The following is a 115343-nucleotide window of genomic DNA, read 5'->3' as shown; positions in this document are numbered from 1 at the left end:
AACGCGACGCTCTTCTCCGCGCCGCACACCCCCGTCCTGCTCCGCGCGGGCCGGGTCGCCGCCGGGCTCGCCGTCGAGATCGAGGACCGCGGCCTCGGCCTCGACCCGGCCGAGCGCCACCGGATGAACACCGTCCTCGCCGACCCCGACCAGGTGAACCTTGCCGGACTCCTCCAGGACGGCCGCATCGGCCTCTACGTCGTCGCCACGCTCGCCCGACGCCACGGCATCGTCGTCCGCCTCCAGAGCAACATCTACGGGGGAGTCCAGGCCGTCGTCGTCCTGCCCGCCGCCCTCCTGGGCGAGGAACCCGCCACCCCGGCGGCGGTCGTCGCGAGCGGCAGGACGGCGGAGGCGGAACCCGTCGCGGCGGGAGCCCCCGGGGCAGAACTCCTCGGGGCAGAGCCCGTCGAGGCGGAAGTCGTCGACGAGGAAGCCGCCGACGAGGGGGAGGACGACGCGACGGTGAGGCGGGCGGCCCCGGACGGAGAGGGTGCACCGCCCCCGGCGGAGACCGGTTCGGTTCCGGCGGAGGCCGCCCCGGTCACGGAGGAGGACCCGTCCCGTACGGGCGAGACGCCGCTGCCGACGGCTGGGGATCCGACGCCTCCGCCGGGCGCCACGGACCCGGCGCCCCCACCGGGCGAGCCGGAGTCCGCGCCGGGCGGGACACCGGACGCGCCCGCCTCGCGCGAGACACCCGCCGCACCCTCCGCCCCCGACGCTCCGGCAACCGGGTCTCGTACCCCTGACGCCCCCGCCGCGGCGGGGCCGCCTCCGCTCCCCGTCCGGGGCGCGCTCGACGCGCTCCCCTCGCGTCGCACCCCGCACCCACGCGTCCCCGGGAACTCCCCGAGCGCGCCCACCCCCGAGCCGCCCGCACCAGCCACCTCCGCCGAGGAGCCCCCTGCCCCGAAGGCCCCCCGCCCCACCGCCCCGCTCCCCAGGCGCGGCGCGAGCGGCGGGCCCCGTGCCACCCCGGCAGAGGCCCGTCCCGGCACCCAGCCGGGCGCGCCCCGCGTCTCGTTCGCGGACGCGGGCGCGATCCTCGCGCTCACCCGCCGCGACGGCAGCCCGGTCAACGACCCCCAGGGCCCCGCGCCCGGACTGCCCAAGCGCGAGGCGCAGACCCACATGGTCCCGCAACTGCGCAGAGGGAACACGGAGTTCGCGGAGGAACGCGCGGAAACGACGGGCGGGGACGACACCTTGCACACGCCCGATCTCATGGCCGCCTTCCGGCAGGGGTACGACCGCGCGCTCTCGACGGCCGAAGGGGCCCCTCCGTACGAGGACGGCGAGGAGTTCGCCGAACCCGCCCCCGCCGAGCCCCCCGCGCGGGCCGACTGAGCCGCCCCCGCCGGAAGGCGCCCCCAGGGCCGCACGGCCCCACCGCCCGTACCCGTACGCAAGGAGCGACACCCCCATGGCGAGCGAAGCCCCCGGAGCGGGCAGCGTGTCCGACCTCGACTGGCTGCTCAGCGGCCTCGTGCAGCGCGTCGCGCACAGCCGCAGCGCCGTACTCCTCTCCGCGGACGGACTCGTCAAGTCCGTGCACGGGCTCGACAAGGACAGCGCCGACCACCTCGCGGCGCTCGCCTCCGGCATCCACTCCCTCGCGCGCGGCGCGGGCGTCCGCTTCGCGGACGGCGGCGAGGTCCGCCAGGTCGTCATCGAGCTGTCCACCGCGCTGCTCTTCGTCTCCGCCGCCGGCTCCGGCACTTGCCTCGCCGTCCTCGCCGGGCCCGAGGCGGACCCGGGCGTCCTCGGCTACGAGATGGCCATGCTGGTGAAGAGCGTGCGTCCCTTCCTCGTCACCCCCGCCCGGCGCCCCGCGCGCGTGGCCAGGACGAGCTGAGCCGCCCCGTGACACTTCAGCCAGCGGGCGGCCGACGCCGCCGCAAGGAGGGCAGGGCCTGGTACGACAGCGAGGCCGGGCGCCTCGTCCGTCCCTACACCGTCAGCGGAGGGCGCACCACGCCCCGTACCGCCTTCGGCCTGCTCTCGCAGGTGCGCGCGACCGGCACCCCGGCCCCCGCGCACCTCGGGCCCGAGCACAGCGAGGTGCTCGGCCTGTGCTCCGTACCGGCCTCCGTCGCCGAACTCGCCGGGCGGCTGCGGCTGCCCGTCGTCGTCACCAAGGTGCTGCTCTCCGACCTCGTGGACTGCGGCTCCCTCGTCAGCAAACAGCCGGACACTTCCCCCCACCCCACGGACCGGTCCCTACTGGAGGCATTGCTCGATGGACTACGACGACGGCTCTGAGACCTTCCCCACCGCCTTGAAGATCCTGGTCGCCGGTGGTTTCGGAGTGGGCAAGACGACCTTCGTCGGCGCGGTGAGCGAGATCGCCCCGCTGAGCACCGAGGAACTGCTCACCAGCGCCAGCGCCGGGACCGACAGCCTCGAAGGAGTCGAACGCAAGACGACCACCACGGTCGCGATGGACTTCGGCCGCATCACCCTCGACCGCGACCACGTCCTCTACCTCTTCGGCACGCCGGGCCAGGAACGCTTCTGGTTCATGTGGGACGAACTCTCCGAGGGCGCGCTCGGCGCGGTGATCCTCGCCGACACGCGCCGCCTCGCCGACTGCTTCGCGGCTGTCGACTTCTTCGAGGAGCGCGGACTCGGCTTCGTCGTCGCGATCAACGAGTTCGACGGCGCGCACCGCTACGAGGCCGAGGAGGTGCGCGCCGCGCTGTGCCTGCCGCCGAAGGTCCCCGTCGTGCACTGCGACGCCCGCATCTCCAGCTCGGGCATCCAGACCCTGCTGACCCTCGTCAAGCACCTGCTGACGGCGGCACGCCCCGCCCCGGCACCCGCCTCCGCTCCGGGCGACCGGGCCAGCGCATGAACACAGGCCGCCTCCTGTTGCTCCCCGACGACCCCGAAGCCCCCGAACGCGAGCGCCGCCTCGCCGCCCTCGGTCTCGGCGCCGCACCCGTGCCCGCCCTCGACGCCCACGCGGCCCGCCTCGCCGCGGGCGCGGGAGCCCCCTTCGCCGGGGTCAACTTCGTGCACACCGACCATCAGTACCTCGCCGGACTCCACCCCCGGGGCGTCCCCGCCGCCGCCCGCCGCGTCGAACGCGCCCACGGCTTCTCCCCGTACGTCGTCGTCCGCCGCCGGGCCCTCGTCCTCGACGACGTACGCGACTACCCGCGCTTCTCGCCCAACGAGGCCGTCGACCTCTCCGGCGTCCGCGCCTACCTCGGCGCGCCGCTCACCGACCACGACGGCTTCGTCCTCGGCACGCTGTGGGCCGCCGCGCGCGAACCGCGCGACTGGGGCCGCGAGGCGCTCGCCCTCGTGAAGACCCTCGCCGCCGAGGTCGCTCCGCTCGTGCGCGGCCCCGCCGGGGCATGAGCGGCCCGCCGCGGGGGAGGGGACCTGCCAGGAAGCCCCCACGCGAAGGAGCAGCACCACCATGACCGCACCCACGCCCGGCGTGCTCCAGAGCGGCGACGGCGCGGCCGTCGCCACGTACACCTGGCTGCCGCCGGAGGGCCGCAGGCCCCGCGCCTTCCTCCAGCTCGTCCACGGCGCCGCCGAACACGCCCGCCGCTACGAGCGCTTCGCCGCCCACCTCACCGCGCGCGGCTACGGCGTCCTCGCCTCCGACCACCGGGGCCACGGCGCCACCGCCCCCTCGACCGGCGGCTTCGGCGTCACCGGCACGGACGAGGGCCCCGACGCGGACGGCTGGCTCGCGATCCTCGCCGACCTCAAGGCCGTCGGCGACCAGGCCCGCGCCCTCTACCCCGAGGTGCCCGTCCTGATGCTGGGCCACAGCCTCGGCTCGATGCTCGCCCGCGAGTACGCCCAGGAGTACCCCGACGACCTCGCGGGCCTCATCCTCACGGGCGTCTTCCGCTCCCTACCCGGCGCCGAGTACGAGGCGAGCACCGCCCGCCTGGAGGAGGAGATCACCGCGCACGGGCGCGCATTCGTCAGCGACTTCGTGCCCCGCCTCTTCGCCTCCTTCAACAACGGCTTCGCGCACCGGACCGGCTTCGAGTGGCTCTCGCGCGATGAGGCCGAGGTCGACGCCTACGTCGCCGACGAGCGCTGCGGCTTCCCCTTCTCGGCGGGGCTCGCGTACGACTGGGTGCGCGCCGCCTACCGCGTCAACGACCCATCCCGCCTGGCCCGGATGCCCCGCGACCTGCCCGTCCACCTCGCCGCGGGCACCCTCGACCCCTGCAACCAGCGGATGACCCTCGTCAACGAACTCCTCGACGACTACCGCTACCACGGCGTCAGCGACCTCACCTGGACGGGCTACGAGGGAGCGCGGCACGAGATCCTCAACGAGACGGAACCCGACCGGCGCAAGGTGTACGAGGACCTGACGGCCTGGCTGGACGCGCACACGCTCTGAGGCGGCCCCCCCGGCCCTCCGCCACCCCGTCGGCACCCGCGCCGTGAACGCGCCGACGCCTCCGCCCGCACGGTGGCATGATCCCGGGCGGCGGCATCCCGGCCGCGCGCGGGTACGGAGGGGCGAGCGGTCATGGCGGCTGGAGGGAAGCGGCGGAGGAGCGGACCGGAAGACGCGGTGGCGGCCGGGCCGGGAAGGGCCCGCGGACGGGTGAGTCCGGACGCGGGCCCGTGGACCCGCGACTTCTAGCGGCGGCGCGCTGCCCACGCGGGACGAGCTGCGGAGGCGGGCGACGGCCTGAGCGGGAGCGGGAGTGGGCCGGGACGAACGCGGGGACCGGCGTCCGTACGGGCGGGCGGGGTGGTACGGGGCGGTACGAGCCTCAGCCGCCCGTTCCGAGGAAGCCCCCGATCCGCTCGCGCAGCCCCGCCGCGTCGAGGCCGTGCGCGGCGACGTGCTCCGCCGGAGAGCCGTAGCGGCGCAGCTCGGCGCGGCCGACGCCGAGGCCCAGGACGCGGTGCGGCCTGTCGACGAGCGCTTCGGCGACGGCCGCCGTCGAGGTCCCCGCGAGGTACGGCTCGACGAGGACGACGTCCGCCGTACCGGCGGCGTCCACGGCGGCGCGCAGTGCCGCGCCGCCGAAGGGCCGCACCGTCGTCGCGTAGAGGACGGTGACGTCGAGGCCCTCGGTCGCGGCGAGCACCGCGTCGAGCAGCGGCCCCACCGCGAGGACGACGCCCGCGCGCCCCTCCCGCAGTACGAGCGGGGTGCTCCCGTCGATGGGCCGCGCCGCCTTGTTCGTCTGCTCCGAGAGCCGTACGTAGACCCGGTCCTCGCCCCTCACGGCGTGGCGCAGCAGCGTCTCGGCCTCGTCGGGGTGACCGGGCACGTGCACGGTCCACCCGTCGAGCGTGTCGATGAGCGCCACGTCCCCCGGCGACATGTGCGTGAAGCCGCCCGAGGAGATGTCGTAGGAGGCTCCTGAGCTGACCAGGACGCCACCGACGCCCTGGTGCCCGAAGTCGAGCTTGACCTGCTCGAAGGGCCGCTCGACGAGGAAGCTCGCGAAGGTGTGCAGGACGGGCCGCATCCCGGCGAGCGCGAGCCCGCCCCCCGCGCTCACGAGCAGCTGTTCGCGGATGCCGAGGTCGATGACCCGGTCCGGGTGGCGCTCCGCCGCGTCGGTGAAGCGGTCGCCGCTGATCACGGCGAGGACGACGGCGAGGCGTTCGTCCTCGTCGAGCAGAGTGGTCATGGTGCTGCCGAAACGGTCGCGCATGGATTCCACGGTGGTGCTCCTCGTTCAGTTCTTGGCTTCGACGTGGGCGACGACGGCGAGCGGGCGGCCCGCGTGCGGGGCCGTGAAAGCTTCGTACAGCGCCTCGTGATCACGGCCGTCGACGTCCTCGACCGCCCAGCCGCCGACCGCGAACCGCGCGGAGAGGGCCCCGTCCCGGCCCCAGCGGGCAGACGCGTTGTCGATCACGACGGTGTGCAGCCGGTCGAGCCCCGCCGCCCCCGCGAAGGCGATGGCCTCCTCGTTCGAGCCCTCGTCGAGTTCGGCGTCCCCGACGAGCACCCACACGGCGGCGTCGCCCAGCCCGCGCGCCTTGAGGCCGAGCGTGACACCGACCCCGAGCGGCAGCCCGTGCCCGAGCGAACCGCTGCCGATCTCGGCCCCGGGCACGAGCGTGCGGTCCGGGTGGAAACCGAGCGGCGAGTCGAAGCCACCGAAGTCGTCGAGCCACTCGACCGGCACGAAGCCCTTCGCGGCGAGCACCGCGTAGTACGCCATGGGCCCGTGCCCCTTCGACAGCAGGAACCGGTCCCGCCCCGGTTCGTCGGCCGTCTCCGGCGTCACGCGCAGCACCCGGTCGTAGAGCACCCACAGCACGTCCAGCGTCGAGGTCGCCGCGGGCCCGTGCTTCTCGTCCCCGGTCAGCCGTGACATGAGCCCCGGCAGCTCCGCGTACCCCTGGGAACCGGCCTGCGCCGGCGTGAAGATCGTCATGCGGACGACGATAAAACCTCAACCAGACTTGAGGTCAACGCTCGCCCGCCCCGGAAACCTGGCACGACCACGGCCCGGAATGCGGTACGCTTTCTGTGCGCGTCCGGCCCGGGCCTTCCACCCGAAAGCCCAGGTCACTCGCGCATCGGGACGTGGCGCAGCTTGGTAGCGCACTTGACTGGGGGTCAAGGGGTCGCAGGTTCAAATCCTGTCGTCCCGACTGGAGGCAGTCGGCTTTTTTCAGGGCCGGTACCGGAGAGATCCGGTACCGGCCCTGAGGCGTTTCCGCTGGACCGGTGGGGCCAGGCTCCTGTGGCCGGTGCTTCGGCGGGGTGGTGGCGGGGCGTACGGCGGTGCGGCGGGCGCAGTGTGCGGCTCCGGTGCCGGTGCTTTCGTGAGTACCGGGGTGCGGGGAGCGCTGAGTGGTGTGTGCGGCGTGGCCGGGCTGCGGCGCAGGATGTGGGTGGATGGGGTTCCGATCTCGCGGAACCCGGGGAGTCCGGTGTGCCGGAGGCCGTGGTGGCGCAGGTGCTCGTGGCCGAGTGTGATGGCGACCGGGACCGAGTGGATGGCGTCGTGCAGGACGCCGGTGAAGAGGCGGGTGCCGGGGTCGGATCTCGCGCCACTCCCGGCGCTGGGTGACGAAGAGGCGGATCTCCTCGGCGATGGGTACAGCACGACCAGCGTGGCGCCTCCTCGCCTGCCCCTCTTTGAAGGGGCTTCCGCGTGCCCCGGCCCGGAGATTCCCAAAGGCGGATGCCTTACAGGCTGTTGGCGTAGAAGCTGGCGAGTCGTTCGACGGCGGCGTCGACGTACTTGGGTTCGTCGTACATCTCGTAGTGGCCGGCGCCGTCGATCACCATGAGGTCGACGGGGTTGGGGGCCAGCTTCCACAACCGCATGCCGGTCTCGTAGGAGCCGGTGTTACCGATACGTCCGGCGAGGATGACCTGCAGTGGCTGGGTCATGAGCCGATCGGCCAGGTGGAACGCGTCGTAGCCCAGCAGGAGGGAGTCGCTGCGCGAGAGGCGCCGGTTCGTGGAGTGTTCGTGTCCGCCGCGCTCGGTGCGGTAGTAGGTGATGGCCTGAGTGGTGTCGATGTCGGTCAGGCCCGCTGCCGAGGCTTCCTCAAGGCTGTCGGGCAGCCACTTCACGCGGGTCAGCTCACCGGAGCGGACCTCTTCGGTCCGTGCGTCCGCGAGGGCGTCGAGTGCCGCGACCGGACCGTCGGGGGTGAAGCCGCGGAAGGCGGCGCCGATGTCGCCGGGGACGACCGTGCCGACCGCTTTGATGCGATGGTCGGTGCGGGCGGTGTGCACGGCGTAGCCCCCACCGGCGCAGATGCCGAGGACGCCGATGCGTTCCGGGTCGATGCCGGGGGACGTGGTGAGCGCGTCGATGGCGTAGGAGATGTCCTCACCTCGGCGGTAGGGGTCTTCGAGATCACGGGGCTCGCCTTCGCTCTGGCCCTGATGGGCGGGGTCGGGGACGAGCGCGGCGATGCCGTGGGCGGCTAGGCGGGAGGCGTAATTGGCGCCGATCTGCTCCTTCACGCTGCTGCCCGGGGTGGAGACCACCACGGCGGGCAGCGGTGCACCGCTGTCGGCGTTGTCGGGCAGGTGAAGGTCTGTGGCGAGGGTGAGGGGACCGCGCGGGATCGAGAGGTGCTGAAGCATGCGCTTCCTTCGTGAGAGAGTCGTTCCGTAGAAGCTAAGTACAAAGAAGTAACTTGTACATTCTAGAACTAATACGAAACTGTACCACCTGGAGGTGGGCTCGCATGTCGGTCGACGGGGCGCAGCTGTGGACGCTCAACCAGCGGCTGCTGGGCGTCGTGATGGATGCCTGCACGGGGGAGCTGACGAAGCTGGGGTTGGAGACGAAGGAGTTCTTCGTCCTGGCCCAGGTCGAGGCATCGCCGTATCCGGCCGAGATCGCCACCGCGCTGCTGCTGCCCAAGGCGAGCGTCACGGTCTACGTGCGCAACCTCGTCGCCAAGGGCTTTGTCCGCCGCGAGATCGACGAGAAGGACTTGCGGCGTCACCGGCTCGTGCTGACCCCCGAGGGCACGAAAGCCCGCGATCGAGCACTTGCGGCCCTCGCGGAGGAGTACGACCGCAGGCTGGCGAGGGTCACCCCCCAGGATCGCGTGGAACTGCAACGCATCCTCGAAACCATGCTCGCCTCGTCGGCGGCGTGAGCCCTTATACGCGAGTGACGCGTCCTCCAAGGCCCGGTACGCCATCGAGGACGGCCTCGCGGCACGCACCGCTGCCCGGCCGCACCATCGGGGTGCGACCGCGTGGATGCCTCAGGCCGTTCAGCTCGCGGCGGTGTCTGCCCGGGATGAGGGTGCTTCTTCGCGCGCGGACCGTTCGCCCAGCCACGTCAGATGTTCGGCGATCTGGAAGGCCGCGCCGCCTTCGTGGCCGTTGAAGCGCCAGACACGGATGTCCGCTCCCGGCCGGACACCGCCGGGTAGACGACCTTCCGGACCGTGCCCTCCGGCTCGCCGATCGACGCCTCGGCGAGCTTGAAGAGGATGTTCTCCTTGCCCGACACCTTCTCGAACGCGTTGACCAACTGCTCGGTGACCTTCTTCTCCGCCCGCGCCCCGATCCGGTGCACCGTGGAGATCAGCAGCTCCGCCAGCGTGTCCGTGCTCTCCCGCTCCCACTCGTGCAGCAGCGCGGCCAGCAGCGTCACCCGCAACGGCAGCGGGTGCGTGCGCAGGTGGGAGGGCGACTCCACCGCGGCCCGTGCCCGCCACCCGGCCACCACCTTCGGCGCGACGCCCGCGAACAGGTCCGCAGGCAGCCCGATCACGCGGACCGCCAGCAGCCTGTCGATCTCGGTGAGCATCGTCTCCAGGCTGACGTTCCCGGACGCTTCCTTGATCTTCCTCAGGACCGGCGGCCCGGCGTGGCACCGGCGGACCCGGTCGTTGAGCATCCGGTCGCACCGCAGGCCTTGCGGTGGGCCGACCACTACAGCAACGCGAACGAGGGCCGATGCCGAAGCCCGCCCACGACCGACGTACGGCTACGACCCGGAGACACGAACGGTCCGGGTCGACCAGCACGACCCGGCGGGGTCGCTGCTGATGGTCCGCTCGCCGATGGGCAGGGGGCTTTTCAGGGGAGTGTGCCGGTGCCGACCGGTTGTGGGGCCGGGGTTGTCGCGGTGCGCCGATAGGTACTGGGGCTGGTGCCGCGGGTCCGTTTGAACGCCGCGCTGAAGGCGAACGCGTCGGAGTAGCCCACTGTGCGGGCGATCTCCGCGACGGTCATCGTCTCGCGCTCGGTCAGCAGGTCGGCCGCGAGTGTCATGCGCCAGTGGGTGAGGTAGGTCAGGGGCGGTTCGCCGACCAGTTCGGTGAACCGCTTGGCCAGGGTGGCGCGCGACACCCCGGTCCGGCAGGCCAGTGAGGCGACCGTCCACGGCGCCGCCGGTTCCGCGTGCAGCAGGCGCAGCGCGCCGCCCACCACGGGGTCGCGCCCGGCGGAGTACCAGCCGGGCGGAGTGCCACCGGGCCGGTCGAAGTACTCGCGCAGCGCGCACACCAGCATCCAGTCCAGCAGCCGGTCGAGGACCACCTGCTGGCCCGGCGTGTCGGCGGCCACCTCGGCGGCGAGGTGCTCCCACACCGGATCGGGCTCGCCGCTGGAGCCCACCCGCAGCACGACGGGCAGCGCGTCGAGCAGCCTGCGGCTGATCTCGCCGCGCACCGGATAGGCACCGACGACCAGGGTCGTCGCGTCCTCCCCGCCGTTGCCGGCGTCGTGCCAGCCGAGCCGGTGGCGTGTCCCGCCCTGCTCGGGCGTCGAGCAGAACGCGCCGCACGCGACGGGTTCGGCTCCCGTGCCCACCTCGTCGACGAAGAGGAAGGGTGCGGGGCCTCGCACGATCACTGTCTCGCCGATGTCCAGACGTTCGGGAGGGCGGCGCTCGGGCACGATCCAGCCGCCTCCGCGCAGGACGGTGCACAAGGTCAGCGGCGCGCCGTCCACGAAGTGGAGCGACCAGGGCGGGGTCAGGGTCGAACTGCCGAACAACGAGCCCTGGGCCCGCACGCCGCGCAGGAGATCGCCGAAAGCATCCACTCGCCCAGCCTAAACGATCCAGACGATCACCCAGGTGGTCTGGCTTATCACCCATGGAATCGTCCGGCCGTGTGCCGTTGACTCGCTGACATGAACGACGACATCACTCTTGTCCTTGGCGCGACGGGCAACACCGGCCGACGGGTGGCCGCCCGGTTGCGGCTGCGCGAGACGCCCGTACGCACCGCCTCCCGTACCAGCCCGACCCCGTTCGACTGGTTCCACCCCGCCGGCTGGGACCAGGTCCTGCGGGAAGTCACCACCGCCTACGTCGTGCCCCCGTCCGTGCCCGGCCCGGTGCACGACTTCGTGACGCGGGCCGAGGCCGCTGGGGTGCGGCGCCTGGTCCTGCTCTCCGCTCACGGAGCCGACGACTGGGGCGACTCCGCGTTCGGGCGGGACATGCGCTCGGCCGAGGACGCCGTACGCGGCTCGACGCTGGAGTGGACCATCCTGCGCCCCTCCAACTTCGACCAGAACTTCGACGGCCACCCCTTCCGCGCGCCGCTGGCCGCGGGCGAGCTGGCGCTTCCGGCAGGTGCCGTCCCGGAGCCGTTCATCGACCTGGAGGACGTCGCCGACGTGGCGGCCACGGTGCTGTCCGAGCCCGGCCGGCACGCGGGCCGGGTCTACGAGCTGACCGGGCCACGCGCGCTGACCTGGGCGGAAGCGGTCGAGCTGATCTCCCGGGCGTCCGGCCTGCCCATCGCCTACCGGCGCGTCTCCCCGGCCGAGCACACCGCGACGCTGGTCCAGGAGGGCTGGAGCCAGGACGAGGCCCAGGACCTCACCGAGATGTTCCTCCTCCTCGAACGAGGAGTGACCGCCTGGACGACGAACGACGTCGCCACCGTGCTCGGACGCGCCCCACGGACCTTCGAGGACTTCGTCCTGCGGGCCACGGCGGCGAAAGCCTGGCAGCGCTGAGGCCCGTGTGGACCGGGGTGGCGTGCCGGGCCCCGGAGACCGAGCACCGCACGCCGCCCCGCAGACCCCCACCACCTGTTGACGTCCATCCCTCACATGACTGGAGCCATCGATGCACACCCTGCTCGTCGCCGCCAACCCCGAACCCCGGTCCCTGACGCACTACGTGCTGGGAAGACTTGAGGCAGCGCTCCCACCCGGTTCTGTCGAGATCGCCGACTTGGCCGCGGAGGGGTTCGACCCCCGGTTCACCCCGGCCGATCGTCGGGCGTACCACGACGGCGGCAACTACCCGGCTGACGTGGCGGCTGAGCACCGCCGTCTCGAGCGCGCCACCGATCTCGTGCTGGTCTTCCCCGTGTACTGGTGGTCGATGCCCGCCCTCCTGAAGGGGTGGATCGACCGTGTCTTCGCCAACGGCTGGGCCTTCACGGACTCCCCGGCTTCAGGTTGGCAACCGAAACTGCAGGCCCTCACCATCCACCTCCTCCCCATCGCAGGCGTCGACGCCCGTGCGTGCGAACGCCACGGATACGAGAACGCGCTGCGCACGCAGATCGAGCACGGCATCATCGACTACTGCGGCAGCCGACGCGGCTCCACAGCGTTCCTCTACGAGTCCGAACAACTCACCCCCGAGACCACGGTGCGAGAAGTCGACCGCGCGGTGCGGATCATCACCGAAGCCATCCATGCCCGCCCCACAGCGGGAACCGCCGGCCCCGCTTCGGCCGGCTTGCCGCCAGTGGGAAGCCAGTGACCCGCGGCAGGCCCGTGGGCAGGAGGTGGTGACTTCGTCGAGCACGTCGTCGCGGGCGATGTTCTTCCGTGGGACACCGGGCGCGGCTCGCCGTACAAGTCCTGTGGGCCGCCAAGTTCTACGGGCCGCCACGTTCTATGGGCCGCGTTCGACGCACCGGTGCCGCCAGGCGCGGATCGTGTCCGGAGCGATCCGCGCGACCGGCGGGATACCTCCATGAGCGGGCGGCCTTCGGCGCGCTTCGGCACGATCCGCGATCTCTGGGGCGGGACCTGGGCCGTCGTCCGGCGAGGTGACCAGCCCCCAGCACCGCCCGCCGGGCATCGGTGACCGACAACGGCGGAAGCCTCGGACCCGGAGGGCTCGTGCCCGGCGAAAGACGAATGTCCGGCAGTCCCCTGGCGGAGTCCTGTCAGGGCTGCGCCAGGAAAGCGTCGATGGCCGCCCAGGTCGCGTTCGGGGCCTCAAGGTGGGGGAGGTGCCCGGCTTCCGGGATTTCGACGAACCGCGCGCCGGGCACCGCGTGCGCGACGGCCCGCCCGTATGCCGGTGTGACGATCCGGTCGCTCTCGCCCCACAGCACCAGCGTGGGGACGTTCACCGTACCGAGCCGACCGAGCAGCGTCGGGTCGCTCATGCCCGGACCGGCGATGGCGGCCATCGTGCGTCCGTTGGCCTGCTGGATCGCGCGCTGCTCATCGGTGAGGCCGGCCGGGTCGACGTATCCGCGCTCCGGGTCGTGCCAGGCGGCCTCGGCGAGCCCGCGGGCGTCGAGGGCGAAGAAGTCCGCGACGGGCTCGCCCTCCACTTCCGCTCCGACGCCGTCGATGTCGACCACGGCCCCGATCACTCCCGTGCAGCGCTCGTCGTGGGCGGCCTGCGCCGCCATTTCGAGCGCGATCCACCCGCCGATCGAGGACCCGATCAGGACGACGTCCCGCTCTTCGTGCTCCAGCAGGCGCGTGAGGTAGGCGGTCGCGAGTTGGGCGAGCGAGGTGAGGGAGCCGGGACGCGTGGTGCCCTCCCAGCCGGGATGTGTCGGCGCGAAGGCGTGCAAGGTGGCGGCGAGATGCCCCACGACGGGCGCGACGGTCCTGGGCCCGCCACCGCCGTGCAGCACGAGCGCGGTGCGTGCGCCGGGCGGGCCGGCCTGGAGGACGGGAAGGTCTTCGGACAGGGCGATGCGCATGATGCTCCCTGTGAGTAAGCATGTTGATATAAGGCTGTTGATAAAGTAGCAGCATGACGACCGACCTGGAAGCCCTCGGATTGGCGATCAAGCGGGCGCAGCACCGCAACCACCGCACGATGGATGCCGCGCTGCGCGAGATCGGGGTGAGCCTCGTCCAGTGGGATGCCCTGCGCGCCATCGAGCGGATGCCAGGGGCCTCCGGGCATGAACTCGCCGTCGCGACGTTCCAGAGCGATCAGGCCTTCGGCACCCTGGCGAGCCGACTGGTGGACCGAGGATTGATCGTGCGCTCCGCGGGCCACGGGCGACGCGTCGCGCACACTCTCACCGAGGCGGGGCGCACCGCACTCGTCGAAGGGCGGCAATTGGCGATCGGTGTACTGCGGGACCTCTTCGCACCCCTCGATGACGGGCAACGCACCGAATTGCTCCGATCGCTGCGGAAACTCACCGAGGGCATGTGAGCAGGCATCACGCCGCCTGAAAGCCGCTCACTGCCTTCCGGGTCGTGTGGGAGCGCCGCCATCAGCCTGGGGGCACCCCGAACCGGACCGCGGGCCGGCGAGCGACGCACTCGAATACGTCGAGGCCGACCCGTGCCGGAAAGCCGGGCACGTACCTGTGAAGGCGTGACCGGGCCGCATCAAGTGGCGGGTCGTAGCCGGTCGTTGAGGGCAGCGCCGACTTCGGGGCAGGTCCTGCGGATGGTGTCGAGGAAGGCGCGCAGCACCGGGGAGTGATCGCGGGCCGCGAAGGACAGGACGAGATCGGGCAGGGGAGTGCTCGGGGTCACTTCGCAGAACCGCACGCCGGGACGCGGAACCGCCCTCATGCGCGACGGCCCCAGGCCGACGCCCACGCCGGAGGCGGCGAGGCCGATGATCGTGTGCACGTCCCTCGCGACGGTCGCGCCGCCGAGTGCCGAGGAGTCCGTGCCCAGCAGGGTGCGCAGTCCGGCGACTACAGCGGGCTCGTCCTCGCCGGCCGACACGATCAGCGGCTGTCGCCGCAACTGCTCGACGCTCACGGAGAACTGACCCGCGTACGGGTGCGCCGTGCTCACCACAGCGATCACGTGGTCGCGTCCGATCGGGACGGACACGAGATGCTCGGCTCCGGCACCCCGGGGCGGGCCGAGGGTGACGGCCACGTCCAGCTCCCCGGCGACGAGAGCCGGGCCGCTGCGGCTGGTCGCCATCTCGTGCAGTTCCAGTCTCACGTCGGGCCGTTCCCGGCCGAACCGGCTCAGGACGCCCGGCAGCGGGTCGAGCAGTGCCGAGGCGATGAAGCCGAGACGCAGCCGTCCCGTCTCGCCGCGCGCGGCCCGGCCCGCGTCCACCGCGGCCGCCGCGATCTCGTCGAGCGCCCGGCGCGCCCGCGCGAGGAACGCCTCGCCGGCGGCGGTCGGGAAGACCCCCTGACGTGTGCGGTCGAACAGCCGGGCCCCGACCTCGCGCTCCAGGTCGGCGATCTGTTTGGACAACGGCGGCTGCGCGATGCCCAGTTCACCGGCGGCGCGGCCGAAGTGCCCGTGCTCGGCGAGAGCGACCGCATACCGCAGGTGTCGCGCTTCCATGACTCGCTCCGCCTCACCTCGGCTGGTGGCAATACCTCAAAGATATCGCCATGCCGCTTACCAGATCTATTCATGGATGGCGCTGGGGTTCCTGTCTGCAATGGAGCCATGAGGAACGTATTCCTGACCGACACCGTCTTCGTTTTCGTGCACGGCGCCTGGCACGGCTCCGGGCAGTGGGCGGCGACGCAGCGCGCGCTGGCCGGACTGGGCGCGGCGAGCGTGGCCGTCGACATGCCGGGCCACGGCTTCGACGCGCCCCTGCCCACCGGATACCTGCTGCCCGGCCAGCCGGGCCTGCGGACCGAGAAGTCACGGCTCGCCCTCCTGACGATGGACGACTGCGCCGACGCGGTGCTGAGCGTCCTGCGCCAGGTGCGTCGCCACCGCACTGTCGTGCTCGTCGCGCACAGCGCGGGCGGCGGCCCGGCGTCTCTGGCCGCCGAGCGCGCGCCCGAGCTGGTGGACCGGATCGTCTACCTGTCCGCGTTCGTCCCGGGCGGGCGGCCGCGGTTCTCCGACTATCTGGGCTCACCCGAGAACGCCACCGCGCTCGGCCGGAACTTGAACCTCGGCGACCCCGAGTCCCTGGGCGCCGTACGGATCAACCCGCTCTCACCCGACCCCGCCTACCTCGACGAACTGCGGGAAACCCACTACCACGACACCCCCCTGGACCGCTTCGACCGGTGGCGGACCGCGCTGAGCCCCGATCTGCCCCTGGCGATCCCGACGACTCCGGTCACGCTGAGCGCGGCACGGTGGGGACGGATTCCACGGACTTTCCTGCGCTGCGCCGAGGACCGGGCGCTGGCACCGGCCGCGCAGGACCTGATGATCGCGGAAGCCGACCGGGCCTTCCCCGGTAACCCGTTCACTGTGCACACCCTGCCCGGCAGCCACAGCCCGTTCGCGGCCCGGCCGGGCCAGCTCGCCGCGGTCCTCGCCGCGTGAGCCGGCGCCGGCCCGTGGGGGATGCCCCGTGCCCGGGCACGGGACGGGTCGCGGGCGGTGGTGGCGGGCGGCTCGTACTGCCGGTCGTACTGAGCGCGACCTTCGTGCAGTTGCTCAACGTCACCGTCGCGCAGATCGCCGCCCCGGCGATCCGGGCCGACCTGGGTGCCGGCTCCGGTGCCCTGCAACTGATCCTGGCCGGGTACACCCTGACCTACGCCTGCTTGCTCATCACGGCCGCGCGCCTCGGCGACCGGTACGGCTACCACCGGCTGTTCGTGCTGGGCACCGTCGTCTTCGTGGCCGGTTCAGTAGCGGCCGCGTGTGCCCCGGATGCCACATTCCTCATCACGGCCCGGCTGGTACAAGGCGCGGGCAGCGGCCTGGTCGCCCCGCAGGTCCTGTCGATCATCCAGGTCGCCGTCCCCGCCGCCCGGCGCCCCCGGGCTCTCGGCCTGTTCGGTGCCACGATGGGAGCGGCGTCGCTGGCCGGGCCACTGATCGGCGGACTTCTCGTCGGCGCCGACGCCTTCGGTCTCGGCTGGCGCTCGGTGTTCCTGGTCACGGTGCCGGTGGCACTCGTCTCGCTCGCGGGCGCCACCGTACTGCCTCGTGCACGAGGCGCGGCCGGACAGCGCGTGGACGGGGTGGGGGTGGTGCTGACCACCGTGGGCTTCGGCGCGCTGGTGCTGCCGCTCGCGCTGGGAGGGGAGGCCGGCTGGCCCTGGTGGACCTGGGCCGGCCTGGCCGCGTCCGTGGCCCTTCTCGGCTGCTTCGCCCTGACTCTCCCGCACCGCCCGGATCCTCTGGTGCATCCGTCGCTGTTCCGCGAGCGGAGGGCGCGTGCGGGGGTCCTGCTGGTGTTCGTGTTCAACTCCGGGGTGCCGTCCTTCACCTACCTGCTGTTCCTGCATCTCCAGTCGGCCCTCGGGTATCCCGCCCTCGCGGCCGCGCTGACGTCCGCTCCCTTCGCGGCCGCGGCCGTGCTGGGCAGCCGTGGCGCACCCGCGCTGGCCCGCCGGCACGGGTCGGCCGTGCTCACGGTCTCGGCGCTGGTACTGGCGGGGACGGCCCTGGCTCTCGCGCCGCTCATCGGCACGGCGGCCGGACGCTGGGCGGCGTTGCCCGTCCTGGCTCTCGGCGGCGCCGCGTTCGGCTCGTTCACCGCCTCGGTGTTCGCTCTGGTGCTGGCGGGGGTGGAGGGTTCCGCGGCCGGTTCCGTGTCCGGGCTGCTGCCCACGGCCCAGCAACTTGGCGGGTCGATCGGCGTGGCCGCGGCGGGGCTCGTCTACTTCGCACCCGCCTCCGGGCCGGGCGCCGCATTCCGGCACGCCATGCTCTACGAGGCCGCCGTCTTCGCCGTCACCGCGCTGATCAGCCTCCGGATGCGCGAGCGCAACGGGTCAGCCGCGCCACGGGCAGATGCGGCACGTGCCGCGGGCGGGGGAGACGCGACGCGTGGTGCGGGGACTTCCGGATCACCGAGATCGTGAGCCCGGCGAAGCGCCCGGATACGAGGCGGCGGGTTCGTGAGCCCCGACGCCGAGCCGGTCCGCGGCCTCCTCCGCCTCCGCCGTCCGCGCGTCCCATGCTGAGAGGATCAGTTGAACGAGGCGGCCGGTGGTGGCGGACGGCGAGACCCCGGCCCGCCCGAAGACGGCCGTGGAGCAGAACCCGCGTCACGCGTGTCCGGACACCGGTTCTGGCTCTCCTGGCGGCCAGGGCCCGTGCACCGGTGGATGAGCACACGTGTGCGCGGGGGCCGGATACCGGTTGGAACGCGCACACGTACCGCTCTTCCGCTCGGGCCCTGCGAGGCAGGGGACGCCGCCAGGTTCACGCCCCTGGCGCTCGGGGGCGGCACGAGGTGCGCGGCGTCGCCGAGCAGGTACCGGCGGCCGTCGCTCACCGGGTCGTGGACCACGCCGCGCACCGGCACCGGCGTCTTGCCGGCGAGGGGTCCCTCGGGCGCGGCGTGGTTCAGGCCCCCTCCTCAGCGGACGGCCCTGCCCCTACCCGCGGTCATGCGGGGAGGTGGCGCTCTCGCTGCCCGTCGGGTGGGCGGAGCGGAGGTCGCGGAAGAACGTGGTGATGTCCTCCGCGAGCAGGGTGGGCTCTTCGTGGGCGGCGAAGTGCCCGCCGCGCGGCATGTGCGTGTAGCGGGTGAGGTGGTAGGTGCGTTCGGCCCAGCTGCGCGGGGGCGAGCAGGTGGATGCCGAGGACGGAGCCGGGATGGGCCTCGGCGAGCCGGGAGGTGACGCCGGCGCCGAGATCTCCGCCGTGGGCCGCGTACCGCTGGAAGCCGAGGTGGTCGTGCACCCATCCGCCCGCGGCCATCCGGGTGGCGGCCGGGGAGAGGAGAGGCGGGACGGGAAGAGCTGGGAGCAGGGCCTGCGGCTCGCCGCCGCTCCGCCTGGGGGTGGCTCGGCGACGCAGGGAACGGAGGAGCGGGCAGGTGGTGCGAGCAGAGGTGAGACCGCCGGACTGGCGGGCCGTGGACGCCGAGCCGTCCGCCGCCGTCGCCGAGGTCCTGGAGAGGGTGCTGGCCCCCCGCGTGGCGGAGGCCGCCCGCCTCGACGCCTCCTTCGGCAGCCAGATCGCGCGATGGCTCGCGACGACCACGCGCGGCGGCGGACGGCGGCTGCGCTCGGCGTTCGTGTGGTGGGGCCTGCGCGTGTCCTGCCCCGCACCGGCACCCGAGACCGTCGCCGTCGCGCTCATCGCGGGCGCCGCCGTCGAACTCCTCCAGTCCTGCGCGCTCGTGCAGGACGACGTCATGGACAACTCGCCCGTCCGGCGCGGGCAGCCCGCGCTGCACGTCCTCCTCGACTCGGCGCGCCCGGCCGAGACCGCGCCGGGAGGGCTCGGCTTCGGCCGGTCGGCGGCCGTCCTCGCGGGCGACCTCGCCCTGGTCTGGGCCGAGGACGTGTTCGCCACGGCCCACCCGCCACCCGAGGTCGCCGCGTCGGCGCGCCGCCTGTGGAGCGTGCTGCGGGCCGAGATGATCGCCGGTCAGTACCTCGATCTGGCGGGCCAGGCGGATGCCTCCCACTCCGCCACGCACGCCCTGCGCACCGCCGTGCTCAAGAGCGGGCGCTACTCGGTCGCGCGCCCCCTGGAACTGGGCGCCGTCCTCGCCGCCGCCCCGCCCGAGGTGTGCCGCGGGCTGCGCGCCGCCGGCGCCGCGGCCGGGCTCGCCTTCCAGCTCCGCGACGACCTCCTCGCCGTGTGGGGCGACGCCGCCCGCACCGGTAAGCCCACCGGCGAGGACATCCGGGAGGGCAAGCCCACCCTCCTCGCCGCGCTCGGCTTCTCGCGCGCCGCCGCACGCCCTCGGGGAGCCGCCCTCGCCGTCCTGCGGCGCGGCTACGGCAACCCGGCGGCCGGTCCTGCCGAACTCGCCGCCGTCCGCGAAGTCCTGGAGGAGACCGGCGCACGCCGCGATGTCGAGGCGTACATCGCCCGGCTGGTGCGGCGGGCGAGCGCGCGCGTGGCGGCGCTGCCCGGGGCACCCGAGGCGCGGGCCCGGCTGCTCGCCCTCGTCCGGCTCGCCGCGGGAACCGCCGACCCGGCCGGTTGCCCGCCCTCCCCGGCCCACCCGCCACCCGTCCGGGGCGAGAGCGGTCCCGGCCGTGCGCAACACCCGCCGTCCCCGGCTCCCGTCCGCCCGGCGGGCCCCCCGTGCCCCGCCACCGACGACCGGACCCCGCACGCCCGGCCGGTCACCCCTGCCCACCCGGCTCCGCACGGGCACCACCCGCCGGGGCCCGCCGCCTCTCCGCGCCCGGGCACGCCTCCGTGTCCCTTCCCAGCCGAGGAGCCCTCCTGAAGACCGTCGCCGGCCCCACCTCCCACGTCGTCGTCGTCGGCGCGGGACTCGCCGGGCTCTCCGCCGCCCTCCACCTGCTCGGCTCCGGCCGCCGCGTCACCGTGCTCGAACGCGACCCGCTGCCCGGTGGACGCGCGGGCCTGCTCCGCCACGGGGACTACCACCACGACACCGGGCCCACCGTGCTCACCATGCCCGAGCTGCTGGAAGAGGGCTTCGCGGCGGTGGGCGAGCGGCTGTCCGACCACCTCGACCTGGTTCCCCTGCACCCCGCCTACCAGGCCCGGTTCGCCGACGGCAGCACCCTGCCGGTGCACACCGACGCCGCGACGATGGAGGAAGCGGTCCGCGACTTCGCGGGCCCCGCCGAAGCGCTCGGCTACCGTCGCCTGCGCACCTGGCTCAGCCACCTGTACCGCGCCCAGATGCGCCGCTTCATCGACAGCAACTTCGACTCGCCGCTCGGGCTGCTCACCCCCGACCTCGCCCGGCTCGCCGCCCTCGGCGGCTTCGGGCGCCTCGACACCAGGATCGGCCACTTCCTGCGCGACGAGCGCCTGCGCCGCGTCTTCACCTTCCAGTCCCTCTACGCGGGGGTCGCGCCCGCCCGCGCCCTCGCCGCCTACGCCGTGATCGCCTACATGGACACCGTCGCCGGGGTGTGGTTCCCGCGCGGAGGCATGCACGCCGTGCCCCGGGCGATGGCGGCCGCGGCCGCCGCCGCCGGAGCCGAACTGCGCTTCTCCACACCCGTGCTGAGCCTGGAGCGCGGCGCGGGCCGCGTCACCGCCGTCCACGTCCCCGAGGAACGGATCGCCTGCGACGCCGTCGTCCTCACCCCCGACCTGCCGGTCACCTACGAGCTGCTCGGCGCGCGCCCCCGCCGGGCGGTCCCGCTGCGCTTCGCGCCCTCCGCCGTCGTCCTGCACGCCGGGACCGACCGCACCTGGGACCACCTCGGACACCACACCCTCGACTTCGGGCACTCCTGGGCCACCACCTTCGAGGAACTCACGCGCCACGGGCGTGTGATGAGCGACCCCTCCCTGCTCATCACCCGGCCCACCGCCACTGATCCCGCCCTCGCGCCCCCGGGCAAGCACCTCCACTACATCCTCGCGCCCTGCCCCAACACCGCCCTCGGCCCCGGCCCCGCCGCGTGGCACGACCTCGCACCCCGCTACCGCGACAGCCTCCTCACCGTCCTGGAACAGCGCGGTATGACCGGCATCGCGGACTCCATCGAGCACGAGACCCTCGTCACCCCCGCCACCTGGCACGACCGGGGCCACGCCGCGGGCACCCCCTTCTCCGCCGCGCACACCTTCGCCCAGACCGGCCCCTTCCGCCCCCGCAACCTCGTCCGCGGCACCACCAACGCCGTCCTCGCCGGGTGCGGCACCACCCCCGGCGTCGGTGTCCCCACCGTCCTGCTCTCCGGCAAACTCGCCGCCGCCCGCATCACCGGAGGCCCCCGTTGACCCCCCACGCACCCGCCTCGCGGGCCGCCGGAGGCAAGCGATGACCGCCCGCGAACTCGACGCCGCCCGGATCACCGACCCCGCCCTCCGCGCCGCCTACACCATCTGCCGCACCCTCAACGCGACGCACGGCCGCACCTACTTCCTCGCCACCCGCCTCCTGCCCCCCGACCGCCGTCCCGCCGTGCACGCCCTCTACGGCTTCGCCCGCTGGGCCGACGACATCGTCGACGACCTCGGCGACGACGCGCCGCCCGCCGCCCGCGCCGCGGCCCTCGACCGCTGGCGCGCCCAGCTCCTCGCCGGACTCCGCGACCGCACCGCGACCGAACCCGTCGTCCGCGCCCTCGCCGACACCGCCGAGCGCTACGCCATCGACCACCAGCACTTCGCCGACTTCATGACCGCGATGCGCGCCGACCTCGCCGTCACCGACTACGCCACCTACGAGGACCTGTGCGGCTACATGCACGGCTCCGCCGCCGTCATCGGCCTCCAGATGCTCCCCGTCCTCGGCACCGTCGTCCCCCGCGCCGAGGCGGCCCCCCACGCCGCCGCCCTCGGCCGCGCCTTCCAGCTCACCAACTTCCTGCGCGACGTCGGCGAGGACCTCGACCGGGGCCGCGTCTACCTGCCCGCCGACCTCCTCGCCGCCCACGGCGTGGACCGCCCGCTCCTCGAATGGAGCCGTGCGAGCGGCATCCGCGACGCCCGCATCACCGCCGCCCTGCGCGCCGCCGCCGCGCTGACCCGTGGCGTCTACCGCGAGGCCGCTCCCGGCCTCGCGATGCTCGACCCCGTCGCCCGCCCCTGCATCCGCACCGCCTTCGTCCTCTACGGCGGCATCCTCGACGCCGTCGCGGCGGACGGCTACGCGGCCGTCCACCGCCGTGCCGCCGTCCCCCCGCTCCGCCGCGCCGTCGTCGCCGCCGACGGCCTCGCCCGCCTCGCCGCCGCCCGCCGCCGCGCCCGCGCCACGCCCCGGCGCGCCGCCCCCGGCCCGGCCGCCCGCACCGAGAGGACCGCCCCGTGCCGGGAACAGACCGCCGCGTCCCGCTGAGGCTGCGCAAGCACCCCGTCCCCTGGGACCGCATGCGCCCCACGTGGCGCGACGCCAGACCCGCCCTCATCCGCGAGGCCCTCGCCCGCGCCCAGCGGCGGCCCTCCGGCAACTGGTACGTCCTCGGCCCCTCCACCGCCGTGCGCCCCGGCGCGTCCCGCCCCCTCGCCGCCACCGTCGCCGGCACCGAGGTCGTCGCCTGGCGCACCTCGGGGGGAGAGCTCGCGGCGGGCTCCGGGAGCTGCCCCCACCTCGGCGCCCCGCTGTGCGAGAGCCCCCTGCGCGCCGGCACGCTCGTCTGCCGCTGGCACGGCCTCGCCCTCGACGGCACCCCCACCGCCGGCTGGCAGCCCTACCCCGTCCATGACGACGGCGTCCTCACCTGGGTACGCCTCGACGCCGTCGGCGGCGAGGAACCCCTGCCCGCCCCCGTCCTGCCCGTACGCCCCGAGCCCGCCGGAGCCCTCGCCGCCGTCTACCGCACCGAAGGCACCTGCGAGCCCGAGGACGTCGTCGCCAACCGCCTCGACCCCTGGCACGGGGCCTGGTTCCACCCCTACTCCTTCGTGGACCTCCGCGTCACCGGCACCGACGACGACGTCCTCACCGTGAGCGTCTCCTTCAAGCTCGCCGGGCGGGCCGTCATCCCCGTCACCGCCGTCTTCACCGCGCCCGAACCCCGTACCGTCGTCATGCACATCACCGAGGGCGAAGGCACCGGTTCCGTCGTCGAGACCCATGCCACCCCGCTCGCCCCCGACCCCGGGGGGCGGCCCCGCACCGCCGTCACCGAAGCCGTCATCGCCACCTCGCCCCGCCCCGGCTTCGCCCTCGCCCGCCGCTCCGCCCCCGCGCTGCGCCCCCTCGTGCGCGCCGCCGCCGCCCGCCTGTGGCGCGACGACCTCGCCTACGCCGAGCGCCGCTGGCTGCTGCGGTCCACCGGCCGCTTCCCCGGCTGACCGGCAGCCGCCCGCTCAGCGCCCCGCCGCCCGCACCAGCCCCCGCAGCACCGCCGAGCGCCCCCGCGTCGGCACCGTCCACAGCGTCTGCCCCCGCAGCCCCCACCCGGAGAGCAGGGCGTTGGAGGCGAGGAAGCCCGAGGTCGCCGCCCGCTCCATGAGCGCCACCGGCAGCCCCGTGCGCACCAGGTCCCCCGCGACGACCACGGCCGGGTCCGGGGTGCGTACCGCCGGCCGGTCCACGTACGAGCCGACCGGGAAGTGCGGGCAGTCCGCGCGCCATTCGTGCCGCTCGTCCACGCTCGCCACGCCCGCCGTCTCCGGGTACACCCGCGCGAGCTGCTCCCGCAGCCGGGCCGCGACGGCGCTCCGGTCGGCGGCCGGGTCCACCGCGTACGCGTGCAGTTCGACCACCGAACCGCCGGTGCGCGCCGCCCACCGCGCCGCCTCCCCCTCCCACCGCTCCAGGACGCTCACGTTGTCCAGCCCGCCGAAGCCGCTCGTGCCGAGGAACCCGGGCCGCTCCGCCGCGACCGGCTCCCGCAGCCACAGCCTGCTCACGAGGAACGGCGGCGCCGTCCGCAGGCGGCCGATCCCGGCCCGCCACCGCGCGTCCCCGAGACCGGGCGACGCCGCCACGAGCCGCCGCAGCCCGCCCGTGTCCAGCGCCAGGACCACGGCGTCCGCCTCGATCGCGCCGTCACCGGTCACCACCCGCTTGCGCCCCTCGGGCGCCGGCTCCACCGCCTCGGCGCCCGTCCCCGTACGCACCAGCGCGCCCAGCTTCTCCAGGTAGCCGGCGAGCGGTTCCCACAGCGCTCGCGGATACGGCTCGGTGGGCACGTCGAAGAGCAGCCCCTCCGAGGAGCCGAGGAAGTAGATGTGGAACATCAGCACCAGCTCGGCCGCCGACAGCTCCGCCGGATCGGCGAAGAAGCTCCGTGAGAACACCTCGAACGCCAGGTGCCGGGCGTCCTCGGGGAAACGCACCCGGGCGAGGAAGTCCGCCGCGCTGACCCCGTCCAGCCGCGCGTAGACCTCCGGCACCCGCACGTCCAGCAGCGGCAGGGCCTCGCGCGGTGCCATCCCGAACAGGTCGCGCGCACCGAACGACGGGCTCAGCGCCACGAAACCCAGCGCGCTCCACGGCGGCGTGCGCGGGACCCGGCGGAAACCGTCCGTCAGCCCCCGCGCGTGCAGGAGCGGATAGTCCGGCAGCCCCCGAAGGCCCCGCAGCCCGGGATCGGTCCGCCGCAGCAGGCCCCGCAGGTTGTAGTACTGCCGGAAGAACGCGTGGAACCCACGGCTCATCGTCGCCTCCGAGCCGTCCGCGAGCCGCGTCGGCCACCCGGCGAGCCGCCCGCCGAGCACCGGCTCCCGCTCCAGGACCGTCACGCGTACGCCGCGCTCCGCGAGCCCCGTCGCCGCCGCGAGCCCCGCGATCCCCCCGCCCACCACGACCACCGAGGGCTGCCGCGCGCCCGCCCGCGCCCGCCCCTGCGGTCCCGGCAGCACCACGGCCCGCCGGTCGCGTCCGCGTCGCACCCCTGAAACCGTCATGCCCGCGCTCCTGTCCGTACTCGTCACCCGGCGCAGCGCCGCCGCACGAACGGCAGCTCCAGCGCCGTCGCCGTCATCGCGCCGACCGGCACCCGCAGCCCGATCCCCAGATCCTCCGCCCATGTCGTGCGCCCGTCGAGGAAGCGCAGCACCCGTTCCACCGGAACCCCGCCGAACAGCCCCATGAAGAACTCCGGCCCCCGCACCCGCCCCCGGTCCAGCGCCCGCAGCAGCACCGCGTCCATCGTCCGCGCCCGACGCCCGTACGGCGCCGGCGGCACCGGCTCGCGCCCGTCCGCCAGCCGTCCCGCCACCGCCCGCGCCTGCCGCTGCACGGCCGCGAAGGTGTACCCGGTCGCGGGGCGCGTCGCCCCGCCCGCCGTCCCGATCCGGAACACCCCGGGACCCGCCCGCCGCCCGAACAGCGCGTCCGTCATGGGGATCGCGCCCTGCTCACTTCCCGTCACCTCGTACGCGTCCACGCCGAGCACCGCGCGCACGTACCGCCGCAGCTCCCGCTCGTAGGCGGCGCGCGTGAGCCGCCGCCGCGAGAACTCGGTGTACTCGACGAGCGCCTCGCGGGGCCCGAGCGGCAGCACGTAGCAGAAGGAGAGCCCCTGGGCGGGCTGCGGGGTGCGGAAGTCCATCAGATCGACCACGCCCGGGGTGAAGACCGGCGTGGCGGTGCACAGGAACCACCCCCGGAAGTGCTGCCACAGCAGCGTGCGCGCGGCGGGCAGGGGCGAGACGGGGCGCGAGTCGAAGACCCACCGCGCGCCGACGGTGAACTCACGGCCCCGCGCGTCCCGCGCCCGGACGAGCGAGCCACCCGCCCGCGGCGTGATGCCGAGGACGGTGCCCCGGACGAAACGCGTGCCCTCCGTACCGGCCAGCCGCTCCCGTACGCCCGCCTCGAACACCGGCGAGCGCAGCATCTTGTACCGCGTCCCCGGGAGCCGGCGCGGGACGGTCTCGCCGCCCGGCCCCACGATCCGCAGCCGGTCCCAGGAGGCGGTGAGCATGTCGTCGTAGGGGCCGTGCGCCGCCTCCCACCAGCACCACGTCCGCGTGACGGGGCGCAGCCGCGGCTCGGCCGCGTCGAGCACCACCACCGGAGCGGCACCGGGGGCGTCCTGCGCCAGGGCGAGGGCGAGACTGAGACCCGAGGCTCCCGCGCCGACGATCACCACCTCGGCCCGCTCCATCGCACCTCCGACCCGACACCGTGCGCCCAGCATCACGCACGGGTGCCCGGACGGGGGCAGGGCTCGCCGGGGCCTGGGGCTCCTGCCTCCGTGACCGACGCCACTCTGCGTACCCCATGGACTTCCCGGCCTCCCCGGCACTACCTTCTAGACATGCCTGGACAAGTTCAGAAACATCACCGCATCGCCGAGGTGCTCGCCGCCGAGATCCGTTCCGGGGTGCACGACCGGGGCAGCCGCCTGCCGGGGGAGCACGCGCTCACCAAGCGCTTCGGCGTCAGCCGGACCACGCTGCGGCAGGCGCTGCGCACGCTCGGCGAGGAGGGACTCATCGAGACCCACGCGGGCATCGGCTCGATCGTCACCTTCGACGGTACTCCGCTCGACCACCGGCTCGGCTGGGCGCACGCCCTCGCCGGGCAGGCCCGCGCCCTGCGCACCGAGGTGCTGCGCCTGGAGACGGCGAGCGAGCCGTCGCTGGCCGCCGCGCTGGCCTGCGCCACGGACCGTTTCCTCGCCCTGGACCGCGTACGGCGCTTCGCCGAGGACGGCACCGCCGTCTCCCTCGAACGCAGCCGGGTCCCGGCCGTCGGCGCCGTCGCGGACATCCCCCGCACGGGGCTGCGCGAGAACTCGCTCAACCGCACGCTGATCGCCCTCGGCCGCGTCCCGCACTCCAGCGAGGGCACGGTCTCGGTGCGCGGCCTCGTCGCCGAGGACGCCACGCTCCTCGGGCGCACCCCCGGCGAGCCCTTCCTCCACCTGTCCCAGGTCTACCGGGCCGCCGACGGCTCGCTCGTCGAGCGTGTCGAGAGCCTCCTCGACCCGGCCCACTTCGAACTGCACGTCCGCTCCACCTCCGGAGGCACCCCGTGACCCCGCCCCCCACCACCCCCGTCCTCGACCGCGCGCTCGGCGCCTACTACGGGCTCGCGCTCGGAGACGCCCTCGGGATGCCGACGCAGGTCATGTCCCGCGCCGACGTCGCCCGCGTCTACGGGCGCGTCACCGGCTTCGAGCCCGCCCGCCCGGACAACCCGGTGAGCGCCGGGATGCCCGCCGGGGCGGTGACGGACGACACCGACCAGGCGGTCATCGTCGGCCGCCTCATCGACGAGGGCGAGGGCCACATCGACCCGCTCCGGCTCGCGCGCGCACTCGTGGAGTGGGAGGACGGGATGCGGGCCAAGGGCTCGCTCGACCTCCTCGGCCCCTCCACCAAGGCCGCCCTGGAGGCCGTGCAGCGCGGCGTCTCGCCCGCCGAGGCCGGGCGCAACGGCTCGACCAACGGCGCCGCCATGCGCGTCACCCCGGTCGGCATCGCCTTCCGCGCCGAGCCGCTCGACACCTTCCTCGACCACGTCGTGGAGTCCTGCCAGGTCACCCACGACACGACCGTGGGCATCGCGGGTGCCGCCGCCGTCGCCGCCGCTGTCAGCCGGGGCGTCGACGGTGGCACCCTGGAGGACGCGGTCGAGGCCGCCGTCACCGCCGCGCGGGCCGGGGCCCGGCGGGGCCACTGGATAGCCGGGGCCGACATCGCCACCCGGATCACCTGGGCGTACGACCTCGCGCGGGACCTCGACGAGGCGACGGCGCTCGACCGCGTCACCGACCTGGTCGGGACGAGCGTGGCGAGCCAGGAGTCCGTCCCGGCCGCCTTCGCCGTCCTCGCCCTCACCGGCGGCGACCCCTGGCGCACCGCGCTGACCGCCGCCAACCTCGGCGGCGACAGCGACACGATCGCCGCCATCGCGGGAGCGATCGCGGGCTCGGTGCACGGCCTCGGGGCCCTCCCGGCCGAAGCGGTCCGCACGCTGCGCGAGGTCAACTCCCTCGACCTCGAAGCCCTCACGACCCGCCTCCTCCGCTTCCGCTGACGCCCTCCGGGCGGCCCGCGAGGCGGGCGACGGGCACCGGCCGCTTCCCCTCCACGGGGGCGCACCCGTACCCCGCCACTCCCGGCCCCGCACCCGTTCCACCCCTCTCCACCCCCTCCCCACCGCACCACCACACCGCAAGGAGGTCCGTCATGAACGACTCGAAGGCGAGCGCTCAGGTCGGTACCGTCGAGACGCGCGGCATCGAGCCCGTGCCGGACAACGAGCGGCACGGCCACGCGAGCCAGATGTTCTGGACGTGGTTCGCCGCCAACATCTCCCTCCTCGGGCTCCCGCTCGGCGCGACGCTCGTCGCCTTCCGGGGCCTCAACATCTGGCAGGCGATGCTTGTCGCGCTCATCGGCTCCTTCGGCTCCTTCGCCCTCGTCGGCGTCCTGAGCCTGGCCGGCAAGCGCGGCGGTGCCCCCGCCCTCACCCTCTCGCGCGCCGTCTTCGGCCAGCGCGGCAACACCGGCCCCACGCTCATCAGCTGGCTCAGCCGCATCGGCTGGGAGACGATCAGCACGACGACCGCCGCCTTCGCGCTGCTCGCCCTGCTCAAGCAGGTCTTCGGCGTCGAGCGCAACGACGTCCTCGTCGTGGTCTGCCTCCTCGTCTTCATCGCCTGCACGCTGCTCATCAGCGGCCTCGGGCACGCCACGATCATGTGGATCAACAAGTGGGCGACGGTCGCCTTCGGGCTCCTCAACCTCGTCGTGATCGGCTTCCTCGTGGACAGCGTGGACTGGCACAAGGTGACGAGCGCCCCGGCCGGTCCGCTCTCCGCCGTCATCGGCGGCATCGGGTTCATCGCGGCCGGCACCGGCATCGGCTGGGCCAACGCGGGCGCCGACTACGCCCGCTACCTGCCCCGGTCCGTCCCCGGCTCCCGCCTCGTGACCGCCTCCGCCTTCGGCGCGGGCATCCCGCTGCTGGTCCTCGTCTCGCTCGGCTCGCTGCTCTCGGCCGGAGACTCGACACTCGCGACCGCCTCCGACCCCGTCGCGGCGATCAACGGCATGCTGCCGTCCTGGATGGCCGTCCCGTACCTCATCGCGGCCTTCGGTGGCCTGCTCATGTCGAACCACCTCTCGACGTACTCGGCCGGGCTCACGATGATCACCCTCGGCGTGCGCGTGCCGCGTCCGCTCGCGGTCGGCATCGACGTCCTGCTGATGTTCCTCGGCGGCATCTACTTCATGCTCATCGCCGATGACTTCTACGGGCCGTTCTCGACCTTCCTCACCCTGCTCGCCGTGCCGATCTCGGCCTGGGTCGGCATCGTTCTCGTCGACTCCGGGCGGGGGCGCCGCTACGACCCCGAGGCGCTCATGGACCGGGGCAGGGGCAGCCGGTACTGGTACACGGCCGGGTTCCGCCTGCCCGCCGTCGCCGCCTGGGTCCTCGCCATCGTGGTCGGCCTGCTCTTCACCGAGGCATCCACGAGCGCCGACGACGTCTGGTTCGCCGGTCCCTTCGCCCACACCTGGCTCGGCACCAACGGCCTCGGCTGGGCGCTCGCCATCGCCACCGGCGCCCTCGCCTACGCGCTCGGCGCCCCGAAGGGCCCGCGCACGCAGGAGACCCCGGCGGCCGACGACGAGGCGGGCGACCGGCCCGCGAGCCCGCGCGAGGCGCTGCGATGAGCCGACGCCTCGTCCTGCTCGGCAACGTCATCGCCGACCTGGTCCTCGACGTGCCCCGCCTCCCCGAGCGCGGCGGCGACGTCCTCGCCACCGGAGGCGCCCTCACCGCGGGCGGCGGCTTCAACACCCTCGTCGCCGCCCGCCGCCTCGGCACCCCCGCCCTCTACGCGGGCCCGCACGGCACGGGGCCCTACGGCGACCTGGTCCGTGCCGCGCTCGCCCGCGAGGACATCGCGACCGTCCTGCCCGCGCGCCCCGGCACGGACACCGGCTTCACCGTCGCCCTCGTGGAGCCCGGCGAGCGCAGCTTCGTGACGCGCTTCGGCGTCGAGGATCTGCTCGACGCCGGGGACACCGCCCGGATCGCCGCCGCCCTGCGCCCGGACGACCTCGTGATCCTCTCCGGCTACGCGCTCGCGCTCCCGGCTGCCGGGCCGCACCTCGCCGCGCTCGCGGCCGGGCTCCCCGCGGGGACGCTCCTCGCGCTCGACCCGGGGCCCCTCGTGGACACGATCCCGGACGCCGTGCTCGCGCCGGTCCTCGCCCGTACGGACTGGCTGAGCTGCAACGCCCGCGAGGCCGCGCTGCTCACGGGCGCGCACGGCGAGGCGGCGCTCCCCGCGCTGCGGGACCGGCTGCGCCCCGAGGCCGGTGTCCTCGTCCGCGCGGACAAGGACGGCTGCCTCCTCGCCGCCCCCGGCGAGGCACCCCGCCACCTGCCCGGCTTCCGCGTGGACGCCGTGGACAGCAACGGGGCCGGTGACGCCCACGTCGGCGCCTTCCTCGCCCTCCTCGGCCGCGGCCTCCCCGCCCCCGAGGCGGCGCGTGCCGCCAACGCCGCCGCCGCGTACGCCGTCGCCCGGCGCGGCCCCGCCACCGCCCCCACGACGGCCGAACTCCTCGCCTTCCTCGGCGAGGACCCCCTCGCGCAGCGCCTGACCGCCACCGCCTGACACCGCCCCCGCCGCGCTCCGGTACCCGTACGGGAAGCGCGGCGGGGTGGGCGGTGCCGTGCGACGGGGCCCGTCCCGTGGGCGGTTGGCCCGCGCGGCGTGTGAGCCTCCCGCAGGGCGGGGGAGGGCGGTCAGTCCGCACCTCCGGGCACGACGCGCATTCCCAGGCCGCTGACGCGGTAGATGCAGGTGTCGTCGCCCCACAGGGTCGCCTCGGCGAGCGCGTGGGCACCCTCGGGGGTTCCTTCCGCCTCCAGGATCTCCATCTCGATCAGGACCCGGCGGCTCGCCGGTGTGATCTGGCCCCGGTAGGTCCAGGTCAGCTCGCTGCCCGGGAGCGCCGCCATGAACCTGGGGGCGGCGACAGCGGCCGCCAGCCCGCTTTCCCGCAGGTGGTACCCGAGCAACTGGTACATCGCCTCGATGCCCAACGAGCCGGGCTGCACCGGGTCCTGGAAGAAGTGGGACCGGAAGAACCACGCGCCCGGGTCCACCTCCTTCTCCGCGCGGAGACGCCCGAGCCCCGCCCGGCCGCCCTGGGGCCAGTAGCCCGTGACACGGTCCAGCATCCGGAGCATGGGGCCGGGTGCCGGCGGGTCCTGGGGCGCGGCACCCTCCGCGAGGTCGGCCTCGTGGGCGCACGGCTCGTCGAGGCGGGCCCGGTCCGAGGCGGAGACCGGGAGACCGGGCTGGTCCGCGAAGGACGCGGAGGGGAACCAGCCGAACACCGTGGACACGGCGAGGAGCGGCGCGCCCTCGGCCGTGCGGCACTCGACGTCGAAGACCTCGATGATCATGTCCCCGCTGCGGGAGACGCGCGTCAGGCGGGCCCGCGTGCGTACCGTTCCCGTCCCGGGCGTGACCTCGCCCGTGACGGTTCCGGAGCCGTCGAGATTGCGGAACCGCAGGCTGGTCGCGGTGGTCAGGGCGCTGCCCACGTAGGAGGCCAGCCACCCGCAGGGTTGGAGCGCCACCTCCAGGAGCACGGCGAAGGGCATCGTGCGCCCGTCGCCCTCCCGGAAGTACCAGGCGTCGGCGGGCACGTCGTACTCCGCGACGACCGCGCTGCCCTCCCGCATCCCGCCCTGCGGGCCCTCCACGGAGGTCACCCGGCTCATGAAGTGGTACGGCGGGCCGGGCAGCCGCGCGACCCGGCGGGGGCCGTCGAACACCGCGTACGGGGCACCGAACGCCTCGCTCGGCCTGCCCCAGGCGCACGCCAGCAGGGAGTCGTGGCCGAAGCGGAAACCGTCCACCTCGGCCACCGGGCGCCGCTCGTCGCCGCCCACCGCCGGGACGGCGGTCCCGCCGCCCTCCAGCGCGGGCCCGCCCGTGTGCCGCCACTGCGAGAGCGGCCAGTCCGGCACCAGCCGCAACGCCACGTTCCGGCCGTGGAACGCCTTCACCCCGTCGACCGAGCCGAGGACCTCGGCGTACAGGGCCGGCACCGGACCCGACGAGACCCCGCGCACGAACACCTCGTACACGATCCGTCCGCTCTCCGGCGTCGCCTGCCCCCGGCAGTCCGCGGTGAAGGGCGCGTCGCCGACGGGCTCGAACCGCCAGCCGTCCCGGTCCACGGTGAAGCCCAGGGCCGTCAGGTAGAAGGCCATCGCCTGGAGACCGCCCTGCAGCATCAGGGTCCCCGGCATGCACGGGTCGTTCTTGAAGTGCCCCGCGAAGAACCAGTCGTCGGGCGACACGGGAGTCTCGGCGCGCAGATAGCCGCGCCCCCAGGGCCCGCCGTCCGGCTCGAAGGCGGTGACCTCGTGGAGCAGCAGCAGACGGCCCTCGTCGATCCTGGGGGTACGGACGTGGGCGGCCGTCGCCTCCCAGCCGCGCCCGAAGCACTCGTCGGGCCGTCCTCGCGCGAGCGAGCGCACCTGCGCCGCCGTGAAGGACGCCGCCGCGCAGCGCACTTCCGGCGGGTCCTGCGGCAGGTCGTCGCCGGGCGGACTGTCGGCGGGGGACCACCGGACACCGCCGCTCGCGGCGAGCTCGGCCGGGGTGAAGAAGCCCGCCCGCCCGTTTCTGACGCTGAGCCGCGGCTCGCCGTCGACGGTGCAGTCGTAGTGGAAGAAGAAGAGCAGCACGCCGTCGTGCTCGGCGTGGCCGTCGACGTGGATCTCGTAGCGCGCCGTGTCGCCCGGTCCCGGCGGCGGACCGTGGAACGTGACCTCGCAGCCGAGCAGCCGGTAGGCGCGCTCGCCCCGGTGGAGGAGATCCACACCGAGCAGGCTCAGCAGCAGCAGATCCGCCTGGCCCGCCTCGATCATGAGCCCGGCGGGCATCCGCCCGGTGGCGTCCAGGTACCAGCTGTCCGCACGTACGTCGGTCTCGGTCCAGATCGTGCCGCCCACGCGCGCCCCGGGGCCCGCGACGAGCGCGGCGGGCTCCGCGTCGATCCCGGTGACGCGGTCGGCGAGGAGCATGGGCGGTTCGGGCATCCGGGTCTGCACCACGTACGCGTCCTGGGCGGCGAACCGCGGCCCGAAGAGGGCGGAGATCCTGCCGGAGGCGAGGTACTCCAGCTGCGCCCGGTCGAACTTCGGCCCCGGGAGGCCCGGAGGAGGGGACGGCGGGGCGGGGCGCGGCACCCTCGGGGGAGCGAGGGGGGCGAGGGGCCGGACAGCGGCGGCGGGTGGGAGGGCGAGGCGGGGGCGTGAGGTGTCCGCTCGCGGGAGGGGAGGCGGCGCGGGGGCACGTGGGGGGAGCGTGGGCGCGCCCGCCCCCGGCGGTGCCAGGGCGGCGATCACCCGGGCCGACAGGTCCAGGAACGCCTGGTGCGCGGCGACGTGGCGGGCGGTCAGTTCCTGGTGGAGCGCGCCGACCCGGCCGCTCTGCCGGGCGGCCAGGTCACGAAGGCTGGCCGGGGCCGGGGCCGGGGCCGGGGCCGAGGCCGGGGCCGGGGCGGTGACGGGGGGCGCCGCATGGGAGACGGGCTCCCGGACGGGGGCGCGGGGCTCGGGCACCGGGACCAGAGCGGGCGCCCTCGGCAACGGCGGCGGGGGCGCGTCCACGGCCGCCGGACGAGGGGCCGCGTCCCCGGCCGGGGGCGGCGGGGGCGCCTCGCCCGCCGGAGGAGAAGGCACCTCGCCCGCCGGGCGCGGGGGCACGTCGGCCGCCGGGCGCGAGGGCGCGGCGGGTGTCGCGCGGGACAGCGCCTCCGCGACGGCCGGGGAGGGCGGTCCTGGGACGGCGACGGTATGGACGGGGCCCGGCGGGGCGACCTCCGTGACCGCCTCCGCGAGCCGGTCGAAGAGCTCTTCGGCCCGTACCGGCACCCCGGCGGCCACGAGTTCGGCCACCGCGAGGCACACCTGGCGCGGTCCCTGGTCGCCCTGCGCGTCGAGCGCGACGGCCACATGCTCCCTGTCCCCGAGCACCCGTCCGATCCAGCCGGTGCACAGCCCCTGCGGGCCGTGCTCGACGAAGACCCGCACGCCGTCGGCCCACGCCTGTTCCACCGTGCCCGCGAAGTCGATCGTGCCGAGCCCTTGCGCGGTCAGCGCGTCGGCGACCCGTTCGCTGGTCGGCTCGTACGCCCGCCCGCTCGCCCCGCTGTAGAAACGCACCCCGGGCACCGCGACGGTGGGCCGGCGGTGGACCTCGCGCCAGGAGTCCCGTACCGCGCTCAACTCCGGGGCGTGGGCGGCGATGTCGTAGTCGATCGCGAAGGCGTGGTCCGCGCCGAGGTCCTCCACGACGGCCTGGCACGCCCGTTCCTCGCCGCCGATGACGCAGACGCCGGGCGCGTTGACCGCCATCAGGTGGACCGCGGCCTCCTCGGCGAGTCGCGCGCGGACCGCGTCGAGAGGCGCGACCACCAGGTAGCTCGCCCAGCGCTCGCCCCGGACGCCCGCGCGCTCCCACACCCGGCGGACCGCCCGCAGCTCACCCGTCAGCTCGGTCGTGAACAGGCCGCTGTCCCGTGTCGCCGCGTACAGCCCCGCCGCATCCGGCCAGGCACCCAGCGCGATCAGCGCCGCGGACTCGCCCGAGGAGTAACCGAGGGCCGCGTCCGGGCGCAGACCGAGCAACTCCCTGGTGAGCACGGTGTGGAGGGTCGCCAGTGCGGCCGCGTCCCAGATCCGGCCGAGCACCCCGCCGCCCGTCCGCGCCCGCGACGCTCCGCCGAACGGCCCGTGCGCCGCCCGGACCGCCTCGCCGAGCGAGGGCACCGCGAGCGCGAGCGCGCGCCCCATGCCGGGGTACGAGGCGGAGCCGTTGGTGTACACGAAGGCGGTGCGCCCGCCCACCGGCCGCTCCCGGTAGCGCACCCCGCCCGGCCGGACCCCGCCGTGCTCCAGCCAGCGCCGGGCGGCGGCACGGCGGGAGGGCAGATCCGCCTCCCCGTCGACGAGCAGCGCAAGCCGGGCCGGGCCCTCCAGGGACGGGACCCCGGCCTCCAGCGCGGTGAGCACCTCCGCGCGGTCGTTCCCCGCGTAGACGTGCAGGCGCGGCGCGGGGCCCTGTGCCCACGCCCGCGCGTCCCCCGCCCGCAGCCCCACCCGGACGGTGTCGCCCTCCAGCGGCGCGACGACGACGGCGGCGGTACGGGGCGGGGTGGCGGAGTCGGCGGGCAGGCCCGGGCACGGCACCGCGCGCGCCTGGAGGGCCGTCACGGCGACGGCCACGGAGACGAGTCCCTGCGCCGCGTGGGCACGCCCGAAGACGGCCCCCGGATCGAAGGCTGCCCCCGGACCGTCCCCGATGACCATGTCGGGCGCGTCGGCGGCCCCTTCGTCGAGGACGGCCATCACGGTGTCGCCGTCACGGCGCGCCGCGTCCAGCGGCTTCACGACGAGGACCACGGCGGCGTCACCGGTGTCCGCCTCCCGGCCCAGTTCCCGCAGCGCGGCTTGGTGCACGGGCTCGCGGGACAGGTCGACCGCGCCGACGAGCGCCACGTCCGCCTCCCCCGCCCGCAGCGCCCGTGCCGCGAGGTCCAGCGCCACGAGGCCGGACGCCTCCTCGGCCGACACCGCGAACCCGGGGCCCGCCAGGTCGAGTTGCGTACTGATCCGGTTCGCCACCAGGTTGGGCAGGCTGCCCACCACCCGCTCCGCCGCCATGGGCGGCGCGAAGGCGTCCTGGACCTCCGCCGTCCGCGCCCCCGCGTCCTTCCCGGCCGTCTCCAGCCAGTACGGGACCCGCCAGCGGGCACCGGCCCGCGCCACCCCGGGGTCCACCCCCATCCCGATCACGACCATCGTGCGCTCACGCGGCAGCGACAGCCCCCGTACGGCGTCCCGGGCCGCCTCCAGGACGAGGAGCTGCTGAGGCGTCGTCCGGTCCAGCGCCAGCGGCGGGAAGGCGAGGCCCGTCAGTTCCACGGCGATCCGCCCGACCGGGCCGCGCCGTTCCCCGCCCAGTACCGCGCGGCGGAAGTCCTCGGTGCCGTCGCCCTCGCCGACGCGCGCGCCGAGGGCGACGATCGCGAGCGGCGCGGGCTTCTCCGGCTCCGGCCGCCGGGCCGGGGACGCCCGGCGGGCGGAGGCGCCCTTCGACGGCGGTTCCATGTCGGGGTGGTCCACGATCAGGTGGGCGTTCGTGCCACCGAAGCCGAAGGCGCTCACCGCCGCCCTGCGCGGTCCCGGCCACGGTTCCGGCGAGGTCAGCACCCGCAACGGCGTGCCGTCCAGCTCGGCGATCGGCCGCTCGGTCCCGAGCGAGGCGGGACGGACCCCCGCCCCCAGGGCGCCGAGGACCTTCAGGAGCCCGGCCACGCCCGCCGACGCCAACAGGTGCCCCACGTTGGACTTGGCGGAACCCACGGGCACGTCCGCCGCGCGGGCGTAGACCTCCGCCATGCTCCGCGCCTCCACGGCGTCCCCCACCGGGGTCCCCGTCGCGTGGCACTCCACGAGCGACACCGATTCCGGAGCGACCCCGGCCACGGCGTACGCCTGCCGCATCGCGCGCACCTGGCCCTCTCGCGCCGGGCTGAGCAGGCCGCCGCCCCGCCCGTCGTTGGACAGCCCCACCCCCCGGATCACGCCGAGGACGGGCAGGCCCTCGGCGCGCGCCCGGGAGAGCCGGGTCAGAGCGACGAACCCGGCGCCCTCCCCGTGCGTCAGCCCGTCCGCCTCGCGGTCGAAGGGATGGCCGCGCCCCGTGCGGCTGACCGCCGACAGGCCGCAGAACCCGACGTGCAGGAACAGGTTGTCGACGCGGTTGACGGCGCCCGCCACCATCAGGTCCGCCGTGCCGTCGTGCAGCCGGTCGCACGCCAGCTTGATCGCGTACAGCGAGGAGGCGCAGGCGGCGTCGAGCGCCCACGCGCCCGCCCCCAGCCCGAGGGCACGGGCCGCGAGCCGGGCCGGGAGGCCCGACGAGAAGCGGTTGCGCGCGTCGGGCCGCGCGCGGCGCTCGCCCGTCAGCAAGACCTCGCGCAGCGCGGGCGGCAGTGCGGACAGCCACACGTGCTCGGCGAAGGCCGAACCGGCGGCCGTGGGATAGGACAGGTTGCCGAGGACGAGCCCCGCGCGGGGCAGCGGACCCGCGCACCCGGCTTCCCCGAGCGCCTGCCGCGCACCGTGCATGACCCACCGGAACAAGGGGTCCAGCGCCAGGATCTCCTCCGGCGCCATCGCGAAGCCGCTCGGGTCGAAGACCGCGTCGAAGCCCCGTACGTACCCGCCGCGATCGGTCCACGTACGGTCCAGGTGCTCCTCCACCGACCCCATGGCGAAGCGGTGCGGCAGTCGCCACCGGCCCTCGGGGACGGCCGAGACGCTGTCCCGTCCTGAGGCGATGTTCTCCCAGAACGTGTCGGGATCGAGCGCGTCGGGCAGCACGCAGCCCCGGCCGACGACGGCGATCGGTTCCCACCCCACGCGTACTCCTTTCGGGAAGGACGGCATACGGGCCCCCTTCAGAGACGGCATACGGATCCCCTTCAGGAGGGACGGCGTACGAGTTCGACGCCGAGCAGCGCGAAGCGCACCGCGCCGTCGGCGTCGAGGACGGCGACGTCGCACCGCGCCCCGGTCTCATGCGTCTTCCGCGCCCGGACCACGCACCGCAGGGGGCCGCGCGCCGGTCCGCGCCGGTGCACACCGCACTCCGCGACCGCCATCGGCAGCGCGGCCTCCCCGAGCACCTCGTGCGCCCAGAGCAGGGCGGCCTGGAGAGCACCGTCGAGCGCCGCCGCGTCCAGGGGCCAGGCGTCACCCGGCCAGTCGAGGTCCCGCACACCCAGGACGGTCGCCTCGGCCCCGTGCCGCGAGACGCCGTGCAGGGAGCGCACGGCCCGGAACCGGGATCCGTGGAAGAGGACGTGCCCGTCGTACACCTCCGGCGACGCGGGCGCTTCGAGCCCTTCCGGGGCCGCCCACCCGGACGGATCGGGCGCGGTCCCGGCCCGTTCCAGGACGGCGCCGACGTGGGGAACCCCCGACTCGCCCCGCAGTTCGGCCTCCCAGCGCGAAGGGGCGCCGGTCGCCGCGGCGGCGACGCGCACGTCCAGCCGGTGCCCGCCGCCACCGAGCTCCGGCAGCACGCACTTGCGGTAGACCCGCACGTCGCGCAGGATCAGCGGCTCGTCCGCCCGCCACCGCGAAGAGGCAGCCCCGGCCAGCCAGTTCAGGGCCATCGCCACGGGCAGGACGGGGGTCCCGGCGATCTCGTGGTCCGCGAGCTGCGGAAGGCGGCTCCCGTGGATCAGGACCCGCGCGTCGCGGGGGGCCGGGTCGCCGGCCGGGGCCGTGTCTCCCGCCGCGATCACGACGCGCGGGGCGCCGCCGGGGTCGCCCAGTTCGGCCGAGAAGGCGGCGGCCCCCTGGTCCACGGGGAGGAGCGCGACGCCGGAGCGGCCGAAGTGCCCGGCGAGGGCGGGGGTGACCATGCCCCCCTGCCAGGGGCCCCAGGCCACGGAGCGCACCAGGCAGCCGGGCCGCCGGGCGCTCTCCGCCGACGCCACGTGGTCGAGCACCCCGTTGGCCATCGCGTAGTCCGCCTGCCCCGCGTTGCCGAAGGCGGCGGCGACGGAGGAGAAGAGGCAGAGCAGGTCGAGCGGGTCGTCCGCCGTCGCGGCGAGCAGCGCGCGCAGCCCGTCGACCTTGGTGGAGACGACCAGGTCGAACTGCGCGTCGGTCTTGTCGGCGAGGTGCTTGTCGGCCAGCACCCCGGCGCCGTGCACGACGCCGGTGACGGGACCCCACGAGGCGCGCACCTCGCACAGTGCGGCACGGACCGCTTCCTCGTCCCGCACGTCCACCGGTACGTACCGGACCGGGGAGCCCGCGGCCTCCAGCGCCGCGACGGTCGCCCGCACCTCGCGGGCGGCCAGGATCTCCCGGGCCCGCGCGGTGAGCGCTGCGGGCGCGTGGCCGTCCTCCCGGGCGGCGAGCAGACGGACGAGCGAGGGCTCGTCGGCGGCGGCCTCCAGCCCGGCCGGCTCAGCCTCCGTACGCGTCCGGCCGAGCAGCACGATCCGCGGGCGGTGGACCTTGGCGAGTGCCAGCAGCGCCGCCGCCGTCACTCCCCGCGCGCCACCGCTCGCGACGATCACCGCGTCGGACGTGACGGGCGACGGCCCCGCGCTCGCCGGGGCGGCGGCGACCGCGCGGGGGACCGCGCGCGTGCCGTCGGCGCGCAAGCCCACCTGCCCTTCGGCGCCACCCTCCAGCACTTCCCGCACCAGCGCCTCCGCGACGGCCTCGGGGTCGCGACCGCCCGTCTCGCAGTCAATGCTCCTGACCGTGGCCCCCGGCCACTCCTTCCCGGCCGTCGCGGCGAGAGCGGCGATCCCGCCGAGCCAGGCGCGCTCCGGCGCGTGGCCGCCGAGACCGAAGTCGCCGCCGGTGTCCTGCACCGTGAGGAACACGCCGCCGTCCGAGGCCATCCGCGCCGCGACGGACCGCGCCGTGCGGAACACCGAGCGCCGCACCTCGCCCGCCTCCTCCGGCGCGCCGGAGGAGGTCAGTCCACCGAGGTGGATCACGCCGTGGGCGTCGGCGGGGACCTCCGTCACGGCGCTCGCCTCGATGCCGTGCTCGGTCAGGCGACGGGCCACGAGCGCGGCGAGTTCCTTGCCCGCGTCCCCCGTCACGCCCCCCTCGGTCACCACCACCGGCCCGTCGCCGAGACCGGCGGGCGCCAGGCCGGACGCGGGCACCTCGACCATGCGCGTCACCAGGCGGGTCAGGGCGGGTGCGGGGGCCTGTTCCTGCGTCTGTGCTGGCGACGGCTCCGGTGTCCGGGCGAGCGGCGGTACGGGGCGCTCGGCGGGAGGCTCCGCCGTGACGGTGTCCCGGTCCGGCGGCTGCCCCGTCCCCGGTGTCGTGCCCGAGGCGAGGGCGTCTGTGATCTCGCGCAGGGTGCGCAGTTTGCCGAGCCCGGCGACGTTCGCTGCCGGTACCTCGCCGATCCGTCGGCGCACGGCGGACAGGATCTCGACCCGCTTGATCGAGTCCACGCCCAGATCCGCCTCCAGGTCCATGTCCAGGCTCAGCATCTGCGCGGGATAGCCGGTCAACCGCGCCACGACCGAGAGCAGCAGCTCTTCGAGTTCGCTCGCGGACAGGGGGCCGTCCGCGGCGGCCTGACCGGGCGTGTCGCCTTCAGGGGAGGGGCCGGAAGGCACCGCTTGCGCCGAGCCGGGCGCGGAGCCGGGTGCGGGGGCCCGGGGCGGTTCGGGCGCGGTGAAGGAGGCGGGCGGACGGGGGAGCACCTCGGGGGCGGGGACGTCGTGGTCCGGAGCCGCCGGTTGGCCCCACGCGGGAGGCGGGGCCTCCGTCCCGGCGAGGGGCGGCGGCGAGGGCGCGGGAACGGGCGGCGGGGGAGGCGGGAGAAGCGCCGGCGAGGCCGCCGCCACGCCGTTCACCCCCGGACCGCCCGGGACCCCCAGCATCGCGCACAGCGTGCTCTCGGACATCCGCAGGAAGGCGGTGTGACTGTCGATCAACATGCGCTGGCAGGCGGTGTGCGCCTCGGCCGTCTGCCGCTGGACGCTCTCGACGAGGGCGTACCAGTCCGCACCGGGAGCGGGAACGGGCTCGGCGGCTGCGAGGTGTGGGTGCGGGGCCGGGGCCTGGCTGTGCGGAGGCGTCACCGCCCCGTACGAGGGTGCCACCTGACCGTACGCGTCAGGAGTCTCCCCGTAGGGCGAAGCGGCCACTCCGTGCGGCGCCCCCGCCTCCCCGTGGGCCCGCGTCCGCTCGTACTCCGGCGCCGGTTCGTGGCGCGGTCCCGGTACGGCGGCCGTCGTCGTCACGGGAGCGGGCCCGGGCGGCGCCGTGTGCTCCCGCCGCTCCGTGGCGGGCGGAGCGTCCGTCCCCACCGCCGTACCGGGGCCGGTCTGCGGCGGCCGGGGGTCTCGGTGGTTGGCTCCGCCGATCGTCACTGTCATGCGCGGTTCGCGCTCCTTCTCGGGTGTGCGGGCCGGTCCGTAGGGTGCCCAGAGGTGTGCGAAGTCGAGGGGGACGCCCGCGACGGCGAGGCGGCCGAGCGCGGTGTGCAGGCCGGTGACGCCGTCGGCCCCCGGGCGCTCCAGCGCGACGGCCGTGTGCGCGCGCTCCCCGAGGATCTGCCCCACCAGGCCGGTCAGCGTGTGCCCGGCACCGACCTCGACGAAGGTCCTGACCCCCGCCGCGTGCATCGCGTCGATCTGCTCGTGGAAGCGCACCGGGGAGGCGAGGTGCCGGGCGAGAGCGCGCCGGACCTCGTCGGGCTGGTCGGGGTAGGGCGCGGCGTCCGCGTTGCCCCACACCTCCAACCGCGCTGACTCCATGGGCAGTTCGTCCAGGTACGCGGCGAACGCCTCGGCGGCCGGGGCCACCAAGGGGCTGTGGAAGGCGAGCGAGGTCCGCGGGCGGCGCGTGGCGATGCCCTCGGCCGCGAAGGCGCGCTCCGCGTCGTCGATCGCGGCGAGGGTGCCCGAGAGCACGACCTGCCGCGGGGCGTTGTGGTTGGCGGGCCACACGTCGCGCGCGCCGGAGGCGGCCAGTACGGAGAACACCCGCGCGCCATCCGCCGCGACGGCCAGCATCGCGCCCGGCGCGACGGCCTTGTCCCGCATCAGGACACCGCGCCTGCGGGCGGCGGCGAGCAGCGACTCCGCGTCCAGGACGCCCGCGCAGTGCAGCGCCACGAGTTCCCCGAAGCTGTGGCCCGCGACGCAGTCCGGCCGCAGGCCGAGCCCGCGCAGTACGTCGAGGAGCGCGAGACTGTGCACCGCGAGAGCGGGCTGCGCCCACTCGGTGGCGGCCAGGCGGGCGCCCGCGGCCGCCTCCTCCTCGGCGGAGACGGCGGGCGGCGGGAACACCACGCGGTGCAGCGGGGTGCCGTCGAACTCCGTGCCGCCCAGCCGGTCCCACACCCGCTGGGCGTCCGGCGACAGCATCGCCAGTCCGGCGCCCATGCCGACGAACTGGGCCCCCTGCCCGGGAAAGAGGAAAGCGATCCGGCCCCGCTCGGGGACCCCGGCCGCGTAGTGCGTGCCGTCCGGCGCGGAGAAGGACGTCCCGGGGCGGCGCCGGATCTCCGCGGCGGCGGCGGCGTACTTCGCCGTCAGGTCCTCGGTCCCGTCCGCGACGACGGCCAGCCGCACCGGGGCCGTGGGGGAGTACGCGCGCTGGCTCTCTCGCGCCACCGCCGCCAGCGACCGCCCGTCCCCGAACGCCTCGGGGGCGGGCAGAGCGGACGCCGACGGGGCGCTGAACAGGACGAGTTCGGTGGGGGCGGAGCGATGGCGCCACGCGGTGCGGCCCGAGGGCCGGGAAGGGACGTACTCCTCCAGCGTGACGTGGAAATTGCTCCCGCCGAAGCCGAAGCTGGAGACCGACGCCCGCCGGGGGTGGCCGTCCGGGCGCACCCACGGACGCGCCCGGGTGCTGACGTAGAACGGGCTGCCGGGCGCGGTGACCTCGGCGGCGGGGCGTTCGGCCTTGATCGTCGGGGGCAGCACCTTGTGGTGCAGCGCCATGACCGCCTTGAGCAGACCGGCCGCGCCCGCCGCGCACTTGGTGTGGCCGATCTGCGATTTGACCGAGCCGATCGCGCACCACGGCCGCTCGCCGTCTCTCCCCTCGCCGAACACCTCGCGCAGCGCGGCGAGTTCGGCGGCGTCCCCGGCCTTCGTCCCGGTGCCGTGCGCCTCCACCAGCTCCACGGTGTCCGCCCCGTACCCCGCCTGCTCGTACGCGCGGCGCAGGGCCCGGGCCTGACCGGCGGGCAGCGGCGCGTAGATCGCCGTGCTCCTGCCGTCGGAGGAGCTGCCGATCCCGCGGATCACGGCGTGGACGCGGTCGCCGTCCCGTTCCGCGTCGGACAGGCGCTTGAGCGCGTACATGACGACGGCCTCGCCCAGCATGGTGCCGTCGGCCGCTTCGGAGAACGGCCGGCAGTCGCCGGTGGGGGACAGCGCGGGCGTCTTCGAGAAGCAGACGAACATCCCGACGTCGTTGCCCGTGTCGACGCCGCCGCTGATCACCAGGTCGGCGCGGCCGAGGGAGAGCTCGGCGACCGCCGTGGAGAGCGCGGCGAGGGAACTCGCGCAGGCCGCGTCCGTGGTGTGGTTGGTGCCGTGCAGGTCGAAGCGGTTGGCGATCCGGCCCGCGACGACATTGCCGAGCAGCCCGGGGAAGGTCGACTCCCGCCAGGGGGTGTACTGCGCGGCGATGCGCTCGCACGCCGCCCGCGCCTCGGCCTCCGTCAGGCCGCTCTCGCGCAGGGCCCTGAGCCACAGGGGGCGCTGGGTGCGCCCGAACATGTGCGGAAGCAGCTCCAGCGCCGCCGCGCCGAGCACCACGCCGACCCGCTCGCGGTCCACCTCCTTCAGGCCGCCCGCGTCGGCGAGCACCTGCTCCGCCACCACGAGCGCGAGCAACTGGGCGCTGTCCGTGGCCGGCAGGTTGGTCGGCGGAATGCCGTGGGCGAGCGGATCGAAGTCGACCTCGGGCAGGAAGGCGCCCCTGCGGGCGTAGGTCTTGTCGGTCGCGGTGGGGTCGGGGTCGTAGTGGTCCGCCACGAGCCACCGGGAGGCGGGGACCTCCGTGATCATGTCGCGTCCCGCCACGACGGCCCGCCAGTACCCGGCCGCGTCCCGCGCGCCGGGCACCAGCGCACCGGTCCCGACCACGGCGATCGGTACCTGGTGGATCGGCGCCTGGTGGTGGGTGTCGGACACGGTCTCTCCCCGCTGTCGGAAGTCAGGTGTGCCTGCCGGTACGCCGTCCGGTGGTGTCAGGTCTTCCGGCGCGGACGCCGGTGTGCCGGGTCCCGCCGTCATGCGAGCGGGCGCGGTGCGAAGGCGAACGCGGCGGCGGGCACGGGCACGCCGTAGGTGCGCGCCTGGTGGGCACGCGTGAGCACGGCGGCGCCTTCGAGGAGGTTGAGCGCGATCTGCGTCACGGACCGGTGCGCGGGATCGGCCAGGAAGCTGCCGGCCACCCACCGGTTGAAGGCGCCCATCGCCGGGCCGCACCAGATCTGGTAGTCGGCGCGCCGCGCGGGGTCCCCGGTGATCGCCCACTTGCTGGAACTCCCCAGGTACCAGCGGAAGACGAGCGCCATGCGGTGCTTGGGATCGTCCCGTGCGCGAGTGAGCTGGGACGGGTCGCGCACCTCCCAGAAGGCACGCGTACGTTCCCAGACCTCGTCGAGGGAGGCGCCGAGGACGTCCCGTTCGAGCGCCGCGCGCAAGGGGGCGGGGAGTGCCTCCAGCGCCTCGTGCTCCTGGTAGGCGCGGTACAGCCGGGCGGCTCGCCGCGCGAACAGGGTCCCCCGGGACAGCACTTGAAGGCGTACGCCCCACTCGAACATGTCGGCGGCCGGTGCCATGGTGACGTCGGCGACGTCCGCCTCGCTGAGCATCGCCTTCGCGTCCTCGGACAGTCCCGCCTCGGTGGCGGTCTGGTGCGCGGAGCCCACGACCACGTACGAGGCGCCGAGCGCGAACGCCGCCGCCACGGCGCCCGGCGTGCCCAGTCCGCCCGCCGCTCCGATCCCGATCGCCTCGCGGTAGCCGAAGTGCCCGGCGAGTTCGTCGCGGAGCCGGGCGATGCGCGGCAGCAGGGCCGCGAGGGGGCGGTTGTCGGTGTGCCCGGCGCTGTCGGCCTCCACCGTGATGTCGTCGGCCACCGGTACACGCCCGGCCAGCTCGGCCTCCCGGGCCGTCAGTTCCCCCTGGTCGACGAGGGCGCGCAGGAGCGCGGGCGGGGCGGGGGAGAGGAAGGCGCGGGCCACCTCGGGGCGGGACACCTTCGCCAGCAGCTTGCGCGCGCGGCGCACCCGTCCGTCGGCGTCCTCGCGCAGCCCCCGCGCGGAGCACAGCACGACGGCGGGCGTCAGCTCCATGTACGCCGAGGCCGAGACCCGCGGCACGCGGTGGCGCAGCAGCAGCTTGGCGACCTCGAACTCCAGCTCCGGTTCGGCCGGTGAGTGGAGCAGGTTGACGCCCCAGTTGTCCCGGTCCGGCAGCTCCGCCGCCAGCGTGCGCACCGCGCGCTCGACCTCGTCCACCCGCAGGCCGCCCGCGCCGAAGAAGCCGAGCATCTCGGCCCGTGCCATCGCGGCGACCATCGCCGTGGTGGTGATGCCGTTGGCCATCTCACCGGCCACGTAGGGGAAGCGCACACCGTGCGCCTCGCAGAAGGTCCGCCCGCCGAGCCACTCGGGGTACAGCGGGGGCAGCGTGCCCAGCAGCGCGGTGCCGGGGGGCCGCTCCCGGGCGAGCCCCCGCTCGCGGCCGTCCGGGCTCGTGACGACGTGCGCGGGTTCCCGGACGCGCAGGGCGCAGGCGGTGATGCCCTCCGGCGAGAAGGCGGACGCGGTGCGGGAGTCGGGGGCGGGACCTGTGAGTACGGACAAGAGCGGGCTCTCCAGCGGGCTGGTGACGTGGCGTTCGGGGGCGGGGGTTCCTGGACGGGAGTTCCTGGGCGGGTGGGCACGGCGGGCTTTCCGGGTGGGACGGCAAGGCCGGGCGCGGTCAGCCCGGGACCGCGTGGCCGTGGACCAGCCCCGCGCACAGGTAGTCGAGATCCACCCGGTACCCGGAGGGCCGGGCCCCGAAGAGGGTCCGCACGCGGGTGTCGTCGAAGCGGCGGCGGTGGCGGAGATAGGAGGTGAAGCCCGGATAGAAGTCCATCAGGGCTTCCAGCGGTGTCGCGTCCTCGGGCCGCTCGGGGACCACGTCGAAGTGCAGCGGCACAAGCCGTTCCAGGAGCGCGATGATGGTCGGGACGGGCACGTCGTGGGGGTGGACGACGTGGTACGTGGTGACTCCCCCCGGAGCGGCGGACCCCTGAGCGGCGGCCCCCGACGCGGAGCCGCCCGGCACGGAACGCTCCGCCAGCCGCACCATGACGTCGGCCGCCTCCTCCACCGGCATGAGGTTGAGGTGACCGTACGGATGCCCCACCATCCGCATCCGTGGCCGGTCCGTCCCCGGCAGGTCCTGGTGACCGGCGGCGCGCAGTGAGTCCCGGAGGATCTGCTCCACGACCTGCAAGGGGTGGGTGGGCAGCTCCGGGTGCGGTGGCAGGTCGGTGACCAGGATGCTCGGCCGCAGCACCAGGACCGGGCGGCCGTGCGTCCGCGCCCAGTCCCGGACCAGCGTCTCCGCCTCGAACTTGGAGCGCTCGTAGGCGTTCTCGAAGCCGTGGGCCCCGCTCAGCTCGTCCTCGTACGCGACCCCGTCCCGCCGCGCCCCGGCCACGAAGGCCGTGCTGACGTGGTGGACGGCGGGGGCGTGCCGTCCGGCGGCGGCCAGGTCGAGGACGTGCCGCGTGCCCTCCACGTTGGTACGGCGCAGGTGCGCGAGGTCGCCTTCGAGGTTGATGCTGCCCGCGCTGTGCCAGATCGTCCCGAGGCCGTCGGCGAGCTTCTCGAAGGCGGCCCGCGACAGCCCCAGGCGCGGTTCCTCCAGCGCTGTCTCCACCACGCGCAGGCGCCCGGGGAGCGCCCGGACCAGCTCGTCGGGGGCTCCGGACAGCTCGAAGAACCTCGTGATGCGGGAGAGGGCGTCGCCCGAGCCCGCGTGGCTCAGGATCGTCAACGAGGGGTGGGTGGTGAGGAGTCGGCGCAACAGCCGGAGTCCGAGGAACCCGGTGGCGCCGGTCAGGGCGACATGCACGGCCTTGGACCCCCAGGGTCTCCGGAGCGGAAGTGGCGAGGAGAACCGTCGCAGATGACGGCGAGGAGCGCGGAGCCCTCGTCCCGTAACTCACCCGAACGACGTAGAGCGAGCGGCAAGAGGTGACGAACGGCCGTTCCCGCACGGGGACCGGCGGCTCCGTCGGGAGGGTGTGAGGGCCGCGGACCGCGCCCACCTCGCCCGGCCCACCCTTTCGGGTGAACCCCCCGGTCAGGTCGCGGGCCTGTCCCCGAGGGCGCGCACCTGGGCTGACGTGGGCACGAGGGGGACGCGGGCGCGTCACCTTACCGACGGTCACAGCGGGCCGGGGCCGCCGGCCCGGGTTCCGGGGCCCCCAACGGCCGGATATAACCCAGGAGGTACGAACCGGGCCGAAGCGCCGGTCCGGCGTGCCGGCCCCTTGGACGGCTGCCCGCATCCCCCGGGAGTGCGCGGGCCGACGAGAACGGGAACGTCCATGCCCTCGCCCACCTCCTCCGCCCCGGGCCTCCGCAGGCCCGCCCACTCCGTGGACCGCGCCTTCCTCCACCTGGAGCGCACCCGGCCCGATGTGCGCTGGGACTCCGGCGGCCTCGCCTATCTGAGCGGCCCGCCGCCGACCCTGGAGGAACTGCGCGCCTACATCGGGTCCTGCCTGCCCCGGCTCCCCCTCTTCAGGAGCCGCGCGGAAGGCGGGGCACGCCGGTCCCACTGGGTGACGGACGCGGAGTTCACGGTCGAACGGCATGTCCACGAAGTCGTCGCCGAGGGGCCTGAGCAGGAGGAACAGGCGCTGGACACCGCGCTCAACACGCCGTTCCCCTCCGGGGCGCTCTGGGGGTTCTGGCTCGTCCACGGGTACGCGCCCGACGCGTACGCCCTCTGCTACCGCTTCCAGCACGCCTGCCAGGACGGCTCCGCCGCCGCGCTCGCCTTCCGCACGCTGCTGAGCGGCGGGGAGCCCTCCGCGCGACCCGTGCCCCGGCAGCGCGCCGGTGGCGGGCTGCCGCCCCGGGCGGCGCGCGCGGCGGGCCTCGCCGCACGCGCGGCGTTCACGGCGCTCACCACCCGCCGCCGGGGACCGGCGCTGCCGTACACGCCGACGGGGGACAGACGGCTGTGGCGGGGCCGCGTTCCGCTGGACACCCTGCGGCGGATCGGCGCGACGGGCGGCGGCTCCGCCCACGACGCCCACCTGGCCGCGCTGGCCGGGGCGTTGTCCGCCTGGTCGGCCCGGACGGGTGTACCGCTGCCGCGGGTCTCGGCGCTGGTGCCCCTGGACGCACGGCGCAACGACGACGAACAGACCTGGGGCAACCGCTGCTTCGCCCTGCCGCTCCACCTTCCCGTACGCGCCCCGGCGGCGACGGCCGGGGGGCGGCAGGAGCGCGATGTCCCCCTGTGGCGCCTGCGAAAAGTCACCGAGGCCACCGCCCGCCTGCGCGGCGAACCGTGGCGGCAGGCCGTCCAGGACGTGGTGCGGTTCATGCCCGACCGCCCCACCGAGTGGTACATGCGCGGCGTGTTCTCCTCGCGTGTCACCGACATCCTGGCGACCTCGATGCCCGTGGCCGAGGAGGGCTCCCTCGGCGCCACCACGGTGACGGCCACCGCTCTCCTCCCTCTCCTCCTGCCCGGTCACCTCTTCGGCGTGGGCCTCTCGTACTTCGGCTCCTGGGCGGACGTGTCCTTCGTGACCGACCGCGCGCTGCCATGGTCCGAGCATCTGCCCCGCCTGTGGGAAGAGGCCGTGGCGGAACTCGGCACGGCCACGACCCCCGCGGACACGGAATGAGGTGGACGCACCCGGGCGGACGCGGTCCCGGCGGCCTGCTGGACACCGGCGGTCCCACGGGAGCGGTCGGTCGGTCAAAGGACGGTGGCCGGTCAAAGAGCGGTGGCCGGTCCGGAGTCGCGGGCCCGCCGAAAGCCGCCCAGCCGCCCGAGGACAGCCGCCTCCGCGCATCCGGTGACCTGCTGGAAGTGCGCGGACTGCACCACTCCTACGGGCGGCGCCGTGTCCTGCGCGGCATCGACTTCGCCCTGCGCCCCGGCGTGCTCGCCGGGATCGTCGGGGAGAACGGCGCGGGGAAGTCGACCCTGCTCAAGGCACTCTCCGGCGAGCTGAGGCCCGACCGCGGCGTGGTGCGGCACCGGGGCAGGTTCGGCTACTGCCCGCAGACCGTCGTCCTCGACGACGCCTTCACGGTGCGCCAGCACCTGGACTTCTTCCGGAGCGCCTTCCGGCTCCCCGACCTGCGCCGGGCCCACGAGGTGCTGGAGACGCTCGCCTTCACCGAGTACCTCGACGAGCGCGCCGGTCGGCTCAGCGGCGGCTCGCGGCAGAAACTGAACCTGACCCTGGCCTTCATGCACGACCCGGACGTGCTCCTGCTCGACGAGCCCTACCAGGGCTTCGACTGGGAGACGTACCTGCGCTTCTGGGAACTCGCGGGCGCGCTGCGCGACGCCGGGCGTTCCGTGCTCGTGGTCTCCCACCTGGCCTACGACGCGGGACGGCTCGACGAGCTGTGGCGCCTGCACGACGGCCGGCTCACCCCCCAGGACCCCGGCCCCGGGGAGGTGGCGTGAGCGGACACCTCTCGCTGTGCGCCACCGCCACCCGGTACGCGCTCACCGGCCACGCCCGCAACCGCTTCGCCATGCTGCTCGTGGCGCTCTACATCCCCACCTGGATCACTCTCGCCTACGTCACCATCCCCGACCGTCCGGCGCCCTTCCGGCTCCGCGCCACCGGGCAGATCCTCTCGCCGGCGGGCAACCACCTCACACAGATCACGGGCGCGCTCAACGCCGTCACACTGATCGCCGGGTTCATGATGTTCGCCGCCACGTTCACGGGCGGCGCCTTCGACCGGCGACTGGCGATGGCGGGCTACCCCCGTTTCCACCTCGTGCTCGCGAAACTGTCCGCGCTGACCTTGATCTGTGCCGCGATCTCCGGCTACGCGACGGCCGTGACCGGCGTGGCCTGGTCCCCCCGGCAGCCGCTCCTCCTCACCGCCGCGCTGTTCTGGGCCGCCCTGACGTACGGCGCGCTCGGCGTGATCTTCGGCTCGGTCCTCCGGCACGAGGTGGAGGGGATGTTCGCCATCCTGATGATCAGCATCCTCGACGTCGCCCTCCAGAACCCCCTGTCCAGTTCCGGGTCCGACAGCACCCTCGTACGCTTCCTGCCGTCGTACGGGGCGGTGCAGGCAGGCATGGCCGCGGCCTTCTCCACCGACTCCTCGCTCCACGGGCTGGAGATCCAGATCCTGTGGTGCGCGGCGGCCGTGTCCTGCGCCTTCCTCGTCTTCCGCCGACGTACCCGCGACGCGCTCCCGGCCCGTCGCGGTCCCCGCCGCCCCGAACCCGACGGCGCGCCGGGCACACCCGCGCCCGTTCGTCCCTGACCGGCCCCCGCACCGACCAGCGTGCGCGTCGCACCGGTCCCCGTACCGACCGGCGCGCCCGCCACCCCGGTTCCCCGACCGGCGAACGTCCCGGCCGCGCACCGTCGTGCCCGGCCGGGGAACACCCCCACTCCCCAAGGAGCACACACCGTCATGGCCCTTCGCCACACCCTCCGGCGCACCGTCCTCGCCGCCGCCGTCCTCTCCGCCTCCGTGCTGACCGTCCCGTCCCCCGCGCACGCGGCACCGCTGCCGCCTGCCTGCCAGGACGCCCTCCTGAAGACGCTCGACAAGTTCCCCGTCACGTACTTCACCGTGCCCGAGAAGGCGAAGAACGCGCTCTTCGACGAGGTCGGGGCGCTGAGCGAGGCCGACCAGGAAGCCTTCACCCAGCCCGCCTGCACGGCGTGGAACAACTGGGCCACGGCGAACGGGCAGGCGGTGGCGACGGACCTGGACAACCGCTACCAGAAGGCCGCCGGAGGGGTGTGCGTCAAGTTCGCCGCCTCCTCCGTCGGCACGCTCAAGAAGTTCGCACCGCAGATCCCCGAGAAGACGCGCGGTCTGGAGAAGGTGGCCAAGAAGGTCTGGCAGAACGCCATGGGGAAGCTCTCCGCCCAGGCCACCAACGCCGACTGCCGCAAGGCGTACGACGGCGCGAAGGCGGGCTGGTAGCCCCGAGCGGTACGGACCGGGGGCGCGGGCACACCGCGTGACGAGGCGGCGGGCTTGATTCGCACCGCGTGACGAGGCGGCGGCCCCGGCCCGACGCACGCCGGGGCGGCCGAGCCGGTCGTCCTGTCACCCCGTCACCCCGGCCGGTCCGCGCGGAGGCGGGACCACGGCGGGCACCGCCTCCGCGCGACCGGCCGGGGACTGCCCCGCGCCCCCGGCCGCCGAGTAAGACATGGCGGGGGCCGATTCGTGGACACCGGCTTCGGGAGGCGTTGGCCGGGCTGTCACCGCCGTCCGAGGAGCGGGTACAGCGCGGGCGGGGGAGCGGGACCCCCGCGTTCCTCTCCTGCGATCCGTGACCGGCGCCCGCGCGGGCTCGCGAAGAACGGAGTGGTGCTTCTCGTGACGCATCGCCGCACGAACGTGGCCGTGGCGGACCGGGTCGCGGTGCGCAGCGAGGGACGGCTCGTGCGGGAGAGCACGTACGAGGAACTCGCGCGGCGCCCTTGGCGGTTCCGTGACCTGCGCCCCCACCATCTGACGGCCCGTCCGGAGGAAACGGTGAGGGGGAAGGCGCACGTGGTGAAGGGATTCTCCCGGGCCGGGAGCGGGGATACTCTGTGTAACCCTCGTACGAGGGTTCGACGCGGCTCACCGGGGACGCGGGAGGACAGGGGGAGCGGTCATGGTCACCATCGGAGTACTGCTCGGATTGATGGCGCTGCTCGCCGTCCTGCTCATCGTCAAGGTCATGTGGCGTCCGTTCTCCAGGACGGAGGACGCCGAGGGCCTGCGGATCGAGGAGAAGGCCCGCCACGAGGTGCGGAACAACCGCTCGCAGTACGGCTCCCACTTCGTGCACAGCGCGATCATCCCGCCCCGGGGCGACCGCCGGCCCTGAGGCGCAAGGTCGCCTCCGCTTCCGCAGGGGAGCGAGTCCCCGAGCAGGGTGAACTTTCGCGACTCCTCGGCGGCGAACTTCACGGTCCGCACGGAACTACGAGGTCTCCGGAAGCGATCGCGTCGCGCCCTTCGCTGCCCGGCCCGCCTCGCCCCGTTCTCGGTGGCCGCGCCCGGGAGGTGCGCCTTTCACCGGCCCGGCCGCGCCGGGGCACCGAGGATCTTCGGCACGAAGCGCGACCTGGCCCCGGCACCGCGCACGACCACGTCGCCGTCTCCCCACCTCCACCCCCCACCGCGCGGAACTTCCTCGCGGAGTGCCCGAACGGTCACGGGGGTAGACGGCGAGGAAGGTGCTCCCCCGGCGCGTGAACCGAACGGGCAGGAGGGGCACCCGTCGCATCCCGTCCCCTGTCTCCCCCGGACCGTCCCATGTTCCGTTACGCCGCCGACTGGTGGCCCGCCCTGCGCCGCACGCCGCTCAGCCTGTGGAACGACGACGTCACCGATGACGCCGCCGCGCTCACCTACTACGCCATGCTCGCCCTGCTGCCCGCCCTCCTCGTCACCGTCGTCGCCTCGGCCCTCCTCGGCCCCGACACGGCACGGACCCTGATCGCCTATCTGACGGACTACGCTCCCGGGCAGGCGGGCCCGCAGTTGCACGACCTGCTCACCCGGATGCTCACCGAGAACGCCACGGCGTGGCCACTCATCGCCACCGGCGTCTTCAGCGCCTTCTGGTCCGCGTGCAGCTACCTCGCGGTCTTCCGGCGCTCCTTGCACCGGATGCACCGTACGGCCGACGCCCGCACGCCGGTGAAGCGCGCCCACCGGATCGTGCTCACGGCCCTCACCCTGCTCGGCCTGCTCGTCCTCACCGCGCTGCTGCTCGTCCTGAGCAACCCCGTCGTGGACGCGATCGGCCGCGCGCTGCACCTGGACGAAGGGGTTGCCCTCGCCTGGCGGGTGCTGCGCTGGCCCGCCCTGCTCTGCCTCGTCTCGGGGCTCGCCTGGGTCGCCTTCAGCAACGGCCCGCGCATCGCCCGGCGCCGCCGCTACAGCCTGCCCGGCGGTGTCCTCGCCACCGTCCTCTGGCTCCTGGCCACCGCCGGCTTCACCCTCTACACGAGCCTCATCGGCACCTACAGCGCCCTGTACGGCTCGCTCGCGGGGATCGTCGTCTTCCTCATCTGGCTCTGGCTCTCCAACCTCGCCCTGCTCGCGGGCGCGCAGTTCGCGGCCGAACTCGGCAAGGCGGACCGGGCCGGAACCGAGGAGGAGGCGGAGGACGGGGCTCGAAAGGAAAAGGAACTTAGGCTAACCTAAGTTCATGGCGAAGAACCCCCGGCTGATGCCGAAGAACCCGACCCTGTACCGCGGTGAGGTGCTGCGCAGCGTACGGCTCACCCCGTCCATGCAGCGCGTGACGGTGACAGGTCCCCAGTTCGCGGACTTCCCCTACCTGGGCCTCGACCACTGGTTCCGCCTCTTCGTGCGCCTCGCCCATCAGCCGGGCTTCGAGCTGCCCGAGCTCTCCGGCCGGCGCTGGTGGGAGCCGTACTTCGCGATTCCCGAGGAGGTCCGCCCGCACTGCGCCAACTACACCGTCGCGGGCTTCCGCCCCGAGACCGGCGAACTGGACATCGACTTCGTCGTGCACTGCGGCACCGGCGGCGAACCCGAGGGCGCGGCGGCGATCTGGGCCTGCGCGGTCCGGCCCGGCGACCCCGTCGCGCTCTACGACCAGGGCGTCCTCTTCGACCGCCCCGAGGACGCGGGCGAGGTGCACCTCGTCGCCGACGAGAGCGGCCTGCCCGCCGTCGCGGGCATCCTGCGCTCGCTGCCCGCGCACACGACGGGCAGCGCCCTCGTCGAGGTCCCGCTCGACGCCGACCGCAGGGACCTCGAAGCGCCCGCGGGCGTGGAGATCGTCTGGGTGGTCCGCGACGACGTCCACGCCGTCCCCGGCGAAGCCGTCCTCGCCGAGCTGCGCCGCCGCACCGCCTTCGCCCCGACCGGCTACGCCTACGTCGTCGGCGAGTCCCGCCTCGCCACCGAGGGCCGCCGCCACCTCGTCGGCGCCGGCCTCCCGAAGGACCGCATCACCTTCTCCGGCTACTGGAAGCACGACCGCGAGAAGGTACCGGCGGCGGCCTGAGGGAGCCGCATCACGCGGCGGCGGGTGAGGGCACGGCCGCGACGCGGGCCCGCCGCTCCTCAGCCCGCCCCCCGCTCCCACGCCGCCGCGTACTCGCGCGCCGCCGCTACGGGGTCGGCCGCCGCGCAGATCCCCGAGACGATCGCCGCGCCCGCCGCTCCCGCGCGGCCCAGCGCGGGCAGGTCGGCGGGGACCACGCCGCCGATCGCGACGGCGGGCGGGAGACCGGCCGGGGCGAGCAGGCGCGCGAAGCCCTCGACACCGAGCGCGGGCGGCGCGTCCGCCTTCGTGGCCGTCGTGCGCAGCGCGCCGACACCGACGTGGTCCACCCGCGCGGCGGCGGCGTCCGCCAGTTCCCCGGGGGTCGCCGCGCTCAGGCCGAGCAGCGCGTCCGGGCCGATCAGGTCCCGTACCGCCGCGACGGGCAGGTCCGACTGGCCCACGTGGACGCCGTGCACGCGCGCCCCGGCGGCACGGGCCGCGAGGTAGACGTCGACGCGGTCGTTGACGAGGAGCGCCACGTGCGCGGGCAGCACGCGGGCCACCGCGCGCACCTGCTCCAGGAACGCCCGGCCGCCCGCCTCCTTCTCGCGCACCTGCACCGCCGTGACCCCGCCCGCGACAGCGGCGGCGACCGTCTCCGCGACGGTCCGCCCCCGCGCGGCGCACTGCTCGGCGTCGGTCACCAGGTACACCGACAGATCCGGTCTCACGACAGCGCCGCCCGCGCCATGAGGTCCTCGTCCCGCACGGCGGCGAGCGCGTCGAGGAAGCGGGCCGCGAAGGTCCCCGGACCCGGGCGCCCCTCCGCCGCCAGCTCGGCCGCGACCGTGTACGTCGTCACCGCCGCCACCGTCGCCTCCAGCACGTCCTCCGTGACCGCAGCGAAGGCCGCCATCACCGCGCCCAGCGCGCAGCCGCCGCCCGTCACCTTCGTGAGCAGCGCGTCCCCGTTCGCGATCCGGACCGTCCGCGCCCCGTCCGTCACGAGGTCCACCGGCCCCGAGACGGCCACGACCGCGCCGCTCCTGCGGGCCAGCTCGCGTGCCGCCTCCGCCGCCTGCTCGACCTTCTCGGCCGCGTCCACGCCGCGCCCGCCCGCCCCGGCCCCGGCGAGCGCCAGGATCTCCGAGGCGTTGCCCCGTACGACCGAGGGGCCGAGCGCGAGCAACGCGTGGGCCAGCGGGGTGCGCACCGGGAGGGCGCCGATCGCGACCGGGTCGAGCACCCATGGCGTGCCCGCCTCGCGCGCCGCCGTCACGGCCTCCGTCATCGCGGCGCGCTGCTCGGCGTGCGGCGTGCCGAGATTGACGAGGACACCGCCCGCGACCCGGGCGAAGGCGTCCGCCTCCTCGGGGATGTCGACCATCGCGGGCGAGGCCCCGAGCGCGAGCAGGGCGTTCGCGGTGAAGTTCGTGACGACGGCGTTGGTCAGGCACTGCACGAGCGGTTCGGCGCCGCGTACCCGCGCGAGCGCGGCGCGGGCGGCTTCCAGGTGTTCCGTGGTCATGAAGGGGCTCCAGCGGTACGGAGGCGGGGGTCTCAGACGGCACCGCGCGGGGCGCGCAGCCGCAGCGGGGCGTAGACGAGCAGCGCCACCACGAAGGCGACGTAGTACGCGAGGTCGGCGCCGTGCAGCGCGTCGGCGACCGGGCCCGCGTACAGCGAGGTGTTCATGAACGGCACGGCGGCGGCGAACCCGATGAGAAAGGCGAGGGGCGCGGGCCACCACGGCACGGGGCGCGCGCTCTCGGCCGCGAGGTCGAGCCCCGCCCCCGTGCGGGCCCTCTCCCGGGCCCGCGCGCGCCAGTCCACGACGACGACGGCGACGAACCCCGGAATCCAGTAGCCCACGAACAGCAGCACGTTCTGGAAGCGCGCGGTCGTGTCGGCGGCGTGCATCCACAGCACGAGCGGGAAACCGAGCGCGGCGGCGCCGACGGCGGCGAGCGGGCGCGGGACACGCGCGCCGGCCGTTTGCAGCGCGAGCGAGCCGCTGTAGTCGTTCATCGCGTTGCTGCACAGCGCGGCGAGCGCGACGGCGAGCAGCCCGAAGGCGCCGAGCCAGCCCCCGCCGAGCAGCTTCTCCACGCCGCCCGCCGTCTGGTCGGTGAAGACCGAGGCACCCCACAGGCCGAGCGTCTGCACCACGACGAAAGACACGCTCACACCGAGCAGCGTGTACCAGAACATCCGCGTGCGCGAGGTCTCGGCGGGCAGGTAGCGGCTGAAGTCGCTCGCGTACGGAGCCCAGGACAGCGACAGGCTCAGCGCGACCGTGCTGGTCAGCACGATCGCGCCGAAGCGGTCCATGCCGTGCGCGCTGCCCGAGGCCGCGGGGCTCACGCCGTCGAGCAGCTTCACGGCGAGGACCACGAAGGCCACCGCGAGCACGAACGACATGAGCTTCTGGAGCCGGTGGATCGCCTCGTAGCCGAGTGCCCCCACGAGGCCCTGCCCGGCCATCATGACGAGCACCCCGAGCCAGAACGGCCAGCCGAGGAGGCGCGCGAGCGCGTCCCCGCCGAAGAGGCCGATGAGCGCGTCCCACGCGACCGAGGAGAGCCACTGGAGGATGCCGGGCAGGACGACGGCGGGCCCGAAGGCGAGCCGCGAGAGGGGGAGCTGACCGGCCCCGGTCCTGCTGCCCCACGTGCCGAGGTACGCGACGGGCACCGCCCCGAGCAGCGTCCCCGCCACGACCGCCGCGAGCGCGGTGGCGAAGTCGAGGCCGAGGACGATGCCCAGCGTCCCCGTGAACACCCCCGTCATGGTGAGGTTCGGCGCGAACCACACCGTGAAGAGCCTGCCCGGACCGCCGTAGCGCCGGTCGCCGGGTACGGGCGCGATGCCGTGCGCCTCGACCCGCAGGTCGCCGGGGGCCTCGGGCATCCGCCCGCCGAAGACACGCGAGGCCGGACGTGACCGCCGAAGGGCCGTGCCCTCCGGGGCGCGGCCGGGGGCATGCGGCAATGACATGGAAGACATCCCTCCGCCAGTACGAGCTGGTTCAGGTTCGACGGGTGTGATCTCAGCCCCTGGCGGGGCACCCCGTGTCCGGTGACGCGGCCAGCGTAACGCCTGGTCGCGGCGTGCCGCGAAGGGGCGTCGCGCCCCCGGCTCGCGGAAGCACGGACTCCGTGCGCCGGGGCGCCCCGTGTGCGCTCTCCTGCGTCCTCCCCGCCGGCGGCACAGTGGTGGCGCCCGGCCCGGGGGCCCGCCGTGCGGGCCTCCGCGTCCCACTCCACCCCCGAGGAGCCGCCGCATGCCCGCCAGCGCGACGCAGAGCGGGGACGCGGGCTTACCCGCGGTCCCCGGCGTACCCCCCACCCTCGGCGTCGAGGAGGAGTTCCTGCTGGTCGACGCCGAGACCCTGGTCCCGGTCGACGCCGCCGACCGGGTACTCGACGTACACGACAGGCTGCATCCCGGGGGAGCGGTGACGGCTCCGCAGCGCGAGCTGCTGAGCAGCATGATCGAGACCACGAGCCCGGTGTGCGCGGACCTGGCCGAGCTGCGCGCCGAGGTCTCCGCCGCGCGCGAACGCCTCGTCGAGGCGGCGGGGAAGGCCGGCTGCCGCGTCCTCGCCCACGGCACGGCGGCGCGCCAGGCCCCGCCCCGCACCCCCACCGCGGCCCCGCACTACCGCGACGTCGCCGGGCTCTACCGGCTCCTCGCCCAGGGCACCGAGACCTGCGGCTGCCACATCCACGTCGGCGTCCCCGACCGCGAGGCCGCGGTGCACGCCCTCGACCACGTCCGGCCCTGGCTCCCCGTCCTCCTCGCGCTCTCGGCGAACTCCCCGTACGAGCACGGCGTCGACACCGGGTTCGCGAGCTGGCGCACCATGGTCCTCTCGCGCTGGCCCACGACGCAGATCCCGCCCTACTTCGCGGACGCGGCCGACTACGACGCGACGCACCGCCGGCTCTTCTCGACCGGCGTCCTCCCCGAGCGGGCCCGCAACGCCTACTGGCTCGCGCGGCCCTCCGCGCACGTCCCGACGCTGGAGGTGCGCGTCGCCGACGTCATGCCGACCGTGCGCGAGGTGGCCGCGCAGGCCGGGCTGACGCGCGCGCTCGTCGTGACGGCGCTGCGCGAGCGCGCGGCGGGCCGCCTTCCCGCGCCGGTCCCCGCGCACGATGTCGCCGCCGCGCTGTGGACGGCGGCGCGGTACGGCCTGGGGGGCTCGCTCGTCCACCCGGAGAGCGGTACGGCCGTACCGGCGGGTGAGGCCGTGGCCGCGCTGCTCGCCCACGTGGGCGAGGCGCTCGCCGACCTCGGGGACGAGGCGGAGGTCACCGCGGTGGTACGGGACCTCCTGCGCCGGGGCGAGCCGGCCCGGCGGCAGCGGGCGGCGGCGGACGGGCGGGAACCGGGGGACGTGGGGGAGTGGGGAGTGCTGGGCTGACGGGGGACCGGGCGCGGCACCGTGCCCTGCCCGCCGGAGTGGTGCCCGGGGCCTCGCGGCCGAAAGCCCCCCGTACACAAGACAGTTGACACAGGCATCGCCCCGGCCGCTTGAAGCGGCCGGGGCGATGCGTTCGGCGGGGGTCCACTTCCGCCGAGATCCCGCGGGGGGCTTACGGGAAGGTCAGCGACCAGCCGTTGAGGGTCCCCTTGTCGCCCGAGTAGACGTCCTGCACCTTGAGCTTCCAGGTGCCGTTCGCGGCGACAGAGGAGGCGTTGACGGTGTAGGTGGCCTTGACGTTGGCGGCCGAGTCCGAGGAGCTGGAGTTCTTGAGGCGGTAGCTCGTGCCGTTCGGGGCCACGAGGTCCACCACCAGGTCACCGCGGTAGGTGTGCGTGATGTCCACCGAGACCGACAGGTTCGACGGCGCGTTGCCGCTGCGGCCCGTCACCGCGAGCGAGGAGGTGACCGCCGAACCGGCGTCCGGTATCGCGACCTTGGTGGTGGAGGTGAACACGGTGCCGCCGCCGTTGCCGGGGTCCGTGCCGCCGCCGGAGCGGGCGCCGACGTTGATCGCCGCCCAGGCGTCCTGCACCGCCTTGTACTCGGCCGAGGTCGCCCCGTAGAGCGAGGAGGCCGCCGCGAGGGTGCCGGTCCTGGCGCCCGCGTAGTTGGTGGTGGAGGTGAACTGCGTGGTGAGCGCCTTGTACCAGATCTGGAGCGCCTTGTCCCGGCCGATGCCGGTGACCGGGAGCCCGTCGTACGTCGGCGAGTTGTAGTTCACGCCGTTGACCGTCTTGGCGCCGCTGCCCTCCGAGAGGAGGTAGAAGAAGTGGTTCGCCGGACCGGACGAGTAGTGCACGTCCTTGTTGCCGAGCGTGGACGACCAGTTGTCGGCCGACGCCCCGTCCTTGCTGGGCTTGTCCATGTAGCGCAGCGGGGTGCCGTCGCCGTTGATGTCGATCTTCTCGCCGATGAGGTAGTCACCGGGGTCGGTCGCGGTGTTGGAGTAGAACTCCACACCCGTGCCGAAGATGTCGCTGGTCGCCTCGTTGAGGCCGCCGGACTCGCCGCTGTAGTTGAGGCCCGCGGTCTCCGAGGTGACGCCGTGGCTCATCTCGTGGCCCGCGACGTCGAGCGCGGTGAGCGGCGCGGCGTTGCCGGCCCCGTCCCCGTACGTCATGCAGAAGCAGCTGTCGTCCCAGAACGCGTTGACGTACTGGTTGCCGTAGTGCACCCGCGAGTAGGCGGCCACACCGTCGCCGCGGATGCCGCTGCGCCCGAAGGTGTTCTTGTAGAAGTCCCAGGTCTCCTGCGCGCCGTAGGCCGCGTCGGCCGCCGCCGTCTCGGGAGTGGTGCCCTTCCCGTCGCCCCACACGTCGTCAGGACCGGAGACGAGGGTGCCGGTGCCCGAGGTCCTGTTCGCGAGGGTGTACGTCTTGTGACCGCCGCGCGTCGCGTCCGTCAGGTTGTACGTGGACCCCGACTTCGTCGTGCTGATCGTCACGGTGCCGCTGTACTGCGTGTTCGCCGTGCCGTTCTCAATGCCCTGATACTCGTACAGCTTCGCGCCCGTCGCCGCGTCCGTCACGACGTGCAACTCGTTGGGCGTCCCGTCCTCCTGGAGCCCGCCGATCACGGTCTCGTAGGCGAGCACGGGCTTGCCCTCGGCGAGCCACACCACTTTGCGCGGGGCCTGGTCGGTCTCCGGCCGCGCGGCGCCCTGCGCCTTCGCCGCGCCGAGCGCCTGCTTCTGCGCGGTCGCCGCGGGCACCTTCGCGGTGGTCTTCACCCCGCTGAGCTTCGCCTGCGAGGCCCGGACGACCTTGCCGGTCTCACCGGCCGGGTCCGTGGTGACGACCAGGTCGCCGCCGAGGACGGGCAGCCCGTCGTACGTGCGCTCGTAGCGCGTGTGCAGTGTGCCGTCCTGGTCCTTGACCACGTCGCGGACCACGAGCTTCTCCTGAGCGCCGAGGCTCAGTTCGCCGGCGGTCGTGGCGGTCTTCTTCTGCGCCTTGGCGATGAGTTCGGCGCGCTGCGCGGGGGACAGCTTCGCCGGCAGGGCTCCAGGCCTGGCCGCCGAGGCGGCTTTCCCGGTGGGCGCGGGCGCGGCCGTGGCCACGCCCGTCTGCATCGCGGCGGTCAGCAGCGCGGAGACCGCGAGCAGCGCGCCGCCGGTGGCGGCGGCGCGACGGGAGGAGGTTCGTCTCAAGGAAGGGCTCCTTCAACGGGCCGCGCACAGGCGGCCGGTGGGGGTGACGAAGGCCCGCGGTGGGCGGTGGTGAAGGAGCGTGCCCGACCGCTGGCCGAGGGAGACTGTGGCAGCCCCGGCCCGTGATTGTCAGGTGCGCATCACGAGGTTGGCGGATTCCGTTCGGCTCCCGGACGCACGGGGTCGCTATGCGGAGCCGTTCCCGGGAAAGAGTTGGAAAAGAAGCCGCTTGCCGTCCGGCCGGAAAGGCCCCGCTTCGTCCCCCGTCGACATCTGCCCGCAATGTCGCCACCCGCTGAATCGTCCGGACCGCCCGCTTCCCTCCCTTTTCCTCCCGGGACTCGCCCCTTGTGACGCGCATAGATCATCAGGTTTGAGCCCCGGATGGCCGGAAATCGCGGTAGCGGCGCCGCTTCGGCGAACGAGGGTGGCGTGCCCCTCTCCTCGGGTCCCGAACACCCGCCCAGGGTGGCGTCGCCGGACCCCGCGTACTCACGTACTGAGACGGTGTGGGGCGGGTCCGGGGCGGTGCGAGTGCGGCGCGGAGGAGATGGGGCGCGGTGGCATGAGCGCGGCTTCCGGCGCGCGACGGGGGGAACGGCGGCGTGAGGGCGGCTCGGGGCGTGCGAAGGCGGCGCGGCGCGGACCGGCCTCAAGCCCTTGTCCGCGCCGCGCCGCCCTGTCCTCCGCGCGGGCCCGCTCAGTCGTCGTAGTGCGTGGGCGGATACGGGTCGCGTTCCTTGCGGGCCTCCAGCTGGTCGGGGCGCGCCTCGCCCTTGCGGACCTCGCGGTCGATCTCCGTCTTCTCGTCCCTGTACTGAGAGCTCTCCGTCACCCGCCTGGGCGGGTTGGTGTCCGTGGCCGGCGGTACCTCGGCGGGGTCGTACGGGTCGAGCCCGGCCCGCACCCGCTCTTCCTCCGTGCGTGCGGCGAGCCGTTCGTCGTCGGGCCTGAGGGGCATCCCGCGACGGGGGCTGTTCTCCTCGGACTGGGAGCGGTGGTGCTTCGACATGCGGCCTCCTGGGGGAGCGGGGCGCCCCGGCGAACGGGGCGCGCGACTGCGGTGCCCGCACTCTCCAGCGTCCCATCACGACCATCTCTGTCAAACGGGGTGAAACGGTGGACAGCGCCCGGAGTACCGGCAATGCAGGGCGTCGCCGCACCTGCCTCCGGGCGGCACCGCCACCGCGCCCGCTCCGGGGAGCCGCGCGCCGGGATGCGTCCCTGGCGTACCCGGAGCAGCCTGGAGGCGGAGAGGAGTACACGCATGCGCAGCTACCAAGGTCCCGCCCTGCTGCTCGGTGAGGGCACGGGGGTGAGCGCGACCGGCATCGACGTGGTCGTGTCCCTCACGGTCCTGGAGCCCTCGGACGGCCCCGAGGGCCACGGCGAACCCTGGACCGTGACGCTGGAAGCGGCGGCCGGCTCCCGCGCCCTCGCGGACCTCGCGGGCCTGGCTCTCCTCCTGCGCCTGCCGACCGGGGCCGAGGGGGAGGTCCTGCTGGAGTGGGTCAGTGAGGACACGGAGGAATCGGGCCGGGCGACGGGGAACGGGCCCGCGCCGGTGTGAGCTGCGGATACGGGAGCCGCGGCTGGCACGGGCGCTCGCGGGCGTGAAGGCCGGCCGGACCGGCTGACGGGCCGACGACGACACCGCGCGCGGCACGTGCGCGCCCAGCGGTACCTGGCCGCCCCCGTGGACGAGGGGCTGTCCACGCCGAGGCGGCGCTCTCGCGCCCAGCGGAGGGGTGCCCTCGGCAGGTGACGGCCTCCCGCACAGCAGAGGATGCCCGCCCGCACAACGGAGTTTGCGCAGCCTGCATTTTTGCCTAATATGCACGACGTGACGAACGACCACGCGCCCGTCGGCGGGCTCCGGCAGCGGAAGAAGCGCGCGACCCGCGCCGCCCTCGCCGAGGCCGCGATCCGGCTCGCCGCGGAGCACGGGGCCGAGAACGTCACAGTCGAGGCGATCAGTGAGGCAGCCGGGGTCTCGCCCCGTACCTTCTTCAACTACTTCGCCAGCCATGACGACGCGTTCGTCCTCATCGACGAAGGCGTCTCGGAGCGCATCCTCGCAGCCGTCCGCGCCGCTCCCGCCGAGCTGTCGCCGCTGGAGGCGGTCCGTGCGGCTTTCGTCGGCGAACTGACGGGCTTCGAGGAGCGGCAGGAGCTGCTGAACCTGCAGTTCGAGGTCTTCCAGCGTTCCCCGCACCTCATCGTGCGCGCCCTCAACTCATACTCCAGCGACGAGCGGGAACTGGCCCGCGCCGTCGCCACCTGGCTGGGGCGGCCCCCCGGCGCCGCCGCGCCCGCCCCCGTGCCCGCTCCGGCGAGCGACCCGGGCAGCGCGGCGCGCCAGCGGGAGCCGGGGGACTGGGCGGGCGCCGACATCCCCCTCTTCGCCCGGCTGCTCGCGGCCGTGGCCCACACGGCGGTGCGCGTCACCTTCGAGCACTGGTGCGCGCGCCCCGCGGACACCGACCTCGCGGAGACCTTCGCCGAGGTCTTCACCCACCTCGCCGCCGGACTGCGGCGGCCCACCGACTGAGGGGCGGACGGCTCCCCACCGGCAAGCGGCGCCGGTCCGCCGCCCCGGGTGTCCCCGTCCCGCATCCCCGTACCGACCGCTCGACCCCCGACCGTCCCGGGAGCACGGTGTCACCGCCTGTTCCCTCCCGGCCCGGACGCGGCCCCGCCGCACGGGCTCCGCCCTGTCCCCGCACGTACCACCGTCTCCCTTTCAAGAAGGACAACGTGAGCACAGCCGAGGCGACCGCGCCGTCGCCGACCTCCATGACCAACCGCCAGATACTCCAGGCGATGTCGGGCCTGATGGCGGGTATGTTCGTCGCCATCCTCGCGGGCACCGTCGTCGCCAACGCCCTGCCCCGCATCATCGCGGACCTCGGCGCGAGCCAGTCCTCGTACACCTGGGTCGTCACCTCCGAGCTCCTCGCGATGACCGCGACGGTGCCGCTGTGGGGCAAGCTGGCGGACCTCTTCAACCAGAAGCTGCTCCTCCAGCTCTCGCTCGGCCTCTTCATCGTCGGCTCGCTCGTCGCCGGCTTCTCCCAGGACGTCATCACGCTGATCGTCAGCCGCGTCCTCCAGGGCATCGGCGGCGGTGGTCTCACCGCGCTCGCCCAGGTCGTCATGGCGGCGATCATCCCGCCGCGCCGCCTCGGCAAGTACGCGGGCATCTTCGGCGCCGTCTTCGCGGTCGGCACCGTCGCGGGCCCGCTCGTCGGCGGCGTCCTCGTGGACACCTCCTGGCTCGGCTGGCGCTGGTGCTTCTTCATCGGCGTGCCCTTCGCCCTCGCCGGGATCATCCTGCTCCAGCGCACCCTGAAGCTGCCCACCATCCGCCGCGAGGTCCGCATCGACTGGCTCGGCGCCTTCCTCATCGTCGCGGGCGTCTGCGACCTGCTGATCTGGACCTCGCTCGCGGGCGACACGTTCGACTGGGCCTCGACCGAGACCGGGCTCCTCGTCGGCCTCGGCGTCGTCCTGCTCGGGCTCGCCGTGTGGGTCGAGACCCGCGCGAAGGAGCCGATCATCCCGCTCGGCATCTTCCGCAACCGCACCGTCACCCTCACGACCGTCGCGAGCTTCCTCGTCGGCATCGCGATGTTCGCGGGGACCGTCTTCCTCTCGCAGTACTTCCAGGTCTCCCTCGGCAAGTCGCCGACCGTCGCCGGGCTCATGAGCCTGCCGATGATCTTCGGCCTGCTCGTCTCGTCGACCGTCGCCGGGCAGATCATCTCCGCCACGGGCAAGTGGAAGATCTACCTGGTCGCGGGCGCGATCGTCATGACCGCCGGTCTGGGACTGCTCTCGACCATCGGTTCCGACACTCACTTCGGGCTGCTCAGCCTCTACATGGCCGTCATGGGCCTCGGCGTCGGCATGCTCATGCAGAACCTCGTGCTCGCCGCGCAGAACGACGTGGACGCGCACGAACTCGGCGCGGCCACCTCCGTGCTCTCCTTCTTCCGCTCCCTCGGCGGCACGATCGGCACGAGCGTCCTCGGAGCGGTCCTCGCCCACCGCGTCAGCACCGAGCTGAGCACGGGCTTCAAGGACGCGGGCATCCCGGCGGGCGAGGGCGGCGGCGACTCCGTGCCCGACATGACGAAGCTCCCGCCGCAGATCAAGGACATCGTCGAGCACGCGTACGGCGTCGCCACCGGCGACCTCTTCCTCGTCGCGACGCCCTTCGCCTTCCTCGCGATCATCGCGGTCCTCTTCATCAAGGAGAAGCCGCTCAAGACGACGAGCGGCATGGAGCGCCTCGCCGCCGAGGGCGGCCCGGCCGCCCCCGACGCCGCAGTGCCCGACGAGGTCCCGGCCCCGCGCGACGCTGCCGTCCTCGGCAAGGAGACCTCCGGCAGCGGTACGGCTCCGGGCGCGGCCCGCGACTGAGCCACCCGTCGGCGCACACCGCCCCCTCCCGTCGTCACGGGGCGGGGCGGTCGTGCGTGACGATGGGCGCGCGGGGTGCGGCGGTCGCGCGGGTGCGGCGTACTAGCCTCGGCGGCATGGAGTACGACGAGCAACAGCGCGACATCATCCTCCGCATCATCAGCCTCCTCACCGCGTCGGCTGAGTGGATGCGGGCCGAGGAGGGCACGGAGGACGAGGAAGACGACCTCAGCAGGCTCGGGCTCGTCGGCGACCTCGTCAAGGAGGTGCTGCCCGCCGTCGAGATCCCCGAGGGCACGGCCGTCTCCGACCTCGGGGCGGTCATCGGGGAACAGATGAGCCACGCGCTGACGCGGCTCGCGGCGGGATTCGTCTTCGCCTGGTCGGAACTGGCGGAAGCGCACGACGAGGGGCGGGGGGACCTCAGCTCGGCGGACGTGCTGCGGGAGCTGGCGCTGGAGGTGGAGGCGCGGCGGGGGTGAAGGAACCGGGGCGCGACGCCCGCCGTCCGGCCGGGCGCCCCTGCCTCCGTCCCCGGGCCCCGTTCCTCACCCGCCGGAGGCGGCGCCCCGGCGGCCGGCGCCGACTTCCCCGGCCCGTACCGGCGGAGCCATCCCGCCGTCCGCCAGGTCCTCCGCCAGCAACCGCTTCGTGATCGCGTCCAGGGCCGCGCGGACCTCCGCGTCGTCCGGCCGCTTCAGCGTCGCACCGGTGGGGGCACCCTCCCGTACGGGCTCCTCCATGCCCTCCAACTGGTCGCGGAGCCACCGCGACCACGCCCCTGTGATGAGGGCCGTCTCGCGCTCGCCCGCCGGGGTGTGCGAGAGGACGGAGCCGTGACGTGTCACGTACCCCTCCTCCACCATCCGGTCGAAGACCGGGACGAGGACCTCGGGCGGCAGCCGGTGGCGGGAGGCGATGACGCCGATGCTCGCGAAGCCCACCAGCCGCGTGAACAGGTAGATCTGCATGACCGCCCACGCCCCCGCGATGTCGAGGCGGGTGTCCGACTCGGCCACGAGCCGCCGCCCGGTCTCCCGGGGCGCCCTCAGCATGATCCGGGCGACCGCGAGTTCGAGCACGTCCTGCGAAGCCCGTACCGCCGGGGCCTGGAAGCCCTCCCCGAGGTCCGTCGAACCGCTGCGCGCCGGGTCGTTGAGCTTGACCTGCCGCAGGAACAGCGCCACCAGGAAACCGAAGACCGCGACCGGTACCGTCCACAGGAACACCGTCTGGAGCGACTCCGCGTACGCGTGCACGACCGGCGCGCGCGCCGCCGGCGGCAGTGCGTGCACCCCTTCGGGACTTCCCGCCCCGCGCGCCACGACCGCCAGGTCCAGTCCCGCCGCACGCGCCCCCTCGCCCACCCCCGTCCGCAGTCTCGGCGTGAGCGCGTTGGCGTAGATGGTCCCGAAGACGGCCGTGCCGAAGGAACTGCCGAGGGTGCGGAAGAAGGTGACGCCAGAGGTCGCCGCGCCGAGGTCCGCGTAGTCCACGGTGTTCTGCACCGCGATCGTCAGGACCTGCATCGAGAGCCCGATCCCCACCCCGAGCACGAACATGTACAGGGACTCGCGCCACACCCCCGAGTGGTTGTCCATCCGGGACAGGAGGAAGAGCCCGGCCCCCATCACGAGCGTCCCGACGATCGGGAAGATCCGGTAGTGACCGGTCTTGCTCACCACGTTGCCGCTGAAGACCGAGGCGATCAACAGGCCGATCACCATGGGCAGCGTGCGCACGCCGGAGATCGTCGCGGAGTCCCCATCCACGTACTGGAGGTAGGTGGGCAGGAAGGTGAGCGCGCCGAGCATCGCGAAGCCCACGACGAAACTGAGGATCGCGCACACGCCGAAGACCGGGTTGCGGAAGAGCCGCATCGGCAGCATGGGCTGCCGTGCCCGCGTCTCGGTGAAGCAGAAAAGCCCCAGCCCCGCGATACCGGCCGCGAAGAGCCCGATGATGACGCCAGAGCCCCACGCGTACTGGTTGCCGCCCCAGCTCGTGGCCAGGATCAGCGCGCTCGCCCCGATCGCGACGAGCGCGATGCCGAGGTAGTCGATCACCGGTTTCACGCCCGCGCGCACGGAGGGGATCGTGCGCGCGGCGGCGATCACCACGACGATCGCGATCGGCACGTTGACGTAGAAGGCCCAGCGCCAGGTCAGATGGTCCGTGAAGACCCCGCCGAGCAGCGGCCCGACGACCGTCGAGACCCCGAACACGGCCCCGATCGCTCCCTGGTACTTGCCGCGCTCGCGCAAGGGGATCACGTCCGCGATGAGCGCCATCGCCGTCACCATGAGCCCGCCCGCACCGATCCCCTGGAGCGCGCGCCACATGATGAGCAGCAGCATGTCCGAGGCGAGCCCGCACAGGAACGAGCCGGTGATGAACACGATCGCCGAGACCTGGAAGACGACCTTGCGCCCGAAGAGGTCGCCGAACTTGCCCACGAGCACGGTCGAGACCGTCTCGGCGAGCAGGTACGAGGTGACCACCCACGACATGTGCTCGCCGCCCCCGAGGTCGGCCACGATCGTCGGCAGCGCGGTGCCCACGATCGTCTGGTCGAGCGCGGCGAGCAGGATGCCGAGCGTGATCGTCGCGAAGACGATGTTGCGGCGGCGTTTGTCCAAGACCGGCGGCTGCGGGGCGGTGGGTGCCTTCTCGGGAGCGGTCGTCACGCTGCCAGGCTCACACCGGGCCGCACGGCCTGCACGAGGTGCGCACCCGGAAGGGGAGCGGGTTCCGTGGGGGAGTGCAGGGGGTGGCGCGGCCCGGTCGGGGGCCCGGTCGGGGCGGGCGCGGGGGCAGCCGGTGGGCGCGGGGCCGGTGGGTGGACAGGGCGCGCGGCGCGCTCCCGGGGTCAGCTCGCCGGCAGGACCACCGGCGCGCGCTCGGCGCCCGCGTCGCGGTGACGGCGCAGCAGATACGTGTCCATGATCCAGCCCTTGCGCGCCCGGGCCTCCTCGCGCAACCGGACGAGCGGCGTCGACACCTCGGAGAGCGGCCCCGAGACGAGCAGCTCGTCCGGGGTGCCGAGGTAGGCGCCCCAGTAGATGTCCAGGTCCTCGCGCCCGGCGTACGCGGCGAAGCGCGTCTGCGCGTCGAGCATCACGACGACATCGTCGGCCTCTTCGGGGAAGCCCTCGGCGAGCCTCCGCCCGGTGGTGATCTGCACGGCGCCACCGATCCGGTTGAGCACGGTACGGTGCCGCGCCGCCAGCGTCGCGGGAGCGGTGACCCCCGGCACGACGGTCGTCGCGAAGTCGATCCCGTCCGCGCGGACCTCGGCGAGCATCCCGAGCGTCGAGTCGTAGAGCGCGGGATCGCCCCAGACGAGCAGCGCCCCGACCCCGTCCTCGCCCAGCTCGGAACGGAACAGCCGCCCGAAGAGCGCCGCCCGCGCCGCCCGCCACTCGTCCACGGCCCGCGCGTACCGCTCGCGCCCGGCCCCGCGGTCCCTGTCCCGCTCGGGATCGGGCACGCTCACCACGCGGTACGCGCCGGGGTCCGGCAGATGCGCGTCGAGCATCCCGTACCGCAGCGCCGTGAGGTCGGCCTTCTCCTCGCCCTTGTCGAGCACGAAGAACACCTCGGTGTCCCGCATGGCCTCGACCGCCTCCAGCGTGAGCTGCCGCGGGTCCCCCGCTCCGATCCCGATGACGTGAATGGTTCGCACGGGAGGAGTCTGCCGCATGGGGGAGGGGCGAGCGGGTGCCGGGGTACGCGGCCGGGCGGGCGGAGGCGCTGGGTGCGTGGGTGCGCGGGCGAGGAACGGCAGGCCGCCACCACTACGTGCGGGCGCGGGGTGCGCGGGGGGCGGGCGCGACCGGCTCAGCCGCGAAGCCGTGGTGCCTCGGCCACGGGGTCCACCCCGTCCCCGTCCCGCCCGGCCGCGTCGAGGCGCCCCGCCAGCGCGGTGGCCCAGTCGACGAGGCCGGGCAGGTCGAGCCCGTACCCGTCCCGGCACCCCTCCAGCCCCGCCGCGCCGCGCAGCAGCAGCCGTGCCCCGCCCCGCCCGTTCCCCCGCGCCGCGTGCGTCAGCCCCACGGCGAGCTGGGCGAGCGACCGCCACAGCGCCCGTTCGCTCTCGGGCCCGCTCTTCCAGGCGTCCTCGAAGACCTCGTGCGCGTGAAAGGGCCGCCCGGCGTCGAGCAGTGCCTGCGCCTCCCGCACCGTCTCCGCCCCGGCCCGCACCACCCCTTCGGGCTGCCGCGCCACCCCGCCGGGGTCCCCGTACGGAAGAGGCCGCCCCAGCCCGTCGCGTGGCCGCGCACTCCGTGCCCGCCCCTCCGCGTCCCTGTCCCGCTCAGCCAAGCCCCCCACACTCCCTCCGCGTCACCCGAGCCCCCGGACGTGCGGTAATGTACTTCTCGCACGGCGCGGGGAACACCTCAGCCGGGCATCGGGACGTGGCGCAGCTTGGTAGCGCACTTGACTGGGGGTCAAGGGGTCGCAGGTTCAAATCCTGTCGTCCCGACTGGAGACAGTCGGCTTTTCAGGGCCGGTACCGGAGAGATCCGGTACCGGCCCTGAGGCGTTGTTTGGGGACCAGTTGGGGACCAACCGGAGGCCTGGCGCCCCTGACCGGGTCAGCGGGTCATGACGACTGGACGACGACTGGGCCCGGCAGCGAGCGTGGTGCGCTCAGCGCGCTGAAGTGGGCGGAGAGTGCCGCCCCGGCAGCCGTGATCTGGCGGACGTCCGGGTGCAGGTAGCGCTAGGTGGTGGTCAGTGAACCGTGGCCGGCGATCCTGCGGAGCTTGCGTCACCTCCAGACGCAGCGCCTTGGGCAGCACGGCCTCCTCACAGAGGCCCGCCTCAACCTTGTGCCATTGCAAACCCGGCAGTAACCGGTGGGAAGGTGGCAGCGCCCTCCCCTTGGGCCCCTGGCCGCAGTCCAGCTCCACATCACCAAGGCCAACCCTCTGATCGAGGGCAGGGGCCACTCGCCTCTGTGCCGGCACGCTCAACACAGCGCGGCGGTAGTGCGCGGAGACGACCTCCTGGCCGTCGCCGATCTCATGGCGCGCACCGACTCCGACTGGTGCAGCAAGTGTGGCGGCTACGCCCTCCGCAGACTTACCGACACCCAACTCTCCTACTACTGTGCGGCTCACCGCCTGCACGACGTCAACGAGCGGCTTGACAGCCAGACCGGAGTACCCGACTCAGACCCCTCTGCGGTGATCGCCTGCCTGGACGAACTGGCGACCTGGCAGCCGGTCGATGAAGCAGAGTCGTGCAGCAGCGACTCCTGGCAATGGCAGGAAACCGTCCGCGACCTTACGCGAATGGCCGCCACGTCTCCTGCCGTCACAAGGCCCTCGTAAGTCGGCCGCTGGCCTGCTCAAAGTCGGTGAGTTTGCCCAGGCCGACTCACCCCAGCGCGGCGGGCTGGGCGACGGCTTAACCGAAGGGGGTGTGGCGGGGTCGATCTGGGGCGTCGTCCGACTCCGGGTGCGGGTCACACCGTGTGCCCGGCGCTTCGCAGCAGTGGCGGGTTGAGCAGCCAGGCGTCACCGCGGCGGTAGAGGGCAGCCGGGCGGCCGGTGGGGGGGAAGCGTTGATCGCCGGTGGGCTTGACGAAGCCCGTGGTGTTGAGCACCTTGCGGCGGAAGTTACTCGGGTCCAGTTGTTGGCCCCAGATCACTTCGTAGACCGTACGCAACTCGCTCAGAGTGAGGAGTTCCCCGCAGAAGGCCGTGGCGACGGCCGTGTATTCGAGCTTGCTCCGGACCTGCTCTAGGGCTTCGGCGAGGATCGCCGGATGATCGAATGCCAACGCCGACTGCTTTCCTTCCAGCTGGGAGACGGGAGCCCAGTAGGCGCGTCGGGCGTCGGTGCCGCCCACGGGGGCGGGCAGGTCCGGTCCCAACGCGAGATAGGCGATGGTGACCACTCGTCCCCTCGGGTCGCGTCGGGGGTCTCCGTAGGCGCCGAGTTGTTCGAGGTGCAACTTGTTCCCGTCGATTCCGGCCTCCTCGCGGAGTTCACGGAGCGCGCCCTCACGCAGGGTCTCGTTCTTCTGCACGTAACCGCCGGGCAGCGCAGGCCGACCGAGGAAGGGCTCCACCCCGCGCTCGATCAGCAGCACCATCAACTGCCCGGACCTGATCGTGAAGATCGCCAGGTCGACGGTCACCCATGACGCCTCCACCTCGGTGGAGTCTTTCAGCCAGTCATCCACGCTGAACCCCTAAAGGTCACCTTGACTTAAACGCCTGCGCGACTTATGGTCCCACAGACCAAAACGCAACGAGGGCAGGGGTAGGGCATGTTCACTTCCCATGCGCCATCAGCCAAGGCGGTGGGGGACGAACCTTCCGCCGCCACCCGTCACTTATGCAGCGGCGTATACGTGGACGAACGCTTCCGGGATCTCGTGATCGACGAGGTGTGCACCGCCCCGTACCGCAGGGTCGCCCCGTCCTACGGTTTCGACATCGTCCCAGTCATGCGCCACGCGTGGCGGGCCGCCGCGCTGACCGCGCTGCTGCGGGGGACGGTGGCCGGCGCGGTGGGTGTCCCGGTCTTCGTTGGTGCCCTGCCCACCGCCGTCATGGTCTCCTGCGGTCTCGCCCTCCTGTGCCTGATTCCGCTCGCCGTAGAGCTGAGGAAAATGGACCGGGAGGAGCCTGGGCTCGACCGGATCGGCCGGACCAGGCGCAGCAGGCGGAAGGCGCGGAAGCCCAAGCGTCGGGGGCTGGGGCCGGTGCCGGGCCCTCGGGCTCTGTTGAGGTGGCTGTTCCCTCGTAGATACTCGGAGAGCGCACACGCACTCAGACGCGTCGGCTGGGCTGCGCTGTCCCTGACGTTGGTCGGCCTGATGTTCGCGCTTACTCATCCGCGCCAGGCGACTACCGCCATCCACATAGGCGCGGGTATCGCGTTCGTGTGCCTTGGCGTAGGAGCTGTAAGGCAGTTGATACTCCACCGCATCATGCGGGCACCGGCTCTGCGGCCCCGGTACCTGTCCCGCCGGGAGCAGGCGGCAGACACGGAGCAGCACCATCCCTGTGCGGTCTACCGCCGCGCTCGTCATAGCGAGGACGGTGACGAGGACGACTTCGCTGTCTTCACGCTGTTTGGCGACGAGTCGCCCTTCATTGGAGCGGGTGAGCTGGTCTATCAGTGGAACCCGCCCATGAGCATCCAACTGCTCCGACCCTCTGACGACGACGGCGCACCGCTGCACGAACGTGAGCACCCCGTCCCTCCGTTCCGGGCGCATGAACTGGTCGACTATCTGCGCGAGGCGGTCCAGTTGCTCGACACCGACAGCCAGGACGTCCGGCTTCCAGCACGAGTCACCGACCGCGTGTACGTCGCCGAGACCGATGTGGCGATTGACCGTTCGCTTCTGACCCGCGAGTTCGACGCAACCCGGCTGCGGGAGATCATTAACACGCCCGGATCGAAGGAGTACCACTTCCTTGAGGTGACCACTCCTGCCGAAGGGGCCGAGTTCGTCGCGACGGTCCTGCTGCACATCAGCGTTCAAGGGCGCACGCTGAGCATCTCCACCGCCGCGTGCGTCCTCGCCCACACGCCGAGATCTTTCCAGCGCACTGCGGAATTCGGGCACCATGGTGTCCTGGCAGTCGCCTGGGCGGCCTTGCGTGAGCTCGCCGAACTACCTTCGGAGATCCGACACTCCTGGCGGCTCATACGCTATCTCTATTCCCTGGCGAAAGCGGTCATATTTCCCCACGATCTCACCTCCACGCCAATCCGAAACGTCCTGATCGGTAGCCGCGTGAGCATACGAGAGAAGTCGGCGCAGGAATGGTCCAAGATCCAACTAGAGAAGACCGACATTCTCGGCCGGATGAAGACGATCGAGCGCCGGCTACTCCGGGCTACCGGTGACTTCCTGGCCACTCACGACGTGGACGCGTCCGAGTTCAACGATCGCGCGACCAAAATCATCAACAGTGGCATCTTCAACTTCGGCGACAACAACAATTTCAGCAACAACGCCGTGGGCGACGCCGCACAGGTCGGCGCGTCCGCACATGAATCGTCAGGTCCCAATCCCAGCGGTGGAGGAAACAAGTGAACACCAATCGCGGAATCGTCAACCACGGCGACCACAACGATTTCAAGAACAACGCCATCGGGGAGAACGCTCGCGTATTCCAGGCCGATCCCTCCCGCCAGTCCACGCGCCCCGCCGAGGTCGGCTCGGACGGCGAACCGGCCGCCGCCGGATGGGACATCGGTGTGGTCACAATCTTGAGTGAGGAACTGCGCTCCGTAGTAGACGAGTTGAAACTCGAACGGCACAAGGTGGGTGGCGGGCTATATTTCTACCAGGGCGAACACACCACCCCAGAGGCAACCGTACGCATCGTGGCCACCCAGAGTCAGAGCCAGGGGCAGCGCTCGGCAATGGCCGCCCTGGAAAACCTGCGCCGCCACTACACCCCGCGGCTGTGGGCGCTCGTGGGCGTGGGTGGAGGAATCCACGACCAACACGCGCGTATCGGCAACGTCATCGTCTCCACCGAGATCGTGTACTACGAGAACCGCAAGATCAATCCGCTGGGAGACGTCCGCCGGCGCGGCGAACACCGCCAGGCGCCCGCACCGGTCGTCCATGGGGTGAATGCCTTCTTCACCGATCACGGAACCCCGGCACGGATCCACGGCCAACTGGCCACGCACGCATCGGAGGAATTTGAGGTCTACCCAGGCTTGATCGGGTCCGGTGAAGCCGTCATCGCGGATCGGGAGAGCGATATCCGTGACTGGCTCAAGAATTATCATGAGAAGGTTCTGGCGGTCGACATGGAAGCCGGCGGACTGAGCCAGTACTGGCAGGAGAACTCAGTCCATGACGCCATCAATCCCGGCTGGATCGTTATCCGGGGCGTGTCCGACAATGCCGACCAGGAAAAGGGGCACGGCTTCCATGAACTGGCGGCCCGGAACGCCGCGTACATCCTAAGAGAACTCCTGACCTATCTCTGCTGACTCTCCGCCGAACGGTCAAATCCGGCTGCCCGAGATCAGCCATACACAGGGAGATGGCTCGCATGACTGCTTTTCTGTTCGGAATACTCAGCTCGCTTGCAGCCAGCGCGATCGTCCTCGTCCTCGGCCTCGTACGCGGCTCCCGCCCTCTGTGGTGGCTGGTCGCGGTCTGCTCGCGCCTCACCGGCACCGGGCTCGCCCGTGTGTACCGTCACCAGTCGTCCGCCGAGGGCGACATCGCCCGTGACCTTGGCCAAGCCAGTTGGATCAAGGTCATGGCGGGACGAGGAAACGTACTCACCCGCGAGGTTTTCTCGCCCCTGTGGTCGGGGGAGCTATCCCCGGGGTCCGTCCAGGTACTGCTGCCCGACACGCTCGCGCCGGGCGACTCCTGGCTCGACCGACGCTCACAAGATCTGCGCCTCTTCGATCCCGGCTTCACGCCGGACCTGCTCAAGGACCAGGTTCGGGCGAACACGGACTACATCGCCCAGGTGACCCGCGCGCAACCCCACGTGGAACTGCGCAGCTTCAACCTCCCTAACACCTGCCGCGTGATCGCCACGGACCGGGTGGCCTACCTCACCTTCTACAGCAGCTCCAGCCACGGCAGGAACTCCCCCTGCCTATACGCCCAGGCCCCCGGACTCCTGTACTCGATAGCCCTCCAGCAGTTCGACGTGGCGTGGACGAACAGTTCCTCGGCCCGCCCCACTCCGTGACCTCTACCGACCCGATGGCCAAGAACGACTCGGCCAGGGGGAGCACGGCATGAGTGCTGGCGCCGGTCGATGTCCACCGCCCAGGCCGCCACGTACGGCACCATCACTGTTCTGTCGCAGTCCGTGCCCGGCCCGGTGCCCGAACCCGGCGACGGACGGCGGCGCCGCGCAGCTTAGACCGTGTCCTACATGGTGAGGCGGACGAGTCGCTTGTAGCAGCACAGGGCGGCGGCGAGGGCGGCCCTCAGGCGTCGATGAGGCCGTGGGGGTCGATGATGAACTTCTCGGCCACTCCGGTATCGAAGGTCGCGTAGGCGCCGGGGGCGTCGTCGAGGCTGATCACCTTCGTGTTGAGCATGGCGCTCAAGTAGGGCATGCGGTCCCACAGGATCGCCATCATCAGCTCGCGGTTGTAGTGCATGATCGGTGCCTGCCCGGCGGAGATCCGCGGGGATTTTATCCATGCCTGGCCGAAGTCGATCGGGTACGTTCCCTCTTGCTCGGCCTTCGACTTCGCGAGCGGGTCTGGGCCGTAGACGCCGATGACTCCGGTGGCTCCGCCCGCCCGCGTGGCGTCGACCACCTGGTTGATCGCGTACGCCGGGTCCATGTTCCCGCTCTCGTGCCCGATGCCGTGTGCCTCGCTGCCGACGTAGTCGACTGCGCAGTCCACCATGGGTTCGCCCAGGATGGCCTCGATCTGGTCGGTGAGTGCTGCGTCCTGGCTCAGGTCGATGGTCTCGCAGCCGTTCTTCTCCACCAGCTCCAGACGGTCCTTGCTGTAGTCGCCGACGATGATGCAGGACGCCCCGAGGAGGCGCGCCGCTGCTGCGCCGCAGCGGCCGACCGGGCCGGCGCCGGCGATGTACACGGTCGAGCCCGGCTTGGCACCGGCCTCCATGAGGCCGTGGAACGCGGTGGGCAGGATGTCCGAGAGCAGCGCCAGGTCACGGATTTTCGCCATGGCCTGGTCCCTGTCCGGGAAGCGCAGGAGCTGGAAGTCGGCGTACGGGACGAACAGGTACTCGGCCTGCCCGCCGGTCCAGTCGCCCAGGTTGAAGCCGTACGCTCCGCAGGACACATCGGGGTTCGTGGTCTCGCAGACGTCGGTCCTGCGCGCCCTGCAGTTGCGGCAACGGCCGCAGGCGACGTTGAACGGGACGGAGACGAGGTCACCCTCGCTGAGGAACTCGACGTCGGGGCCGACCTCGATGACCTCCCCGGTCATCTCGTGCCCCATCACCATGCCCTGGGGCACCGGGAAGGACCCGCGGTAGATGTGCAGGTCGCTCCCGCAGATGTTGGTGGCGACGATCTTGAGGATGACTCCGTGCGGGGCCTTCTTCCCGTTCGGCATCTGGAGCTTCGGGAAGTCCAGGGAATCGACGCGCATGTCCTTCGGGTTCTGGAAGGTGACGGCGCGGTTGCTGCTTGCCATGGCGATCTCCTCTGCTGGTCCACGGGGACTCGGTCGTGCGAGTGCCGGAGGCCATCTCGGCGGCCTGCGGCGGCTTCTCCCGATCAGGCGGGTTGCGGCGCGCTGGCGAAGCCTTCGATGATCGCCTCGCAGAAGGCGGGCAGGTCCTGCGGGCCGCGGCTGGAGATCAACTGGCGGTCGATCACGACCTCCTCGTCGACGACGTCGGCACCGGCGTTGCGCAGGTCGGTGCGAATGCTGGGCCAGGAGGTGAGGCGGCGACCGTGCAGCACGCCGGCCTCCGCGAGTGTCCAGGGTCCGTGGCAGATGGTGGCGACGGGCTTGCCGGTCTCCATGAATTCCCTCACGAAGGCGACGGCGTCAGGGTCGGTACGCAGTTGGTCGGGATTCATGGTGCCGCCGGGCAGCAGGAGCGCCTCGTAGTCGTCCACGCGGGCATCGGCGACCTTCTTGTCCACGGTGAAGGTTCCGGCCGGGTCGAGGTCCATCTGGCGCGCGTTGATCTCGCCGGTGTGGAGGGAGAGGAGTTCGGCCTGCGCTCCCGCTCCCAGCAACGCGCCGAGAGGTTCCTCGAGTTCGACGCGCTCGACGCCGTCCGTGGCCAGGATGGCGACCTTCCTGCCGTTCAGTTCGTTGGTCATGGTGCGTGGTTCCTTCCGGTGGGCGGCGGGGGACCGGTATCCGGGTCCGTGTTGTCACCGCTCAGCTGCCGTCGGGTGGAGGAGGGCCTTGGTCCAGCCGTTCTCGGGATGTCGACGTACTGATGGACCTTCGGCGCCTGGTCCGGCGACTGTTTCTGGGAGAGAATCCAGGGCGCTGAACGTCGGCCTGGCCGGTCTCCGTGCTCTGGTGGGCCTGTCACCGTGGACGGAGTGCCGCACGGAACAGCCTCACCACACCCACACTCCCCGCCCCTGCAAGATGTGTCAAAAGGGGCGAATCGGCGTGCGTGGCCTGTAACGAGCCGGGAACCCGCCAGGTGCTGAGACGCCACCGGCCCCACCGAAGCACGCGCCCCCCGGGCAACACCGCCCTACGCCGGATGCTTCTTTGCGACGACATCGAGCTGCTCGATCGAGGGCTCCTCGAAGAGCACACCCGCGTTCTCAGCGAGCGCTTCCGCGAACGCACCCGGCAGACGCGCCTGGCGCCCGTCGGCGAAGCTCGCTCTCCGGCCCTCGTGAGCGCCCTGGACGCCATGGAAAATTCTCGCCGGACTGTCCGGGGCGAGGTGGCCTACGGCTTCAGGACCGCGCGCACGCAGCCATCCTTCTTGTGCTTGAACATGTCGTAGCCCCGCGGTCCCTCGTCGAGGGACATCGGGTGGGTCATGAGGTGATCGGTCTTGAGCTCCCCGGTCGCGATGCGCTGGAGCAGCATGGGGATGTAGTTCTGGCCCATCTGCTGGGCGCCGCGGAGGGTCAGGCCCTTGTTCAGCAACGCGCCCATGGGGAACTTGTCGATCAGCCCGCCGAACACACCGAGGCAGAAGACCGACCCGCCCTTGCGGCAGTGGTAGATCGCCTCGCGCAGGGCACTGGGGCGGTCGGACTGGAGGGCGAGGTGCTGCTTCGCCTTGTCGTAGAAATTGACCGGGCCGTCGGTGTGCGACTCCATCCCGACGGCCTCGATGCACACGTCAGGACCGCGTCCGCCGCTGCGTTCGAGCAGTTCCCCACCGACGTCGGTCCGGGTGTAGTCGATCGTCTCGCAGCCGACGTACTCGGTGGCCATGGCGAGACGCTCGGGGAAGCGGTCGATGACGATCACGCGCTCGGCTCCGAGCAGCATGGCCGCCCGGGCCGCCATCTGGCCGACGGCGCCGCAACCCCAGACCGCGACCACGTCGCCGGGCTTGACACCGCCGAGATCGGCTCCCATCCAGCCGGTGGGCGCCGCGTCCGAGGCGAACACCGCGGCCTGATCGGAAACCTCCTCGGGCACGGGAAAAGCGCCGTGGTCGACGTAGGGAACGCGGATGTACTCGGCGTGGCTTCCGGCGTTGCCGCCGAGAGCATGTGAGTAGCCGAAGCAGGCGCCGAGCGGCTGGCCGTAGGCGAACTCGGTGAGGCCCGGATTGGTGTTCGCGTTGTCGCACAGCGACCAGAGGCCGTTCTGGCAGTACCAGCACTGGCCGCAGCCGAAGAACGAGCACACCACCACCCGTTCGCCGACCGACCGCCTGCGGACGTCGGGGCCCACCTCGACGATGTCGCCGAGGAACTCGTGGCCGAGCACGTCACCGCGCTCCATGGCCGGCAGGTAGCCGCCGAGCAGATGCAGGTCCGAGCCGCAGACCGAGCTCAGACGCACCTTGACGATCGCGTCCTGGCGGTTGATGATCCGCGGGTCGGGGACCTGTTCGACCGTCAGGTCGTCGACTCCGTTCCAGGTGAGTGCCCTCACAGCCCTCCCTCCTCGCGTGCGCGCCCGGCGAGGGCCGCGATGAGCTTTCCGCCAGGACCGGGGTGGGTCGTCGGCGGCTTGTCGGGGCTGAGTACCTCGCCCGTCTCGAGCAACGCCCGGGAGTCGCGCAGCGCCCGGCGGACCGGCCCGCGCGGGTCCTGGCCCTTGAACCGGGCCGCAGCCTCTCCAGGCCCCGACGGCACGGGATCGCGGAGGCGGGCGGCGACCTCGGTGCCGCGGTCTCCGGGAGCCGGCCGCGCCTGGACCTCGACCGTGCCGCCGAGCTTCGCGAGCGGCTCGGGGAGCCGTCCGTTCGGAGCGACCTCGTCCGGTGGACGGTTGATCGTCACCGTGTGCCAGCGATCTCTGCGCCCGCCGGCGGCCCCGCGCGACGCGCCTCTCCACCGGCGGATCACCACCACTGCTCCACCACCTGCGACCAGACCGCTCAACGCCAGTGCCTTGCCGTTCATCGCGTGCTCCCCTCAGGGGGCGGAGCCGGATCGCCGCCGTGGAACCGTCGGCTCTCCCCTCACCGTCACCTGGCGTCGCCCCGCCCGCAAACGCAGTCCGCGGGCGGTCGGCGTCCGATGCGTGGACCGGGCGGCGACCCCTTGAACAATCCGCTCCCACGACCACGATGACCGGCCCTGCCTATCAGCGGCCTGACCGGGCCGAGCGCCGCCGGCTGCTCCAGGCGGAGCGCGGCCGGGCGCGTTTTAGAGGTGTGTCACAGCATCTCCAGCGGCCGTTTGCCCTCTGGTGGCGGGAACGCCCGGTCCAGGGCCGCGAGGTCCTCGGCGGACAGGTCCATCTCCCAAGCTGCCCGGTTCTCCTCTATGTGGGCGCGGGAAGACGCTTTCGGGATCGCGATGACGTCCTCGTGCCGCAGGACCCAGGCCAGGGCGATCTGCGCGGGCGTCGCACCGTGGGCGGCTGCCACCTCCCGCAGCGCCGTGTGGCCGAGCAGACGGCCCTGCTCGACCGGCGAGTACGCCATGACGGGAATCGAGAGTTCACGGCACCTCGGCAGCAGACCATACTCAGGCCCCCGGCGGCTGAGGTTGTACAGCACCTGGTCGGTCTGCGGCCTGGTCTCGGGCGGCAGGTCCGCGAGATCGTCCACGTCGAGGTTGCTCACCCCCCAGGAGCGGATGGCCCCCTCCCGCACCAGGGACTCGAACGCCTCGACCGTCTCCTCCAGCGGCACGGAGCCACGCCAGTGCAGCAGGTACAGATCGATCCGGTCCGTGCGCAGACGGCGCAGGCTCCCCCGGCATGCCTGGGCCACTCCACGGGCGTCCGCGTGGGAGGGAAGCACCTTGCTGACCAGGAAGACGTCGTCCCGCCGTCCGGCCACCGCCTCGGCCACCACTTCCTCCGCCGCGCCGTCCCCGTACATCTCAGCGGTGTCGACGAGGGTCATCCCCAGGTCCAGCCCGGCGCGCAGGGCCGACACCTCGGCCGCGCGGCGCCCGGGATCTTCCCCCATCCCCCAGGTGCCCTGACCGAGTGCCGGGACCGCGGCCCCGTTGGGAAGGACGACCGTCCGCGGGTCCACCATGGCTTCCTCCTGGATGTCGCGGTGGCCGAGAACGCCGACCACCGATCCCGCTGGATGTCGCGGTGGCCGAGAACGCCGACCACCGGTCCCGAGCCGAAAGCGAGGTCGGGACGTTCAGCGGGGCCGGCCGAGTGCCGCGGCCGGACGCAGGTCCTCCTCGAGCCCCTCGCCAACGGCCGCGCCGGCCAGTGCCCGCCCGAGTCGGGGCGCCTGCTTGAACAGGTTGTGCCCAGCGGCGAAGAAGATCCCGTCGGCCTCCCAGACCGCCATGCCGTCTTCGCTCCACGGCAGGCTCGTCACCCAGCAGTGCAGGTACTCGGCGGGCTCGGGGTCGAGGCCGGGCAAGGCCCGGGAGACGTAGGCGCGGGCGCGGTCGTTGAGCGCCACCAGTGCGTCGGGGTCGGCGAAGCTGCCGTCCTCCCGTACCTCCACCGTTTGGCTGAGGCCCACCGCGTAGCGGCTGTTGCCCGGATAGGGAGCCGCATAGACACCCACCTCACCGAAGTCGCCGCTACTGTCCTGCAGGCAGGCGACCCGTTCCGGGGGCGCTCCCCTGACCTCGAAGGTGAGGCGGACGTGGGCTGCCGGCTGTACGGGCAGGGAGAGACCCACGGTGCGCGCCAGTCGCGCCGTGCCCGTGCCCGCGCACACCACGGCCGTCGCGTACTCCTCGCGGCCGGCGGTGCTGAGCACCTCCACCGTGCCGTGGTCCGTCGGATGCACCGAGACGACTTCTTCGGTGACCACCGCGTCACCCAGCGCGTTGGTCAGGCTCTCGATCGCGACACGGGTCCGGATGGCGCCACCGCCCTCATCGAGCATCGCGGGCCCGCTGTAGTCGGCGAGCAGCGGCATGCGGGCGTGAAGCCCGGCGCTGTCCACTGTCCGTACGGGTATGCCGCCGGTATCCCGCAGGATGCGCAGCCTTTCGGGTACGGGACCGCCCAGGGCGACCACTCCGTCAGGGGAGATCATCTCGACGCCCAGCCGATCCGCCCATTCGTCCCAGACGGCGCGGCCCTGCCGCGTGAACTCGACGAGGCGGGGGTCGTCGTGCGCGTGGCGGAAGATGCGGGACTGGCCACTGGACTGCCCGTGGCCCGGAACGCCGCTTTCGTAGACGCGCACCGCCGTGCCGCGCTCGGCCAGCGCGTAGGCGGTGCACAGTCCGACGATGCCGGCTCCTACCACGGCCACCTCGGGAATCCGGTTCATGCGATCGCCTCACTTCGCGTCCGGGACTGTCCCCCTGCGGAGCAGAAATCGGGTTCATCCGTCGCCACCGCGAACGAGTGGGCGGCCGGATCCGGTGGGCGGTATCGGCAGGCTCCGCGCCGCGTGAGCCGACGGCGGAACCGTGTCCACCCAGTCTCACAGCGGCCCGGCATATGTCAACCGGACATATAGGGAAAAGGGGGGCTACGATCCGCCGCCGAGCATGCTCCCCTGCCTCCAGTTCCCCTCACCGCCTTCGCCCATGCGTACGCCCTGTCACCGAGGACCACGGTCGCGAACGGCGACTGTGAAGGCGGCAGTGAGCGTGCTCATGATCCTTGACCCGAGTAAGCCGGCTCTCAGAGCAGAGGCATGATCCGAGAAACAGCGCCTGCATTAGGGTGTCGAGAATGCCGCTTGTCGAAGTGACCTATGCGCCTACGGTGCCCGAGTCCCAGTTACGCGAACTCGGCTCGGTGCTGCCGCATCTGGTATCGCTGGCTGTGGAGTGCCCTGAGGAGCCGTACGACGGCGAGCTGCGACCGGGGGATGTCGAGATCCGCTTCCGGCCGCTGAGCCCGCTGGACCGTAGCGGCCTGACGGTGGTGATCGAGGTCAAGTCCAAGTGGTCCGCCAGCAGGGAAGCCAACCGCCAAGAGCGCGTGGATGCGCTCCACGCCGGCATCCGCGCTGCGACCGGGCTCGTCGGCTTCGGTGTCTACCTGTCACTGCCGAGCGCTGCTTGGTCTCAGGGAGACTGATCACCCACGCCGACGGCGCGTCTCCCAGACCTCACGCGAAGGCGGAAGGGCGGGCCGACCTGCGCGAGAGTCTATTCGTCGGAATGCGTCTCGAACTGGGGCGTTGACCTGGGTATCCGCCGGACGTTGCGACGGCCTTCGTCTGATCATCTGCTCTGGCCAAGCGCATCGTTCAGAGCGAAGGCCATGAGGGGGAGTCTGCTGCCTGATGCTGCTGAGAGGGAAGTGTCCGCCGAAGGGCCATGCTTCCGGGGCGAGTTGTCAGCGTGTCTGACTGCGCGGGGTGATGAGCCGTTCGAGCTGGCGGACGGGGTGGTGTGTGCGCCGGGTGCGGTGCACTCGGCAGTCGAACTCCCGTTTCTGCCCGAGCATCGAGGCGGGTGCGGGACAATGTACGACCGCTTGACCAGGGACGGATCGATGCCGACCGGCTGCGGTCGCTGCCGGCTGGACTGCCCTTACCCGCGGGTCGCGGACAGGTGTCTGGTCCTGGCCGTGGACGTCTCGGCGTGGTCGCGGTCGAACGGCCTGGTGCTCGCCGGAACGGCTGTTTCGCCCCGTCCACGGGCGGGCGAAGACCGTCTCGCAGCCCACCCCGGCTGAGGTTCCCCGACGGCAAGGTGCCCGGTTGAGGCAGCTGTTCGGCGACGAGGAAGACTCCCGCGCTCTGCCTCACCGATGACACGGATGTCGGCTGCCTGGCGAGGCCCGCCTGAAGCGTGAGCAGACGCTGAGCGGCCCTGAGTACGGCAGGGTCCCAGCGGTGGAGCACGACGTGCCTCGCCCACGTTGTCCCCATCGCACACCTCGACACCGCAGGCGCGGGTGGGGAAAGGCTCGGTGGCTCCGCGCCGACCTCCTGGCGCGCGCACCGCGGGCGCCCTGCGCGCCCCTATCCCCCCGAGTCTTGCCCGCACGGCGTCGGACCCTGGGGTCGGTACCCGCGCGTGAGTGGCCGACGGGTGCCGACGCCGACCTGCTCACCGTGGGCTTTCGTGCGGTTCATCGCCGCGTGGCGGGCCGTTTACCCGGCTGGAGGGACACGTGTGAAGGCGGTGCCGGGCAGAGGGGGAGGGGGGCATTCGATTTCGGTCACGGCTGGAAGAGGGAACTCTCCTCTTGAGCGTGACAGATGCCCGAATGCCGTTCTCTCCAGCCCGTTTCCGGCCCGGATTCCCTCAACCGGCAGGCAGGGGGCGCTGCGGTGGGAGGCGGTCGACAGCACTGGTCAACCCGGTATTGCAGAGTGGGTAATCTGCGCCGTCGACTGTGAGATTCAGCGAATGGCGGTGGTAAACGCGCATGAGTCCGAAAACGCCCATGCCAGGCCAAAGCGTGTTCAGAGGTCGGTACTTCAGCCCCGAGGGGGTGTGTGTCTGCGCGCCCGCTTGCGTGGCGCGGATTCCGCCAGGCCCGCCAGCTGTCGTTGACACGGCTGGAAGGGGTCGCAGACACTCACAGCCAGTAGCTCCATTCCGGTAGTCCGCCGAACTCAGGAAAGGAACTTGGACCACTCGCGATGACGCCGGGTATTCCGGCACCGCCCGTTGCTCGTGCCTCGTTCCCCTTCGCGACGAAGCATGGAGAAGCGGAAGACAAAAGGCCAGGGTGTCATTGCATGAGCGCGCGATCTTCGCTGTTTTGACGACTGCTTGATGCTTTCCTCATTCATTTCCGAGTGGGCCACGCGGGAGGCTGAAGAAGAGAAGCGCTGAATGCAGACCTCGCGTCGCCCCCCCGCATCACGTTCTCTCGCTTCACCTGGTCCCGCACGTACGGCGGTGACGCTTCCCCTCAAAAGGAGCACCTGCGGGGACCGGAAACACCCTCCGGAGGGCGTCCCGGGGGACACGCCCGCGAACGCTGACCAGCCTTCCCGCGCGACCGCATCGTCGATGGCACCGCGTGACCGCACCGCCCCTAGGTGCGACATCCCGACAGGAGTAGCCCCCACAATGCTCCCCACGCATGACAGTTCCCTTCTGTCATCCGCTCCGCTCCCGAGCACCGCGTGCAGGTCCACCACGAGAACGAGACGCAGGGGCAGGTCGGCCCTCTGCCGGTCCAGGACCACGGGCCGTGCCGTCACCGTGCCGACGACGGCCTTGACGGTTCCGCGCTGCTCGAAGTCCGCGCCGGGGGCGGCGGGAGGTGGTCACGCCCGCCGCACTGGGGAGCCCCCCGGGTGCCGCGCCCGGGCCGTGACGGAGGGGCCGTTCCTCCCGGATGCCCCTCACCGGACGAGGGTGGCGGCGAGGAAGGCGGTCAGTCGCCCGGCACAGTGGGCAACCAGATCGTGCCGCCTGCCGGGCTCGTCCGGTGGAGCCCTCGACAGTGGTGCGCTGCTCGAAAGCGCCGCGGCCGAAGGCCGACGGTTTGCCGGCACGACCGCCTGGAAGCTCGCGGCGGACTGCCCGGCAGTCCGGGCACCGTGCCGCTACAGGTGGCTGTCGGCCCTCGGGGCGAACGAGCGCCCTCGCCGCAGTCAGCGTCCGGTGCGGTCCCGGTCGAGGTGTCGACCAGCGACCCGGGGGCACCGACACTTCGCGACCCGCGATCGCCCCTTCGCCAACCGCGACAGCCCTGGCGCCGGGTGATGACGAGGGCAGCGGACGGCGGTGGGAGCTTTTCTGAGTCCTCGACAGCTCACCACTGACAGGCGGGGCTTCGCCCTCGCGTGGACGACGGCGCCGTCAGCGGTCCTACTGGTTGTACCTGGACCCGAGCGGGACGGGCGCCGGGCTCGCCCCGAGACGGGAGGAGCGCCCGGCTCGGCCGGAAGCTCGCGACTGAGGCGACGTTCTCCCGAAAGGTGGCACTCCCTCCTCTCGTGGGCGTGGCGGGCCGCAGCGAGGCCGGCCGGTAGGCACACCCTCCCCGCCCGCAGACGCTCGGGCAGAGCGCCACATGACCCTCTCCGTGTGGTGGTCTCGCGCCTCCCGGCCGACTCACCTGCTGGTGATCACGGCGTCGGCCTCGCTCGGTCAGGGGTCAACGACAAGCGCTCGGTCCTTGCCCACCCGGGCATCACTCAACGAAAAATATCGACCAGCGGTCAGATCATCCGAAGCGCGGCCGACAGGGGCTGTGTGAAATGGACGGGTGCCATGGATATTGATCAGAGCGGTTGCGGAATATCAGAGCGGGTTGACTGGGAGCCCAGCTCAATCCAGATCAGAATTCTGGAGGGTATCGCGGCAGGGTTATCCAGTGGGCGGCTTTCCAGGGAGCTGTATCTCAGCTCGAAGACCATCGACTACCACGTCCGCGTCATGTCCGACAAGCTTCAGGCGCCGAATCGCGTCGCGTTGGTTTCGCGGGCCTTCGTCCTCCAGATCCTGCGAACGGATGCGTGGCCGCCGCGCACCGTCCGCGAAACCGTGGATTAGTCGTGGAGCCGGCTCGTGGCCCGAGTTCCTCCGGCCGCCGAGTTTATCCGGCCGCCACCGAGCCGCCCGGCGCCCGGCTCACACAGCTGCGGGGCGAGGCGGGCACCACAGGAAGTCGTGTGCCCGTCGGACGCCGGCCCGACAGCCACGCCCGTGTCCCGACAGAGCGGCCCGTACGCAGCCTTGGGAACCGCCTAGGTGCGGCGACCCGGCGGTCGCCGCACCGTGGAGCGGACCGAATCGAGTCCTGTGCCGTTCCTGGGGTTTTTCCTAAACCGGAGAACGCGAACGCCGCATCGTTGACACCACCAAGGGCGCCCTCCAGGATGGAATCCAATGGAGGGCGCCACTCGATTTGAATGGCACCCATAATTCCGGGTCATAGAGCGGCTTCGTGGATCGCCTGTTGTCTCAGTGCCGGGTGGCTCTCGCGCACGCGAAAGCCGTCGGCACGGTTTATGAAACCGGAAACCGGAAACCGGCCCGGCAATCCCTGCCGGTCCGGATGCATTAACCGAAACAGGGCGAGCGCAACGCCCCACGCAGACCGTCCGTCAACACTCAAAGCGGACCGTCCTTCGATGCCGTCAGCATCCGAGCTATGAAGGAGTGACCCGTGTCGAATCTGGATCAGCTTTCAAGTTCACCTCAAGCAGTGTCCGACCCCCAGGACGAGGTGAAGCTGGTCGGCCAGTACTACGACGACAAAACGGCCAGGCTCGTCCGTAAATACGGGCCCGGGCCGAGGATTCACTACCACGTGGGTCACTACGCCTCCACCAAGCCGCCGCTGCGCGCCGACGACGCGGCACCGGATGCCATTCGCGGCAGCATACGGCGCCACCAGGAGGACCTGCTGCGGTACGCGGCCAAGATCTGGGACGCTGAACAGCGGTTGTCCGGCAGGGTTCTGGACGTCGGCTGCGGTCTGGGCGGGGGCTCGCTCTTCTGGGCGCAGGAATACGGCGCCGACGTCACGGCGGTCACCAACGCGCCGGAACACGCGCCGGTGGTCGAGGGCTTCGCGCGGGAGTGCGGCGTGGACGGGAGGGTCCGGGCACTGGTCAGCGACGCGAAGGAACTGCCCCTGGACGACGCGCCCTATGACGCGGCGGTGGCGATCGAGAGCAGCGGATACTTCGACCGCCCTCGGTGGTTCCAGCGGCTGGCACGTGTGCTCCGGCCCGGCGCGAGCGTGTGCATCGAGGAAGTGTTCCTCACCCGTCCCCATGGGGCGGACGTGTGGGCCGAATACTTCTACACGAAACCGGCCACGGTGCTCGACTACGTGAAGGCCGCGGAGGCCGCCGGCTTCGAACTGGCCGACGACGTGGACGCGACGGCGGAAACCGCGCCCTTCTGGGAGGAGAGCGCCGCCTGGACGAAGGCGATGCTGGACACCGACGACAGTCTCTCGCCTGTGGACCGGAGGCAGTTGCGGATATCTCTCCTCGCCAACCAGGCGCTCGGTGCGGAATGGCAGGCCGGGGGCGTGCGGCTGGGCTTCCTGCGCTTCGAACTGAAGTAGGCAAGAGTTCCCAGGATGACGCCGGGCTGGGGCCGCCCAGCCCGGCGCATCGAGTTTCGTCCGCGCCTCACTCCCGCCGCGACCACGCGCCGGCTCACCACCGTCAGGGCCGACCGCCCGCCGGCCCCCGTCCCTTTCACCACCACCCGGAGTCCTTCATGACGATCGAGCAGTCTCCCGCGCACCGCGAAGTCCTCAACGTGTACGACGGTTTCGGCCGGATCTACGGTTCCGCGTGGGGCCCCAACATCCACTACGGCTACTGGGAGAACGACGCCGACGACAGTTCCGTGGAAGAAGCCACGGACCGCCTCACCGACCTGATGATCTCGGGTCTCGCCCCACAGCCCGGCCAGCGGGTTCTGGACATCGGCTGCGGCATCGGCTACCCCGCACAACGGCTCGTCCGCACCTGCGACGTGGACGTGGTGGGCATCACCATCAGCCGGATCCAGGTGTCGGACGCCACGAAGCTCGCGGCCGAGGCGGGACTCGCCGACCGGGCGACGTTCCAGTACGCCGACGCCATGGACATGCCTTTCCCCGACGACTCGTTCGACGCGGCCTGGGCGTTCGAGTCGATGTGGCACATGCCCGACCGCGGGCAGGTGCTGTCCGAGGCGGCCCGCGTCCTGCGCCCCGGCGGCCGCCTCGCCGTCGCCGACGTCATCCAGCGCGAACCGATCACCCCTGAGGGCCGCGAGGTCCTGGACCACGTCGTCGAGCACTACGGGGTGCGCTCCCTGGGCACGATGGACGAGTACCGGAAGGCGCTGGCCGACAACGGGTTCGTCGACGTGGAGATCACCGACATCACCGACAACGTCATCCGCACCCTCGGGCTCATGGCCGACGCCGTCGAGACCGTCCGCGACAAGCTGGCCGAACTGGTGGGCGAGGAACAGGCCGCTTCGCTCCTCGACTTCATGCGCAAGTTCGGGTCCATCCCGGAGAGCGGCTACGTCTTCCTGACCGCGGTCCGCGGCTGACCCTGGAGCGCCGTCCTCGGGCCTCTCGCCACGGGAGGCCCGAGGACGGCGATGTGCCGAACAGACGGACCTCCACCCCGGGTTGACGTGCAGGCGGTACCAGCGGGGGCGACGGGACGAGCGGGGCTGCCGAGCCCAAGCGGGCCCCCGGGGTGCCGGGCGAGGCGGCTGACGCCTTCGCCCGGCACCCCGGGGGCCTTTCTCCAGCCCGGCAGGCGTTCCCTGCCTCGGGCACGCGGGAGCGCACACGCCGTGCCTCGTGCACGTCTGCGACAGTCCACCGTGCTCCTGTCGCCCGTATCTCCCTCGTCCCCGCCAGAACCGTCGACGCCGCGAGAACCGCCAACGCCGCACGCCCCGCCCGTACTGGGACGGGCGGGGCGTGCGGCCCCGGGAGACGGCCGCGGGTCTCACCCCTGCCGCACGCGCAGCTCGGTCAGCGCCCGAAGCGGGAACACCGGCCGGTGCCGCGGCAGCGGCCCGGGCGCCAGGCCCAGCTTCGGCATCCGCGTGGCCAGGGCCCGTATCGCGCTCTCCAGTTCGGCGCGGGCGAACCCGGCTCCGAGGCAGAAATGGACGCCGTGACCGAACGCGAGGTGCGAGGCTGACTCGCTTCCCGGGCTGAACCTGGCCGGGCACCCGGACGGGTGGCCGCCCCGGCCGGCCGCTCCGTACAGCAGAAGCAGCCGGCTCCCCGCGGGCAGGTGGACATCCCCGACCACGACGTCGTTCACCGCGGTCCGGTACATGCCCGCCAGCGGACTGTCGAACCGCAGCCCCTCCTCGACGAGGTCCCGCACGCCCGTCGTTCCGTCGACCACCCCGGCCCAGCCGCCGGACGCCTGGAACTGATGGAAGAGGATGGTGCCGAGCGCTTCGGCGCAGGTCATGTGCCCCGCGAAGATCAGTGTGGGGATCATGACGGACGCCTCGTCGGCGGTGAGCGTGCGGCCCCCCTTGCCCTCGTGGAGCAGTTCACTGATCAGGTCGTCCTGCGGCGAGGCGAGCCGCTCCCGCACGAGTGACCGGGCGAAGGCACCGAACTCCATCAGCCCCTCGGCGAAATCACGCAGCCGGTCGACGTCGGCCTGGCCCCGCGCCATCATGAGTTCGATGCGCTGCTCGGACCACTTGCGGCAGCGTTCGAGGTACTCGTTCGGAATTCCCAGACGTCGGCCGATCACCTCCAGGGAATACGGAACGGCGAACTCCGTGATGAAGTCGAACTCCTCGGCGTCCGCGATCCGCTCCACGAGATCGGTGGCGATCGTGCGCATCGTGGGTTCGAACGCCCTCACCCTGGCCGGCGTGAACCCGATGTTGAGCACTTCCCTGATCCTGGTGTGCTCGGGAGGATCGAGCGAGCCGACGGCGAGCGCGTCGGCCCCGCGCCACGTGCGCAGCATCCGGCTCACGTCCTCGGGCAGCGCGACCGCGGGACGCGGATTGTGGTCGCGTGCCGAGAAGTTCCGGTCGTCGCGCAGGACGGCGACCATGTCCTCGCGCCTGGTGACACACCACGCGCCGAGCAAAGGTGCGTAGAACACCGGCTCCGTCTCTCCGACGGCGGCCAGAAACGTGTACGGATCGTCGCGATGCGCGCCATACGGATCGAACGACCTGTCCTCGTGCAATCGCGCTGAATCCACAGACATGGCCATTCCGCCTCTCAAGCTTTCTGTGCGCCGTCCCCGGCGGTGAGCAATGACTCGGTGCTGGTCGGCCGGGCATTGAGGGAAGGCTCCGCCGAGCACGTCCCGCCCGCGGGCGTCCGCGCCCGTCGTGAGGCACCGTGCGCGAAGAAGGCCCCCGGCCGGTCGCCGGAAATCGGGGAATTCTCCGGGAAGTCGTGTGCGGCACCGGACACCGGTTCAACAGCCGTACTCGGAGCACGGCCTACGATGCGGCCCGGCGGCCACCAATCTGCAGAGTAGTCCAAATCCCGCCCAGGGCCCGCTCCTTTGGGGTTTTTCCTAAACCGGAAGATGCGTATGCCGTGTCGTTGACACGCCCAGAGGCGCCCACCAGGATGGCAGCAGTGACGATCACGGAAATGCCCGGCACACGGCGATGCGCTCCGTGTGCGGCGGCAGCCGGGATGTCACCGCACGGCGAAGCCAAGCCGGTGTCGAGAAGATATGCGGCAAACATATCCGGCACAGTAATCACCAGTGTTTCCAGTGATTTCAGTGGTGCAATGCGCGAATCCCGTGCCGCCACTTCCGGCCAGTCACAGGAAAGGTAGCTCCCGTACGTCGCGACCGACCTCGACGCGGTGGTCCGAACCTCTCTTCCGGCGGAGGCCGTCAGTGAGTCCCCTTCTTCAATTGCCTTTCGATCAGCCGAACGCGCTGCACCTCGCGCCGGAGCTGCGCACGCTCCAGTCCCGGGGCGCGGTCCACCGGGTCCGTACGGCCGAGGGCGACGAGGCGTGGCTTGTGACCGGTCACTCCTGGGTGCGGAAACTGCTCGACGACGACCGCCTCAGCCGCTCGAACCCTGATCCGCAGGCGGCGGCGAACGGCGGGGGCTCCGCGATCCTCGCCGACCTGCTGGGCGACTTCGCCACCGACCACGCCCGGTTGCGGGCGCTCCTGGAACCGCACTTCTCGGCCGAGCGGATGCGGGCGCTGCGGCCCTACGTCGAAGAGGTGACGGGGCGGCTCCTGGACGACGTGGCTGCCCGGAAGCCCCCGGTGGACCTGCGTGAGGCGTTGGCGCTGTCGCTGCCGATCCAGGTCATGTGCGAGTGGCTGGGCGTGCCGCCGGAGGACAAGGACCGGTTCGGCGGCTGGACGCGGGATGCGGCCAGTGTCGGGGACCCGGCCAGGTCCAAGCAGGGGCTGGGCGCGCTGTTCGCCTACTGCAAGCAACTCGTCGCCGACAAACGGCGGAACCCGGGCGAGGACACGATCTCCAGGATCTGCGCGACCGGGGGGATCAGCGACAACGAGGTCATCGGGCTGACGGCGTTGCTGCTGTTCGGCGGCTACGAGACCACGGTGGCCCGGATCGGCACCTGTGTGTCGCTGTTGCTGGCCGACTCCGAGCAGTGGCAGGTGTTGGTGCGCGACCCGGGGCTCGTCCCGGCCGCGGTGGAGGAAACCCTGCGGAGGTCGATGCCGAACCCGCACAACGGCGGCATGCCCCGGTACGCGGTGACGGACTTCGAGATCGAAGGGGTCGCCATCCGGACCGGCGACTTCGTGCTGCTGAACATCATCGCGGCCAACCACGACGAGATGGCCTTCCCCGGCCCCGACCGCCTCGATGTCACGCGCGACACCACGGACAGTCTCGTGTTCGGGCACGGTGCGCACTACTGCGTCGGCGCGACGCTCGCCCGGACGCAGTTGCAGGTGGTGCTCACCCAGCTCGTCACGCGCTTCCCGACCCTGCGTCTGGCCGTGGACGCGGACGCGCTGAGGCTGCGCCGCGACACGTTGATCGGCGGGCTGGTCCAGCTGCCCGTGGCATGGTGATGGTGTCCTGATGTTGCACGAGATATCCACTGGTGTGGTCACGAAGAGTCCCACCTCGGTCCGCGCCTACCTCCTGCTGATGCGGCTGGACAGGCCCACGGGGTACGTGCTCTACCTGCTTCCGGGACTGTGGGCCCTCGCCCTCGCCTCCGGGCGCAGGCCGGATCTGTGGGCGGTGGTGCTCCTCGCCGTCGCCGCGGTGCTCGTGCGCGGCGCCGCCTGCGCGGTCAACGACGTGATCGACAAGGACGTCGACGCGCGGGTCGCCCGTACCGTGTCCCGTCCCATCGCGTCGGGGACCGTCAGCGTCAGGAACGGGCTCCTCTTCGCCGCCGCGCAGGGCGCGGTCGCCCTGCTGGTCCTGGCGCTCGTGAACGTGGAGGCGGCCCTGGTCGCCGCCGCGTCGTACCCGCTGATCGTCGCGTACCCGTTCATGAAGCGCGTCTTCTTCTGGCCCACGGCCTTCCTGGCGTTGGTGATGAGCGTCTACGCGCTGATCGGCTGGACCGCGGCGACCGGGAGCACCTCCTTCCCGCTCACCGCGTTCGGCCTGTACGCCGGCGGTGCCTTCTGGACCCTCATCCACGACGCGATCTACTCCCACCAGGACAAGGAGTACGACCGCCGCATCGGGGTCAAGTCCTCCGCCCTCCTGTTCGGCGGAGCCACCAAGGCGTGGCTGACGCTCTTCGGCGTGCTCAGCGTCGGCAGCGTGCTCTGGGCCGGTTCCCAGGCGTCGCTGGGGTGGGCGTTCTACCTGGGCCTCGCGCTGGCGGGCGGCTACCTGGCCTACCTGATCGTGCGGGTGGACCTGGACGACCCGAAAGCATGCTGGGACGCCTTCGTCTCCAACACCTACTTCGGCTGGCTCGTGCTCGCGGCCGTGGTCGCCGGACAGTTCACGTGAAGGGCGGGCCAGGCATGGCGGACTCGATGTGGCAGGGCGGTGGCGTCGACCTGGACGCCTACCTGGAGCGCGTGGGCCACCGGGGCGACGTGTCCGCGGACCTCCCCACGCTGCGCCGGCTGCACACCGCCCACGTCGACGCGATCGCTTTCGACAACCTCGACGCGCTGCTGGGCCGCACGGCGGTACCGCTCGACCTGGAGAGCGTCCAGGACAAGCTCGTGCGCCGGGGCCGCGGCGGCTGGTGTCTGGAGCAGGTCGTACTCATGGCGGCGGTGCTCGACCGCATCGGATTCACGTTCACGGCGTTCGCCGGGCGGACACGCGTCCGCACCGGGAGCAGGTTCGGGCCCGCCCTGCACGTGGCTCTGTGCGTGGAGCTGGACGGCGAACGCTGGCTCCACGACGTGAGTTTCGGCGCGTTCGGACCGCACGAGCCGATCCGGCTCGCGGAGCACGCGCGGCTGGACGGCGACTGGTCGTTCGACCTCGTACGAGAGCGGACCGGTGAGCACGTGCTGCGGCTCCTGCGGCCGGAGGGACCGGCCGAGCTGTACGGATTCACCACGGACGTGCGCTATCCCTCGGACTTCGAGCTCCTCAACCACTTCTGCCTCACCCATCCGCGCTCACCGTTCAACCACCAGATGGTCCTCCAGCGCACGCGGCCCGAAGTGAGGCACCTCCTCGCCGGCACCACCCTCACGGAACTGCGTCCCGGGAGGCCGGCGACCTCCCGGGAACTCGACAGGGACGAACTCCTGGCCGCACCCGCGGAGGTCTTCGGGATCGACCTCGCACCGGGCGACGTCCAGGCGCTCCGGAAATTCCTGGACGGCCCGTGAGGCACCGCGAACCCGGCGCGGTGGAGGCCCCCTCCGTTCCGGACAGGGTCCTCGGGCCCCCGCAGGAACCGGACGAGACGACATCCCCCAGGACCGTGGCCGGCGCCCCGCAGGCCGGACGGCTCTCCCCGGACCGAGGTCATCATGAACGACATACCCGAAGGAACGGACCCCGGCGCGTTCACCGTGGCACAACGGCTGCGGTCGCTCCCCGAGCACGACCCGCACGACGCGGTGGAGAACGCCGTCCTCAGCAGGCTGGCGGGCAACTGGCACCGGCGTGCCACCGTCAAGCGGGAGGAGCCGGACCTGGACGACGTCTTCGAACCGGACCGGCCCGACTTCCCTGAGGCCCTGCTGCCCTTCCGCGAGCACCCCACCTACCTCGCGCTCGACGACGGGACGAAGGCCCGGATTCTCGCGTGGGGCTGGGTGTCGTTCAACAAGAACATCATGGACATCGAGCAGCACGTGGTGAATCCCGGCTTCGCCCTGATGACGCAGGACGTCTTCGACCTGGGGATCGACCGCGAGTCCACGGCGCTCGCGGTCACCCAGGCCATGGTCGACGAGCAGTACCACACGCTGATGCACCTCAACGCGAGTGCCGTGACGCGCCGCAAGCGCGGCTGGCGGATGCCGGAGACGGCGCTGCCCCGCGCGTACAAGGCACGCAGGCAGGCGCAGCGGCTCGCCACGGCAGGGACGGACGAGGAGCGGGCCCTGGTGTCGCTGGCCTTCACGACGGTCGCGGAGATCTCGGTCAACGCCCATCTGGACCTCGTCGCCGAGAACCACGAGATCCAGCCCGTCAACCGCATGACAGCCGTGCTGCACAACCGCGACGAGTACTGCCACGCCTCGATCGCGGACACCCTCGCCCAGGAGGCGTGGAGGCACTTCTCCCCGGGGCAGCGCGACTACTTCCTCGCCGCGCTGGCCGACGGGATGGAGGCGTTCGCCGCCCACGACTTCACCACCTGGGCGCGGATCCTGGACCTGCTCGGCGTGGAGGGGGGCCAGGAGATGCTGCGGGAGACCGGCAGCTCCTCCGGCGGAAAGCGGCTCCTCCAGGACTTCAGCGGGCTGCGGCGCCTGTGCCGGGAACTGGAGGTCCTGGACTCCCTCCCCTTCGACTGGTCAACGGTGTCGACCGAAGCCCTCTGACGGCTCCCCACCCTAGGTGCTGACCCATGCGCGTCCTGCTCATCGACAACTACGACTCCTACACCTACAACCTGTACCAACTACTGGCGACGGTGTACGGAGTCGCCCCCGTCGTCGTGCACAACGACGCCGGGGACTGGGACCGGCTCGACCCGCACGCCTTCGACGCCGCGGTCATCTCCCCGGGCCCCGGCCACCCCGCGCTCACCCGGGACTTCGGTCGCTCCCGCGATGTCCTGGAGAACTCCGGACTGCCGGTCCTGGGGGTCTGCCTGGGGCACCAGGGCGTGGGTCTGCTGGCGGGCGCCCGCGTCGCGCCCGCGCCGGAGCCCCGGCACGGCCACCTCTCCACGATCCGGCACAACGGCACGGGCCTCTTCGCCGGTCTCCCGCAGGACTTCACGGCCGTGCGCTACCACTCGCTGAGCGTCGCCGAACCCCTGCCCGCAGAGCTGGAGGTCACCGCGCGCGCCGAGGACGGCGTGGTCATGGGCCTGGCCCACCGGGAACGCCCGTGGTGGGGCGTGCAGTTCCACCCGGAGTCGGTCTGCACGGAGCACGGCGCCCGTCTCGCGGCCAACTTCCGGGACCTGGCACTGGCGGGGCGCGAGGTCCGCACGGCCTCGTACGAGGGCGGGGCCGGAGCGGTCCCCGTACCGGCGGCGGCACCCGAGGCGCCGTTGCCGCCGCTGCGCGCGGAATACGAGGTGCTGGACCGCGCCGTGGACGCGGAGGCCGCGTACCTGGCGCTGTACGCGACGAGCAACCGGGCCTTCTGGCTGGACAGTTCGCACGTGGAACCCGGCCTCGCGCGCTTCTCGTTCCTCGGCGCCGCCGAGGAGCCCGGCGCGCAGATGCTGACCTACCGCGTCGGGGACGGGCACACCGTCGTGGACCACCCCGACGGTGCCTCGCGCGTCGAAGACGGCAGCGTCTTCGACGCGCTCGGCCGCCGCACCCGCCGCGTGGTCGAGCGGGCAGGGGAACTGCCCTTCGACTTCACCGGCGGGTACGTCGGCTACTTCGGCTACGAGCTGAAGGCCGACCTCGGCGGGCGGCGCGCGCACCGGTCCGCGACCCCGGACGCCGTGTGGCTCCAGGCGGACCGCTTCGTCGCCGTGGACCACGCCGAGAACCGCACGTACGTCGTCGCCGTCTGCGAGCCGCAGGACTCCGACGCCGCCCAGAAGTGGATCAGCACGGTCGTCCCCGTCCTGGCCGAACTCCCCACCGCGCAGGCGGAGGCCGCCGACTCACCGCGCCCCGAGCAGCACGACGCCTCGGCGTGGCTGGCCCGCGGGCGCGCGCGGTACCTGGCGGACATCCAGGAGTGCGACCGCAGGCTGCGCGAAGGGGTGAGCTACGAGATCTGCCTCACCACCAACCTGCACCTGCCCGCCCCGGCCGACGACCTCGCCTACTACCGGCGCCTGCGGCGGCTCAACCCCGCCCCCTACGCGGCGCTGCTGCGCCTCGGCGACCTCGCGGTGTTCAGCTCCTCGCCGGAGCGGTTCCTCAAGGTGGACGCCGCCCGTACCGCGGAGGCCAAGCCGATCAAGGGCACGGCGCCCCGGCACCCGGACGCGGAGACCGACGAGGCCGCGCGCCGCGCGCTGCGCACGGACCCCAAGACGCGCGCCGAGAACCTCATGATCGTGGACCTCCTCCGCAACGACCTCGGGCAGATCTGCGAGATCGGCAGCGTCACCGTCCCCTCGCTCATGGCCGTGGAGTCCTACGCCACCGTGCACCAGCTCGTCTCCACCGTCACCGGCACGCTGTGCGAGGGCAGTACCGCCGTGGACGCGGTACGGGCCTGCTTCCCGGGCGGGTCCATGACGGGCGCCCCGAAACTGCGCACCATGGAGATCATCGACGAGCTGGAGGGCGAGGCCCGCGGCGTCTACTCCGGCGCCATCGGCTTCGTCGGCTACACGGGCACGGCGGACCTGAGCATCACCATCCGCACCGCCGTCCGCCACGACGGCGAACTGACGATCGGCGCGGGCGGCGCCATCGTCCTCGACTCCGACCCGGAGGCCGAGTTCGAGGAGATGCTCCTCAAGGCCCACACCACCCTGCGCGCCCTGCCGAAGGAGACGTACGCCCACGGGGAGGCCGGCGCGCACTGATGTGCACCGGCCCCCACCCGGGCACGCGGCCGGCCGGCGAACGCGCGCGTGTTCCCCGGCCGAGGACGCGCGATTGCCGGGCCGGGGGCGATCGACGGCGGTGCGAAGAGCGCCCGCGCGGCGGGCGTGGCCGAGGAGCAGGTCACCGCGTGAAGGCGCGCCGGTAGGCGGTGGGGGTGGTGCCCAGGGCCCGGCGGAAGTGCAGGCGCAGGTTCGCCGCTGTGCCGAGGCCGCAGTCCCGGGCCACCTGCTCCACCGAGTGGTCCGTGGTCTCCAGTAGTTCGCGTGCCTTGCCGAGGCGGGCGCCCAGCAGCCACTGGAGGGGTGTGGTGCCTGTCTCCGCGGCGAACCGGCGCATGACGGTACGGGGTGAGACACCAGCGTGCCGGGCGAGGACTTGGAGGGTGAGCGGCTCGTCGAGGTGGTGCAGCGCCCAGTTCCGGGTTTCGGAGAGGGAGGTGTCCCCGGCTTCCGTGACCGGAGCCGGTATGTACTGGGCCTGTCCGCCGTCGCGGTGCGGCGGGGCCACCAGGCCGCGGGCGATCCGGTTGGCCACGGTCGCCCCCAGGTCGCGGCGCACGAGGTGCAGGCACAGGTCGATGCCGCAGCACACGCCGGCCGACGTGAGCACGTCTCCCTCGTCGACGTAGAGCACGTCGCGCTCGACCGTGACGGACGGGAAGTGCCGTTCGAGTTCGCCGGTGTGGAGCCAGTGGGTCGTGGCGTGGAGGCCGTCCAGGATGCCGGCCTCGGCCAGCGCGAAGGCGCCGGTGCAGATCGACACCACCCGCCGGCCCCGCTCGCGCGCCTGGGCCAGCGTGTCGAGCACCTCCTCCGGCGGCCGTGCCAGCGACTCCCTCCCCGGCTCGTAACCCGGCACGATCACGGTGTCGGCGGCACGCACGTCGTCCATACCGCCCCCGGGCACGAGGGAGAAGCCCGTGGAGGTCGTCACCGTGGAACCGAGCCCGCACACGGTCATCTCGTAGGGCGTCTCCGGGCGGGAGTTGAAGATCTGTGCCGGGATCGCCAGGTCGAGCGGAGTGACACCGTCCGACGCCAGGATCGCGACTCGGTGGGTCGCCATGGCAGTATCCTATCGATAGGCGTCAAGGTTGCCACTCACCTGGTCAGGCAGGTGCGTGCCAGCCTGGTGGGCATGACCGGATCGACTCGAAGCCAAGGGGACCCCGGGGCGGCCGCCGACCTGATCGCGCTGCCCGGCACACCGCTCGCCGGCGCTGTCGTGCAACTGATCAAGCCGGTGGAACCACGCTCGGTGTTCAACCACAGCATTCGCACCTATCTGTTCGCCCGCCTCGTGGCCGCGCGCCTCGAACTGGCCGCGGGCAGAGACTACGAAGACGACCTGCTGTTCGCGGCCTGCGCGATGCACGACCTCGGGGTGGCACCGGACGGCCCGCACACCCAGCGGTTCGAGGTCGAGGGCGCCGACCGGGCCGCCGCCTTCCTCCGTGCGAACGGACGGTCCGAGGCGGACGCCGACGAGGTCTGGCAGGCCATCGCCCTGCACACCTCCTCGGGCATCGCGGAGCGCCGCGGGACGCTGTGCGTACTCGTCCGCGAAGGCGTCGCGCTCGACTTCGGCGGCCCGATGGGCACCACCAACACCGACGCCCTCAGCGATGAGCAGGCCGACATCGTCCACGCCGCCTACCCGCGGCTGGAGATGATCCGCTCGCTCACCGACGCGATCGTCACGCAAGCCGCCAAGAACCCCAGGAACGCCCCGCGTTACGCGCTACCCGGTGAATTCCTCCGGGAACGCGAGGTCTATGGCCGGACCCGGATGGAGCACGCCTGCCGCTCCTCCCGGTGGGGGAACTGACCGGCCCCGCCGCCGGTCGGGGAGGACGACCCGGAAGCGGGCTCACAGGCCGGCGCTGGTCGGCGTACAGGTCGGCACAGGTGCCGGCACCGAAGCCGCCCCACCCGCCGGCACACCACCCGTCAGTACCGAAGGCGGCACTGAAGCCGTCACGCACTCAGCGCAGACACCAGAGAGAAGGAACACCGCGATGCCCATCCACCACGTAGAGGTCCCCGACGACTCGCCGGCCTTCGGAGGGACCACCAGCGCCTTCACGCGCTTCGGCCACGCCCCCGCCGTCCGTTCGCACGGCCACCTCTTCATCTCGGGCCAGATCGGCCGCCGCCCCGATGGCGTCCCGGGGGAGACCGCCGAGGAGCAGACAGAGCTGGCCATCCGGCGCCTTGAGGAGATCCTGCGGCTGGAGAACCTCGGCCTCGGCGACCTGGTGGACGTGACCAGCTATCACGTCGACATCCGCGCGAACATGCCCGGATTCCTCGCGGCCAAGCAGCGCCTCGTCACGGCTCCCTACCCCGCCTGGACGATCATCGGCGTCAGCGGCCTCGCCAGCCCGGAACTGCTCGTCGAGATCCAGGCGACCGCCGCCTATCCCGACGACGTGGCCCGATAGAACGATGGAGCGGCCGCGCCGGGGCCCGGGTCCACCACCCGGCCCCCGGCGCGGCGCCGTGCGGCGGCGCCGAGGACCGCGCCGTACACCGGCTGGGGAAGGAACTGGGCGAGACGGGACGCCGACTTCTTCCATAGCGCCGTCCGCACCTCGGTTCTCCTCTCCGTTGGGGAGGCCGTCCGTGGTGGAGGCCGCGCACGGCGAGAGCCCGTCACTGCCCACTGGAAGGACGTGTCCACGGCGTCCCTGACGGCGTTTCTCGCGTCGCCGCCCCGTGGCCGTCCCGCCGCCGTCAGAACAGCGCGATGGGATTGACCGGGCTCCCGGTCATGCCGTGCACGCGGGGCGGGGCGACGACCAGCAGGAAGCTGTATCGCCGCAACTCCGCGCATACGGAGGCGAGATCATCGAGCTGCGAGGCGTCGATCAGGGGCATCGCCATCCGGCCGAGTGCGACGCCGTGCAGCGGGGACGGCGCGGCCGGGTCGAGGGGCGGGAAGGCGTCGCCCCGGTCGCCGGTGTAGACGGACACCTCACGGTGGTGCATCCACCGCACGGCGTCGAGACTGATGCCCGGTGTCGGTGTGCCGGGGACCGGAGTGGTCGGCCAGCCGAGGCGGATCGCCAGGGCGTCGCCCGAGCGCACCTGGACGCCTTGACGTTCCTCCGCCTGCTCCAAGTCGCGCGACGTCACCGCGTACCCGGCGGGGAGGGGCTCGTCGACGGCCAGGTCGAGCAGGACTCCACGTGTCACGATTCCGGCCGCGAAGGCCGCTGTCGAGGCGAAAGTGACGCCCCCCGCCGTGACGACCTGGTCCCTGGGACGACCGGGGTAGACCTCGCCGTCGGTCGACCAGTGCGCCAGCGCGTCGATGTGGGTCGACTTCGCGTGGTGGTTCTGTGTCAGCGTCAGGTCAGCCGCCACACCCCCTCCGGTGTGGGACATCATCTGCTGCACGGGCGACACCTCCACCGTCGTGGGCGCGAAGGGGCCGCTGACGATCGGGGCCGGGACGACCGGCTGGGCCAGCGAAACCCACCGGCCGGTCCGCACCTCCGCCGCAGCCCGCGCCCGCACCGTCTCGGTGATCAGGTTCAGTGTGCCCAGTTCGTCGTCGAGGCCCCACCGGCCCCAGTTGTCCGGGAGTTCGGCTTGGTCTGAAGTACTCACGTGCGTCGCTCACTCTCGCTTGTCCGGTTGATCGGGGTGCAGAAGGCGGGGGAGGGGGGCGCCGACCGGTGGGGGGCCGGGTTCGGCCGCCTGCGCCCCGGGGCGGGGCGAGCCGGTGGCGCGGCGGTCGGACACACCGTGCGTACGGGCGGAGGCGACGGGGGAGCGGCAGGCTTGCGCGTCGGACGCGACGGTGCCGCCGGGGCGTTATCCCTTGCGGGGTGGGCGCGCGCGTCGTCCAGTCGCTCCGTGCCGTCTCGCGTCCAGGGTGGCCACCACGCAAATGCCGCACCGCGCAAGGCCGACGCCGTACGGGACCGATCCTAGCTCGACATCCCACTCACGACGGCGGCATATCTTTCTGTCAGCGGCTTCCTCTCTCACCCACGGTCGGACCCCACCCGTAGCCTCGCCGCGCACCGCCGTGTCCACGAGAGGGAGAAGTGCCACCTCTCGGAAGAATGTCGCCTCGGCCGCGAGCCCCCGGCCGAGCCGGGCACCCGTCACCGGCCGAGCCGGGTCCCTGTCACCAGCCGAGCCGGGCACCCGTCCCGTCCCGTCGCGTCCCGAGCCGGGCACAGCCGTAAGAGACGGGTTCTCACGCCGGAGAACCCGGTACGCGTACACCCCAAGTCTCCGACGTGAGCGCTCTCTTCGGCGGTGACGGCGAGCCGGATCCCGCCGTGTCCTCTGCCGTCGCGCGGTGGGAGGATGAGGTGCCATGGAGGCCGGGCCGGTGGGACGCGTGCTGAGGGCGGCGATGTTCGCCGCCGTCTCCGTCACGCTCGCCGCGACCGGTCACCTGCTCATGTCGGCGACACGGCTTCCCCTCGGGGTGCTCGCCGTCGCCTTCCTCTGCCTCGCGCTCCCCGGCTGGTGGTTCGCCGCCCGTGAGCGCGGCCCCTGGCTCGTGACGGCTCTCGCCGTCGCCACCCAGGGCGTCCTGCACAGTGCCTTCACCGCCGCGCAGTCCGCCCTCGGCCCGGCAGGCAGTACAGGGACGACGAGGGCCGCGCCCGCCACGTCTCCGTACGACAACCTGTGCTCCGTCGACGCGGGCGGTATCGCGAGCGCCGGAAGCGGGGCCGGGGGAGCCGGCTCCATGGCGGGCACGGACCACTCCGGCATGGCCGGGATGGACCACTCCGCGATGGGCGACATGGGCGGGATGGATCACTCCGCCATGAGTCACATGGCGGGCACGGACCACGCGGGCTCGCTCGCCTCCCTGGCCCCCATGGGCCATGACATGGGCGGGATGTCCTCGACCGGCATGCTCGCGGCGCACGTTCTGGCCGCACTCGTCTGCGGTATCTGGCTCGCCCACGGCGAACGGGCGGTCTTCCAGGTCCTGCGCGCCGTCGCCGGCTGGCTGCGTGCCCCGCTCCACCCCCTCCTCACGGCTCCGCTGCCCGCGCCGCGCCGCCGCCTGCGTCCCCGCAAGGGGCTGAGCGACCGGCTGCCCCAGGGGCTGCGCTGCGCCCGCGCCTTGGAGCGGCGCGGGCCACCCGGGGTGCTCGCCGCGTTCTGAGCACGCGGCAGGCATTCCGGAGGACGTACCCCGCGCACGCGACCGGTCATCGACCGGCCGCCCGGTGGCGTACCCGCACGGAGCGGCGACCCGCACGCATGCCCGTCCCCGGACCGATCCGTGAAGGACTCACCTGGCGATGAACACCACGCTGCCCGCCCCGCGCGGGCCACAGCGCGCCACCGTCCCCCGGGACAGAACGGCGGAGGACTCCGCCGCTACCGCCTGGGCGCTCGCCGCCCGCGCCGGGGACCGCGAGGCCGCCGACGCCTTCGTACGGGCCCTGCACCGCGACGTCGTGCGGTACGTGGCCCACCTCTCCGACGACCCGCAGGCGGCCGAGGACCTCGCGCAGGACACCTTTCTGCGCGCCTTGCGCACCCTGCACCGCTTCGAGGGCCGCTCCTCGGCCCGTACCTGGCTGCTCGCCATCGCGCGCCGCGCCGTCGTCGACGACTTCCGCAGGGCCGCCGCGCGCCCCCTGCTCGCCGACACCGACGACTGGTGCCTGACCGTCGAGCGGAACCAGCCGACCGGACTGCCCGGCTTCGAGGACGGAGTGGCGCTCCAGGGCCTCCTGGCGGCACTCCCGTACGACCGCCGGCAGGCGTTCGTGCTCACCCAGCTCCTCGGGCTCTCCTACGCGGAGGCCGCCCGCGAGGCGGGCTGTCCGATCGGCACCGTCCGCTCCCGGGTCGCGCGGGCACGCAGTGCCCTGACCCGGCGCCTGGAACAGGGAGAGGAGGAGGCCCTGGGCTGGGCCCCCGTGTCATAGCCCGGCTGGAACCCGAGGCCGGAATCCCGGAGACGTGCGGACGGGGCGCTGAGCCGACCCCGTCCGCACGCGCGAAGACAGGCCGTGTCCCCGCGCCGCGACGGCACCTCCTACGAGCCGAGAGATCCCCGACTCGGTTGACGGAAGACGCAGAGCCCCCCACATCCCTCCGCGCGGTGCCGGGAACTTCCCCCCGGCACCGTCCGACACCTGGTGGGGACGGCGGTCGTGACCGTGGCGCCCGCAGACCACCGAGTGACTAGGAGACGAATCATGCGGAGAAGGAATCTGTTGCAGGCATCGGGCGTCGGCCTGGCAGCCGCCGCGGTAGGGGTGTCGGCCTCTCCGGCCGCCGCGCGCGGCACTGCCGCGAAGAGCCGGCCCACGCGCGTGCACATCCTCGTGTACGACGGCGCCGAGGAGCAGGACTTCATCGGCCCGCGCGACGTGTTCGGGCACGCCGCGCACGTCGGCGGCACCCTGCGGACCTCCCTGGTGCGACCCGGGGGGCCGGGAGAGGTGACCTGCGCCTTCGGCACGAGAATCGTCGTGGACCAGGGCTGGAACCCCACCGAGGCCGACATCCTCGTGATTCCGGGCGGCGGATGGGGCGACCCCGAAGGCCCCGGCGTGCACCGCCTGCGCGAGAACGCCGCGGTGCTGCGCGATCTCCGGCGCGCGCACCGGTCGGGCACAGTGCTGGCCGGGGTGTGCACAGGCGTCCTGGTGCTGTCGGCGGCGGGCCTGCTCAAGGGACGGCCGTCCACGACCCACCACCTGGCGAAGGACGCCCTGACGCAGGAGGGCGGTGACGTGTTGTCCTCGCGGGTCGTCGACGACAAGGACATCGTGACGGCGGGCGGCGTCACCAGCGGCCTCGACCTGGCCCTGTGGGTGGTCACGAGGGAATGGGGAGCTCCCGTCGCCGCCAAGGTCGAGGCCGTGCTGGAGTACGAGCAGCGCGGCACCGTCTGGCGCAGGGACTGACCCCCGGGGGCGACACGTCCTGCCCGGCCCGGTCCAGGCACGGCGTGCCGCCCCCGGCCCGCCCCTCTCCGAAGCTTCGAGGAGGGGCGGCCCGGACACCGGACGTGCCGGTCGCCGAGCGCCGGGAATCGTTCTCACCTGTCACGTCCCCCTCAGGAGTAAGGGGGGAGCGCGCGTCCGACGCGCGACAGCGCGTCAACAGTCGGGGACGAGGCTCAGTGGCTGATGACCACCTTTCCGATGTACGTCCCGCTCTCGAAGTGGGCGACCGCCTCCGGCGCCTGCTCGAAGGGGAAGACGCGGTCGATGACGGGCCGGAGCCCACTTCGCGCGATGGCCTCGGTCATGCGCTCCAGCTCGCTGCGGCTCCCCACGCTGATCGACCTGAGGGTCGCGGCCCGGCGGAAGAAGTGATGCACGTCCATGCCCTCGCCCGGCGCGAGATTACCGACCAAGGCGATCTGGCCGCCGTGAGCGACGGCCTCGATGGATTGCGTCAGGGTCCCGGCGCCGCCGATCTCCAGGACCCGAGTGGCCCCGCCGTCGGTAAGCTCGCGCACGCGCGCACCCCAGTGCGGCGTCTCCTTGTAATTGACGATGCCGGAAGCGCCGAGGGCCCTGAGACGCTCGGCCTTGCCTGCGTCGGACGTCGTGGCCAGTACACGTGCGCCGGCCAGCCGGGCGAACTGCAGCGCGAAGACGGACACGCCCCCTGATCCCTGGACGAGCAACGTATCGCCCGGCCCGACTCCCTCGACCGCCGACCAGGCGGTGAGCGCGGCACACGGAAGCGTGGCCGCCTCCTCGAAGGAGAGGGAGTCCGGTACAGGGACCAGACTCTGCTGATCGAGGACGACGTAGTCGCGGAGCCATCCGTCGCGATGCGTGCCCCGCAGCCCCTTCCAGCCGGGGTAGGGGCCGTACAGCCAGGTGGGATGGAAGGCGCCCAGGACACGATCGCCGACCCGGAAGCGGGAGACCCCGTCGCCCACGGCTTCGACGACGCCCGAGCCGTCGGAGAGCGGGACGCGCCCCCCGACGTCGACGGAGTACTTGCCGGCGATGATGAGCCGATCGCGGGCGTTCAGGGAAGTGGCCCTGACCGCCACCCGCACCTCTCCCGCCGACGGGTCGGCTACCGGCCGATCGGTGGTGAGTGCCAGACCACCACCCGCCTGGACTGTGAATGAGCGCATGTGCCCTGCCGCCTCTCTTTCGTGAACTACCCCTACGCTAGGTTCACCACCCCGGACGACCTGCATCTTTCCGTCCATCGTTTGGTGCCGAGTGTCCAGGAGGCTTCATGGATCCGGTCGACGACCTTCTCGCCACGATGAGGGTCGAGGACGCCCGATACGTGCGAGTGGAAGCACGCGCGCCCTGGGGCGTCTCCTTCCCCCCACGGAACCTGGCCCGGCTGGTCCTCATCGCGGACGGCTCCTGCCTCCTCGACTCAGACGTTCTGGAGAGTCCCCAGCACCTGCGCTCGAACGACTGCTTCCTGGTGCGGGCGGGTGTCGGCTTCGTCCTGCGGGACGCGGACGGCGGCGAACTCCTGGACTGCGACCACCTGGCGGCTCAGGCATCCGGCACCCTGGTGCGAGTCGGAGGTGACGGGGCATCGACCCGGATCGTCTCCACCCGCTTCACTTTCGACAACGTCGCCGCCGAACCGCTCTTCGCGCTCCTGCCACCGCTGTTCCGGCTGCGTCCGGACGCAGCCGCCGGTGAAGTCCTGCGCGCCACCCTCCGGCTCATCGAACACGAAAGCTCGGCCAACGGACTCGGCGCCGGCTTTGTCATGAGCCGCCTGTCCGACACACTTTTCGTCCAGGCCCTGCGCACGTTCTGCGCCGACGTCGGCGCCGGCACGATCGGCTGGATCGCCGCCCTGCGAGACCCCCGTCTCGCCCGGGCCATCCAGGAGTTGCACGCGGATCTGAGCCGTAAATGGACGGTCGGCGAACTCGCACGAGCAGCGGGGATGTCACGCTCGGCGTTCGCCGCGCTGTTCAGCGAGCGGACGGGCGACACCCCCCAGGGCCACCTTGCGACCTGGCGTATGTACCGGGCGAAGGTTCTGCTCCGTGAGACGCCACTGAGTGTGCAGGAGATCGCCACCGAGGTCGGCTACGAGACAGGAGCAGCCCTGAGCCGAGCCTTCTCCAGGAGAGAAGGTGTCTCGCCCGGTACCTGGAGGCATACAGCCCGGGCGAGCGCCGCAGGGGAAGACCCCCGGAGCGGTTCACCGTCTGGCCTTACCGGGACGCCTCAGCCGAAGGACCGTGCGTAGCTCGCAGGTCGGAGCCGGTCCGGGCGGACGGCCCCGCCACGCGGCAGGGACGTGCGCGTCCTTCCCCGGCCGACCCGATCGAGGCCCCCTCCGGTCCGTTGCGGCAGCGCATCCTGGCCGACGCGCGTGGGCGCCGTGACCCACCGCCCAGCGCGGGAACGTGCCCGCATCCGCACCGAGGCGAGGGGGCAACCGCTGGGGTGGAGGCCCCTCATCGCCGCCCCCACCCCCTCGGCCTCGCCAAGCTTCCCGCGGAGTCGACCCAGGGGAAGCGATCCGGGCTCGGACGAGCCAACGACCGGACCGCCCGGTCCCGCGCCCGCCGCTCCGGCGCGGCCCTCGGCCGGCGAACTCGCGGCCCGGATACGCGACCACTGAGCCCCTTCCGGTCCGGGCCGTGACGGCCCCTTGGCGATACTGAGCCGCATCGGTCGTAACGGGCACGAGGCCCTCGCCCTGCCGGACCGTGTCGCAGGGCCGACCCCGACAACAGGGACGCGTAGAAGGGCCGACCTCGGCAGACGGGTGCGGTTACCGGTGTGCGGCCAGGAACGGCAAGAGGATGTCCGCCATCTCGTCGGGGACTTCCTCGGCGAGATCGTGGCCGGCGTCGAAGACGTGTCCCGCGACGTCATGGGCCATGAGCCTCATCTGGGACTCGTTGCGGTCGCCGATGAACGCGGACCCGCCGAGGGCCAGCACCGGGATGTCCAGCTTCCTCCGCGCGGCCCGCCGGTTCTGTTCGGCGTCGACGAGCATGGCCCGGTAGACGGAGAGCATCGCGCGGATTCCGCCCGGCATGGAGTAGCAGCGAACGTACTCGTCGATCGCGTCCGGGGTGGCGGTGTCGGGGTGGCTGCGCTCGGACTTGATCATGTAGGTGATCAGTTCGCGCTCATGTCCGGCGATCAGCATCTCGGGGACGTCCGGCTGGAAATAGAAGCCCAGGTGCCACAGATGCATGCCGCCGGAGACGTTCTCGGGGGTGAGGGCGGTGTGGTCCTCGAAGCCGAAGCCGGGGAACAGAGCCTCGGCGAACACGAGCGCGTTGACGTGGTCGCGGTGACGCGCGGCGAGCTGGTAGCCGATCACCGCTCCCCAGTCCTCGCCGACCACGGCGTACATGTCGTGCCCGAGGTGGGCCATGAGCGCGGCGATGTCGTCGCTCATCGTCGCGGAGTCATAGCCGTCCGCCGGGCGGGCGGAATCGCCGAGGCCGCGCAGGTCCGGCACGACGACCGTGTAGTGGGGCGTCAGCTTCGGGACGAGGTGGCGCCAGTGGTAGCCGGTCTTGGGCACGCCGTGCAGCAGCACCACCACGGGGCCGGACCCGGCGGTGCGGTAGTGCAGACTCGTGCCGTTGACGGCGGCTCGTCCTGTGCCCATGGGCTTCGCGTCATGGTCGATCATCATGTCTTCCCGCTTTCTCGGTGTACGTCGCGATGCGGAGGTCAGCCGGTTCGCGCGGGATGGCCGGTTCGCGTACCGGGCGGACCTCGGAGGATTTTATGGAACGTTCGATACAGATTTTGGGCGTGAAAAAATTCATCTGGGCATGAAGGAATCAATCGAGCGTGGCCAGCGCGATCTCGACGAGGGGTTCGAGTGCGCCGATGTCCGGTGTGATCTTCGAGGACACCAGCAGTCCGTTGAGGAAGGTGACGAGGAAGGCGGCGAGGGTGGACGGCTCGTGCCGCTTCGCGATCTCGCCCCGCTCCGCCGCCACTCGCAGGACTTCGGCGAGTGCGTCCCGACTGGCGTCCTGCATGTCGCGCACGGTGCGCCGGATCGCCGTGTCCTGCGGCAGGCGCTCGCAGGCGGCATTGACCGCCAGACAGCCCCGGCCGTCCTCTCCCACCGCGATCCGGACCCGCTCGACCAGCATCGTGCGGATCGCCGAGCGGGCGTCCGCCCCCTCCTCCAGGCTGCGCAGGGCGGCTGCCGCGAGGGTGGTGCGGTAGTGCTCCAGCGCCGCCCGGTACAGACCGTCCTTGTCGCCGAACGCGGCATACAAGGACCCTTGCCCGATGCCCAGATGCCCGGTCAGGTCGCGCACCGAGGTCGCCTCGTAGCCGCGCGTCCAGAACAGCTCCATCGCGCGGCTCACCGCCGCCTCGGTGTCGAACTCCCGGGTCCTCGCCATAACCCCACCGTAACTTATCTGGATCGGCCGATCAAAAAATACTCCAGGACCGTCCGGCCGAGGCCGGACCCACAGAGCTGCCGATGGAGAGGAGGCCCGCCGCTCGCCGTCTTCACGCGGTTCACGCCAGTCAGCTCTGGCCTTACCAGCCGTGAGCTGTCAGCTCCCACCGGCACTCCCTGGCCAAGCGCATCCGTCCGGAGAACAGGGGAGAGCGGGCGCGAGCGTTGAAGATCGGGAAGATGCGCTGACGTCGAGACACGCGCCTACGGCCCCGCACCGGCCACAGCGAGAAGGCGTACCACGGGGGCGCGTGCCGACCGCGTCCGCTTCAGCTCACCCGGTGGATGCCGCGCGGCCTGTGTCGGCCCGGGGTCTGACCGACGGTGAGGCCCCGGACCAGCGGGGGCTTACCGGCCTTGCCGTGGCCGGTCGGCCGGGGAGGGCCGGGGGCCCGGCAAGCCGGGGGGCGCGACGCGCCTGATCAAAGTGCGCCACCCGGCCGCCCCGATCCCGGCCCCGGCCCCCGCCGCCCGGCGATCAGCCGATGGGCTCGGCCACGATGAGCTGGAAGCGCTTGAAGGACAGCTTCACGGTGTTGTGCTGAGCTGTGGCGGTTCCGAGGGACTTGCCGGTGAACGGGTCGGTCAGGCGGTACCGCGTGCGGCCCAGGCCGCGCAGTTCGACCGTCCCGTCCCACTGGTCGGCGTAGAAGGCGTAGTGCAGGGTCCGCTTCTTGGCCACGACGTGCGCCTCGGGCTTGTCGAAGCCGATGTCGTACAGCTCGCCCCGGTACTCGCCGGTGGGCAGCATGTTCTTCTCGTACAGGGACACCCACTTGCGCCAGAGGACCTCCTTCTCCGGCGTGAGGTCGGTCGCCTTGTCCGGGGCTCCGGTGCCGGGGAGGGTGAACTTGGTCGACAGGACGGCTCCGACCCCGTAGGAGGACGCGAAGTCGTCGCCGTGGTCGCTCAGTTCGACGTGGTCGCCGGCGTAGCTGCTGCCCGTGCCCATCAGGGCCTTCATCGACTTGCCCTTGCTCCTGACCTGGTAGGAGGACTCCGGGTCCGAGCTGGGGTACTGGTCGACGTAGGGCAGGTTGTGGAAGGCGAAGGCGGTGCCGCAGGGGCAGAGTTCGACGAGGGCGTCGGGGTTCGTGGCGTGCACGGCTTCGTGGATCGCCTTCCAGAACCGGGCCACGCCCTCGGTGGATTCCTCGGGGCGGGCGTGCCGGTGCTTCGGGTTGTAGCAGGGCGCGACGCTGTTGAGGTGCTGGCCGTCGATCTTGAGCCCCTCGTAGCCCCAGTCGCCGATGAACCTCTTCGCCTGCTCGACGAAGTAGTCCACGGTCGGCTGGTAGGCCGGGCAGAGCGTGTAGGCGTCCCACCAGGTGACGTCCTGCTTGTTGCCGTCGCGGTCCAGCAACAGCATGTCGGAGCGGTCCCGCATCAGCTTGCTGTCGGGGTCCGCCGCGAGCGGGGCCCACCACAGGCGCGGTCGCAGGCCGGCGTCCCGTACTTCCTTGGTGAAGGCCCGCATGTCCGCTTCGCCGCGCGGGAACTTCGCCGTGTTGATGTCCCAGTCGCCCTCGTTGGTCTGCCAGCCGTCGTCGAGCGCGACCCAGCGCAGGCCGACGTCGTGCGCCTTCGGCAGTGTTTTGGTGACCTGCTCGACGGTGAAGTCGCGCTCGTAGCCCCAGGCGCACCAGATGGGCTCGAAGGCCGAGGCGGGGACCTCGGGGGCGCGCTGGCCGATGTCGCTCATGTAGGCGCGGTACCGCTGGAGCGGCACGAAGTGGTCGCCCGGGAGAGCGGTCAGGAAGGTGGTGCTGGTGCTGAGCCGATGGCCCGGCTTCAGGGTGCGGGCGGTGTCGTCCTGGATGGCGATGCTCGCGCCGGCGGCCGTCTTGCGCACCGGCATCCGCAGGATCGTCGCCACGGGCTCGACGTGTCCGACCGAAAGGCCCGCGCCCCGGCGCCAAACGGTCGCCAGCGGGGTGCCGCCGCCGTAGTCGGAGGAGTCCATCCCCAGCGAGTTCTCCTGGACGTAGCCGTCCTTCACCGGCATCACCCAGTCGCGGCGGTCCGTGTACGTGGTGCCGGAGAAGGTGTAGAAGCCGCCGGGGGTTTCCAGGAGTTCGTGGGCTCCGTTGCGCCACCCGGTGACCTTCAGCGCGGTGGAGGACCTGTTGGTGTAGGTCACCTTCATCACGATCATGCCGGCCAGGCGCTCGAAGGAGGTCAGCTCGACGCTCTTGTGCACGCCTTCCTTGGACGCGCCCTCGATCGTCACCCGGACGCCCGCGCCGTGGCGGGGATGCCGGGTGGGGTGGGTCCGGTGTCCGCGGTAGGCGAACGCCTCGATGGCCTTGTCGCCCACCAGCAGGGCTTCACCGGCGTCGAAGCGGGTGAGGCCGACGTCCTTCAGCGCGACCCGGCTGCGCAGTTGGTCGTCGAACTCCAGGGTGATGGAGGTGTCGCCGACCCCGACGAGGCGGGGAGCCGAGTGGGGTGCGGCGACCGCGGGTGAGGCGCCCATGGCCACGGCGGGGAAGGCGGCCAGACCGGCACCCCCCAGCGCCACCTTCAGTACGCTTCGCCGGTTCATGTCCGTCATCTCGAACTCTCTTTCGGTCGTGCGTGCCCGGCCGGGGCAGCCGCCTTCTGTCCGTCGTGGTGGATCGTCGGAGCCGAGCCGCGTGCTCGCGACGGAGCGACCGTCCGCAAGGCTGGTCGACTCTGGTCTGCTTCTGGTCTCGCAGGGGTCAGGTGGCGGCGCGGGAGGGGTGGCGTCTGAACGGCCCCGGCGTGAGGTCGCCTCCGGTGGCAGTGCGTGGCCCCCGGTGGGCTGACACCACGCTGCCTCGATCACCCGGGAGTGCTCGGGGGACGGCCAAACGGAAGCCAAACGGAAGGTCGCTCACGAGCGACTTCTTCCTCCTCGGGTGGCCTGCTTCGAGAACGTAAGTGGTCTTCGACTGGCATGTCAACGGGTGGGCGGCTCGGACGAGGGTCCGCGTCGACGACCGCATTGGTATGGTTCTGGTATGACGGATGCGAGAACGCCGATGCCCAGAGGCCTGTTCGGGGACGATGCCCTCCCGTTGTACGAGCGCACGGCCGCGCAGTTGCTCGAAGACCTGCGCGCCGCCGCCGCCCGCCCCGGAGACCGGCTGCCCTCCGAGCGGGCTCTGGTCGAGCGGTACTCCGTGTCGCGCGTGACGCTGCGAGCGGCTCTCGCGCAATTGGAGGCACGGGGCATCGTGCGGCCGTCGTCGTCGCGCGGGTGGTTCGTCGCGGAGCTCGGTCTGCTCCCGGAGGCGACGATGACGTCCGGCGCGGTGGCTCCGCAGGTCCAGGGGTTCGCCGACTACGCCCAGGCCAACGGCCTGACGACGGCCGGCAAGGTGCTCTCCGCCACCGTCCGCCCGGCCACGGTGTCCGAGGCCGAGCAGCTCCGGATCGCTCCGGGCGCCGACCTCTTCGACCTCCACCGGCTGCGCTTCCTCGACGGGCTGCTGGTCGTGCTGGAGCACAACCGGCTCCCTCTGGCGGTCTGTCCGGCCCTGGCCGAGACCGACTTCACCACGGCCTCGCTCTACGCCACCCTGCGCGCCGCCGACCCGCCGCAGTTGCCCCGCGTCGCCGACTATTCGGTCGAGGCCCGCCACCCGACGCCCCGGGAGATCGAGCTGTTCGAGATCGGGGAGACCATGCCGATGCTCGTCGCGACCCAGTTGACGTCGAACCAGGAATCGCGGCCGATCGAGCTGACCGTCCAGGTCTACCGGGGGGACCGCTACCGGTTCCGGGCCTCCATCACCAATCAGGACTGATTGATCACCGCAGGTCACGGAGGCGCCGCCGCCTCCGCCACACACCAGTTGCGGGGTGGACGCGCCGTCCGGTCGCCAATACCAGATGAATACCAGAATGAGACTATTGACGGCCGTCTATGAGACCAGTTACTGTCCCCACCGGGCTCCCGGCCAACGTGGCGAAAGGGCTCAAAACGCACGGGGAGTAAGGGGTTGGCAATGCAGAGCCCGTTGAGCGAGGTGGTCCGGCGCCAGAAGGCCGGAGAGCCGCAGGGCATCACCTCCGTGTGTTCGGCTCATCCGCTGGTCATCGAGGCGGCCGTGGTGCAAGCACGGGAGAGCGGTGGTCCCGTACTGGTGGAGGCGACCTCGAACCAGGTCGACCAGTACGGCGGTTACACGGGCATGCGGCCCGCGGACTTCCGTGACCTCGTGTACCGCATCGCCGCCGAAAGTGGTCTGCCACTGGACCGGGTGATTCTCGGCGGCGACCACCTCGGGCCGAACCGGTGGCAGTCCCTGACGCCCGACGAGGCGATGGAGCGGGCCGACGCCTTGGTCGCCGCCTACGTCGCCGCGGACTTCACCAAGATCCACCTGGACTGCAGCTTCCCGTGCGCCGGTGACCCCGTACCGCTGACCGACGACGTGGTCGCCGAACGCGCCGCGCGGCTGATCCGCGTGGCCGAGGAGACGGCCGGCCCCGAGCGGGCCGAGCGGATCCGGTACGTGATCGGTACCGAGGTGCCCACGCCCGGCGGCGCGCACGAGACGCTCGGCGCTCTCGTCCCGACCACGCCCGAGGCGGCCCGCACCACTCTGGAGGAGCACCGCAAGGCGTTCGCCCGGTACGGGATCGACGAGGTCTGGCCGCGTGTCATGGCGCTCGTCGTCCAGCCGGCCGTCGAGTTCGACCACCTCCAGGTCGTCGACTACCGGCGGGAGCTGACCGAGGAGCTGCGCGAGGTACTCGACGACGAGCCCACCATGGTCTACGAGGCCCACTCGACCGACTACCAGACCGCCGAGGCGCTCACCGCGCTGGTCGAGGACCACTGGGCGGTCCTCAAGGTGGGTCCCGGGCTGACCTTCGCCCTGCGCGAGGCGCTGTTCGCCCTCGCCGCGATCGAGGACGAACTGGTGCCGGCCGCCGAGCGGTCCCGGCTCCCCGAGGTCGTCGAGCGGCGGATGCTCGCGGAGCCGGCCACGTGGGAGGGCTACTACCCGGGCGACGCCGCCGAGCAGCGGCTCGCACGCCGCTACAGCTACAGCGACCGCATGCGCTACTACTGGCCCGACCCCGAGATCCAGAAGGCCCAGGCCCGGCTCCTGGACAACCTCTCGGCCGTGGGCATCCCCCTGCCGCTGCTCAGCGCACATCTTCCGCTCCAGTACGCCCGTGTCCGCCACGGCGAGCTCGCCGCCCGGCCGCACGACCTGGTGGTGGACCACGTCCGCGATGTCCTGCGCGACTACGACCGCGCCTCCCACCCGAATCAGAAGGAGCACGTGTGACCACGCCCTCCGGCACGCTGTCCCTGGACGACGGCGCCGCCCACACCGTCCGCGAGATCGCCCAGCAGCCCGCGCTGTGGCGCGAGGTCGACCGGATCGTCTCGGCCGACCGGGACGCGCTGGACGCCTTCCTGCGTCCGCTCGTCGCCCGCGGCGACCTGCGCGTGGTGCTCACCGGCGCCGGCACCTCCGCCTTCGCCGGCCAGGTGCTCCAGCCCGCGCTGGCCCGCCGTCTGGGGCGACGCGTCGACGCGGTCGCCACCACGGATCTCGTCGCCGACCCCCGCGGCTGCCTCGCCGAGGACGTGCCCACGCTGCTGGTCTCCTTCGCGCGGTCGGGCGACAGCCCCGAGTCCGTGGCCGCCACCGCTTTGGCCGACCAGGTCCTCTCCGAGGTGCACCACCTCGTGATCACCTGCAACGAGCAGGGCCGCCTGGCGCGCGAACACGCGGAGCTGCCGACGTCCCACGTGCTGTTGATGCCGCCCGGGTCCAACGACCGCGGCTTCGCCATGACGTCGAGCTTCACGTGCATGACGCTCGCGGCACTGCTCGCCCTGGGCGGCAGCGCCTACGACGGCGTCGCCGAACGCCTGGCCCGGGCAGCCGAGTCGATCACCGACAGCGGCGCCGTCGACCGCACCGTCGGCGCCCTCCTGGAGAACGCGCCCGAGCGGATCGTCTTCCTCGGCAGCGGCCCGCTCAAGGGCCTCGCCGAGGAGTCGGCGCTGAAGGTGCTCGAACTCACCGGGGGGACGCTCATGGCCGTCGCGGAATCCTCGCTGGGATTCCGGCACGGTCCCAAGGCGGTGCTCAACGACCGTTCGGTCGCGGTGGTGTACGTGTCGAACGACCCGTACACCCGCAAGTACGACCAGGACATCTCCGCGGAGCTGCGCGGGAATCTGCCCGCCGGCAGCGTCGTCACGGTCTCCGCGGACTCCGGCGCGGGGACAGAGGGCGCGGGCGCCGACGCCTGGCCGCTCCCGGGCCTCGACGGCGTCGAGGATGTCGCCCTGGCGCTGTCCGCCGTGGTGTACGCCCAGCTCATCGCCCTGCGCGCCTCGCTGGCCCGGGGCCTGCGGCCCGACAACCCGTTCCCCTCGGGTGAGGTCAACCGCGTGGTGCGGGGCGTGACCTTGCACTCCTTGCACAACTGATCAAAGGCATCGACGGCGCGGTTCGAGTGCGCCGGACGGAGGTACAACGATGTTCCTGGGTGTCGACGGAGGCGGTACGAAAACCGCCTTCTGCATGGTTGACCGGTCCGGACACGTCGTGGCGCGAGCACAGGCGGCAAGTTCGTACTACTTCTCGCACGGCATCGAGCTTGTCGAGCGTGTGCTGAAGGAAGGCGTCGACGCTGTCTGCGCGGCGGCGGGGGTGACTCCCGCCGACGTCGAGTACGCCTTTTTCGGGCTGCCCGGTTACGGGGAGGCGGCCCGTGATCTGCCTGTCCTGAACGCGACCCCGCGAGCGGTGCTCGGACACGACCGCTACGCCTGCGACAACGACATGGTCTGCGGCTGGGCGGGTTCGCTGGGCGCGGTCGACGGCATCAACGTCATCAGCGGCACCGGTTCGATGACCTACGGCGAGCGGCTTGGCCGGGGGGTGCGTGTCGGCGGCTGGAGCGAGATGTTCGGCGACGAGGGATCGGCGCACTGGATCGCGGTCCGGGGCCTCAACGCCTTCTCACGGATGGGCGACGGGCGGCTCCCCGAGGGCCCCCTGGCCGAGGTGTTCCGGCGCCACCTGGAGCTGGCGTCCGACCTCGACGTGATCGACGTCGTCCACAACCAGTGGCAGGGCGACCGGAGCCGGATCGCCGCGCTCAGCCGCTCGGTGGCCGAGGCGGCCGCTCTGGGCGACGAGGCCGCCACCGAGATCCTCACCGACGCCGGGCGGGAACTCGCCCTGCTCGTCGACGTCACCCGCGAGCGGCTGGAGTTCGGCCCGGACGAGACCGTACCGGTCTCCTTCTCCGGCGGCACCTTCGGCGCCCACACGGTCCTGGAGGCGTTCGCCTCCGGACTGAAGAACCGCTTCACCACCTATGAGCTGCGACACCCTCTCTACGAGCCTGTCGTAGGCGCCGCCCTGTACGCGGCGAAACTCGCGGGAACCCCGCTCGACCAGCCGGCGCTCGACGCGCTGCGCACGGCACGCAGAACCCCTGCCTCAGGAGAGGACGACCGATGAACAGAGGCACAAAGAGCTGGATCGTGTACGCGTCGCTGCTGGTCCTGTTCTGGGGCGTGTGGGGCGCCTTCTCCAGTGAGCCGAACAGCAGGTACGGCTACCCCAACGAGATGATCTACATCATCTGGGCCTTCACGATGCTCATCCCCGCGTACT

The 115343-nt window shown here is 72.6% G+C and carries 92 protein-coding genes, 2 tRNA genes, 1 pseudogene and 1 riboswitch (2 of these 96 only partly in view); of the genes and pseudogenes, 57 read left to right on the top strand and 38 right to left on the bottom strand.

Annotated elements, in window-relative coordinates; translation table 11 throughout:
* The 6 genes from IF99_RS0103530 to IF99_RS0103505 form a co-directional block, all read left to right on the top strand.
* Nucleotides 1–1350, top strand: the 3' portion of a protein-coding gene (locus tag IF99_RS0103530; protein ID WP_030994818.1) for an ATP-binding protein. Its footprint begins 885 nt before the window's first position; the window shows 1350 of its 2235 coding nt (coding positions 886–2235); its start codon lies off the left edge, out of view; it ends in the stop codon at nucleotides 1348–1350.
* 76 nt (nucleotides 1351–1426) lie between these two features.
* Nucleotides 1427–1858: a roadblock/LC7 domain-containing protein gene (locus IF99_RS0103525; protein WP_007819787.1), complete on the top strand. Its 432-nt coding sequence runs from the start codon at nucleotides 1427–1429 to the stop codon at nucleotides 1856–1858.
* A gap of 8 nt (nucleotides 1859–1866) precedes the next feature.
* Complete coding sequence (locus IF99_RS0103520) at nucleotides 1867–2265, top strand: DUF742 domain-containing protein (protein ID WP_030994817.1); 399 nt, start codon at nucleotides 1867–1869, stop codon at nucleotides 2263–2265.
* Entirely contained in the window at nucleotides 2243–2857 is a 615-nt protein-coding gene (locus IF99_RS0103515) for a GTP-binding protein (protein ID WP_030994816.1), read from the top strand. Before IF99_RS0103520 ends, IF99_RS0103515 begins: the two co-directional genes overlap by 23 nt.
* Entirely contained in the window at nucleotides 2854–3369 is a 516-nt protein-coding gene (locus IF99_RS0103510) for a GAF domain-containing protein (RefSeq protein ID WP_030994815.1), read from the top strand. The genes IF99_RS0103515 and IF99_RS0103510 overlap by 4 nt, the downstream gene beginning before the upstream one ends.
* A 61-nt stretch (nucleotides 3370–3430) precedes the next feature.
* On the top strand, nucleotides 3431–4384 hold the full coding sequence (locus tag IF99_RS0103505) for an alpha/beta fold hydrolase (RefSeq protein ID WP_030994814.1): 954 nt from the start codon (nucleotides 3431–3433) through the stop codon (nucleotides 4382–4384).
* A 382-nt stretch (nucleotides 4385–4766) separates the two neighbouring features.
* On the opposite strand, the gene IF99_RS0103500 is transcribed toward IF99_RS0103505, so the two are convergent.
* Nucleotides 4767–5672 (bottom strand): transketolase family protein, encoded by a 906-nt coding sequence (locus IF99_RS0103500; protein WP_030994813.1) that lies wholly within the window; start codon nucleotides 5670–5672, stop codon nucleotides 4767–4769.
* Nucleotides 5673–5687: 15 nt separating this feature from the next.
* Nucleotides 5688–6395, bottom strand: coding sequence for a transketolase (locus IF99_RS0103495; RefSeq protein ID WP_030994812.1), 708 nt, complete (start codon nucleotides 6393–6395; stop codon nucleotides 5688–5690).
* Between the two features lie 146 nt (nucleotides 6396–6541).
* Here IF99_RS0103495 and IF99_RS0103490 point away from each other — a divergent pair.
* A tRNA-Pro gene (locus IF99_RS0103490) sits at nucleotides 6542–6615 on the top strand.
* 541 nt (nucleotides 6616–7156) lie between these two features.
* Here the strand turns inward: IF99_RS0103490 and IF99_RS0103485 are convergent.
* A complete protein-coding gene (locus tag IF99_RS0103485; RefSeq protein WP_030994811.1) occupies nucleotides 7157–8071 on the bottom strand; it encodes an alpha/beta hydrolase in 915 nt (304 codons plus the stop codon).
* Nucleotides 8072–8175: 104 nt separating this feature from the next.
* On the opposite strand from IF99_RS0103485, the gene IF99_RS0103480 reads away from it, so the two are divergent.
* Nucleotides 8176–8595, top strand: coding sequence for a MarR family winged helix-turn-helix transcriptional regulator (locus IF99_RS0103480; protein WP_030994810.1), 420 nt, complete (start codon nucleotides 8176–8178; stop codon nucleotides 8593–8595).
* A gap of 188 nt (nucleotides 8596–8783) precedes the next feature.
* Here the strand turns inward: IF99_RS0103480 and IF99_RS33290 are convergent, their stop codons facing one another.
* Together IF99_RS33290 and IF99_RS0103470 are read right to left on the bottom strand one after the other, a co-directional pair.
* A complete protein-coding gene (locus IF99_RS33290) occupies nucleotides 8784–9347 on the bottom strand; it encodes a hypothetical protein (RefSeq protein ID WP_030994809.1) in 564 nt (187 codons plus the stop codon).
* 182 nt (nucleotides 9348–9529) lie between these two features.
* Entirely contained in the window at nucleotides 9530–10498 is a 969-nt protein-coding gene (locus tag IF99_RS0103470; RefSeq protein WP_030994808.1) for an AraC family transcriptional regulator, read from the bottom strand.
* A 90-nt stretch (nucleotides 10499–10588) separates the two neighbouring features.
* On the opposite strand from IF99_RS0103470, the gene IF99_RS0103465 reads away from it, so the two are divergent.
* The gene (locus IF99_RS0103465) at nucleotides 10589–11425 is read left to right on the top strand and encodes an NAD(P)H-binding protein (RefSeq protein ID WP_030994807.1); all 837 of its coding nucleotides are present in this window, start codon (nucleotides 10589–10591) and stop codon (nucleotides 11423–11425) included.
* 112 nt (nucleotides 11426–11537) lie between these two features.
* Nucleotides 11538–12185, top strand: coding sequence for an NAD(P)H-dependent oxidoreductase (locus IF99_RS0103460; RefSeq protein ID WP_030994806.1), 648 nt, complete (start codon nucleotides 11538–11540; stop codon nucleotides 12183–12185).
* 412 nt (nucleotides 12186–12597) lie between these two features.
* Here IF99_RS0103460 and IF99_RS0103455 read toward each other — a convergent pair whose 3' ends face one another.
* Nucleotides 12598–13374 carry an alpha/beta fold hydrolase gene (locus tag IF99_RS0103455; RefSeq protein WP_030994805.1) on the bottom strand — a complete coding sequence of 259 codons (777 nt, stop codon included), beginning with the start codon at nucleotides 13372–13374 and terminating at the stop codon, nucleotides 12598–12600.
* 53 nt (nucleotides 13375–13427) lie between these two features.
* On the opposite strand from IF99_RS0103455, the gene IF99_RS0103450 reads away from it, so the two are divergent.
* Entirely contained in the window at nucleotides 13428–13841 is a 414-nt protein-coding gene (locus IF99_RS0103450) for a MarR family winged helix-turn-helix transcriptional regulator (protein WP_030994804.1), read from the top strand.
* Nucleotides 13842–14020: 179 nt separating this feature from the next.
* On the opposite strand, the gene IF99_RS0103445 is transcribed toward IF99_RS0103450, so the two are convergent.
* A complete protein-coding gene (locus IF99_RS0103445; RefSeq protein ID WP_030994803.1) occupies nucleotides 14021–14953 on the bottom strand; it encodes a LysR family transcriptional regulator in 933 nt (310 codons plus the stop codon).
* 108 nt (nucleotides 14954–15061) lie between these two features.
* On the opposite strand from IF99_RS0103445, the gene IF99_RS0103440 reads away from it, so the two are divergent.
* Nucleotides 15062–15907, top strand: a complete 846-nt coding sequence (locus IF99_RS0103440; protein ID WP_030994802.1) for an alpha/beta hydrolase — start codon at nucleotides 15062–15064, stop codon at nucleotides 15905–15907.
* Nucleotides 15908–15921: 14 nt separating this feature from the next.
* Nucleotides 15922–17400: an MFS transporter gene (locus IF99_RS0103435; RefSeq protein ID WP_234340571.1), complete on the top strand. Its 1479-nt coding sequence runs from the start codon at nucleotides 15922–15924 to the stop codon at nucleotides 17398–17400.
* Between the two features lie 107 nt (nucleotides 17401–17507).
* On the opposite strand, the gene IF99_RS35545 is transcribed toward IF99_RS0103435, so the two are convergent.
* Complete coding sequence (locus IF99_RS35545; RefSeq protein WP_107048925.1) at nucleotides 17508–17891, bottom strand: FAD-dependent monooxygenase; 384 nt, start codon at nucleotides 17889–17891, stop codon at nucleotides 17508–17510.
* A 28-nt stretch (nucleotides 17892–17919) separates the two neighbouring features.
* The gene (locus IF99_RS34630; RefSeq protein ID WP_234340570.1) at nucleotides 17920–18057 is read right to left on the bottom strand and encodes a hypothetical protein; all 138 of its coding nucleotides are present in this window, start codon (nucleotides 18055–18057) and stop codon (nucleotides 17920–17922) included.
* A 305-nt stretch (nucleotides 18058–18362) separates the two neighbouring features.
* Here IF99_RS34630 and IF99_RS0103425 point away from each other — a divergent pair, with 305 nt between their 5' ends.
* Genes IF99_RS0103425 through IF99_RS0103410 form a run of 4 tightly spaced genes read left to right on the top strand, consistent with a single transcriptional unit; the run spans nucleotide 18363 to nucleotide 23236 of the window.
* Entirely contained in the window at nucleotides 18363–19736 is a 1374-nt protein-coding gene (locus IF99_RS0103425) for a polyprenyl synthetase family protein (protein ID WP_107048924.1), read from the top strand.
* Complete coding sequence (crtI, locus tag IF99_RS0103420) at nucleotides 19706–21217, top strand: phytoene desaturase family protein (RefSeq protein WP_078654972.1); 1512 nt, start codon at nucleotides 19706–19708, stop codon at nucleotides 21215–21217. The genes IF99_RS0103425 and crtI overlap by 31 nt, the downstream gene beginning before the upstream one ends.
* Before the next feature lie 40 nt (nucleotides 21218–21257).
* Complete coding sequence (locus IF99_RS0103415; RefSeq protein WP_030994798.1) at nucleotides 21258–22277, top strand: phytoene/squalene synthase family protein; 1020 nt, start codon at nucleotides 21258–21260, stop codon at nucleotides 22275–22277.
* Nucleotides 22278–22309: 32 nt separating this feature from the next.
* Entirely contained in the window at nucleotides 22310–23236 is a 927-nt protein-coding gene (locus IF99_RS0103410; RefSeq protein ID WP_234340572.1) for a DUF5914 domain-containing protein, read from the top strand.
* Nucleotides 23237–23251: 15 nt separating this feature from the next.
* Here the strand turns inward: IF99_RS0103410 and IF99_RS0103405 are convergent, their stop codons facing one another.
* Together IF99_RS0103405 and IF99_RS0103400 are read right to left on the bottom strand one after the other, a co-directional pair.
* A complete protein-coding gene (locus tag IF99_RS0103405) occupies nucleotides 23252–24796 on the bottom strand; it encodes an FAD-dependent oxidoreductase (RefSeq protein WP_030994796.1) in 1545 nt (514 codons plus the stop codon).
* Nucleotides 24797–24819: 23 nt separating this feature from the next.
* Complete coding sequence (locus tag IF99_RS0103400) at nucleotides 24820–26001, bottom strand: lycopene cyclase family protein (protein ID WP_030994795.1); 1182 nt, start codon at nucleotides 25999–26001, stop codon at nucleotides 24820–24822.
* Nucleotides 26002–26154: 153 nt separating this feature from the next.
* Here IF99_RS0103400 and IF99_RS0103395 point away from each other — a divergent pair, with 153 nt between their 5' ends.
* The 4 genes from IF99_RS0103395 to IF99_RS0103380 all read left to right on the top strand — a co-directional run bounded on the left by IF99_RS0103395 (nucleotide 26155) and on the right by IF99_RS0103380 (nucleotide 30480).
* A complete protein-coding gene (locus IF99_RS0103395) occupies nucleotides 26155–26877 on the top strand; it encodes a GntR family transcriptional regulator (protein ID WP_030994794.1) in 723 nt (240 codons plus the stop codon).
* Nucleotides 26874–27881: an ADP-ribosylglycohydrolase family protein gene (locus IF99_RS0103390; RefSeq protein ID WP_030994793.1), complete on the top strand. Its 1008-nt coding sequence runs from the start codon at nucleotides 26874–26876 to the stop codon at nucleotides 27879–27881. Before IF99_RS0103395 ends, IF99_RS0103390 begins: the two co-directional genes overlap by 4 nt.
* Nucleotides 27882–28033: 152 nt before the next feature.
* Nucleotides 28034–29527 (top strand): purine-cytosine permease family protein, encoded by a 1494-nt coding sequence (locus tag IF99_RS0103385; RefSeq protein ID WP_030994792.1) that lies wholly within the window; start codon nucleotides 28034–28036, stop codon nucleotides 29525–29527.
* Entirely contained in the window at nucleotides 29524–30480 is a 957-nt protein-coding gene (locus tag IF99_RS0103380) for a PfkB family carbohydrate kinase (protein WP_030994791.1), read from the top strand. Before IF99_RS0103385 ends, IF99_RS0103380 begins: the two co-directional genes overlap by 4 nt.
* 131 nt (nucleotides 30481–30611) lie before the next feature.
* Here IF99_RS0103380 and IF99_RS0103375 read toward each other — a convergent pair whose 3' ends face one another.
* From IF99_RS0103375 to IF99_RS0103360, 4 genes are all read right to left on the bottom strand, one after another.
* The gene (locus tag IF99_RS0103375; RefSeq protein ID WP_037826381.1) at nucleotides 30612–37319 is read right to left on the bottom strand and encodes a type I polyketide synthase; all 6708 of its coding nucleotides are present in this window, start codon (nucleotides 37317–37319) and stop codon (nucleotides 30612–30614) included.
* Nucleotides 37320–37381: 62 nt separating this feature from the next.
* On the bottom strand, nucleotides 37382–43612 hold the full coding sequence (locus tag IF99_RS0103370; RefSeq protein ID WP_030994789.1) for a type I polyketide synthase: 6231 nt from the start codon (nucleotides 43610–43612) through the stop codon (nucleotides 37382–37384).
* Between the two features lie 98 nt (nucleotides 43613–43710).
* Nucleotides 43711–45294 carry a PfaD family polyunsaturated fatty acid/polyketide biosynthesis protein gene (locus tag IF99_RS0103365; RefSeq protein WP_030994788.1) on the bottom strand — a complete coding sequence of 528 codons (1584 nt, stop codon included), beginning with the start codon at nucleotides 45292–45294 and terminating at the stop codon, nucleotides 43711–43713.
* Between the two features lie 118 nt (nucleotides 45295–45412).
* Nucleotides 45413–46558, bottom strand: a complete 1146-nt coding sequence (locus IF99_RS0103360; protein WP_030994787.1) for an SDR family oxidoreductase — start codon at nucleotides 46556–46558, stop codon at nucleotides 45413–45415.
* 478 nt (nucleotides 46559–47036) lie between these two features.
* Between IF99_RS0103360 and IF99_RS0103355 the strand changes: the two genes are divergently transcribed.
* The 7 genes from IF99_RS0103355 (at nucleotide 47037) to IF99_RS0103325 (ending at nucleotide 53710) form a co-directional block, all read left to right on the top strand.
* Nucleotides 47037–48353, top strand: coding sequence for a wax ester/triacylglycerol synthase domain-containing protein (locus tag IF99_RS0103355; RefSeq protein ID WP_030994786.1), 1317 nt, complete (start codon nucleotides 47037–47039; stop codon nucleotides 48351–48353).
* 182 nt (nucleotides 48354–48535) lie between these two features.
* A complete protein-coding gene (locus IF99_RS0103350) occupies nucleotides 48536–49150 on the top strand; it encodes an ABC transporter ATP-binding protein (protein WP_030994785.1) in 615 nt (204 codons plus the stop codon).
* Nucleotides 49147–49974 carry a membrane protein gene (locus IF99_RS0103345; RefSeq protein WP_037826380.1) on the top strand — a complete coding sequence of 276 codons (828 nt, stop codon included), beginning with the start codon at nucleotides 49147–49149 and terminating at the stop codon, nucleotides 49972–49974. The genes IF99_RS0103350 and IF99_RS0103345 overlap by 4 nt, the downstream gene beginning before the upstream one ends.
* Nucleotides 49975–50127: 153 nt before the next feature.
* Nucleotides 50128–50649 (top strand): hypothetical protein, encoded by a 522-nt coding sequence (locus IF99_RS0103340; protein ID WP_030994783.1) that lies wholly within the window; start codon nucleotides 50128–50130, stop codon nucleotides 50647–50649.
* A 685-nt stretch (nucleotides 50650–51334) separates the two neighbouring features.
* A complete protein-coding gene (locus tag IF99_RS0103335; protein ID WP_030994782.1) occupies nucleotides 51335–51550 on the top strand; it encodes a hypothetical protein in 216 nt (71 codons plus the stop codon).
* A 431-nt stretch (nucleotides 51551–51981) separates the two neighbouring features.
* The gene (locus IF99_RS0103330; RefSeq protein ID WP_037826379.1) at nucleotides 51982–52878 is read left to right on the top strand and encodes a YihY/virulence factor BrkB family protein; all 897 of its coding nucleotides are present in this window, start codon (nucleotides 51982–51984) and stop codon (nucleotides 52876–52878) included.
* A gap of 4 nt (nucleotides 52879–52882) precedes the next feature.
* The gene (locus tag IF99_RS0103325) at nucleotides 52883–53710 is read left to right on the top strand and encodes a siderophore-interacting protein (RefSeq protein WP_030994780.1); all 828 of its coding nucleotides are present in this window, start codon (nucleotides 52883–52885) and stop codon (nucleotides 53708–53710) included.
* 59 nt (nucleotides 53711–53769) lie between these two features.
* Here IF99_RS0103325 and thiE read toward each other — a convergent pair whose 3' ends face one another.
* The 3 genes from thiE to IF99_RS0103310 are packed head-to-tail and all read right to left on the bottom strand — an operon-like array spanning nucleotide 53770 to nucleotide 56602.
* Nucleotides 53770–54423, bottom strand: coding sequence for a thiamine phosphate synthase (thiE, locus tag IF99_RS0103320; RefSeq protein ID WP_030994779.1), 654 nt, complete (start codon nucleotides 54421–54423; stop codon nucleotides 53770–53772).
* Nucleotides 54420–55220, bottom strand: a complete 801-nt coding sequence (gene thiM, locus IF99_RS0103315) for a hydroxyethylthiazole kinase (protein WP_030994778.1) — start codon at nucleotides 55218–55220, stop codon at nucleotides 54420–54422. Before thiM ends, thiE begins: the two co-directional genes overlap by 4 nt.
* A 32-nt stretch (nucleotides 55221–55252) precedes the next feature.
* Nucleotides 55253–56602 (bottom strand): purine-cytosine permease family protein, encoded by a 1350-nt coding sequence (locus tag IF99_RS0103310; RefSeq protein WP_199806451.1) that lies wholly within the window; start codon nucleotides 56600–56602, stop codon nucleotides 55253–55255.
* 78 nt (nucleotides 56603–56680) lie between these two features.
* Nucleotides 56681–56774: riboswitch (TPP riboswitch) on the bottom strand.
* 201 nt (nucleotides 56775–56975) lie between these two features.
* Between IF99_RS0103310 and IF99_RS0103305 the strand changes: the two genes are divergently transcribed.
* Nucleotides 56976–58121 (top strand): carboxylate-amine ligase, encoded by a 1146-nt coding sequence (locus tag IF99_RS0103305; protein ID WP_030994776.1) that lies wholly within the window; start codon nucleotides 56976–56978, stop codon nucleotides 58119–58121.
* Nucleotides 58122–58293: 172 nt separating this feature from the next.
* On the opposite strand, the gene IF99_RS0103300 is transcribed toward IF99_RS0103305, so the two are convergent.
* Together IF99_RS0103300 and IF99_RS0103295 are read right to left on the bottom strand one after the other, a co-directional pair.
* Complete coding sequence (locus IF99_RS0103300; RefSeq protein ID WP_030994775.1) at nucleotides 58294–60333, bottom strand: M4 family metallopeptidase; 2040 nt, start codon at nucleotides 60331–60333, stop codon at nucleotides 58294–58296.
* Between the two features lie 700 nt (nucleotides 60334–61033).
* A complete protein-coding gene (locus IF99_RS0103295; RefSeq protein WP_030994774.1) occupies nucleotides 61034–61345 on the bottom strand; it encodes a hypothetical protein in 312 nt (103 codons plus the stop codon).
* Nucleotides 61346–61600: 255 nt separating this feature from the next.
* Here IF99_RS0103295 and IF99_RS0103290 point away from each other — a divergent pair, with 255 nt between their 5' ends.
* The 4 genes from IF99_RS0103290 (at nucleotide 61601) to IF99_RS0103270 (ending at nucleotide 65240) form a co-directional block, all read left to right on the top strand.
* On the top strand, nucleotides 61601–61903 hold the full coding sequence (locus IF99_RS0103290) for a hypothetical protein (protein WP_030994773.1): 303 nt from the start codon (nucleotides 61601–61603) through the stop codon (nucleotides 61901–61903).
* Nucleotides 61904–62167: 264 nt separating this feature from the next.
* The gene (locus tag IF99_RS0103285; protein WP_030994772.1) at nucleotides 62168–62884 is read left to right on the top strand and encodes a TetR/AcrR family transcriptional regulator; all 717 of its coding nucleotides are present in this window, start codon (nucleotides 62168–62170) and stop codon (nucleotides 62882–62884) included.
* Nucleotides 62885–63129: 245 nt separating this feature from the next.
* Nucleotides 63130–64758: an MDR family MFS transporter gene (locus IF99_RS0103280; RefSeq protein WP_107048928.1), complete on the top strand. Its 1629-nt coding sequence runs from the start codon at nucleotides 63130–63132 to the stop codon at nucleotides 64756–64758.
* A gap of 116 nt (nucleotides 64759–64874) precedes the next feature.
* A complete protein-coding gene (locus IF99_RS0103270) occupies nucleotides 64875–65240 on the top strand; it encodes a hypothetical protein (protein ID WP_030994859.1) in 366 nt (121 codons plus the stop codon).
* Nucleotides 65241–65306: 66 nt separating this feature from the next.
* Here IF99_RS0103270 and IF99_RS0103265 read toward each other — a convergent pair whose 3' ends face one another.
* The 3 genes from IF99_RS0103265 to IF99_RS0103255 all read right to left on the bottom strand — a co-directional run bounded on the left by IF99_RS0103265 (nucleotide 65307) and on the right by IF99_RS0103255 (nucleotide 69090).
* On the bottom strand, nucleotides 65307–67445 hold the full coding sequence (locus tag IF99_RS0103265; protein WP_030994770.1) for an MDR family MFS transporter: 2139 nt from the start codon (nucleotides 67443–67445) through the stop codon (nucleotides 65307–65309).
* Between the two features lie 182 nt (nucleotides 67446–67627).
* Nucleotides 67628–68443, bottom strand: a complete 816-nt coding sequence (cobF, locus tag IF99_RS0103260; protein WP_030994769.1) for a precorrin-6A synthase (deacetylating) — start codon at nucleotides 68441–68443, stop codon at nucleotides 67628–67630.
* Between the two features lie 155 nt (nucleotides 68444–68598).
* Nucleotides 68599–69090 carry a DUF309 domain-containing protein gene (locus tag IF99_RS0103255; protein ID WP_234340569.1) on the bottom strand — a complete coding sequence of 164 codons (492 nt, stop codon included), beginning with the start codon at nucleotides 69088–69090 and terminating at the stop codon, nucleotides 68599–68601.
* An 80-nt stretch (nucleotides 69091–69170) separates the two neighbouring features.
* Here IF99_RS0103255 and IF99_RS0103250 point away from each other — a divergent pair.
* Nucleotides 69171–69244: transfer RNA gene (locus IF99_RS0103250), tRNA-Pro, on the top strand.
* Nucleotides 69245–69364: 120 nt separating this feature from the next.
* Here IF99_RS0103250 and IF99_RS35540 read toward each other — a convergent pair.
* Both IF99_RS35540 and IF99_RS0103235 read right to left on the bottom strand, forming a co-directional pair.
* Nucleotides 69365–69526 (bottom strand): annotated as a pseudogene (locus IF99_RS35540) (site-specific integrase); the annotation flags it as partial.
* Between the two features lie 705 nt (nucleotides 69527–70231).
* The gene (locus IF99_RS0103235; RefSeq protein ID WP_030994766.1) at nucleotides 70232–70954 is read right to left on the bottom strand and encodes an NUDIX hydrolase; all 723 of its coding nucleotides are present in this window, start codon (nucleotides 70952–70954) and stop codon (nucleotides 70232–70234) included.
* Between the two features lie 87 nt (nucleotides 70955–71041).
* Here IF99_RS0103235 and IF99_RS0103230 point away from each other — a divergent pair, with 87 nt between their 5' ends.
* From IF99_RS0103230 to IF99_RS0103220, 3 genes are all read left to right on the top strand, one after another.
* The gene (locus IF99_RS0103230) at nucleotides 71042–72826 is read left to right on the top strand and encodes a hypothetical protein (RefSeq protein WP_030994765.1); all 1785 of its coding nucleotides are present in this window, start codon (nucleotides 71042–71044) and stop codon (nucleotides 72824–72826) included.
* Nucleotides 72823–73743 carry a hypothetical protein gene (locus IF99_RS0103225; protein ID WP_030994764.1) on the top strand — a complete coding sequence of 307 codons (921 nt, stop codon included), beginning with the start codon at nucleotides 72823–72825 and terminating at the stop codon, nucleotides 73741–73743. Before IF99_RS0103230 ends, IF99_RS0103225 begins: the two co-directional genes overlap by 4 nt.
* Before the next feature lie 62 nt (nucleotides 73744–73805).
* Nucleotides 73806–74465, top strand: coding sequence for a hypothetical protein (locus IF99_RS0103220; protein WP_037826374.1), 660 nt, complete (start codon nucleotides 73806–73808; stop codon nucleotides 74463–74465).
* 244 nt (nucleotides 74466–74709) lie between these two features.
* Here the strand turns inward: IF99_RS0103220 and IF99_RS0103215 are convergent, their stop codons facing one another.
* From IF99_RS0103215 to IF99_RS0103190, 6 genes are all read right to left on the bottom strand, one after another.
* On the bottom strand, nucleotides 74710–75903 hold the full coding sequence (locus IF99_RS0103215; protein WP_030994762.1) for an alcohol dehydrogenase catalytic domain-containing protein: 1194 nt from the start codon (nucleotides 75901–75903) through the stop codon (nucleotides 74710–74712).
* 83 nt (nucleotides 75904–75986) lie between these two features.
* Entirely contained in the window at nucleotides 75987–76544 is a 558-nt protein-coding gene (locus IF99_RS0103210) for a type 1 glutamine amidotransferase domain-containing protein (protein ID WP_030994761.1), read from the bottom strand.
* A 595-nt stretch (nucleotides 76545–77139) separates the two neighbouring features.
* Nucleotides 77140–78309: a zinc-dependent alcohol dehydrogenase gene (locus tag IF99_RS0103205; protein WP_030994760.1), complete on the bottom strand. Its 1170-nt coding sequence runs from the start codon at nucleotides 78307–78309 to the stop codon at nucleotides 77140–77142.
* The gene (locus tag IF99_RS0103200) at nucleotides 78306–78782 is read right to left on the bottom strand and encodes a hypothetical protein (protein ID WP_030994759.1); all 477 of its coding nucleotides are present in this window, start codon (nucleotides 78780–78782) and stop codon (nucleotides 78306–78308) included. Before IF99_RS0103200 ends, IF99_RS0103205 begins: the two co-directional genes overlap by 4 nt.
* Before the next feature lie 257 nt (nucleotides 78783–79039).
* The gene (locus IF99_RS0103195; protein WP_030994758.1) at nucleotides 79040–79873 is read right to left on the bottom strand and encodes an aldo/keto reductase; all 834 of its coding nucleotides are present in this window, start codon (nucleotides 79871–79873) and stop codon (nucleotides 79040–79042) included.
* Between the two features lie 114 nt (nucleotides 79874–79987).
* Nucleotides 79988–81088, bottom strand: coding sequence for an NAD(P)/FAD-dependent oxidoreductase (locus tag IF99_RS0103190; RefSeq protein WP_030994757.1), 1101 nt, complete (start codon nucleotides 81086–81088; stop codon nucleotides 79988–79990).
* Nucleotides 81089–81498: 410 nt separating this feature from the next.
* Here IF99_RS0103190 and IF99_RS0103185 point away from each other — a divergent pair, with 410 nt between their 5' ends.
* From IF99_RS0103185 to IF99_RS0103170, 4 genes are all read left to right on the top strand, one after another.
* Nucleotides 81499–81849: a hypothetical protein gene (locus tag IF99_RS0103185; protein WP_030994756.1), complete on the top strand. Its 351-nt coding sequence runs from the start codon at nucleotides 81499–81501 to the stop codon at nucleotides 81847–81849.
* A 2921-nt stretch (nucleotides 81850–84770) separates the two neighbouring features.
* Nucleotides 84771–85238 (top strand): LuxR C-terminal-related transcriptional regulator, encoded by a 468-nt coding sequence (locus tag IF99_RS34250; RefSeq protein WP_199806446.1) that lies wholly within the window; start codon nucleotides 84771–84773, stop codon nucleotides 85236–85238.
* A 655-nt stretch (nucleotides 85239–85893) separates the two neighbouring features.
* Nucleotides 85894–86766 (top strand): methyltransferase domain-containing protein, encoded by an 873-nt coding sequence (locus tag IF99_RS0103175; RefSeq protein WP_030994754.1) that lies wholly within the window; start codon nucleotides 85894–85896, stop codon nucleotides 86764–86766.
* Nucleotides 86767–86924: 158 nt separating this feature from the next.
* Nucleotides 86925–87755, top strand: coding sequence for a methyltransferase domain-containing protein (locus tag IF99_RS0103170; RefSeq protein WP_030994753.1), 831 nt, complete (start codon nucleotides 86925–86927; stop codon nucleotides 87753–87755).
* Nucleotides 87756–88165: 410 nt separating this feature from the next.
* On the opposite strand, the gene IF99_RS0103165 is transcribed toward IF99_RS0103170, so the two are convergent.
* Nucleotides 88166–89410: a cytochrome P450 gene (locus tag IF99_RS0103165; protein WP_234340568.1), complete on the bottom strand. Its 1245-nt coding sequence runs from the start codon at nucleotides 89408–89410 to the stop codon at nucleotides 88166–88168.
* Between the two features lie 672 nt (nucleotides 89411–90082).
* On the opposite strand from IF99_RS0103165, the gene IF99_RS0103160 reads away from it, so the two are divergent.
* From IF99_RS0103160 to pabB, 5 genes are all read left to right on the top strand, one after another.
* Entirely contained in the window at nucleotides 90083–91237 is a 1155-nt protein-coding gene (locus tag IF99_RS0103160; RefSeq protein WP_234340567.1) for a cytochrome P450, read from the top strand.
* A 10-nt stretch (nucleotides 91238–91247) separates the two neighbouring features.
* Nucleotides 91248–92144 carry a UbiA family prenyltransferase gene (locus IF99_RS0103155; protein WP_030994750.1) on the top strand — a complete coding sequence of 299 codons (897 nt, stop codon included), beginning with the start codon at nucleotides 91248–91250 and terminating at the stop codon, nucleotides 92142–92144.
* Nucleotides 92145–92158: 14 nt separating this feature from the next.
* Complete coding sequence (locus IF99_RS0103150; protein WP_030994749.1) at nucleotides 92159–92989, top strand: arylamine N-acetyltransferase family protein; 831 nt, start codon at nucleotides 92159–92161, stop codon at nucleotides 92987–92989.
* 144 nt (nucleotides 92990–93133) lie between these two features.
* Nucleotides 93134–94156, top strand: coding sequence for an AurF N-oxygenase family protein (locus IF99_RS0103145; protein ID WP_051703341.1), 1023 nt, complete (start codon nucleotides 93134–93136; stop codon nucleotides 94154–94156).
* Between the two features lie 26 nt (nucleotides 94157–94182).
* A complete protein-coding gene (gene pabB, locus IF99_RS0103140) occupies nucleotides 94183–96288 on the top strand; it encodes an aminodeoxychorismate synthase component I (protein WP_051703340.1) in 2106 nt (701 codons plus the stop codon).
* A gap of 142 nt (nucleotides 96289–96430) precedes the next feature.
* On the opposite strand, the gene IF99_RS0103135 is transcribed toward pabB, so the two are convergent.
* Complete coding sequence (locus tag IF99_RS0103135) at nucleotides 96431–97375, bottom strand: GlxA family transcriptional regulator (RefSeq protein WP_030994746.1); 945 nt, start codon at nucleotides 97373–97375, stop codon at nucleotides 96431–96433.
* Nucleotides 97376–97447: 72 nt separating this feature from the next.
* On the opposite strand from IF99_RS0103135, the gene IF99_RS0103130 reads away from it, so the two are divergent.
* Together IF99_RS0103130 and IF99_RS0103125 are read left to right on the top strand one after the other, a co-directional pair.
* Nucleotides 97448–98137 (top strand): HD domain-containing protein, encoded by a 690-nt coding sequence (locus IF99_RS0103130; protein ID WP_030994745.1) that lies wholly within the window; start codon nucleotides 97448–97450, stop codon nucleotides 98135–98137.
* A gap of 190 nt (nucleotides 98138–98327) precedes the next feature.
* Nucleotides 98328–98753, top strand: coding sequence for a RidA family protein (locus IF99_RS0103125; protein WP_030994744.1), 426 nt, complete (start codon nucleotides 98328–98330; stop codon nucleotides 98751–98753).
* A 292-nt stretch (nucleotides 98754–99045) separates the two neighbouring features.
* Here the strand turns inward: IF99_RS0103125 and IF99_RS0103120 are convergent, their stop codons facing one another.
* Nucleotides 99046–99924, bottom strand: a complete 879-nt coding sequence (locus IF99_RS0103120) for a cyclase family protein (protein ID WP_030994743.1) — start codon at nucleotides 99922–99924, stop codon at nucleotides 99046–99048.
* A 721-nt stretch (nucleotides 99925–100645) separates the two neighbouring features.
* Here IF99_RS0103120 and IF99_RS0103115 point away from each other — a divergent pair.
* From IF99_RS0103115 to IF99_RS0103105, 3 genes are all read left to right on the top strand, one after another.
* The gene (locus IF99_RS0103115) at nucleotides 100646–101455 is read left to right on the top strand and encodes a hypothetical protein (RefSeq protein WP_030994742.1); all 810 of its coding nucleotides are present in this window, start codon (nucleotides 100646–100648) and stop codon (nucleotides 101453–101455) included.
* Nucleotides 101456–101594: 139 nt separating this feature from the next.
* The gene (locus IF99_RS0103110) at nucleotides 101595–102230 is read left to right on the top strand and encodes a sigma-70 family RNA polymerase sigma factor (protein ID WP_030994741.1); all 636 of its coding nucleotides are present in this window, start codon (nucleotides 101595–101597) and stop codon (nucleotides 102228–102230) included.
* Nucleotides 102231–102503: 273 nt separating this feature from the next.
* Nucleotides 102504–103217 carry a DJ-1/PfpI family protein gene (locus tag IF99_RS0103105; RefSeq protein WP_030994740.1) on the top strand — a complete coding sequence of 238 codons (714 nt, stop codon included), beginning with the start codon at nucleotides 102504–102506 and terminating at the stop codon, nucleotides 103215–103217.
* Between the two features lie 215 nt (nucleotides 103218–103432).
* Here IF99_RS0103105 and IF99_RS0103100 read toward each other — a convergent pair whose 3' ends face one another.
* Nucleotides 103433–104413: a zinc-dependent alcohol dehydrogenase family protein gene (locus IF99_RS0103100; protein WP_030994739.1), complete on the bottom strand. Its 981-nt coding sequence runs from the start codon at nucleotides 104411–104413 to the stop codon at nucleotides 103433–103435.
* 107 nt (nucleotides 104414–104520) lie between these two features.
* Here IF99_RS0103100 and IF99_RS0103095 point away from each other — a divergent pair, with 107 nt between their 5' ends.
* The gene (locus IF99_RS0103095) at nucleotides 104521–105510 is read left to right on the top strand and encodes an AraC family transcriptional regulator (protein ID WP_051703339.1); all 990 of its coding nucleotides are present in this window, start codon (nucleotides 104521–104523) and stop codon (nucleotides 105508–105510) included.
* Nucleotides 105511–106041: 531 nt separating this feature from the next.
* Here IF99_RS0103095 and IF99_RS0103090 read toward each other — a convergent pair.
* The 3 genes from IF99_RS0103090 to IF99_RS0103080 all read right to left on the bottom strand — a co-directional run bounded on the left by IF99_RS0103090 (nucleotide 106042) and on the right by IF99_RS0103080 (nucleotide 110260).
* Nucleotides 106042–106923: an alpha/beta fold hydrolase gene (locus IF99_RS0103090; protein ID WP_030994737.1), complete on the bottom strand. Its 882-nt coding sequence runs from the start codon at nucleotides 106921–106923 to the stop codon at nucleotides 106042–106044.
* A 151-nt stretch (nucleotides 106924–107074) separates the two neighbouring features.
* Nucleotides 107075–107653, bottom strand: coding sequence for a TetR/AcrR family transcriptional regulator (locus IF99_RS0103085; protein ID WP_030994736.1), 579 nt, complete (start codon nucleotides 107651–107653; stop codon nucleotides 107075–107077).
* Nucleotides 107654–108193: 540 nt separating this feature from the next.
* Nucleotides 108194–110260, bottom strand: coding sequence for a glycoside hydrolase family 36 protein (locus tag IF99_RS0103080; protein ID WP_234340566.1), 2067 nt, complete (start codon nucleotides 110258–110260; stop codon nucleotides 108194–108196).
* Nucleotides 110261–110720: 460 nt separating this feature from the next.
* On the opposite strand from IF99_RS0103080, the gene IF99_RS0103075 reads away from it, so the two are divergent.
* The 5 genes from IF99_RS0103075 to IF99_RS0103055 all read left to right on the top strand — a co-directional run.
* A complete protein-coding gene (locus IF99_RS0103075) occupies nucleotides 110721–111488 on the top strand; it encodes a GntR family transcriptional regulator (RefSeq protein ID WP_107048923.1) in 768 nt (255 codons plus the stop codon).
* A gap of 201 nt (nucleotides 111489–111689) precedes the next feature.
* Nucleotides 111690–112985: a D-tagatose-bisphosphate aldolase, class II, non-catalytic subunit gene (locus tag IF99_RS0103070; protein WP_030994733.1), complete on the top strand. Its 1296-nt coding sequence runs from the start codon at nucleotides 111690–111692 to the stop codon at nucleotides 112983–112985.
* The gene (locus IF99_RS0103065; protein ID WP_030994732.1) at nucleotides 112982–114145 is read left to right on the top strand and encodes an SIS domain-containing protein; all 1164 of its coding nucleotides are present in this window, start codon (nucleotides 112982–112984) and stop codon (nucleotides 114143–114145) included. Before IF99_RS0103070 ends, IF99_RS0103065 begins: the two co-directional genes overlap by 4 nt.
* A gap of 49 nt (nucleotides 114146–114194) precedes the next feature.
* On the top strand, nucleotides 114195–115187 hold the full coding sequence (locus IF99_RS0103060; RefSeq protein WP_030994731.1) for an N-acetylglucosamine kinase: 993 nt from the start codon (nucleotides 114195–114197) through the stop codon (nucleotides 115185–115187).
* On the top strand, nucleotides 115184–115343 hold the 5' end (the start) of the coding sequence (locus IF99_RS0103055; protein WP_030994730.1) for a DMT family transporter. The gene runs 791 nt beyond the window's last position; only the first 160 of its 951 coding nucleotides appear in the window; its start codon is at nucleotides 115184–115186; the stop codon falls past the right edge of the window. The genes IF99_RS0103060 and IF99_RS0103055 overlap by 4 nt, the downstream gene beginning before the upstream one ends.

This window comes from Streptomyces sp. NRRL F-5630 (assembly GCF_000719475.1).
In the GTDB taxonomy this organism is placed as follows: domain Bacteria; phylum Actinomycetota; class Actinomycetes; order Streptomycetales; family Streptomycetaceae; genus Streptomyces.
Note: the sequence above shows the minus strand (reverse complement) of the source record. Positions and strands in the feature narration are given on the sequence as shown.

Excerpts from the sequence above, each read along its gene's own strand:
- IF99_RS0103525 (WP_007819787.1), top strand. The coding sequence starts at position 1,427 with ATGGCGAGCGAAGCCCCCGGAGCGGGCAGCGTGTCCGACCTCGACTGG.
- IF99_RS0103515 (WP_030994816.1), top strand. The coding sequence starts at position 2,243 with ATGGACTACGACGACGGCTCTGAGACCTTCCCCACCGCCTTGAAGATC.
- IF99_RS0103510 (WP_030994815.1), top strand. The coding sequence starts at position 2,854 with ATGAACACAGGCCGCCTCCTGTTGCTCCCCGACGACCCCGAAGCCCCC.
- IF99_RS0103505 (WP_030994814.1), top strand. The coding sequence starts at position 3,431 with ATGACCGCACCCACGCCCGGCGTGCTCCAGAGCGGCGACGGCGCGGCC.
- IF99_RS0103495 (WP_030994812.1), bottom strand. The coding sequence starts at position 6,395 with ATGACGATCTTCACGCCGGCGCAGGCCGGTTCCCAGGGGTACGCGGAG.
- IF99_RS0103485 (WP_030994811.1), bottom strand. The coding sequence starts at position 8,071 with ATGCTTCAGCACCTCTCGATCCCGCGCGGTCCCCTCACCCTCGCCACA.
- IF99_RS0103480 (WP_030994810.1), top strand. The coding sequence starts at position 8,176 with ATGTCGGTCGACGGGGCGCAGCTGTGGACGCTCAACCAGCGGCTGCTG.
- IF99_RS33290 (WP_030994809.1), bottom strand. The coding sequence starts at position 9,347 with ATGCTCAACGACCGGGTCCGCCGGTGCCACGCCGGGCCGCCGGTCCTG.
- IF99_RS0103465 (WP_030994807.1), top strand. The coding sequence starts at position 10,589 with ATGAACGACGACATCACTCTTGTCCTTGGCGCGACGGGCAACACCGGC.
- IF99_RS0103460 (WP_030994806.1), top strand. The coding sequence starts at position 11,538 with ATGCACACCCTGCTCGTCGCCGCCAACCCCGAACCCCGGTCCCTGACG.
- IF99_RS0103455 (WP_030994805.1), bottom strand. The coding sequence starts at position 13,374 with ATGCGCATCGCCCTGTCCGAAGACCTTCCCGTCCTCCAGGCCGGCCCG.
- IF99_RS0103450 (WP_030994804.1), top strand. The coding sequence starts at position 13,428 with ATGACGACCGACCTGGAAGCCCTCGGATTGGCGATCAAGCGGGCGCAG.
- IF99_RS0103445 (WP_030994803.1), bottom strand. The coding sequence starts at position 14,953 with ATGGAAGCGCGACACCTGCGGTATGCGGTCGCTCTCGCCGAGCACGGG.
- IF99_RS0103440 (WP_030994802.1), top strand. The coding sequence starts at position 15,062 with ATGAGGAACGTATTCCTGACCGACACCGTCTTCGTTTTCGTGCACGGC.
- IF99_RS34630 (WP_234340570.1), bottom strand. The coding sequence starts at position 18,057 with ATGCCGCGCGGCGGGCACTTCGCCGCCCACGAAGAGCCCACCCTGCTC.
- IF99_RS0103415 (WP_030994798.1), top strand. The coding sequence starts at position 21,258 with ATGACCGCCCGCGAACTCGACGCCGCCCGGATCACCGACCCCGCCCTC.
- IF99_RS0103410 (WP_234340572.1), top strand. The coding sequence starts at position 22,310 with ATGCGCCCCACGTGGCGCGACGCCAGACCCGCCCTCATCCGCGAGGCC.
- IF99_RS0103405 (WP_030994796.1), bottom strand. The coding sequence starts at position 24,796 with ATGACGGTTTCAGGGGTGCGACGCGGACGCGACCGGCGGGCCGTGGTG.
- IF99_RS0103400 (WP_030994795.1), bottom strand. The coding sequence starts at position 26,001 with ATGGAGCGGGCCGAGGTGGTGATCGTCGGCGCGGGAGCCTCGGGTCTC.
- IF99_RS0103395 (WP_030994794.1), top strand. The coding sequence starts at position 26,155 with ATGCCTGGACAAGTTCAGAAACATCACCGCATCGCCGAGGTGCTCGCC.
- IF99_RS0103385 (WP_030994792.1), top strand. The coding sequence starts at position 28,034 with ATGAACGACTCGAAGGCGAGCGCTCAGGTCGGTACCGTCGAGACGCGC.
- IF99_RS0103380 (WP_030994791.1), top strand. The coding sequence starts at position 29,524 with ATGAGCCGACGCCTCGTCCTGCTCGGCAACGTCATCGCCGACCTGGTC.
- IF99_RS0103355 (WP_030994786.1), top strand. The coding sequence starts at position 47,037 with ATGCCCTCGCCCACCTCCTCCGCCCCGGGCCTCCGCAGGCCCGCCCAC.
- IF99_RS0103340 (WP_030994783.1), top strand. The coding sequence starts at position 50,128 with ATGGCCCTTCGCCACACCCTCCGGCGCACCGTCCTCGCCGCCGCCGTC.
- IF99_RS0103335 (WP_030994782.1), top strand. The coding sequence starts at position 51,335 with ATGGTCACCATCGGAGTACTGCTCGGATTGATGGCGCTGCTCGCCGTC.
- IF99_RS0103330 (WP_037826379.1), top strand. The coding sequence starts at position 51,982 with ATGTTCCGTTACGCCGCCGACTGGTGGCCCGCCCTGCGCCGCACGCCG.
- IF99_RS0103325 (WP_030994780.1), top strand. The coding sequence starts at position 52,883 with ATGGCGAAGAACCCCCGGCTGATGCCGAAGAACCCGACCCTGTACCGC.
- thiM (WP_030994778.1), bottom strand. The coding sequence starts at position 55,220 with ATGACCACGGAACACCTGGAAGCCGCCCGCGCCGCGCTCGCGCGGGTA.
- IF99_RS0103310 (WP_199806451.1), bottom strand. The coding sequence starts at position 56,602 with ATGCCCGAGGCCCCCGGCGACCTGCGGGTCGAGGCGCACGGCATCGCG.
- IF99_RS0103305 (WP_030994776.1), top strand. The coding sequence starts at position 56,976 with ATGCCCGCCAGCGCGACGCAGAGCGGGGACGCGGGCTTACCCGCGGTC.
- IF99_RS0103295 (WP_030994774.1), bottom strand. The coding sequence starts at position 61,345 with ATGTCGAAGCACCACCGCTCCCAGTCCGAGGAGAACAGCCCCCGTCGC.
- IF99_RS0103290 (WP_030994773.1), top strand. The coding sequence starts at position 61,601 with ATGCGCAGCTACCAAGGTCCCGCCCTGCTGCTCGGTGAGGGCACGGGG.
- IF99_RS0103285 (WP_030994772.1), top strand. The coding sequence starts at position 62,168 with ATGCACGACGTGACGAACGACCACGCGCCCGTCGGCGGGCTCCGGCAG.
- IF99_RS0103280 (WP_107048928.1), top strand. The coding sequence starts at position 63,130 with ATGACCAACCGCCAGATACTCCAGGCGATGTCGGGCCTGATGGCGGGT.
- IF99_RS0103270 (WP_030994859.1), top strand. The coding sequence starts at position 64,875 with ATGGAGTACGACGAGCAACAGCGCGACATCATCCTCCGCATCATCAGC.
- IF99_RS0103230 (WP_030994765.1), top strand. The coding sequence starts at position 71,042 with ATGTTCACTTCCCATGCGCCATCAGCCAAGGCGGTGGGGGACGAACCT.
- IF99_RS0103220 (WP_037826374.1), top strand. The coding sequence starts at position 73,806 with ATGACTGCTTTTCTGTTCGGAATACTCAGCTCGCTTGCAGCCAGCGCG.
- IF99_RS0103215 (WP_030994762.1), bottom strand. The coding sequence starts at position 75,903 with ATGGCAAGCAGCAACCGCGCCGTCACCTTCCAGAACCCGAAGGACATG.
- IF99_RS0103210 (WP_030994761.1), bottom strand. The coding sequence starts at position 76,544 with ATGACCAACGAACTGAACGGCAGGAAGGTCGCCATCCTGGCCACGGAC.
- IF99_RS0103200 (WP_030994759.1), bottom strand. The coding sequence starts at position 78,782 with ATGAACGGCAAGGCACTGGCGTTGAGCGGTCTGGTCGCAGGTGGTGGA.
- IF99_RS0103195 (WP_030994758.1), bottom strand. The coding sequence starts at position 79,873 with ATGGTGGACCCGCGGACGGTCGTCCTTCCCAACGGGGCCGCGGTCCCG.
- IF99_RS0103190 (WP_030994757.1), bottom strand. The coding sequence starts at position 81,088 with ATGAACCGGATTCCCGAGGTGGCCGTGGTAGGAGCCGGCATCGTCGGA.
- IF99_RS0103185 (WP_030994756.1), top strand. The coding sequence starts at position 81,499 with ATGCCGCTTGTCGAAGTGACCTATGCGCCTACGGTGCCCGAGTCCCAG.
- IF99_RS0103170 (WP_030994753.1), top strand. The coding sequence starts at position 86,925 with ATGACGATCGAGCAGTCTCCCGCGCACCGCGAAGTCCTCAACGTGTAC.
- IF99_RS0103165 (WP_234340568.1), bottom strand. The coding sequence starts at position 89,410 with ATGTCTGTGGATTCAGCGCGATTGCACGAGGACAGGTCGTTCGATCCG.
- IF99_RS0103155 (WP_030994750.1), top strand. The coding sequence starts at position 91,248 with ATGTTGCACGAGATATCCACTGGTGTGGTCACGAAGAGTCCCACCTCG.
- IF99_RS0103150 (WP_030994749.1), top strand. The coding sequence starts at position 92,159 with ATGGCGGACTCGATGTGGCAGGGCGGTGGCGTCGACCTGGACGCCTAC.
- IF99_RS0103145 (WP_051703341.1), top strand. The coding sequence starts at position 93,134 with ATGAACGACATACCCGAAGGAACGGACCCCGGCGCGTTCACCGTGGCA.
- pabB (WP_051703340.1), top strand. The coding sequence starts at position 94,183 with ATGCGCGTCCTGCTCATCGACAACTACGACTCCTACACCTACAACCTG.
- IF99_RS0103135 (WP_030994746.1), bottom strand. The coding sequence starts at position 97,375 with ATGGCGACCCACCGAGTCGCGATCCTGGCGTCGGACGGTGTCACTCCG.
- IF99_RS0103130 (WP_030994745.1), top strand. The coding sequence starts at position 97,448 with ATGACCGGATCGACTCGAAGCCAAGGGGACCCCGGGGCGGCCGCCGAC.
- IF99_RS0103125 (WP_030994744.1), top strand. The coding sequence starts at position 98,328 with ATGCCCATCCACCACGTAGAGGTCCCCGACGACTCGCCGGCCTTCGGA.
- IF99_RS0103115 (WP_030994742.1), top strand. The coding sequence starts at position 100,646 with ATGGAGGCCGGGCCGGTGGGACGCGTGCTGAGGGCGGCGATGTTCGCC.
- IF99_RS0103110 (WP_030994741.1), top strand. The coding sequence starts at position 101,595 with ATGAACACCACGCTGCCCGCCCCGCGCGGGCCACAGCGCGCCACCGTC.
- IF99_RS0103105 (WP_030994740.1), top strand. The coding sequence starts at position 102,504 with ATGCGGAGAAGGAATCTGTTGCAGGCATCGGGCGTCGGCCTGGCAGCC.
- IF99_RS0103100 (WP_030994739.1), bottom strand. The coding sequence starts at position 104,413 with ATGCGCTCATTCACAGTCCAGGCGGGTGGTGGTCTGGCACTCACCACC.
- IF99_RS0103095 (WP_051703339.1), top strand. The coding sequence starts at position 104,521 with ATGGATCCGGTCGACGACCTTCTCGCCACGATGAGGGTCGAGGACGCC.
- IF99_RS0103090 (WP_030994737.1), bottom strand. The coding sequence starts at position 106,923 with ATGATGATCGACCATGACGCGAAGCCCATGGGCACAGGACGAGCCGCC.
- IF99_RS0103085 (WP_030994736.1), bottom strand. The coding sequence starts at position 107,653 with ATGGCGAGGACCCGGGAGTTCGACACCGAGGCGGCGGTGAGCCGCGCG.
- IF99_RS0103080 (WP_234340566.1), bottom strand. The coding sequence starts at position 110,260 with ATGAACCGGCGAAGCGTACTGAAGGTGGCGCTGGGGGGTGCCGGTCTG.
- IF99_RS0103075 (WP_107048923.1), top strand. The coding sequence starts at position 110,721 with ATGCCCAGAGGCCTGTTCGGGGACGATGCCCTCCCGTTGTACGAGCGC.
- IF99_RS0103070 (WP_030994733.1), top strand. The coding sequence starts at position 111,690 with ATGCAGAGCCCGTTGAGCGAGGTGGTCCGGCGCCAGAAGGCCGGAGAG.
- IF99_RS0103060 (WP_030994731.1), top strand. The coding sequence starts at position 114,195 with ATGTTCCTGGGTGTCGACGGAGGCGGTACGAAAACCGCCTTCTGCATG.